The 93,576-nt window shown below is 41.7% G+C and carries 75 protein-coding genes, 3 tRNA genes and 1 pseudogene; 41 read left to right on the top strand and 38 right to left on the bottom strand.

Translation table 11 applies throughout. From position 1 onward, the window contains the following. Positions 1–175: 175 nt before the first annotated feature. Positions 176–940 (bottom strand): peptidylprolyl isomerase, encoded by a 765-nt coding sequence (locus RMY64_RS20320; RefSeq protein ID WP_322674331.1) that lies wholly within the window; start codon positions 938–940, stop codon positions 176–178. 1,125 nt (positions 941–2,065) lie between these two features. On the opposite strand from RMY64_RS20320, the gene RMY64_RS20315 reads away from it, so the two are divergent. The 12 genes from RMY64_RS20315 to RMY64_RS20260 all read left to right on the top strand — a co-directional run bounded on the left by RMY64_RS20315 (position 2,066) and on the right by RMY64_RS20260 (position 17,550). Next, complete coding sequence (locus RMY64_RS20315; protein WP_322674332.1) at positions 2,066–2,938, top strand: hypothetical protein; 873 nt, start codon at positions 2,066–2,068, stop codon at positions 2,936–2,938. 12 nt (positions 2,939–2,950) lie between these two features. Further along, a complete protein-coding gene (locus RMY64_RS20310; RefSeq protein WP_322674333.1) occupies positions 2,951–3,151 on the top strand; it encodes a hypothetical protein in 201 nt (66 codons plus the stop codon). Then, the gene (locus RMY64_RS20305) at positions 3,148–3,495 is read left to right on the top strand and encodes a carboxypeptidase-like regulatory domain-containing protein (RefSeq protein ID WP_322674334.1); all 348 of its coding nucleotides are present in this window, start codon (positions 3,148–3,150) and stop codon (positions 3,493–3,495) included. Before RMY64_RS20310 ends, RMY64_RS20305 begins: the two co-directional genes overlap by 4 nt. Before the next feature lie 174 nt (positions 3,496–3,669). Then, positions 3,670–3,876, top strand: coding sequence for a hypothetical protein (locus RMY64_RS20300; protein WP_322674335.1), 207 nt, complete (start codon positions 3,670–3,672; stop codon positions 3,874–3,876). Between the two features lie 393 nt (positions 3,877–4,269). Further along, entirely contained in the window at positions 4,270–4,524 is a 255-nt protein-coding gene (locus RMY64_RS20295) for a hypothetical protein (protein ID WP_322674336.1), read from the top strand. Between the two features lie 418 nt (positions 4,525–4,942). Then, on the top strand, positions 4,943–9,727 hold the full coding sequence (locus RMY64_RS20290) for a translation initiation factor IF-2 N-terminal domain-containing protein (RefSeq protein ID WP_322700954.1): 4,785 nt from the start codon (positions 4,943–4,945) through the stop codon (positions 9,725–9,727). Beyond that, positions 9,705–11,528 carry a hypothetical protein gene (locus RMY64_RS20285; protein ID WP_322674337.1) on the top strand — a complete coding sequence of 608 codons (1,824 nt, stop codon included), beginning with the start codon at positions 9,705–9,707 and terminating at the stop codon, positions 11,526–11,528. Before RMY64_RS20290 ends, RMY64_RS20285 begins: the two co-directional genes overlap by 23 nt. A 211-nt stretch (positions 11,529–11,739) precedes the next feature. Next, positions 11,740–12,879, top strand: a complete 1,140-nt coding sequence (gshA, locus tag RMY64_RS20280) for a glutamate--cysteine ligase (protein ID WP_322674338.1) — start codon at positions 11,740–11,742, stop codon at positions 12,877–12,879. 336 nt (positions 12,880–13,215) lie between these two features. Continuing rightward, complete coding sequence (locus RMY64_RS20275; RefSeq protein ID WP_322674339.1) at positions 13,216–13,677, top strand: tRNA (cytidine(34)-2'-O)-methyltransferase; 462 nt, start codon at positions 13,216–13,218, stop codon at positions 13,675–13,677. A gap of 793 nt (positions 13,678–14,470) precedes the next feature. After that, positions 14,471–16,798 carry a peptidoglycan DD-metalloendopeptidase family protein gene (locus RMY64_RS20270; RefSeq protein ID WP_322674340.1) on the top strand — a complete coding sequence of 776 codons (2,328 nt, stop codon included), beginning with the start codon at positions 14,471–14,473 and terminating at the stop codon, positions 16,796–16,798. A gap of 165 nt (positions 16,799–16,963) precedes the next feature. Further along, a tRNA-Met gene (locus RMY64_RS20265) sits at positions 16,964–17,037 on the top strand. Positions 17,038–17,477: 440 nt separating this feature from the next. Next, a tRNA-Ala gene (locus RMY64_RS20260) sits at positions 17,478–17,550 on the top strand. 123 nt (positions 17,551–17,673) lie between these two features. Here RMY64_RS20260 and RMY64_RS20255 read toward each other — a convergent pair. Next, the gene (locus tag RMY64_RS20255; protein ID WP_322674341.1) at positions 17,674–18,438 is read right to left on the bottom strand and encodes a methyltransferase domain-containing protein; all 765 of its coding nucleotides are present in this window, start codon (positions 18,436–18,438) and stop codon (positions 17,674–17,676) included. Positions 18,439–18,600: 162 nt separating this feature from the next. On the opposite strand from RMY64_RS20255, the gene hisC reads away from it, so the two are divergent. After that, entirely contained in the window at positions 18,601–19,650 is a 1,050-nt protein-coding gene (hisC, locus tag RMY64_RS20250) for a histidinol-phosphate transaminase (protein WP_322700953.1), read from the top strand. Positions 19,651–19,778: 128 nt separating this feature from the next. Here hisC and RMY64_RS20245 read toward each other — a convergent pair whose 3' ends face one another. The 3 genes from RMY64_RS20245 to RMY64_RS20235 all read right to left on the bottom strand — a co-directional run bounded on the left by RMY64_RS20245 (position 19,779) and on the right by RMY64_RS20235 (position 25,009). Next, positions 19,779–21,890 carry a caspase family protein gene (locus RMY64_RS20245; RefSeq protein ID WP_322700952.1) on the bottom strand — a complete coding sequence of 704 codons (2,112 nt, stop codon included), beginning with the start codon at positions 21,888–21,890 and terminating at the stop codon, positions 19,779–19,781. Positions 21,891–22,066: 176 nt separating this feature from the next. After that, positions 22,067–23,245: a sulfate adenylyltransferase gene (gene sat, locus RMY64_RS20240; RefSeq protein WP_322700951.1), complete on the bottom strand. Its 1,179-nt coding sequence runs from the start codon at positions 23,243–23,245 to the stop codon at positions 22,067–22,069. 492 nt (positions 23,246–23,737) lie between these two features. Continuing rightward, a complete protein-coding gene (locus RMY64_RS20235) occupies positions 23,738–25,009 on the bottom strand; it encodes an FGGY-family carbohydrate kinase (RefSeq protein ID WP_322700950.1) in 1,272 nt (423 codons plus the stop codon). 158 nt (positions 25,010–25,167) lie between these two features. On the opposite strand from RMY64_RS20235, the gene psaM reads away from it, so the two are divergent. Then, on the top strand, positions 25,168–25,299 hold the full coding sequence (gene psaM, locus RMY64_RS20230; RefSeq protein WP_190912801.1) for a photosystem I reaction center subunit XII: 132 nt from the start codon (positions 25,168–25,170) through the stop codon (positions 25,297–25,299). A 317-nt stretch (positions 25,300–25,616) separates the two neighbouring features. After that, positions 25,617–26,027: a hypothetical protein gene (locus RMY64_RS20225; RefSeq protein WP_322674346.1), complete on the top strand. Its 411-nt coding sequence runs from the start codon at positions 25,617–25,619 to the stop codon at positions 26,025–26,027. A gap of 225 nt (positions 26,028–26,252) precedes the next feature. Here RMY64_RS20225 and RMY64_RS20220 read toward each other — a convergent pair whose 3' ends face one another. After that, the gene (locus tag RMY64_RS20220) at positions 26,253–26,972 is read right to left on the bottom strand and encodes a tetratricopeptide repeat protein (RefSeq protein WP_322700949.1); all 720 of its coding nucleotides are present in this window, start codon (positions 26,970–26,972) and stop codon (positions 26,253–26,255) included. 267 nt (positions 26,973–27,239) lie between these two features. Between RMY64_RS20220 and RMY64_RS20215 the strand changes: the two genes are divergently transcribed. Genes RMY64_RS20215 through RMY64_RS20205 form a run of 3 tightly spaced genes read left to right on the top strand, consistent with a single transcriptional unit; the run spans position 27,240 to position 28,467 of the window. After that, entirely contained in the window at positions 27,240–27,407 is a 168-nt protein-coding gene (locus tag RMY64_RS20215) for a hypothetical protein (protein WP_322674348.1), read from the top strand. Between the two features lie 31 nt (positions 27,408–27,438). Continuing rightward, positions 27,439–27,903 (top strand): hypothetical protein, encoded by a 465-nt coding sequence (locus RMY64_RS20210; RefSeq protein WP_322674349.1) that lies wholly within the window; start codon positions 27,439–27,441, stop codon positions 27,901–27,903. A gap of 6 nt (positions 27,904–27,909) precedes the next feature. Then, complete coding sequence (locus RMY64_RS20205; RefSeq protein ID WP_322700948.1) at positions 27,910–28,467, top strand: glutathione S-transferase family protein; 558 nt, start codon at positions 27,910–27,912, stop codon at positions 28,465–28,467. A 70-nt stretch (positions 28,468–28,537) separates the two neighbouring features. On the opposite strand, the gene RMY64_RS20200 is transcribed toward RMY64_RS20205, so the two are convergent. The 4 genes from RMY64_RS20200 to RMY64_RS20185 all read right to left on the bottom strand — a co-directional run bounded on the left by RMY64_RS20200 (position 28,538) and on the right by RMY64_RS20185 (position 30,811). After that, complete coding sequence (locus tag RMY64_RS20200; RefSeq protein ID WP_012411046.1) at positions 28,538–29,029, bottom strand: YajQ family cyclic di-GMP-binding protein; 492 nt, start codon at positions 29,027–29,029, stop codon at positions 28,538–28,540. Positions 29,030–29,128: 99 nt separating this feature from the next. After that, positions 29,129–29,527: an MAPEG family protein gene (locus RMY64_RS20195; RefSeq protein WP_322674352.1), complete on the bottom strand. Its 399-nt coding sequence runs from the start codon at positions 29,525–29,527 to the stop codon at positions 29,129–29,131. A gap of 150 nt (positions 29,528–29,677) precedes the next feature. Next, positions 29,678–30,181: a hypothetical protein gene (locus RMY64_RS20190; protein ID WP_041565591.1), complete on the bottom strand. Its 504-nt coding sequence runs from the start codon at positions 30,179–30,181 to the stop codon at positions 29,678–29,680. An 84-nt stretch (positions 30,182–30,265) separates the two neighbouring features. Continuing rightward, a complete protein-coding gene (locus RMY64_RS20185; protein ID WP_322700947.1) occupies positions 30,266–30,811 on the bottom strand; it encodes a PadR family transcriptional regulator in 546 nt (181 codons plus the stop codon). 95 nt (positions 30,812–30,906) lie between these two features. On the opposite strand from RMY64_RS20185, the gene RMY64_RS20180 reads away from it, so the two are divergent. Next, entirely contained in the window at positions 30,907–31,425 is a 519-nt protein-coding gene (locus RMY64_RS20180; RefSeq protein ID WP_322700946.1) for a DUF4188 domain-containing protein, read from the top strand. A gap of 41 nt (positions 31,426–31,466) precedes the next feature. Here RMY64_RS20180 and RMY64_RS20175 read toward each other — a convergent pair whose 3' ends face one another. Further along, positions 31,467–32,561, bottom strand: a complete 1,095-nt coding sequence (locus RMY64_RS20175; protein ID WP_322674354.1) for a phosphotransacetylase family protein — start codon at positions 32,559–32,561, stop codon at positions 31,467–31,469. A gap of 482 nt (positions 32,562–33,043) precedes the next feature. Here RMY64_RS20175 and RMY64_RS20170 point away from each other — a divergent pair, with 482 nt between their 5' ends. Beyond that, a complete protein-coding gene (locus RMY64_RS20170; protein WP_322674355.1) occupies positions 33,044–33,256 on the top strand; it encodes a hypothetical protein in 213 nt (70 codons plus the stop codon). 356 nt (positions 33,257–33,612) lie between these two features. On the opposite strand, the gene RMY64_RS20165 is transcribed toward RMY64_RS20170, so the two are convergent. From RMY64_RS20165 to RMY64_RS20145, 5 genes are all read right to left on the bottom strand, one after another. Beyond that, positions 33,613–33,990: a response regulator transcription factor gene (locus RMY64_RS20165; protein ID WP_292814899.1), complete on the bottom strand. Its 378-nt coding sequence runs from the start codon at positions 33,988–33,990 to the stop codon at positions 33,613–33,615. 105 nt (positions 33,991–34,095) lie between these two features. Continuing rightward, positions 34,096–38,226, bottom strand: coding sequence for a PAS domain S-box protein (locus RMY64_RS20160; protein WP_322700945.1), 4,131 nt, complete (start codon positions 38,224–38,226; stop codon positions 34,096–34,098). Between the two features lie 13 nt (positions 38,227–38,239). Further along, complete coding sequence (locus RMY64_RS20155) at positions 38,240–40,219, bottom strand: ATP-binding protein (protein ID WP_322700944.1); 1,980 nt, start codon at positions 40,217–40,219, stop codon at positions 38,240–38,242. Next, on the bottom strand, positions 40,206–40,343 hold the full coding sequence (locus RMY64_RS20150) for a hypothetical protein (RefSeq protein ID WP_322674358.1): 138 nt from the start codon (positions 40,341–40,343) through the stop codon (positions 40,206–40,208). The genes RMY64_RS20155 and RMY64_RS20150 overlap by 14 nt, the downstream gene beginning before the upstream one ends. Before the next feature lie 442 nt (positions 40,344–40,785). Then, on the bottom strand, positions 40,786–41,286 hold the full coding sequence (locus RMY64_RS20145; protein ID WP_322674359.1) for a fatty acid hydroxylase: 501 nt from the start codon (positions 41,284–41,286) through the stop codon (positions 40,786–40,788). A 1,024-nt stretch (positions 41,287–42,310) separates the two neighbouring features. Between RMY64_RS20145 and RMY64_RS20140 the strand changes: the two genes are divergently transcribed. Further along, on the top strand, positions 42,311–42,457 hold the full coding sequence (locus RMY64_RS20140; protein WP_094348756.1) for a ribbon-helix-helix protein, CopG family: 147 nt from the start codon (positions 42,311–42,313) through the stop codon (positions 42,455–42,457). Positions 42,458–42,943: 486 nt separating this feature from the next. On the opposite strand, the gene RMY64_RS20135 is transcribed toward RMY64_RS20140, so the two are convergent. Next, positions 42,944–43,123 (bottom strand): CopG family transcriptional regulator, encoded by a 180-nt coding sequence (locus RMY64_RS20135; protein WP_322674360.1) that lies wholly within the window; start codon positions 43,121–43,123, stop codon positions 42,944–42,946. Positions 43,124–43,561: 438 nt separating this feature from the next. Between RMY64_RS20135 and RMY64_RS20130 the strand changes: the two genes are divergently transcribed. Then, positions 43,562–47,161 (top strand): NB-ARC domain-containing protein, encoded by a 3,600-nt coding sequence (locus tag RMY64_RS20130; protein ID WP_322674361.1) that lies wholly within the window; start codon positions 43,562–43,564, stop codon positions 47,159–47,161. A gap of 162 nt (positions 47,162–47,323) precedes the next feature. Here RMY64_RS20130 and RMY64_RS20125 read toward each other — a convergent pair whose 3' ends face one another. The 4 genes from RMY64_RS20125 to RMY64_RS20110 are packed head-to-tail and all read right to left on the bottom strand — an operon-like array spanning position 47,324 to position 52,047. After that, the gene (locus RMY64_RS20125) at positions 47,324–48,079 is read right to left on the bottom strand and encodes an SDR family oxidoreductase (RefSeq protein ID WP_322674362.1); all 756 of its coding nucleotides are present in this window, start codon (positions 48,077–48,079) and stop codon (positions 47,324–47,326) included. 46 nt (positions 48,080–48,125) lie between these two features. After that, complete coding sequence (locus RMY64_RS20120; protein WP_322674363.1) at positions 48,126–49,094, bottom strand: SGNH/GDSL hydrolase family protein; 969 nt, start codon at positions 49,092–49,094, stop codon at positions 48,126–48,128. A gap of 40 nt (positions 49,095–49,134) precedes the next feature. After that, complete coding sequence (locus RMY64_RS20115) at positions 49,135–50,277, bottom strand: 3-oxoacyl-ACP synthase III family protein (protein ID WP_322700943.1); 1,143 nt, start codon at positions 50,275–50,277, stop codon at positions 49,135–49,137. Positions 50,278–50,289: 12 nt separating this feature from the next. Further along, positions 50,290–52,047 (bottom strand): ScyA-related TPP-binding enzyme, encoded by a 1,758-nt coding sequence (locus tag RMY64_RS20110; RefSeq protein WP_322700942.1) that lies wholly within the window; start codon positions 52,045–52,047, stop codon positions 50,290–50,292. Between the two features lie 446 nt (positions 52,048–52,493). On the opposite strand from RMY64_RS20110, the gene RMY64_RS20105 reads away from it, so the two are divergent. Further along, the gene (locus RMY64_RS20105; protein ID WP_322700941.1) at positions 52,494–53,186 is read left to right on the top strand and encodes a haloacid dehalogenase type II; all 693 of its coding nucleotides are present in this window, start codon (positions 52,494–52,496) and stop codon (positions 53,184–53,186) included. A gap of 387 nt (positions 53,187–53,573) precedes the next feature. After that, positions 53,574–54,443: a DUF5895 domain-containing protein gene (locus tag RMY64_RS20100; protein WP_322674367.1), complete on the top strand. Its 870-nt coding sequence runs from the start codon at positions 53,574–53,576 to the stop codon at positions 54,441–54,443. Between the two features lie 106 nt (positions 54,444–54,549). Here RMY64_RS20100 and RMY64_RS20095 read toward each other — a convergent pair whose 3' ends face one another. Then, entirely contained in the window at positions 54,550–55,809 is a 1,260-nt protein-coding gene (locus tag RMY64_RS20095; RefSeq protein ID WP_322674385.1) for a murein transglycosylase A, read from the bottom strand. A gap of 3 nt (positions 55,810–55,812) precedes the next feature. After that, a complete protein-coding gene (locus tag RMY64_RS20090; protein ID WP_190728057.1) occupies positions 55,813–56,067 on the bottom strand; it encodes a hypothetical protein in 255 nt (84 codons plus the stop codon). Between the two features lie 373 nt (positions 56,068–56,440). Here RMY64_RS20090 and RMY64_RS20085 point away from each other — a divergent pair, with 373 nt between their 5' ends. Both RMY64_RS20085 and RMY64_RS20080 read left to right on the top strand, forming a co-directional pair. Then, positions 56,441–56,767: a DUF4278 domain-containing protein gene (locus RMY64_RS20085; protein ID WP_322674368.1), complete on the top strand. Its 327-nt coding sequence runs from the start codon at positions 56,441–56,443 to the stop codon at positions 56,765–56,767. A 165-nt stretch (positions 56,768–56,932) separates the two neighbouring features. After that, positions 56,933–58,393, top strand: a complete 1,461-nt coding sequence (locus RMY64_RS20080) for a serine/threonine-protein kinase (RefSeq protein WP_322700940.1) — start codon at positions 56,933–56,935, stop codon at positions 58,391–58,393. Between the two features lie 48 nt (positions 58,394–58,441). Here the strand turns inward: RMY64_RS20080 and RMY64_RS20075 are convergent, their stop codons facing one another. After that, positions 58,442–59,350 carry a Tll0287-like domain-containing protein gene (locus RMY64_RS20075; RefSeq protein WP_322674370.1) on the bottom strand — a complete coding sequence of 303 codons (909 nt, stop codon included), beginning with the start codon at positions 59,348–59,350 and terminating at the stop codon, positions 58,442–58,444. A 181-nt stretch (positions 59,351–59,531) separates the two neighbouring features. Between RMY64_RS20075 and RMY64_RS20070 the strand changes: the two genes are divergently transcribed. Continuing rightward, on the top strand, positions 59,532–60,392 hold the full coding sequence (locus tag RMY64_RS20070) for a phosphate/phosphite/phosphonate ABC transporter substrate-binding protein (protein ID WP_322700939.1): 861 nt from the start codon (positions 59,532–59,534) through the stop codon (positions 60,390–60,392). 49 nt (positions 60,393–60,441) lie between these two features. Here the strand turns inward: RMY64_RS20070 and RMY64_RS20065 are convergent, their stop codons facing one another. The 5 genes and pseudogenes from RMY64_RS20065 to RMY64_RS20050 form a co-directional block, all read right to left on the bottom strand. Next, on the bottom strand, positions 60,442–60,696 hold the full coding sequence (locus tag RMY64_RS20065; protein ID WP_322686122.1) for a hypothetical protein: 255 nt from the start codon (positions 60,694–60,696) through the stop codon (positions 60,442–60,444). Positions 60,697–60,988: 292 nt separating this feature from the next. Then, a pseudogene (locus tag RMY64_RS36850) lies at positions 60,989–61,085 on the bottom strand (IS630 family transposase); the annotation flags it as partial. 58 nt (positions 61,086–61,143) lie between these two features. Then, entirely contained in the window at positions 61,144–61,914 is a 771-nt protein-coding gene (locus RMY64_RS20060) for a hypothetical protein (protein WP_322674374.1), read from the bottom strand. A 627-nt stretch (positions 61,915–62,541) separates the two neighbouring features. After that, the gene (locus tag RMY64_RS20055; RefSeq protein ID WP_322686123.1) at positions 62,542–65,283 is read right to left on the bottom strand and encodes a GAF domain-containing protein; all 2,742 of its coding nucleotides are present in this window, start codon (positions 65,281–65,283) and stop codon (positions 62,542–62,544) included. Between the two features lie 554 nt (positions 65,284–65,837). Beyond that, positions 65,838–66,308, bottom strand: a complete 471-nt coding sequence (locus RMY64_RS20050; protein ID WP_322686124.1) for an N-glycosidase — start codon at positions 66,306–66,308, stop codon at positions 65,838–65,840. 242 nt (positions 66,309–66,550) lie between these two features. On the opposite strand from RMY64_RS20050, the gene RMY64_RS20045 reads away from it, so the two are divergent. Beyond that, a complete protein-coding gene (locus RMY64_RS20045) occupies positions 66,551–68,059 on the top strand; it encodes a UbiD family decarboxylase (protein WP_322700938.1) in 1,509 nt (502 codons plus the stop codon). Between the two features lie 204 nt (positions 68,060–68,263). Here RMY64_RS20045 and RMY64_RS20040 read toward each other — a convergent pair whose 3' ends face one another. Further along, complete coding sequence (locus RMY64_RS20040) at positions 68,264–69,145, bottom strand: TauD/TfdA family dioxygenase (RefSeq protein WP_322686126.1); 882 nt, start codon at positions 69,143–69,145, stop codon at positions 68,264–68,266. Positions 69,146–69,455: 310 nt separating this feature from the next. Between RMY64_RS20040 and RMY64_RS20035 the strand changes: the two genes are divergently transcribed. Then, a complete protein-coding gene (locus RMY64_RS20035; protein WP_322690006.1) occupies positions 69,456–69,995 on the top strand; it encodes an SH3 domain-containing protein in 540 nt (179 codons plus the stop codon). Between the two features lie 76 nt (positions 69,996–70,071). Next, complete coding sequence (locus RMY64_RS20030) at positions 70,072–70,200, top strand: hypothetical protein (RefSeq protein WP_322700937.1); 129 nt, start codon at positions 70,072–70,074, stop codon at positions 70,198–70,200. Between the two features lie 118 nt (positions 70,201–70,318). Here RMY64_RS20030 and RMY64_RS20025 read toward each other — a convergent pair whose 3' ends face one another. Then, positions 70,319–70,777 (bottom strand): endonuclease domain-containing protein, encoded by a 459-nt coding sequence (locus RMY64_RS20025; protein WP_322700936.1) that lies wholly within the window; start codon positions 70,775–70,777, stop codon positions 70,319–70,321. 177 nt (positions 70,778–70,954) lie between these two features. On the opposite strand from RMY64_RS20025, the gene RMY64_RS20020 reads away from it, so the two are divergent. From RMY64_RS20020 to RMY64_RS20010, 3 genes are all read left to right on the top strand, one after another. Beyond that, entirely contained in the window at positions 70,955–72,577 is a 1,623-nt protein-coding gene (locus RMY64_RS20020) for a tetratricopeptide repeat protein (RefSeq protein ID WP_322700935.1), read from the top strand. Between the two features lie 388 nt (positions 72,578–72,965). Beyond that, complete coding sequence (locus RMY64_RS20015) at positions 72,966–73,604, top strand: MOSC domain-containing protein (RefSeq protein ID WP_322689971.1); 639 nt, start codon at positions 72,966–72,968, stop codon at positions 73,602–73,604. Positions 73,605–73,982: 378 nt separating this feature from the next. Beyond that, the gene (locus tag RMY64_RS20010) at positions 73,983–79,451 is read left to right on the top strand and encodes an AAA family ATPase (RefSeq protein ID WP_322700934.1); all 5,469 of its coding nucleotides are present in this window, start codon (positions 73,983–73,985) and stop codon (positions 79,449–79,451) included. 271 nt (positions 79,452–79,722) lie between these two features. On the opposite strand, the gene RMY64_RS20005 is transcribed toward RMY64_RS20010, so the two are convergent. Both RMY64_RS20005 and RMY64_RS20000 read right to left on the bottom strand, forming a co-directional pair. Continuing rightward, positions 79,723–80,244: a type IV pilin-like G/H family protein gene (locus tag RMY64_RS20005; protein WP_322689969.1), complete on the bottom strand. Its 522-nt coding sequence runs from the start codon at positions 80,242–80,244 to the stop codon at positions 79,723–79,725. Between the two features lie 183 nt (positions 80,245–80,427). After that, positions 80,428–81,228: an RMD1 family protein gene (locus RMY64_RS20000; RefSeq protein WP_322671700.1), complete on the bottom strand. Its 801-nt coding sequence runs from the start codon at positions 81,226–81,228 to the stop codon at positions 80,428–80,430. A 238-nt stretch (positions 81,229–81,466) separates the two neighbouring features. Between RMY64_RS20000 and RMY64_RS19995 the strand changes: the two genes are divergently transcribed. Both RMY64_RS19995 and RMY64_RS19990 read left to right on the top strand, forming a co-directional pair. Continuing rightward, a complete protein-coding gene (locus RMY64_RS19995; RefSeq protein ID WP_322700933.1) occupies positions 81,467–82,951 on the top strand; it encodes a CIA30 family protein in 1,485 nt (494 codons plus the stop codon). A gap of 80 nt (positions 82,952–83,031) precedes the next feature. Continuing rightward, the gene (locus RMY64_RS19990) at positions 83,032–83,379 is read left to right on the top strand and encodes a hypothetical protein (RefSeq protein ID WP_322671698.1); all 348 of its coding nucleotides are present in this window, start codon (positions 83,032–83,034) and stop codon (positions 83,377–83,379) included. A 114-nt stretch (positions 83,380–83,493) separates the two neighbouring features. Here RMY64_RS19990 and RMY64_RS19985 read toward each other — a convergent pair whose 3' ends face one another. Genes RMY64_RS19985 through RMY64_RS19975 form a run of 3 tightly spaced genes read right to left on the bottom strand, consistent with a single transcriptional unit; the run spans position 83,494 to position 86,374 of the window. Next, the gene (locus RMY64_RS19985) at positions 83,494–85,017 is read right to left on the bottom strand and encodes a GH3 family domain-containing protein (protein WP_322700932.1); all 1,524 of its coding nucleotides are present in this window, start codon (positions 85,015–85,017) and stop codon (positions 83,494–83,496) included. After that, positions 85,017–85,625, bottom strand: a complete 609-nt coding sequence (locus RMY64_RS19980) for an acyl transferase (RefSeq protein WP_322700931.1) — start codon at positions 85,623–85,625, stop codon at positions 85,017–85,019. Before RMY64_RS19980 ends, RMY64_RS19985 begins: the two co-directional genes overlap by 1 nt. Continuing rightward, positions 85,622–86,374 carry a sterol desaturase family protein gene (locus RMY64_RS19975; protein ID WP_322700930.1) on the bottom strand — a complete coding sequence of 251 codons (753 nt, stop codon included), beginning with the start codon at positions 86,372–86,374 and terminating at the stop codon, positions 85,622–85,624. The genes RMY64_RS19980 and RMY64_RS19975 overlap by 4 nt, the downstream gene beginning before the upstream one ends. 278 nt (positions 86,375–86,652) lie before the next feature. Here RMY64_RS19975 and RMY64_RS19970 point away from each other — a divergent pair, with 278 nt between their 5' ends. Continuing rightward, on the top strand, positions 86,653–88,293 hold the full coding sequence (locus tag RMY64_RS19970) for a metallophosphoesterase family protein (protein ID WP_322700929.1): 1,641 nt from the start codon (positions 86,653–86,655) through the stop codon (positions 88,291–88,293). Positions 88,294–88,662: 369 nt separating this feature from the next. Here RMY64_RS19970 and RMY64_RS19965 read toward each other — a convergent pair whose 3' ends face one another. Next, a complete protein-coding gene (locus tag RMY64_RS19965) occupies positions 88,663–89,595 on the bottom strand; it encodes a serine hydrolase (protein WP_322700928.1) in 933 nt (310 codons plus the stop codon). A 9-nt stretch (positions 89,596–89,604) separates the two neighbouring features. Here RMY64_RS19965 and RMY64_RS19960 point away from each other — a divergent pair, with 9 nt between their 5' ends. The 4 genes from RMY64_RS19960 (at position 89,605) to RMY64_RS19945 (ending at position 92,862) form a co-directional block, all read left to right on the top strand. Continuing rightward, the gene (locus RMY64_RS19960) at positions 89,605–90,333 is read left to right on the top strand and encodes a C40 family peptidase (protein WP_322700927.1); all 729 of its coding nucleotides are present in this window, start codon (positions 89,605–89,607) and stop codon (positions 90,331–90,333) included. A gap of 14 nt (positions 90,334–90,347) precedes the next feature. After that, a complete protein-coding gene (locus tag RMY64_RS19955; RefSeq protein WP_322700926.1) occupies positions 90,348–91,361 on the top strand; it encodes a glycosyltransferase family 2 protein in 1,014 nt (337 codons plus the stop codon). After that, positions 91,351–91,515: a hypothetical protein gene (locus tag RMY64_RS19950; RefSeq protein WP_322700925.1), complete on the top strand. Its 165-nt coding sequence runs from the start codon at positions 91,351–91,353 to the stop codon at positions 91,513–91,515. Before RMY64_RS19955 ends, RMY64_RS19950 begins: the two co-directional genes overlap by 11 nt. A gap of 93 nt (positions 91,516–91,608) precedes the next feature. Continuing rightward, a complete protein-coding gene (locus RMY64_RS19945) occupies positions 91,609–92,862 on the top strand; it encodes an MFS transporter (protein WP_322700924.1) in 1,254 nt (417 codons plus the stop codon). Positions 92,863–92,894: 32 nt separating this feature from the next. On the opposite strand, the gene RMY64_RS19940 is transcribed toward RMY64_RS19945, so the two are convergent. Further along, positions 92,895–92,968, bottom strand: a tRNA-Arg gene (locus tag RMY64_RS19940). Positions 92,969–93,002: 34 nt separating this feature from the next. On the opposite strand from RMY64_RS19940, the gene moaC reads away from it, so the two are divergent. After that, positions 93,003–93,509 carry a cyclic pyranopterin monophosphate synthase MoaC gene (moaC, locus tag RMY64_RS19935; protein ID WP_322700923.1) on the top strand — a complete coding sequence of 169 codons (507 nt, stop codon included), beginning with the start codon at positions 93,003–93,005 and terminating at the stop codon, positions 93,507–93,509. Positions 93,510–93,576: the final 67 nt, after the last annotated feature.

Below are 93,576 nucleotides of genomic sequence, written 5' to 3'. Positions count from 1 at the left end.
GTTGCCCTACGCAAAAATAGCTCGATGCCAGGAACCATAATTTAATAAAAACCCCCAAGCTCAGATCAGAGCTTGGGGGTTTTTATTTCTCATGAATTGCGCTACTAATGCCACACAACACTTTTAGAGGCGATTCGATTGGGTTAATTCGATTGGGTTAAAGGTTTATCGCCTGTCACCTATCCTCCTTTGCTTGTCGTGCAGACATGATTTGCTTTTGCTGTTCTTGTAGCCAGTTTTCAAAGAGTTCATTCAACAGGCGCATTTTCATAAATTCATCCAGTTGTGCTGGAATAAATTTTTCTAAACGCAAAATCACAAACCATTCAGCGATACGGGTAGGGGGCAATATCTGACCTGGTTGACTACTAGAGAGCATTTGCACCATTATCGGATGTAGTGCATTCAGTTCAATCGGGCCTACCAAGCCACCAGTTTGGGCTTCCGGACCGAGTGAGTATTCCCGCGCCAAATCAGCAAAAGAGTTTTCTTTTGCCTGAATCCTAAAGTAGAGTTCTTGGGCAATTCCCACATCCTGGGTTCGCAGTAGGGAATAAATTACTTTGTCCAGTTTTGCCTTGGACTGAAAAAAGTAAGATTCCAGTTTATTACCCCAAGTGGCTTGCTTGAATTTTTCAATTTTCAGCTTACGAGTGGTAATAACTTCTAGTTGATCGGGAGTCAGCCCTTGATGTGCCATCCAAGCCTGGATATCTTCTTCATTTTTAAACTGTTTTTCAGCGTAAAACTGTTGTTTAGCTTGGGCTACTTCCTCAGGAGTACACTCTATAACTACCTTGGCGGAGCGTGAGTTTTGCTCTATCGCCTCATCAATGATTAATTCTCGCTGCAACTGTGGCAGCATTTGGTAACTTGCCAGTAAAGAAATCAATTCACTAGCTGTAATTGTACGATTACCGATTTGGATCGCTTCAGTCATTAGCTTTCGGTCATCTCAAGAATATTTAGTCTGTTAAAGAAGCTATACCTTAGCCCATTGTCTAGGAACTTTTACCTTAATTCTACAGGGTTAGGTATATTAACCTCACTTTCGCAATAATTAAATAGTTACTTGCTAACATACTTAAAAATATACAGTTTGTATGAGTTTTTATCAAAGATTATACGCAAATGCTAGCAGATATGAAGATAAAGATAAAAGACAGTTCTTGCTAGTACGACTTTAGAAGACAAAGTTTATAGACTGAGTTAGGGTGTTTTGAGGTTTCTATTATTTATTATACGTAGAGCCACAGTGGTATTAGTGTCGCGATTCTTCTCCCAACCTCGAAAGAGGGTTTAGTACATAAGGGTAGACGCCAAGTATTTTCATGAGTCCGCGTACCCCTACGCGAAAGCGTTCGCGCACCGTTTTGCATCTAAGCGTTTAGAATTTTCTCAAGTAGAGCAGGCATAATGTACTGAGGGCGACGCTCCTATGTTACTAAAGCTTCTTTACAAGACGCTGCGCGAACGCTATCAAGCATCTAGGGGGCCTGTTTACAAGTGTTTCGGGTATAAAGGGGGACGCCTTATATGCTGCCTTTTCAAATAAGGGTATTATGTATTTTATATTACATGAATTACGCAACTGGCACAGTACGATCGCTAGCCAGTAGTACAGAAGTATTTAATTACCCAGAATGTAGCTTGATTGGCTTTACTCGAATTAGTAATAATAATCAATGATGTATCTTGAAATAAATCATATTGCTTGCACTATATTAGTTTAGCTAAAACTGAAAAGTTTAGCTTATCAAACAGGTAAAACTATTTACAAGCTTAAGCACAATTTGCTTTTTAATTATTTAGTTGAGCAACAAAAACGTCCAGAAATTGCTATGTCTTCTGTGTAGTTTTTCGGTGCTCGGTGCGCTTCGCACACCATTGCTTGTGCCAGTTGCGTAAATCCTGAATAAATTCAAATTAAATCTTGTATCTGTGCCTAATTTGGAAGAATTAATCTTGCTGTAAAATACAGCATTAATATAGATAATTTTGTCTGGCAAGTGGGAATTATAGGTTAAAATTAAATATTACCACTTTACCTGATGATCAATTAGAAGTGCGATCGCCTGGTGTTGTGACTCGCATCGATCCAACAAAACTTCGCACCGATCCAGAATTAGGATTAGTCTTTACAATTCAAGATTTACAAACTCTCTTTGGCGTAACGGCAAAATTTGATATCAATGAATACGCCATAGTTTTAGATGTTCCAGGACTAGATCGATTTAGTGGCAAATTGGCAGAAACGGAAACTCCAATTCAACTAGAAGGATTACCACAGGTTGCACCTCAAAAATTTAGTATCGCTGCAATTGAACAGAAGGTAAATGCTAGCGGTAGTGCTAGCAGATCGACAAACTATAGAGGTGATTTTCTTGCTGTTGGTAGTGCTTTTGGTGGTTCGTGGTTCATCCGCACCGATCAACCAAATTTAGAAAATCCGCAAACTTGGAATATTGCCGAAGCGCAGTTTCTTCGACAAACTAATTCAACTGATTATTTTGTAGTTTCCCAGCCAACGTTTTGGCAGACTCAAGGAACAGGAGACTATTGGGGTTTTACATCCATTCAACGACAGGGGTTTGTACCACCTCAACCCTTCGGTGGTGGTTCTTCCGATCCTCGCCAACGGTTACAAGCAGATTCTATTGAACGGACAATTTCTGGTAAGGCTGAACCAGGTACATTAGCGCGATTGGTGCAAGGTTTTGGCGATCGCGTGATTGCCGAAATTTTAGTTGGTTCTTCTGGCATTTACCGTTTTGAAAATATTAAAAGCCAAAATCAATTTTTGGGCAACAATTATCGCATCTTGCTGTATCCCCAAGGACGACTCACCGCCCAACCAGAAATTCAAGAGGCTAGTTTTTCGACAGTACTAGGACAATTACCAGCAGGTGCTTCAGGATTAATCGTTTCTGGTGGCTGACGACGGGATTTTGTGGGAAATCAAAGTTTCTTGGGCAACTTTTCTGACTTTCAAGGCGGAATTGCTGGGCGTTGGGGTTTATCGGAAAATCTGACAGTAGGTTTAGGTGGAGTGTATGACGAATCGGCTAGAGCCTTAGCAGAATTATTTTGGCGTCCGGGAAAGTTACCTTTGCAGGTAGCAGTTTCAGCATTGACGGGTAATAGAATGTGAATACAGATATTCGCTATAATCCATCTTTCAGCTTGAGTACTGCATTTATTAGCGATCGCTTGTCTAGCCGTTTTAATCTAGATTGGCGAGTTTTGCCTCAATTTATTTTATTCACTAGTACTGACACACAAGCGATCGCAGGCGCACGGGTAGAAGCTATACAACCAGATCGGGGGACTCGGCGTTTTTCTGCCACCAACGGTGCTGGAGTCTATTATTTAGAAGGCTTACCACAGGGTAAATACACTCTACAAATCAACGGTAAATCTTTTGGTAGCTTGACATTGGAAGAGTCTTCTGAGGCATTTCAAGAGCTTAATTTACAACAGTCGGCAATCCCCTAAGAGACTTCCAAAAAATAAATTATCCCAAATTATATTTATATTATGGGCACACAGTTAGCTGTGCGACCCAAGCGAGAAGTATTAATACACGATGCATTTCTGGAAAAGACATTGTGGCATGTGTAGTAAGAAAGCAAATATCACTTGATGCTCAAGTTAGCTCAAGGGGGTCTAATGATTGATCGCTTTTTGAATCTAATTTTTATCGATTCCTTCGCTGTAGTAATTAACCTGACATTTGGTACATTACTTCGCACTAAAATCTGCAATTATTCATGGGATGGAGTTGTAAATGATGAACCTTCAACACCAGAAAGTAGCGCTAGTTCTTCTAAATCTCTACCATCCTTAGAAGAGGTACAAACTACTCCTCTTCGATGAAATCTGCCTGCTGTAGCGATTCTCATTTGAATAAAATATAGGCTTGCTTAGGGGCGTACATCTGTGCGCCTCTATGAAAATCTATATCGATCTGTGGTTAATTATATTGATTGTCACAAGCAATAAGGGACTTCCAAGTAAAAAAATATTCCATAGCAGAGGGACAAAGAAGAAAGAAGTCTAGTTGAGTAGACAAATTGGATAATTTATTTTTTGGAGTTCCCTAACTAAAATTTTAACGGGAATACGGTAAAATCCAGAGGTACTTTTATTGTTACCAAAGCGGGTTAAGAATGGAAGTAATATGATTAAGTTTTTGGCTGGGGGTGATGTTGCTCTTTCTGTGACGCTATTGTTTGTGATGTCATAGATGTGGGCTAGGCAACTCTAGTTTTGAATATAGTTGCAATAACTTTAGGTTTTGCGATCGCTACTTTAACCGGATTAGGAGAAAAACATGTTACAGCAATTACAGTAGAAATAGGAATTCAAAATCGGACATTAGCGATCGCGATCGCTTCTACACCTACGCTGCTGAATAGTCCTACAATGGCCATTCCTGGGGCAATTTATGGTCTGCTAATGTTTGTGACTGGTGCTGGATTTGCTTGGTGCGCTAGTCGTCGCCAAGACTTGTTGAAAGCATAAAAGTAGTTTGCCTCATGCTTTACAAGTATTTGTAGAAATTGAATTATCCAATCTTGTTACGTTGATGTTTCTAGCCTCTTCTGCTAAACCGATTGATGACAATCTCAAAAATTTTGTAGACGAAATTGAGGCGATATACTGGGCAAACTAGCCATCACCAAAGCTGGCATTTTTCATAGTAAAATTTTGGTTTTGAGTAATTGTGTAGGATTGAGAATACAGAATAGATAGCAATTCTATTTGATTTTTTAAAATTGAAAGTCTTAGATTATCGACCTCTCTAAGAGGGCGGTAATTTTATTGTTTGTGGGTAATACTACCCAACATAAGCAAAGCCGCAGAAGTTGATGATGATGTTCCTTCTCAGCATTTGGGAATACTAGACTTGGAAAACTTTGTTGGCAAAGGCAAGCAGTGGATGAACAACGCGCAAGTCAGAATCTATGAGCTATCAAAAGAATTGAATTTGGAGAACAAAGAGTTACTAGCAATTTGCGACCAACTCAACATCGTGGTCAAAAGCTATAGTAGCAAAATTTCAGAATTTGATGCAGGACGAATCCGTTTGGCTGCTAAAAAATATGCATCTACAAATGGGATACAACAGGAATTAGCTATAGCAAGTCATCAACCAACTTCACCAAAGACTATATCTCCAAATCGGCTTGCTCCCATTCACAAACAACAAACCTTGGAAATAAATCAACCCAAAATATTAACAAATCGTCCTTCTAAAACGCCAGAACTATCCGTTACTACATCTTTCCAAGCAAGTTGCTTAAATATTAAAACAGATTCGGAAAAATGGGGCTATGTCTTCTTAGGTTCTTCGGCAATTAATAGTTTAATCAGCAATTTTGAAAGTCAAGTAGTCCTTGAATCATATCGTGAACCTTGGCAGCGACAAGAGCGTGCTAACGAGTTAATATTTGATTTACTAGGTCAAGAGCCTCGCTTAGTATATGTACGCCGCAAGGGTGCGGGGCAAAATCCTGAAGAAGAAATTTGGGATTTAACCATAGCAACAGATCATGATGATTTTCAATTACCTGCAAGACTTGACAAGCTGGGAAAAACACTAGGATTCATAGTAGTTGTACAACAAAATGGAAGGGGCGGTTTAAAGGTACTATCTGCTAAGTTGCTAGAACTTTCACAGGGAAATGCTGATGGCTATACTGTACCTTATTATTTACGGTTGCTGCCTAATCATCAGTATCGTATTGATATTCCGTCAACGGCATTGGCACGGATGGCAGCTATGCCTATATGCGGCGACCATCTGCCTACAGAAGATCATCTGCGAATTTGGGAAGTATTTTTACAGATTGAGGAAAAAATCGCTAAAACACGCCAATTTTGTGTGCCTTTTTTCAGCCACAATGGCTTCGGAAAACGGATCACTTTTGAGATTGACGTAATCTCAGCTACTCTTGACGGTTCTGATGAAAATTCCTTGGCTGTGGAAAACTTCTGGGAACGGGTAAAACGAGCAAAAAATGAAGAGGTTAAGCTATTCGAGACTACTCCCAAAGGACAAAACTGGCGCAACAGCCGCCAATTAGGAATTATTGAAGAAGTTATTCCAAACAGTTGCATTATCCGCGTAAGGCTAGAACGCGATTTAGCAGACTACATGGCAGCAGGACGTTATCAGCTACCAGCTACCGGATTTTTGTTTTTTGAGGCAGTTGGTGACATCCAACAGATTAAACGCAAAAAAGAAGCCTTGGCACAATTAAGACAAGGACGCACCCAAAATCCCTATTTGGGAAACTTTTTATTCGACGCTTCCCAAGCAAGACCTATTGAAAAAACTGTCGAATTGCAACCAAAGGATTTGTTGTTATCCTCAGCTAATCATAGCCAGAAAGCAGCAGTAGAAACAGTGCTTGCAGCTGAAGATTTAGTTTTAATTCAAGGGCCACCAGGTACTGGGAAAACTACCGTAATTGCCGAGATTTGCTATCAAGTTGCTCTACGGGGTGGACGCACTCTAATTACTTCTCAAGCCAATTTAGCAGTAGATAACGCCCTGAGTCGATTAGTTCATAACCCACTAATTCGGGCTGTGCGAAAGGGAAACGCCGAAAGAGTTGGAGAACAAGGACAGCCGTTTTTAGAAAATCGAGTGATTGGCACATGGTTAGAAAATACTGCTACAGACTGCGAAAAAAATCTTGCTAAACACCTCGATAATGTAAGAGTTTTACGTGAATTGCTTGCAGCATCACAACGATTCACAGCATACCTGAAAGTAGAAGAGGTATTTAATAAAGAGCAGGATTTATTACAGACGCGTAAAGCAAATTTAGAGTCAACTTGTACGACCCAAAAAAATGAATATAATCAAGCCGCATCTCAACTGGCTGAGGTCGAATCTCTGAAAACTGCTTTAGAGGAGTTGCTGAATCAAGCACCTTCAGTAGACTGGCAAGATCCAGCACTTCTTAATTTGTGGGCTGGTCTGAATAAATACACATCTACAGACGCTTCCTTGCGAAACTTTGCTGCAAATCTTCGGTTAGCAATTAATTTGGCTTCTGAACTTGGTATAGTTCGTCCAAATCATAGCTTATTTGGTTTAGCTGGTTGGTTGCAGAAGACTGTAGTTTCTCGGATTACTGAAGTTGGCACAGCATTAGCCTACGCCAGTGATATAGCTATGGCAATGACCGAAGCGGAGTTAGCTGCACAAACTTACACACAAAATTCAGAATATCTTGCTCGCCTAAAGTCAAATCACCAACAATTGCTTGCTAACCAGCAAAGTTTGCACCAAAGAATTAGGAATCTACATAACCGTGAATCTGAGGTCAGTTTAGCAATAAATGACCTTGATATATGGCTGTCTACAGCTAATTTAAATATTGCCAATGTATTGACACAGTGCTTACAAAATCGTCAAGGGTTTACAGTTGACTTAATCTTATTACCTTCGGTATTACGAAGCATGACGATCGCAGATCAATATCTACCTTGGCAACAAAGTATTGATCGGTGTCAGTTGAAAGTCAATGAATTAATTCCAAATTATCGCCAATGGGATAGGGTACGCAGTCGGGTTACTGAAATCAGAAATTTACTTGTGCAGGGACGAAATATACTAGGTAATCGCTCAATCGATGAAGCTGCCATTTGCCAGGTGAGCGTTATTAACACGCTAGACCCTGTGGAATCTCTCATAAAGCTGAAGCAACTAGCACAAAATAGCATCGATGAGATTGAGAAACCACTAGGGGTCTGGGGTCGGATTATCGAATGGATACTTGCGTTTGCTGTCAACCAGCCAAGTTTGGATTCCATAGCTCAAAAATTACGTCCATATAGCCGCCGTTATGGTGCGGCGGTAACTCTTGAGGCTATTAGGAGACAAGCCCAGATTATACGTCAAACAGTTCAGCCTGTTGAAAGTGAATCCGCTATCTCCCAAATTACAGAGGAAGTGGTTAATGGTATAGTTACGAGTGCGCGTACATGGCTGAAGCAACTACAAACTGAAACAGAAATAAAGCAAAACCAGCTTGAGGTTCAATTAAATGAACAGATGAGGTTGGTGGCTAATGAGCAGCAAAAAATATCTGCTAATCAAGAGCAGCTAGAAAATTATCGCAGTGAAGCTGACTTCAAATTTCAAAGAGCGATCGCACTCTTACAAGAACTTTTCCCCTTCCCATACTTACCCAAAGAATTAAAACTTTTAGTGCAAGAATACCTCAATAATCCTTCAAATATTCTGACTAAAATACCACAATTTAGAGCAAAAATACGGGACTGGGAAAATCGTACCAAGCAACTTGATACTTTAATTTCCTTGATCGATCCTTTTGCTACACTTTCCACTAGCAAAGACCTGCTCATAGTTCGTATTACTAGCTTGCAGGAAATAACGGAAACCTACAAAAGCCAATTTATAGAAACTCAAAGTCAAATACAGACAATTGTTGAGCATTTACGGCAGCAATTAGAATACATATCAACTGAACGAATCTGGTGGCAGTCAATTTGGGAAACAATTCCTGGTAAATTCAAGCTTGAAGTTGATTCGACAGACTTGTTTAATTTGGACTTTTTACGCAGTATCAAGGTAAAGTTTGAATATTGGCAGCAGCAACTTCAAAATGAAGAATTTTATCTTAATCGATATCAGCACTTTGTTCAAGATTGGATAGGAAAATTAAGACAGCCAACGGAAAGCGGTCGCAACGATTTAAGGCGGATTTATCTAGATAATGCCAATGTCGTTGGTATCACTTGCGTTCAAGCTGCAAATTACAATTTTTCACAAGAATTCAAATACTTTGATGTCGTCATTATTGATGAAGTTAGTAAATGTACTCCTCCAGAGTTATTAATCCCCGCTTTGAAAGCCAAAAAGTTAGTCATGGTAGGCGACCATCGGCAATTACCACCCATGCTTGACACGAAGACTTTAGAGGAACTTTTTCAAGAGATTGGTAGCACAAATACAGAACTACAATTATTGCAAGAATCACTCTTTAAAATTCATTTTGAAAGTGCTAATAATAGCATCAAAGAAATGTTAAATATTCAATATCGAATGCACCCCATAATTATGGGAGCAATCAATCAGTTTTATGATGGTAAACTAGAATGTGGTATTTTAGAGCCGGATACAAAACGCGCACATAATTTAGCAGGCGAAATCATCAAAGAATCTCACCATCTTATTTGGATAAAAACGCCTGGAAGTAATAAGTTTCAAGAAGAAACGATAGGAACTTCATTTTTTAATATTCCAGAAATTAATGCAATTGAATATCTATGTAAGCAATTTGAGAGTACTTGGGCTTTTAGAGTTGCTAATGGTGAACCAAAAAAAGAAATCGCCGTGATTACTTTTTATGGCGCTCAACTCAGAAAAATTGATGAACGCCTGCAATCTAAAGATTTCCCATCGTTGCAAATCACCACTGGTACAGTAGACCGATTTCAAGGTATGGAACGACCTATTGTAATTGTGAGTATGGTTCGCAATAATAGTAGAGGAGATGTGGGATTTGCTAAGAAACCAGAACGAGTTAATGTTGCATTTTCCCGCGCTCAAGAACTATTAGTCATTGTGGGTTGTCATTCGCTATTTACTCAGCAGCGTGGACAAGTCGGAGGTATGTACTCCAATGTTTCAAATATCGTGCGTCTACATGGAGGTTTCATTGATGTTTCTCGCCTCTTCTGCTAAACCTATTGATGAAACTCTCAAAAAATTGGTAGACGAAATAGAAGCGCAAAGTCCTAGTTTATCAGTTTTAGCAGCGCGTCAATTCCGTTATAGTTTACGTCAAACTCCGGTAGAAGTAAATATCAAGGAACCCCGCCAGTTTAACGTACTTGAAGAATTTATTATCCGCGCCGCTATTGAATTTCAACCTCCGCCAACAGAGGATGAATTAGCATCTGTACTTGGGCTTGATTCTGTTTTTATTAAAACTACTACTACAACTCTTCGTTCCTTACAAACTCTATCACCTACATCGCCACTAACAGTTACTGCTGAAGGTCACTCATTTTATGAAAAAGGGTCTGTACCACAGCCACCATATCCTATACAAATTTATGCTATTACAGACCCTTTAAGCAATAAGATAACCTTTCAATCTGAATCCTTAAATGAGACAACGATAACTTTACCTGACTTGGCAGACTTTATCACTATTGATCATACAATTGCTGATATTGCTTCCTTCCCCCTTGAGGAAATCCAAAAAAGTGTTCAAGCTTCAGGTTTAGCACTTCATGTACCAGAAGAGGGAAAAATAGTAACTTCCTATAGGGTACTAGCTTCGACTCAAAAATTTTGGAGAAAGATATCGCTTTTCGTTATCTTTGATGCTCTTGAAGATAAATTGAACATTCAAATAAGAAATGGAAAGCAAATTTTAGAGTCAGCATCAAATTGCTTAGAACTACTACATACTGAAGGTAAAATATCTTTGCAAGCATTATGTAAATTGTCAACCGAAACCATCAATTTTGAACGTCAAGCCATTCTCAAGCAGAAAAATACTGAAATAGAAGCTCGGCTTGAAAATATTCGCAAAAAGGCGCTAGAAGCTGCCACAAAAACTACTAGTGATGGAGATAACTATAAAGCGTTAGGTGAAGCCGTGCAGTTACGCGATGGACAAATTAGCTTGGTTTTTTCAGAAGTTTTAAATTCGGCTAAAAGTCAGATTCTAATCTATTCTCCTTGGGTAAATCAGGCAGTTGTCAATGAAAAATTTCTAATCTTGTTACAGAAATTAGCTAATCGCGGAGTTCGGATTTTAATTGGACATGGAATTGCGCGGCGACAAGAAGATGAAGATAAACCAATTCCACCAGAAGTAGAGAAAAAACTTCGAGCAATCAAAACACCTGATGGTTTACCATCTGTACAAGTTTTTTGGTTAGGAGATTCCCATGTTAAAGAAGTAATAGTTGATAAAGAAATTCATCTTTGCGGATCTCATAACTGGTTATCCTATCGCGGCGATTACTTACCACGAGGTGAGTCAGTTTATAAAGTTACAATTCCACATCAAGTTCAGGAAGCTTATGAATTTCTCGCTAATCGCTTCCAAAATCACGCTCAACAATTATGGCAAAATGCTCTCGAAAACCGTGATTCTCAACTGGCTGTAGAGTCTTTATGTATGTGGGGTGCGCTAGGTATGGAAGATATTGCACTCAAAGAGATACAGAAAAACAATTGGCTTGAACTTCTGCCTGTATGGTTGAATGTAGCAATACAGGGATTAAAATCAAAAAACTTATCAGGTGATTCAGCAAGTTTTAAAACTGCACTTTCGTTGCTGAGTCAAGTTTCTATCGAAGAGGCTTTTATTGATTTATTGCAACAGGAATGGCGTAAAGTTATCGGCGCGATCGCAATTAACAATCCCGAAACTGCTTTAAATTTACTTAGTGATGAAGTATGGGCGCAGTTTATACGTCTCAAGATTGTTCAAGAGAGTGATTCACCCAATGATTTTATTTTGTAGCATTATGTAACCTACACTAGAAGATTTTTCCTACTCCAATAGTAATAATTTCTCAAAGACAATCCAGAAATATGCCGTCTGAAATATACCGTCTTGATTTCGCGGGGATTGTCAATTAAATGATTCTTAACCTTTGATTGACTTAAAGATAGATCCAGAGATTCGTCTTGTTCGATACAATTTATAGGTAGAGAGAGCCGAGGAGAACAAGGTGGTCTTATTAAAAGGCTTTGAGATTGAGATGTACACGGGCACGCCTCAAGGTGAAATCGTCGGTCTCTCCGACAAAATTGTTGCGGCTTTGGATGGATTTATGCGCGAACCAGATAGCCGCAACGTCGAGTACATAACTCAACCATCCCATAATTACGAAAATTTATTGTGTGCCTTGCTGCGTCCCCGGCGGGAGTTGCGAAACTACCTCAATCGTTTGGGCGATTACACCTTAATACCAGGGAGTACTTTGTCTTTGGGTGGGGGCGATCGCTTTCTCCGTTCCGATCCAGCAAACCCCTATCATGATTACATTGAGAACACCTACGGCACGAAAGTAGTCACCGCTAGCGTACACATCAATGTCGGCATCAGCGACCCAGAAGTATTGATGCGGGCGTGTCGGGTAATCCGTATGGAAGCGCCCTTATTTCTCGCCCTCAGCGCCTCATCTCCGTTCTTGGATGGCAAAGCTACTGGCTATCACTCCACCCGTTGGGGCGTTTTCCCACAAACGCCCAGCCATGTGCCCTTATTTGCCAGCCACGCCGATCATATCCAGTGGGTGGAAGATCAACTCGTTGCCGGAACCATGCAAAATGTAAGGCATTTGTGGGCATCGGTGCGACCAAATGGCGATCGCCGTCCTTATGACTTGAATCGCCTAGAACTGCGAATTTGCGATTTAGTCACAGATCCCATTGCCTTATTGGCTATTACTGCCTTATTAGAAGCGCGTTTGTTGCAAATAATCGAAAACCCCAGCATCGATCCGTTAACCCAAAGCACTTTCTCTGCTGAAGAACTCGTCACCCTGACTGCTGACAACGAAGCTGCTGCTGCTGCTGGTAGTCTTGATGCTCAGTTGAGGCATTGGCAAGATGGCAGAAGTATTGTAGCCAGAGATTGGATTGCCGAAATTTACCAAGATGTTTGGGCGATCGCCAAGCAACAAGGTTTTAGCTGTTTCCTTTCGCCTTTGCACAAAATCCTCCGCGAAGGCAATGAAGCTCAACAGTGGTTGCAATTACACGCAGTCGGTTTTGACAGCCAACGCGTCATCACTCAGGCTATTATTGCCACCCAAGAGCGCGAAATCGAACTCGAAGACAAATTATGTTCGTCTCTGCTGGGTTAACTCAAAAGACATTGGGGATTGAGCATTGAGAAAACACTTTGTTTTATCCCCTTATCTCTCCACTTTCGTCTTCATACAAATGGTAGATTTTTTTGCAGGCACTACCAGCCCTAAAAAATACAAGTACTTACTTTGTCTACACAACACTTAATATTTCCCGATTGTAGCCAAATATCCTCTCAGGCATTGATCTGGGATAGTTTGTACTTCCTTTTAAAAATCTAATCGATAGAGGATGCTTGATTATTATTAACAAAACCTATGAATAGCCTCTACCTTTTGGTAGATTTAACATTGACCATAATTTTTTTATACAATACTTAAATTATACGGATAATGCCTCAGGTAGTTTTAGTGAACCCGCAGATACCTCCTAATACAGGTAATATTGCCCGTACTTGTGCAGCTACAGGTACAGAGTTGCATTTGGTGGGGCCTTTGGGGTTTGAAATTAGCGATCGCTACCTCAAAAGAGCCGGCTTAGATTACTGGCCTTATGTCAAACTACACTATCACGAATCACTAGAAGCCTTTAAAACCGTACATCAGAGGCGTGGCGGCAGATGGTTGGGTTATACGGTTAATGGAAATTGTAATTATGTAAGCTTTCAGTTTCAACCTGATGATTGGCTACTGTTTGGTAGTGAAACCACAGGCTTACCACCAGCAATTCTGTCAGATTGCGATGCTACCGTCTATATTCCCATGAGCCAACCAGGGGTTCGCAGCTTGAACCTGTCAGTGAGTGTAGCAATAGGCTTATTTGAAACCCGTCGTCAGTTAGGCTATTTAGAATAGTTGTTTACATGACTGCTTATAAGTGTATTTACTTATAAGCTTTCCAGAAACCTATTAGACGATTTATTTGTGACTGCAAAAATTTTCTTGATGACAGCAAGAATATGTAAAACAAGATACCAAAAATTGGGTTTATTCGCGAAATGTAGTGGAAGATACTTACAAGTATAGTAAGGTTATTATAAGAAATTTGTATATGAAACTTGGGATATTGCCGAATTTGAATGATAGATTTTGATGAATTTAAAACATCCTAAACTAGGAACGAAATTGCTAAAATCCAGTCATGTATTACATTTGAGCTATTTTTGCTCGATCGAGGACAGAAATCAGCCCAAAAGTAGCCGATAGTTAATACGGTTGTTTTTTAGGGAATAATCAACGTAAAGTCTCGTGTTGATGAAGACGGATGGGGTAGAAATATCTTGAAGATATCTACAGCAGGGGGCATAACTTTTCCAGAAGTCGCCGCAATTTAATTTTCAGCAGCGACTTGGACTTGGCAAATAATTTGTCCAGTCCCCGCGATTGACGCAAGACAAGCGCGGATAATGGTAAAGAGTAAAATCGTCCTAAGTGGTGTTAGGAGTGGTTCGGACAAGTAAACACAGCAAAATTTAAGTTTTGCAAACAGATGTGAACTTGTCTAAATCAGAGAAGCAGGTTAATCTTGCGTAAGCATCTCTGGTGAATGTGATCTCGATCTATCATTTGTTGCGATCTAAATCATTGACTAGTATCCAACTGAAAAATCGAGGTTAGTTAAGCGCTAGTGATCGTAAGGAGGTCGTCTTTGAAACGAGCATTGAAAAAGAGAGTAAAAGCTGTGTTGAACAATACCCCTAGCAGCGATGATGCCCCGGTAGAACTGCTAAATGTGATGAATCCAAAAGTGAACAGCCGGGTGCGGACAAAAGCGGCGATGATTGGCTTGGCAATCTCTATGGGAGCAACCAGCCTTTTGGTGACTCGACAAAGCGATCAAGCCCAAGCAGCGGTGCCCGTAGGTAGCCAAAAGGCAACTTCAGCGATTCCTGCTGTTCCTGACACCGAGGTGAAATTCGCCTCCACTAAGCTGGAGTCCCAAGCAATCTCATCAGCGAGCGTGCCGGAAAATCCTGTAATCGTGGAACCAACGGCAGTATCACAAGTGCCTGGGCTTGAAGCTAAATGGCAAGTCGCGGCAAGTGGAATATCTTTGCAAGTTCCTGCACCAAACAAGTTTTCTCAAACAACAGCAGGTTATAAAAATTCCACTAACCTGAAGCCCAAAATGGCACAGGGATTGAACAATACCTTAGCCGAAACTAGTTTTCCAACAGTCAATAAGCTGTCTGACTATAGTGCTGATGGTGTTGATAGTACAAATACATCACTAACTGCCCAGCCACAAACAGTGGCAACGTCAACCGCAGTTAACAGTGAAATAAATGCACAACTTAAGGCGCAACAAGAGTTCGCACTAAATCGCTTACAAGAAAAATCGAACCGTTTAAGAAAGAGTCTGGCGCAGTTGCAGTCTGGAGAGACCAAAAATTTATCAAAAGCTGATATAGAATTGGCGCAGCCGACAACTGTGGTTGAGAAGACTGCATTAGCAGTCCAGTCAGACACTTCTAGCGATCCAAGCCAAGCGAACCTGGTATCGAAGTTAAAACAGAAGACAAGTGCATCTGTACCATCGGCGCCAATAGTGATTGCCTCCTCGACGCATACAGCTTATGAAGTTAAACCTGGAGATACACTAGCAGCGATCGCTAGCAGATACAACACTTCAGTATCAGAACTAGTTAAAGCAAATAACCTCAATAATCCCAATGAACTGCGAATTAGTCAAAAACTAGTTATTCCTGCGGTTCAAACTCCTGCGGTTCAAATTCCTGCGGTTCAAATTCCTGCGGTTAAAGTTGAGGCAACTGTAGCGAGTCAGCCCACTTTTGTAGAGTCTAGCAAAACTCCTAATGTTGCTACCTCCCCTTTGAATATTGGTAGTGCTAACTCATATCTACCTAGTTCACCATCACCAACTATTGCCGACAACAGTAGCGTTGCCGTCCCTGCACCGGTAACTGTACAGATTCAGGCAAATAGTGCAACCGACTTAGAAACTGCCCCCCCTACAGCTAAGTCTTATGGCGTCGGTGGTGACATTCCAGTGCCACAAGCTTTTGCCGAGATGCAACAGCCGAAGACACCAGCAAATAGGGTAGCAAGGGTAAACAATAACAATAATGACCGTTTGCGGGGCTTACAAGCGGAAATCCAGAGGTTACAGCAGAAATATCGCGCTCAACAGTCTGGTAATTTAGTTGTGCCAGCAGCAGCGATCGAAGCAAATAATGCTGCTATACTCACTCCTATTTCTACGCCCAATAATTTAAGTGTACCTAACCCTGCATCTAGACCGAATAGTGTAGCAATACCAATTCCAGTTCCGACACCGATTCGGGCTAACTATAGCGTTCAGCCTAAGTCCCAATTCCATACTACTGTACGCCCTACCGAAGTAGTAAACCCAGAATTCTTGCCTAATCTGGGTTCTGCTAGCCAGTGGACTCCCTCTCGCACTCAATCTGCCACAAGGGTGGCAACGCCTCCTGGAAAAGTAAATGCCTCTGACTCCTTAGGAAAGATGCGAGGAACCACAGTTTCTCCACAGGTATTACCACCTTTGGCAGCAGTGGATCAATATCTTCCCAGACCCATTGACGAACTTACACCTCCTCCATCTTCCTCAACCTTAGCTTACACCTGGCCAGCAAAGGGAACCCTAACTTCTGGCTATGGCTGGCGCTGGGGTAGAATGCACAAAGGAATTGACGTTGCTAACTCCACTGGCACGCCAGTTGTAGCTTCAGCTGAGGGGACGATAGAAAAAGCTGGCTGGAACAATGGTGGCTATGGCAACCTCGTCGAAATCCGCCATCCTGATGGCAGCACGACTCGCTATGCTCATAACAGCAAGATTCTGGTGCAACCTGGTCAAGCAGTACATCAAGGAGAAACAATTGCTTTAATGGGTAGCACTGGTCACAGTACTGGGCCACACACCCACTTTGAAATCCATCCATCAGGCAAGGGTGCTGTTAACCCAATAGCTATGTTACCGCAACGCCTATAATTCTTGGCTGTCTGTAACTAAATCATTGCTTTGTTAGTTGAGGGAGTCTACCTCCCTCTTCTACTTTTATTACCTCAATAAGGATGAAAGTTCTAACAAAATTGCCAAATGGACTAGTCTTGAGCAAATTTCTATGCTACATTAGTTAATGATTTTGAAAAACATGGCTCAGTAGCTCAGTTGGTTAGAGCACGGGACTCATAAGCCTGGGGTCGTTGGTTCAACTCCGACCTGAGCCATTTTGAAAAAGCAATAACAAAATAGGGGTTTCAACTCCTAGTGTACATTCACAAATTAATGTCGCTATTTCACTAATTGGTGTTGTAGTTCATTCGAGATAACCGCTCACAAACTAATGTCGCAATATTAGAGACTTATCGACTGTCTACAGTGACTTGTTAGGACAAGTTCTCTTAATCAATAATGCTTTTGATATTCTGCCATTTCTGCAAAGGATATAAAACATTGCTGGCATTGTCCGCTTATCCATAAAGCCAGAATAGGAAAGGGTTTTTCACAGACAGGGCATTTTGATAACAAGCCTAACTGATGGCGATCGCATCCACATAACTTAATATAGGTGTCTTGACTTAAATTGCATAAACTTGCATAATAATAAAGCTAATACAATTTATAAAACTAATTAGTAAGCTTTTTAAGCTTATCTACTAGTAGTTTTGGGGTTATAGCGCAGTTGGTAGCGCACCTCAATGGCATTGAGGGGGTCAGCGGTTCGAATCCGCTTAGCTCCACTATTAAAACACAGCTGTTCAAAACCTGTTTTTGTGATTTAAAGGAGAAGTTGGACAACTTCTGCAACTTTATCTTCCAAATCAAGCAAGATCATGCTTGAAATCACAACTAGTTTCAGTTTCTTAAATACGCCCCCACATTAAGATGCGCTTGTAGGGAAAAAAGAACGGACGCTCATCCTCTAATAACTCGAATAGCTTCTGCTGATAGCGTTCGACAAATCTCTCATAGGTTTGGGCATCCAGTAGGGACTCATAAGCCGTTAGCAATGTCCCGCGATACCACTCCACTACGGCTTCTCGTGAGGGCAACACATGCCCATAAATTTGAAGCTTGACTTCCTGCCGGACAAACCCCAATTTATAAAGCATTCGGGCGTATGTTTCTGGAGGAAGTACCTCTAAACGCCGCACATATCCTCTTAATTCTTGACTGAATTCCTGTGCAGTCTCAACTGCTATCTGATGCACTGGCTCACTATCCATCGTTGGTATTTGTACGGCAAGCTGTCCACCAGGTCGCAGTTTTGCCCGCAATTTCTCAAATAAAACCTCATGTCCCGTCAACCACTGCAATGCTGCATTAGAAAAAATCACATCAAACTCCCCATCTATTGGGTTTTTCTCAATCCGTCCTTGCTCAAACCGTAGTCCATTGCCTTCAAACTGACGCGCCTTTTCCAGCATTTTCTCAGAAGCATCTATCCCTAAAGTCTCCTGTGCTGCTAACGTTTCATGCAGATATTTAGTTAACTTTCCGGTTCCACACCCTAAATCAAGAACTCGTAAGTTTTCTTGCCGATGTACCATGTCTACCAAGTCGTAGAATGGACGACTTCTTTCAGCTTGAAATCGTTCGTATAGTTCTGGATTCCATTTATCTGACATATTTTTATAATTCGTAATTCGTAATTTATAAAGCCGTATTTTCTGATGTAAATGACAAAAAACGATATCGTCAGAAATTGCGGGTTGAAATTTGCTTAAGATACGTCATAAGGTGTCGCAGCTACGCCCGTCGTAGACATCCCACTCAATTTACCATGCCCTATGACCAACTATTTTCGCTCTAATGTTGATGCAATGGCTAGCTATGTTCCTGGCGAGCAGCCTCAACGTGGTACACAGATTATTAAACTTAACAGCAATGAGAATCCCTATCCTCCTTCTCCTGCGGCATTAGCTGTGTTACGAAATATTGATGGTGAGTGGTTGCGGCGGTATCCAGAACCTTTTGGGGGGGAATTTCGGCAAGCTGCAAGTAAAGTTTTAGGAGTTCCTAGTGATTGGATAATTGTCGGAAATGGCAGTGACGAATTGTTAAGTGTGGTGATTCGAGCCTGTGCTGAACCTGGGAAAAAGGTAGTTTATCCGATGCCTACTTACGTGCTATACCGGACATTGACAGAAATGCAAGCGGCGGAAATTATTGAGATTCCCTACAGCAAAGACTACAGCTTACCAAAGGACGAATTAGTTGCTGCCAATGGGGCTGTGACCTTTATTGCGTCGCCCAATAGTCCATCGGGACATGTGGTAGCAACAAATGATTTACGAAAACTAGCCAGCCAGTTATCTGGAGTTTTAGCAATCGATGAAGCATACATAGATTTTACCGAAGAGAATGCATTGGCTTTGGTTAAGGAGTACGAAAACGTCATTGTGCTTCGGACGCTATCTAAGGGGTACTCATTGGCAGGATTGCGATTGGGCTTTGGGGTGGCGAATCCTAAACTGTTGCAGGGATTGTTTAAGGTTAAAGATAGCTATAACATTGATGCGATCGCTAGTGCAATTGGCACGGCTGCCATCACTGACCAAGCTTATAAAAATGTTTGTGTAGCCAAGATTAAAGCATCACGGACTAAGTTAGCAACAGACTTGAAACAATTAGGTTTTCACATCTGGGATTCTCAAGCTAACTTTTTGCTGGCACAACCAAGAGAAGGAAATGCAGAATATCTCTATCAAAAATTGAAGGAACGGGGAATTTTAATCCGCTACTTCAAGCAGCCTGGACTAGATGATAAATTACGCATCACTGTTGGGACAGATGAGCAAAATCAAGCTTTAGTAGAGGCACTTAGTAGGTGGGCGTAAATATTTGTCGTTAGGATAAGGCAGAGTCAGAAGTCAGAATTCATTCTGATTGTAAAAAGCAAATAGCGCAGCGCCTCGTAGAGAATGTCTTGATTCTGAATTTTGCATTCTTCTTCAATCACATTAACTTATAGCACTTGAAAACTAAAGCCAAGACTTGCCCAATTATTCACATCCAAGCTATGTGAATCCGCTGCTGTAACGTTCATCTCTGTTTTGAAGGCACTAGCGTTATGTAAGTCTTGTAGCAAGGCTTGTACAACTTCTAAGGAATTTAACAATGGGCCAATTGGCCCTTGTTCGGTTGTGGAATACTTGGCAGTGTTCAAGGCGGCCAGAGTTCCGTTAAAGGGGGCAGTACTAAAAATCAGTTGGTGTTCGCACTCAGAAGCTGGCCCTGAAATCATCCATTCGGAAGCAGTATTTGTTTGGGGTAGGGTAAGGGTTTCACCTGGAGCGATGACAACTTCTTTAAGCAGAGGTTTGGTGTCTGCGGTGTTTGGTTCTTGGAGAGTTTCCCAAGAATAGAAGGCGATCGCTGTATGATTATTGTTTAATCCCAGCAAGATTAAATATACTGGGCGATCGCTCTGGTTTTCTACCCGATATTGCATTTGACTACCGATAGGGACAATCGGAGTAGGGAGTGATTTTTGAATCGAAGTTTCTGTTTTGAAAGTTCGTACTGTTTCGCGCTGCATGATAACGCGAGGCGATATGTTGTTAATTATTTCTAAGGTTGCCTTAAGAGCCAAGCGGGAAGAACCTTGATTTTCTGTCAGTCGCCATAACTTGGCTGCTAACAAGGTTGATAATTTTGGTGCTAACTTTTGCACTGTTGATTTTACTGCTTCTCCTGCTTCCCCCGTGGCATTAGAAATTAGTTCGCCACTCAGAGAAAATAAACCATAACGACTAGGTGTTTGCTGTAGTTTGGCAAATAGATAATCAGCCGGTTTTTCCCCTGCGACTACGGTGGAGACATGGGGAAATCCAGCAAAGGCACTTGTAGCGTCTACGCGCTCAATTCTTTCTAATCCAGTATCCAGAGCAATTATTAAATTAATATTTCGGGGTAAAACCCGGACTGCTTCTTGGATAAGTTGCCCGATTTGTAGGGGATTTGCACCTTCTATTTGGGAAATTTGCGCTTTTGATGTTAACCCAGTCCGCGATCGCAATACTAATTCTTCTCTTGTTGTTCCTAAAGTAAATCGAGAATTAACTCCGTAGTATAACAGCACTTGTGGCGGTAATCCTGCTAACCACAGCTGGACTGTTTTGCCGTCTTCTTCAATGGCTGTCACCGCGCCTTCTGCACCAATAATACTGTCTGGCGGTAGAGACGTTAAATGTTGATTTTTTTGACTACTTAATAACCCTGGTTGCTGTTTACTACCCAATTTGGATAGAGAATTTTCCATATACGAGAGGGCGACTTGAATTTTGGTATTTGGGGTGAATTCCCACAAATACTGCGTCAAGGCGTAGGTAAATAACCCAGCACTAAAACCAGAAAAGAGTTCTTCCCTCGCCGACTGCTTGGGATTTGAGGTAGCTGCTAAGACAATCGGCGTGCTGGGTAACTTCTGAGTTTTAAGTTGTTGAAGAAAGTCGAGTTCTTCTGCTGCTAGCTTTGCCTCTACTGATTCTGGAAGGGCACGACTTTTTAATCCTAATACTGGGGTTGGCGCATAATAGCTAGTATCTAATACTGCTGTGACTCGTTCTGTAGGGAGCGATCGCAATAATAGCAGTAAAGTTTCTTCTAATATATAGTTGACTATTTTCTCTTCTTGTGGACCAAAACTGGCATTAGCTGTCACCAGAGCATTTTGCATTGTCTCTGGCGATGTTTCCAATTTGACACGGCTGCCATAACCGCTAAAGTGGAAGAAGACCGTATCATCGGGTTTAGCTTGATTGCTCAAGCGATCTAAAAAAGCCGTCTCAATGAATTCCCTACTAGCTTCTTCCTCAGTTAAGGTTAGGATATCTGAGCCTTGGAAACCAAAGCGATGAATCAAAACTTCTCTTTGTAGTTCCACATCTGTCAGACAACCACTGAGGGCTGGAATTTTTGGGTATTGGTTAATACCAATTAACAATGCCAACTTGCGCGGACTGGGTTGTGCCAAAGCTTGATAATAGCGATTTCCTAAAGACAACCACTCAGCTTCAGTTATGCCCAATACCGCGAGTATTGAGCCAATTCTCTCTAAAAACGTGCGACGTTTCATAATTAGCTATCAGCCCTCAGCCATTCAGTTAGCAGCTTACAGGGCTGAACTCTGTATTGTAAAGTTACAAAAATCTGGGGAGCGGAGGGGCAGGGGAGAAATCAATTCAAAATTCAAAATTCAAAATTCAAAATTCAATCCCCATGCCCAATGCCCAATGCCCAATGCCCAATGCCCTAAGCCGTTACTTCTATACGCATTGCCCGTGCTAACTCTGCTGCTACCTCTGGACGAGAAAATTCTGGTGGAGGTAACTCACCGCGCCGCAGCATTTCCCTAACTTTTGTCCCTGATAGGTGAATGCGTTCTTCTGGCCTGCTGGGACTGGTTTTAGATGTTGCCATCTGCTTAGTGCGGGTGCAGTAAAAAGCGTGTTCAAATTTCATCGGCACAATGCCTAATTCGCTTGGCGCAAATTCATCAAAGATATACTGAGCATCATAAGTGCCATAATAGTCACCAACACCAGCATGATCCCGTCCGACGATAAAGTGAGTACAGCCGTAGTTTTTGCGGACTAAGGCATGGAAGATCGCCTCACGAGGTCCAGCATAGCGCATTGCGGCGGGATTAATTGCCAAAGTTACCCTGTCTAAGGGGTAGTAGTGTTCTAGCAAAATTTCATAGCAGCGCATCCGCACATCAGCGGCGATATCATCTTCTTTTGTCGCCCCGACTAATGGGTGCAAAAATAGACCATCAACAGTTTCTAAGGCGCACTTTTGAATGTATTCATGGGCGCGGTGGATGGGGTTGCGAGTTTGAAAGCCGACGATAGTTTTCCAACCCTTGTCTTGAAATAGTTGCCGTGAGGCCGCTGGATCGATTTGGTAACTGGGAAACTGGGGATGAGGTTCGCGTTGCAACAACCAAATATCACCCGCCAGATGTACGCTACCTTGGTTATAGAGTACCTGTACGCCGGGATGATTGACATCATTAGTACGGTAGACTTTTATTGCTTCGCGGATTTTGTCGTAATGATATTTTTGCGTAAGTTGCAAAACTCCGATAAATTCGCCTTTGGAGTTATCCAGACGGATTAAGCCGCCTTCTTGCAACGGGGAAGCTACTTCTTCGCTTACCGATAGTGTAATCGGGATTGACCACACAAGACCGTTAGCTAATCGCATTTCTGTCACAGTGCGATCGTAGTCTTCTTGGTTCATAAAACCCGTCAGCGGACTAAAAGCACCGATCGCAATCATTTCTAAATCGGAAACGGCGCGATCGTCAAGTTGCACTCGTGGCAAAAAGTCAGCTTTTGAGAGAAACTCTGCTCTTTGTTCTGATGTGGCGATACGGTTAACCAACTGTCCACCGTGGGGGGCTATGGCATCTGGATTGTGACTCAACTTAATCCCCTCTCTGCTTTTACTGTTATTGTTTCAGATTATGTACTAACTTATCAAATGCTGGTACGTAGAGAAAAATAGTTTAGGCATTGGGTACAAGAGGCAGAGGAGCAGCACTTCTCTACGAGACGCTGCGCGAACGACTACGCTCAGTGACCGAGGGGTATGGGGCAAACTAAATATTAAAAGCGATCGAATCCGAGTCCTTAGCCTTACCTTTTCTCTAGATGATAATCTCGATCGCGCCGATCAAACCTTCTTCAAGAACCTTTAGATTTTCTCCTAATTCCCTCAAAATTTATACCAGTAATGAGTAAAGGGGATCGATGACATTCGCTTGCTGCGAAGCACCCATCCCCGAATAGCTGCCCAGATAATGAACCTGGAATCTATAGTCCGGTATCTAATCATCCCAGTATCGGCCGAGATATGTCGATTGTCACTGGGATAGATACTGATTTAGAAGATATCTACAAAAATATAGGTACACAATTACTCTTTTTCAACGCTTCTTCCATTCCCCATCGCCAACAGTGCTGTCCCGTAAGCTGCTTCTGTGTACGCTGACGCTACTACAGGAACCTGCAAATGACGCGCCCTAATTGCAGTCCAAGTATCATTCGCCGCACCACCACCAGCGGTATAAACACGACTCAATTTGTCTGCTCCCATTTGTTGTAATAATTCATACCCTCGGCTTTCTATGCGGGCAATGCTTTCTAACAACCCATGCAAAAATTCTACTGGGTTATCTGGGCGTGGTGACAAACGTGGGGATAGATTGGGATCGTTAATCGGAAAGCGATCGCCTACCTTCAACAACGGATAATAATCTAACTCGCTGGCAATTGAAGCATCAATCTCCCGACTAAGGCTTTCTAACTCAAGGTTTGTGAAAAATTTCTTTAGTACTGCACCGCCAGTATTAGAAGCACCCCCAGTCAGCCACAAATCCCCCAACCGATGGCTGTAAATTCCATACTTGGCATCTTCTTGACGAGTACGACTTAACAACTTTAGTACCAACGTTGAACCAAGAGAAGTCACGGCTTCACCAGGTAATTTTGCCCCACTGGCAAGAAAAGCGGCAATACTATCGGTTGTACCTGCACACACCAGACAATCATGGCTTAAACCGAACTTGTCCGCAATTTCAGGACGTAATTCGGCAATGGGAGTCCCAGGAGTTAAAACTTTGGGTAGCTGAATCGGTATTTCTAGCTTTTGTAGCCATTCTGGGTATTTCAACTCTTCTACGTCATAACCCAGCTTTAAAGCATTATGGTAATCGCTAATACCCAACTGTCCATGCAGCAGAAACGCCAGCCAATCTGCTTGATGCAAGAAATATCTAGCTTCAATAAAAGAGGGTAATTGCCTCATCCACAAAAGTTTGGCTAGGCTAGAGGTGGCACTCAATACAGTATGATTGGGGGGTGCAATACTCCTCAAATGGTCTAGCACAGACGATCCCCGCGCATCGTTATACAGCAATGGTGCATCTACAGGGTTGCCAGCAGCATCGACCAGCAAGACGGTAGAGGAAGTACCATTAATTGCGATCGCTTTAATTTCTCGCCGCAATTGATCGGGTATTTGTTCCACCAACGCAAACAAAGCCTCCTGCCAAATTTTTGGCGTAACGGCATTTGGTGAGCTATCGAAGGGATATCGCACCTCTCTCTGAATACAAGAGGCTTCCTCGTCAATCACCACACCGCGTCCGCCAGATGTGCCGAAGTCGATACCCAGATATAAATTCATAATTTTTATAAATTTTTTTAATGGAGAATAAATAAGAACTATCGATCAATAACTGCTTTTGTTGCATCTTGTAACAAGATATTCCACAATTCTGGCAAAACAAGGAAAAGTAGTAAACGAACTGTTCAAAATCAATTCAGGTTAGGAGGTTTTCAGCCATGCCTATCTTAGATACTCTGTACATCGCTCAAGTGTCTTCCATCTCAGATACTCAAGTCTACATCGCTCTAGTTGTAGCCTTGATCCCAGGAGTTCTGGCTTGGCGATTAGCCACAGAACTTTACAAATAACGCTCCGATGTGACACAGTTAAAAAGCTAATAATCCTGGCAGTACGGGGTGCAATTTCCAGATTTTATGGCTTTATGTCATAAGTACCTAGAAACCTTGCACTTACGTAAGCCAGGTTATTTTTTAACTAGTGCGACACTTGTAGCTATTTCAAAAAAATGAAGTAATATGACAGCTAAATCAAGCATTCAGGAGTGCTGGCATCTGAGTGCTAAGTGCTGATTGCTGAGTTGGAAATCTCACTAAGCACTCATAACTCATAACTCAGCACTCTTGATAGTACTTCCCTTCACTAAGCGAGGTTATCTTTTAGCATCATGAACGCGATTCAACCCTCCAGACCCCCGTTACAACCTATACAAAAACGCCGGGTCATTTCTCGACCAAAGCGGCATCTTCGTCAACGTTCTTACAAGGTGATGGCACTGGAAAGCACAGCCAAAATAGCGGTCAATCTTGTGATTACAGCCGTTGCAGCATCTGCCTTAACACAACTCTTGCCTTATCATTGGTTGCAGCAAGAAAAATTGCGAGAAATGAGTACTGAAGTCAAGCTGATGGAAGGACATGTCAATGGTTTACAGGCGGAATTTAGCCGTAACTTTGATCCCCAAGAAGCTAAAATTATCAGACAAAGACAAGGATACCGATTCGATCCCAGCCAGCGTCAGATCGTGTTGATGAATCAAGATCGCCGAGAAGATGAGCAAACAGACTCGTCACCCTAAGACAAATGGCGAATTTGGGATTATTTAGGTTTATTGTGATTTAGGCTACGTCTAAACCGGGTGTTAATTTATATTATTGCTAATAAATAATGGTTAATAGCTAATTTTTGAATAGCTATGTAGTTATCATCTATTAGTTATTAGCGATACAGCGTCACTAAACTCTAGTTCAAAATTAATCAATTATTTTGAATTTTGAATCCCCCAGAAGAACTAATCTACCAATTAGGACGCTGATTGAGATAGTAACTCGTCTAACCAATTTTCGAGTTGTAAACGCAAGCGACAACCAGTAATATCCTTATCATTGTCGAGAGAGGGTAGTTGAGTGAGGGCGCGACGATAATCAGCGATCGCACAATTCCAGTCACCCCAAAGATGGTAAGTCCTGCCGCGTTCAGCCCAGATATGACCTTCTAGTTGACCGAAAAGCAGTGCTAGCTCAAAATTCTCAATTGCCACCTCGTATTGCCCCAAATCGCGCCAGGTAATGCCTCGATTAATCCACGCCCGAACATGGTGAGGTTTCAAATCAATCGCTCGATCGTAGTCGGCAATTGCTATTGCTAATTCTCCACAAGCTGCGTAGTAATTTGCGCGGTTATTATAAGCACTAGCCAAATAAGGATTGAGTTTAAGGGCGGTATTATAATCGGAAAGCGCTTTTTCCCTTTCGCCACTTTGGAAATAAATTAACCCTCGGTTATTGTAATCAACGGCATTGTCGGGATGGCGGAAAATTAGTTGGCTTAAAAGTGCGATCGCTTCGGTATAATCTCCTTGTTGAGCCAACCTCAAAGCACAAGAGCGCAAGTCGCTATCCCCAAAAATATATTCGCTGCGATCGCTTTTCCTTTGCTCTTGAAGTTTGCTTGTAGTATTTAGAACATACTTGTATTGGTTACTTCGCTGGTCATCGTCAGCTAAAAATGAGTAAATATTCATCTTTCCCTGCTTGAAATCCCTGCTTTTTTAAATAAAAATCTAATTTTTTAAGGCTGGTGGTTTTACCACTATCTTTATTTTCAAGGTACTTATGGTTACTTGAAGCCATCTTAAGACTGAGATTTAAACTACTCACACCAGTAGAAATCTACCCCTTAAATAAACAATTGCTCCTCAAAGCTATTCATAGATACTCGATCCCGAAGATGAATTCCAGAAATAGCAGACGTTAATCTCAAAGACTAGTCAAGTAGTGAGAGCAGCAAATTGGTAGAATGCCAACAAGCCGTTCATTTAGAGATGAGAACAGAGGAGACGGGGACTGGTGGCAAGGAAAATCAGGGAGATGAGAGAGACAAGGGAAATAATAATCCCCAATGCCCCATGCCCCATGCCCAATGCCCCATGCCCAATGCCCAATGCCCCATGCCCTAAATTCAATTTTTAAATTTTGAGAAATTTCCCGATGACAACTGCAATTTCCTATCCCAATGCCCCTGATTTAGCAACCGATGATTACATTGCGATCGGCTTGGCAACCTGCTTCGTTAAAGAAGATGGAGAAGTTTATCAAATCGAAGTTATAGAACCGATTCCCTCTGCGGCTTTGGAAGCGCTTTTAAAGGGCATTCCTACCTCTTATAAGCTGGCTCATGCCACAACTTTGGGATCTGTACTGGATGGCGATTCACCACTGTTACCAGATGGCTTTCCAGAGTCGGCTCAGTTTGGAGAAGAGTTTGTACCACGGGTATTTGCAGCAGCTCGTACCTATAAGCGTCGTGAATCTGCAAAATCTCTGATTCCCTTGGGTACAAACTACACTGAATTTAAATATTCAATTGAGCGGAAACGGGTTTTAAATGCTGCCAGAGTTGTCACCAAAGAAGACAATATTAAACAGCATTCTCACACTCATAAAGTGCTTTAAGTCATTATGCTAAAACTTTACGGTGGCGCTCGTAGTCGAGCGTCAATTGTCCACTGGTATTTAGAGGAATTAGGAATTCCCTACGAATTCGTTAAGCTTGATATGCAGGCGGGTGAACACCTCCAGCCTGCATATTTAGCAATCAACCCATTTGGTAAAGTCCCAGCAATTGTTGATGGAGATTTTCAGCTTTGGGAATCTGGGACAATTTTGCTATATCTTGCCGATAAGCACAGTAAAACTCCACTTTCTCCAGAGGAAAATGCTGTATTTTCCCAATGGGTGCTGTTTGCCAATGCTACCCTTGGCCCAGGGATTTTTGGAGAAGCAAATCGGGAGCGGGAAATGCCCCGCTTGTTGACTCCCTTAAATGAAATTTTCAGTAAGCAACCTTTTTTACTTGGCAATGATTTCACTGTCGCTGATGTAGCAGTGGGGTCTATTTTGAATTACATTCCCATGATACTAAAGCTAGACCTCAGCCCCTATCCAGCGGTGTTGAACTATATGAAGCAGTTATCTGAGCGTCCGGCATTTCAAAGAAGTATTGGCGGACGGACTTAAAATAATTCGTAATTCGTAATTCGTAATTCGTAATTGAATTTTTAACTACGAATTACGAATTACGAATCTTTTAACGATAATTTGTAAATTGTAAAGCAACTGGGTAGTCTTCTTGTTTTAGTCGCTGCATGACTACTTGTAAGTCATCTTTAGATTTAGCAGAAACCCGCACAGCATCCCCTTGGATTGAGGCTTGTACCTTTTTGAATTCGTCGCGAATCAATTTGGAAATTTGTTTGGCGATTTCCTGACTGATGCCTTTTTTGAGTTTAATTTCTTGACGCACGCGATTACCACTGGCTGATTCAACCTTGCCAAAATCAAAGATTTTTTGGGAGAGGTTACGCTTGGCAGCTTTTTCTCGGAGAATGGTGTGTACAGAATCTAAGGTAAACTCGCTGTCAGTACTAACGTTAATGCTTTCTTCGACTAACTCGACAGTAGTTTCAGTGTCTTTGAGGTCGTAACGACCTTTGATGTCTCGGATAACTTGATCGACAGCGTTAACCAACTCTTGTCGGTCAAAGTCGCTCACAATGTCAAAGGAAAAAGTAGAAGCCATAAAACATTTTGGATTTTAGATTTTGGACTTCGACTTCGCTCAGTCGAACGATTTTGGATTGGGAAAACTCTTCCCCAGTCCCCAGTTTCCATGCCCCAATTAACTAGTAGCTTGGACGATACTCAAGAAAAAGAGAGTGGCACAGCCAAGTATGCCAATAGCAAACATGAGCGATCGCAAAAGGGGTATATTCAAAATATAAAAAATCGAGTATAGGAAACGAGCCACTACAAAAGCGATCGCCGCTACTTGGGCTGTAAAAGAATTTACACCAGTTACATAAGCCATCAATGCGGCTGCAGAAAATATCATAAAGGCTTCAAAGGTGTTCTGATGTGCCCAAGTAGCCCGTTGGGCATAAGGTGGCAATTTATCAAACATGGCGCGAGGAGTAGAAAACATTTCATAACCAATACGCGCACGGGCATAAGCTACTAGCAAAAATGGCACATAAATGAGAAATGCAGCAGCAGCGATCGAGTACAAAAAAATTATCATTACTTATTAGTCGTTGGTTATTAGTCATCAGTGAGCCAGCGCGGTCTTGGGGGTTTCCCCCATGAGTGACTGGCGAACCCGTAAGGGTCATCAGTCATCGGTCATTAGTCAAATACAAAGGACAAATGACAACAGACGAATGACAAATGACTAATCAAAGTAGAAAAGCGTCACCACTTTTCTTTGTTCTTCTGCATCTTGACAGGTTTGCAACAGGGTGCGACTGTCATGAAACGCAAAGCAAATTAATTGCTGGCAACGAGAAACAATTTCCTTGTTGCACAAGTAACTAGCTTCAGCAAGAGACAAATTATCATTACTGGGATTTTCGACTAGATGCATTACCTGTTCTAGTTGCTGGCGTGATTCCAAAGGCTGGCGTTCCAAGCTTTGGGGTAGAATCACCGTCAACAAATTTGCATCAGCCCGTGTTGCTCCCTTGATGGCAGCTGAATTTGTACCTGTAGCACCAGAAGTAATGATTCGATTACCCGATAAAACTAGGGCATAAGTCATCATTTCAATAAGATTCTGATGCGTAATCGGGACATGACGAGAACCGAGCAAGGCAATTCTTTTAGAACCCGTTTGCTGGATTGTCGCCAGTTCTTGCGCTAATGTATCGAGGTTAATAAGGTCTGTTGATTGGCTCAAAGATGGGGATAATCAGATTAAACGACCCAGATATTTTACCAAACAGCGTGTAGATGCGAGGAAAACTTGAGTTAAACATTGCTACTAATTTTCGGTTGTTTGCTTCAGTAACTCCATTACTTGGTTACACCAGGCTAGCCAATGTGTTTCGTAACTAATGCCATTTAGGAGAGTAAAATACTGAAATTTGGCTGTTTCTGGCAGTTCTTGCGGATTCTGAAAGTAACGCTGTTCTAAATTCTTGTACGTAGACAATTTTTTTATATGGGCTTGTTGGTGATGTTTTAGCTCTGCCAAGATAATTTGCTTAGGAACAATATGACCAGCAAAAATTTTAACTAGTAAATCATCTTTAATCGGTGTGGGTTCACAAGATTGAGCAATCCACTCTTTGAGGTGCTGTTCTCCCAAGTCTGTAACCCTGTAGAGCCTTTTATCTGGCCGTCCTGCTTGAAGAATCGACTCGGAACTAATCCATTCTCGCTCTTCTAGCTTCGACAACTCCCGATAAATCTGCTGGTGACTTGCTGACCAGAAAAAGCCTACCGAGCCATCGAATCGTTTTGCTAAATCATACCCACTACAGGATGCCTCAACCAGAGCTGCTAAAATTGCGTGCGCTAATGCCATAATTTTTAATTCACTACTTGAATTATGCAATTCGTTGCATAAAATAGTTAATATGCAATTCGTTGCATATTAACTTAAACAACTAGGAGTGAGAGATGGCTCAAGTAATACCGGGACGATTTACAGCCGAGATTGATAAACCTTTTGTTGTATTTCTGATTGGGATGCGAATTAATAAATTATTCGCTTTTTCCAAATGGATTCCCACAGCCAGGGCAATGTCACTCATGCTACAAAGTCTTAATCAGAATCCTGAAAAAGGGTTTTTAGGGGGAGAAACTTTTGTTTACTGGCGAGGGGTAGGACTGATTCAGTATTGGCGATCGTTCGAGGATTTGGAGCGTTTTGCCAGAAATCCAGCCGATGCACATTTAAAAGCTTGGCAAAGGTTTAATCAAGCCATTGGTGCTGATGGCAGTGTTGGCATTTGGCACGAAACTTATTTAATAGAACCGGGAAGATATGAGGCGGTTTACGGGAATATGCCTGTCTTTGGATTAGCAGCTGCAACTAAGCACGTCCCAGCAATGGGGCGGAAGGAAACAGCACGCCGCCGCCTGGGAGGTGACGGCGAACCTGCTGTACCCTCACCAGCAATACAGCCTCTAAACTAATAACTGAGCATTGATGCTCTTAATAGTTTGAGTTGATGAATCTAAGACAATGCCGCTGCGGGAGTTAAACCTAGTTTGGATAACAAGCGGTCAATGTCAAAATGCTGGGACATCAACTGGCGAATATACTGAACCTTAATCGGCTCGTGGACGCGGACTTGACCAAAAGTGCGATCGACAATTCCTACAGTAGTGAGGGTATCTAAGTCAACAGACAAAATGGGGATTTCTAGTTCTTCAGCACGACTGAGAATGAACGGTGGGGGTGGTAGTTGCCCGGTGAGAATTAAACATTGGGTAGAAGTTTCTAAAGCCGCTTGCTGAATTTCCACCCGATCGCCTCCTGTCACCACTGCCATATTCCGGCGTTTGCGGAAATATTTTACAGCTGAATTGACATTCATTGCTCCAATTGCCAGACTTTCTACCAACAAATCCATGCGATCGTTGCGACAGAGAACGTCAGCCTTTAACTGTTTGACTAGTTCGCCAACACTCACACTGCGAAGCAAATCGCTGTTTGGCAGCATTGCTAGCACTGGAATACCCTGCTGTTCCAAAAATGGTACTATGAGAGTTTCAACCGCTTCTAGTTGGGTGACAGGGATATCATTGATCGCAACTCCAATCAAGCGATCGCCCACACGCCTTTTAGCAGCCAATAGCGCCTCAACCGAAAGCAACGATTTATAGCGGGCTACTAACAGCACACCAGCATCCAATATTTCAGCCATTTGCAGCAAAGACAAGTCAAACAAATTGCCTTCGGACAAATTACCAGGCCCCTCCAGTAACACTAAATCTCCTTGAGACTTATGTAAATATTGCTGTATTAGGGACTGCTGATAATCGGTTTTGTCTTCCCCCCGCAAGCGCTTTTGCACATTTGGTTCATCCAAAGCCAGCATTGTAGGTGCAACGCGGTTTTCCGGCAAATTGAGGCTAAGAGCGATGAACTGGACATCTTCCTCAATTACGGTTCCACCAGACGAATTGAAAGACGTACCGAGTGGTTTACCGTAGCTAATATCCAGACCTTTTTGCTGTAGCTGATGAGACAAACCCAGAACAGTTGCAGATTTACCGCTGTAATTCTCGGTCGATCCAATCAGCAAATATTTAGGGGATTTTGGCACACATGCACTCCTAATTTCAAAAGTCAGAAGAACCCAGCTAGGTGTTTCCTAATTCTAGTTCCTTCTGGCAAAAGCCTCCCGCTCTCACAAATTAAGCTTTCCCAGAATTACCTTCTGATTGCACATGCAGGGGAGCCACTTATGGGTAGGCTTTTCAGATCAGACCAATTTTTTGGGTTTTGGAACCAATAAAGATTGTCTGAAACCTTAAAACTAGGTTCAATGCCTTCTAGGTTTCTAGCTGTTCCAGTTCCCGACTACGGGAGTTGGCGATGTTCTATGCTACTAAAGTGGTGACTTATCCCAAACACTCTGCTTCTATAGTTACGTTAAATCGATCGACTATTAGTAGTATTTTATTTGCTAAAATTTAGCTCGTAGATACGTATAAGATACAAGAGTGGTAATGAAAACTACCCATAATTAAGCTAAAAACCTTTCTTCGCTAAGTAAGATTTAGGTTTAAAAAAAGAGGTATTGATATGAACACAAACTTAGAAGAATTTTCATATCTCTGGGAGGACTCTGATTGGGCACTCTTAAAATTCAATGCTTCACCTTCAGAAAAAGAACCAAGATATGCAATTGTAAACACGAAAACTAAACATGGTTTGCTAGTTAGTGATGATACTCTCTATCAGGATCTCAAAGAAACTATGCGTAAAAAAGGAGTTCGTGTTGTCTCATGTTTATGATGTCTAGATAAAAATCAATTATTCGTGGATTAAAAGAAAAATGCACGCACATAGACAAAATGAAAGATACATAGTGTCTTTTAGATCGGTTGGTATGAGTAGTTATGGGTAGGTGCAATGGAGTTTTGGGCTGATTTAGCTCATGATTTGATGCGTATCAAGCCCAGTAAACTACCCTATTCTCAGAAGGGTATACGTGCTATGACTATTATCCAGTCTGCTTTGTAGCCACTTGATCGCCCCTTCGAGTGAGTACTGTTAACCGTTGATCCATTAAGGAAACGTAACCATATTTGTGCATTTGTGCCGATTTTTCCAAGTACTGCGATCGCAGGCAAAATTATTCAATAATTTCCTTACAAGCCCAACACCTGCATTGATTTTTCAAGAACTTCTTTGGGACGGAATGGTTTAGTTAGATATAAGTCTGCACCAACCTCAATTCCTTTTTGTTTATCAAATTCCTGTCCCTTCGCTGTCAAAATTATAATGTAGATATCAGTCATTTGTAGGTCGTGTTTTACAATATGGCAGACTTGTAGACCATTCATTTTTGGCATCATCACGTCAAGAAAAACCAGGTTTGGTTTTTCAGTTTTGATTGTTTCGAGAGCTTCTTCTCCATTTCTAGCAGTTAGAAGCTCAACACCCTCATCTTCTAATGCTTCTAAGGCTTGTTCCATCAAAATTAAGATATTGGGTTCATCGTCAACAATTAGAATTTTCTGGGTCATGGGGATTGGTGATTGAGGATTGGGAAGTGGGGATTGGGCATTGGGAATTCAAGATTGGGGATTAGAATAATTCTTTACCATTCCCTAGTCTCCAATCCCTAGCAATTACTGTTCAGACAACATAATAAAAAATACATTTTCCAACTCCTTCTCAAACCGTAGAGTTTTCACCAAATCGGCTTCTTGAGAGAAGATAGAATCGATGATGATCATGTCAGGTTTGGCTGACAAGGCTTTATAAATGCATTCTTGCGGATCGGAGGCTTCAATCACGCTGTATCCTTGAGTTTGCAGTACATCTGATAGGGTTTTTAAGGCTGATGCATTTTTATCTACAACCAATACCTTTTTATTAGAAGTGCCTTGGTAAAGCAGTGAGCCAATTTCGCTGAGGAGTTTTTCTGTGTCAATGGGCTTGGTGAGATAGCGATCAATGCCAATATGATAGCCTCGTTCCTTGTTTTCAATAATTGACAGAATGATAATTGGAATGTCTGCGGTCTGAGGATCGTTTTTGAGAACAGCTGCCACATCGAAGCCGTTGATTTGGGGCATCATCACATCCAAAAGAATTAAATCGGGACGGGATATTTTGATTTGATGAATTGCATCCATGCCGTCTTTTCCTTCTCGAACGTTGTAGCCTTCGTTTTCCAATTGTTGACGCAGGAGTTCTCGAATGTTAGCGTCATCATCTACAACCAAAATGGTTTTACGGTTTTGGTTCAACACAGCGCTTTTAGTGATGACGTGTTCTTTGAGTTGTTTGACAAGCATATCCAAATTCAGATTAGCAGTGGTTTGTCGATCGCAGGCGTAGGTGGGAATGATGAATGAGAATATGCTGCCTTTACCTGGTTCACTCTCAACCCAGATTCTACCGCCGTGATGATCGACGATTTGTTTACAGATGGGCAGTCCTAACCCAGTCCCTTTGGGTTTGTCGGTGAGGGTGTCACCAACTTGGCGGAATTTCTCGAACACTTTCGGCTGGTCTTCAGGTGCAATCCCAATGCCTGTGTCGATGACGCTAATGCAAACACCGTCGTCTCCTTGCTTAACGCAGCAGGTGACACAACCAGATTCGGTAAATTTAACGGCATTAGAAATCAGATTGATTAAAACTTGCAGTAGACGATTGCGATCGCCTACTATCTGAGGCAGCCCAGGTTCAATTTCGCTGACCAATTGTAAGCCGTTGGTTTCAAACAACCCGGCAGTAGAATTGGTTGCCCAATCCAGTAATTCGCTGGGATCGATCGGCTGCATTTGCCATTCCACCTTACCTGCTTCCATCTTGGCAATGTCTAGGACATCGTTAATCAAAGACGTAAGCCGTTCTGCTTCCGACACAATAATGTTGAGATTGTCAGCCACCCGCTTAATCGTTTTCTGAAGCTTGCGGTCTTCGGTAGAAATCATTGGGAACACATCGGTTTCCAGCTTTTCTTGAATGATGGACGCAAAACCGAGGACAGAAGTCAGTGGCGTTCGCAGTTCATGGGAAACTGTTGAGATGAAATCAGTCTTCATCTGGTCGATTTCCTTTTCTGCCGTCACATCCCGAATTAGCAGCGCCGAACCGAAGCAGGCAGCAGGTTCTGAATTTGCCGTCTTTTTGAAAATGGCGGTTGCCACTGCCTGACCAATGCGTTCTTTGGTCAGTGCAACTTCGGCAGAGAACACCTCACCGGGATGCGATTGAGTTCGTGCAACCAGTTCTGCTAAACCAGATATGGGTAATTCTCGGTAGTGACCGTTGACGGCGTTAGCTGTCAATTCATACATAGCTAGAAAGGCAGGATTGAAGTGGCTGATTTGTCCTGTGATATCTGCCACCAACAAACCATCTGCTAAATTATCTAAAATGGCATTTAACCCCTGTGCTTCTGCTAAGGTATTTTGCAAGGCAGCTGTCCGCTCGACAACTCTGGCTTCCAGTTCTTGATTAAGTTGCCGCAGAGCGATTTCTGCTTGTTTGCGGGCAGTAATGTCGGTATTGATTTCTAGCATCGCGCAGGGTTGGCCGGAGAAATCCCGTTGCAAAGTCCAACGGCTCTGAACGGTGATGCATCTGCCATCGCGCGTGATGTGTTCCAGTTCTCCTTCCCAAGTGCCCTGCCGGAGAAACTCTGATAGAATTTCTTCTAAAAGTTTTGGAAAGGTTGATTTTAGAAATTCATGAATGTATTGGTCTTTCACTTCCTCACGCGTCCAACCGTAGAGCCTTTCGGCACCCTGATTCCAGTGAGAGATTTTGTCGCTCATATCGCGGACAATGATGGCATCGCTGGAATGATTCAACATATCCAATAAACGTTGATTTTCAGCTTCTGCTAGCTTGCGATCGTGAATATCGCTGCAAGCGCCAATCCATTCCCGAATGCTGCCGTCTTCTTCTAGTACGGGGGCACCACAGACAGAGAAGTAGCGGTATGTGCCATCCTTGCCACGCAGCCGATATTCGGTTTGGTAGATACCTCGGTTTGCCACAGCAGCATTCCAAACTTTTGTAGAACTGGCACGGTCATCTGGGTGAATCGGATCGAGCCAGCCCCAACCTTCAACTTCAGCTTCGCTCTGCCCCGTATACTCAATCCAGGTGAGCATTTCCTTGCTGATTCCCAGTCCTTCTGGGGTAGCTCCCCAGACAATCTGTGAAGTAGCAGTTACTAAAGAGCGATATCGTTCTTGAAGACGCTGATTTTCGGCTTCTGCCTGTTTGCGATCGTGGATATCGGTGCAGGTGCCAATCCATTCTCGGACGCTGCCATCAGCTTCTAGGATGGGGGTGCCACAGACAAAGAAGTAGCGGTGTGTGCCATCCTTACCACGCAGCCGATATTCGGTTTGAAAGAGACTCTGATTTGCCACAGCAGCACTCCAGGCTAGGGCGGTGCAGCTACGGTCATCGGGGTAAATCGGATCGAGCCAGCCCAAACCCTGGATTTCATCTGCACTCTGACCTGTGTACGCTAACCAAGTAGACATTTCACTGCTCACCGCCTTTCCTTCAGGGGTAGTCACCCAGACAATTTGCGAACTGGCAGTCACCAAAGAGCGAAACCGTTCTTCGCTCTGTTGCAGAGTTTGTTCTGCTAGCCTGCGATCGTGAATATCAGTACAAGTACCTACCCACTCCCGGATACTACCGTCTTCCTCTAAGAGAGGAACACCACAGACCCAAAAGTAGCGATAAGTGCCATCTTTGGCACGAACCCGATATTCAACTTCATATAGGCTGCGATTGTTCACAGCGGCACTCCAAACTTCGGCAGTGTGGAGGCGGTCATCTGGATGAACGGCATCAATCCAGCCCCAACCATCGGCTTCGGCTACACTCTGACCTGTATAGGCTCTCCAGTTCGACATATCTGCCTTTTGCATTCCTTCAGGAGTGGTAATCCAAACCATTTGGGAAGTAGCTGTCACCAGAGAGCGATAACGTTTTTCCAGATACTGATTTTCGGTTTCTGCTAGTTTGCGATCGTGAATATCGGTGCAGGTGCCAATCCACTCCCGGACGCTGCCATCTTCTTCTATAACGGGCGCACCCCAGACCCAAAAGTAGCGATAGTTGCCATCCTTGCCACGAATTCGGTATTCAATTTGATACATACTCAGGTTTGCCACGGCAGCACTCCAAACTTCTCCGGTATAGGCGCGATCGTCGGGATGAACGGCATCAATCCAGCCCCCATTTTCCGCTTCAGCTAGACTTTGGCCTGTATAGGCTATCCAGCTTGCCAGTTCAAAGCAAATTCCCTCTGGTGTGCTTATCCAGACAATTTGTGTATTAGCTGTTACCAAAGAACGGTATCGGGCTTCACTCTGTTTCAGTGTTTGTTCGGTATCTTGGCGTTCCTGCTGAATGCGTCGAAGGTCGCTAATATTCTCTACACTACACCAGATCAGTTGCTCTCCATCTTTCTCAATCATCTGCCCAGAAATCCTCACCGGAACCAGATGCCCGCCTTTGTGGATGTACTCCTTCTCATAAGGCCCATAGCGACCAGTTCGTTCCAAATCTTCTAGGCAAGATTGCTCTGTAGCAGCATATTTTTCTGGGGTAATCTGCCAGTAGGTGAGATTCAGAGTTTCTGGGACAGTACGCCCCAAAATGGCAGCATAGGCAAAATTGATGCTAATTAACGCCCCATCTTTTCGGCATAGTGCTAGCGCAACAGGACATTGTTCAAATAGCTGACTACTGTATTCATCAAGTTGGTTAAACATGATTGAGGTTTCTTTAATGGCGTATTTGGGTAGGGTTAGAACAACAGAACCAAGACAACAAAGTGGCGTAAAGCTTTAACGAAATTGGGTGGTGTTGAAACATCTGATAAAGTTGATCGGGTGATGCACTTTCCACATCTGGACTGTGCTGTGAAAGTCGCTGGATCAGTTGAGTATGGCGGATCAGCAGATCCGTCGGTTTGAGGATTGGAGCTGTTGATGGAATGAAGCCGTCGGTATCGGGAGTAGGGGATGATTCCGTTGTGGGAGTTGGTAAGGCAGAGGTGCTATTTTGTTCTTCAGCAGTGTCTGCCAATGCACAATTTATTGGAATCTGAATCCAGAATTCTGTGCCTTCACCTGGTTGAGAACGACATTTGAGTATTCCCCCATGTTTGTCTACAACAATTTGGTAGCTGATTGCCATGCCTAACCCAGTTCCCTTACCAATATCTTTCGTGGTGAAGAAGGGATCGTAAATGCGGCGAATTACCTCCTCCTTCATGCCTGGGCCGTTGTCGGCAATGCGAATCACAACCCATTGTTGGTCAATGACTTTGGTACGAATAGTGATTTGGGAATTGGGGATTGAGGATTGGGAACTACTCCTGACTCCCGAATTTTCTATACCTTCTTCCAAAGCATCAATGGCATTTGCCAGGATGTTCATAAACACCTGATTCAATTGTCCGGGATAGCATTCAATTAGAGGAAGTGTTGCATAGTCTTTAACAATTTCAATTGCCGGACGATGAACATCTGCTTTCAGACGATGATGAAGAATCATTAGCGTTCCATCGATGCCATCGTGGATGTTCACGGCTTTCATTTCAGCTTCATCATGGCGGGAGAAGTTTTTCAGGGATTGGACAATTTCGACGATGCGACCTGTGCCCAGTTTCATCGAATCTAGCAGTTTGGGAAAATCCTGTATGATAAATTCCAGGTCTATATTGTCTAACTCTGATTCCAGTTCTGGAGGAGCAACAGGTAGAAATTTCTGATACTTTTCCAACAGGTGTAACAAGTCTTTAGTGTATTCGGCAACATACTTTAAATTGCCGCAAATAAAATTAACTGGGTTGTTGATTTCGTGGGCAACTCCAGCAATAAGTTGTCCGAGACTGGACATTTTTTCGCTTTGGATTAACTGAGTTTGGGCTAATTGCAACTCATGGAGAGCTTGCTGAAGCTTCTGTGTTTGGGCTTTTGCCTGGAGAGCTACTTGAGTGCTTTGCTCGTAAAGCACAGCTTTGTCAATAGCGATCGCTGTTTGAGAGGCAAAGATACTCACCAGTTTCAGGTGTTCAGCCTTGTATGAGTCAGTTTTGACCGTTCCGATGGCGATCGCTCCCAGTACCCGCTCTTTGGCTCGTAACGGTACACAAATCATTGCACTAACGTTTTTTTGCCCCTCTAATCGCGGATCGGCTTGCACATCATTAACGAGTTCGGCCCGGTTGGATTGCACAATGCTGCCGATAATTCCCTTACCAGGTTCTGGCTGACTGTGGTCAAAAAACACTCCAAATTCGGCAATGATTTCAAACGCAGTTGCATCTCGATTCAAAAGCAAAATCATCCCCGCAGATGATTCAATTAATTGACTCAATTCTTGAAGCACAAGTTGGGCAATCTGTCGCGTATCTAAACTTGTTGTCAGTTGAGTCGAGATATCGTCAAACAAATCAATTTCCTGATATCGCTCTAACAATTCTTTGGCGAGTACTTTCTTCTCAGCTTCCTCCTTTGCCAGAAATGAGAGCAAATTTGCAAGTATAGTTGCCTGTTCTTCTCCAACAACCCAACCGATGATTTCTCCTGAAACCTCGATTGGATAACGGTTTTCTACTGTTTGCTCTCCAATACTAATTAGTTTCGTGCCGTCTACTAGTTCAACATCAATTGCGATGTTGAACTGATAGACTAAGTTATGAATAAGAGATGGCAACTCTTTTTTGTTGAACATCTTTCTAAGGCTAAGTGCGGGCATGAAACACCTCATCTAGAGCAGGTTGCAAATTTCTCACAATCAGTGTTGGTTCGTTGGCGTAGTTTCTCATCGAGAAAAATACAGTGTATTGCAACCTCCTGCCACCTTCAACGTCGCTATCCATACTCCTTTGCATAAGCAAGCAAGAGCTACCATCTCCCAAGAAGAGAGGAATTTTCATACAAATCTAGGGATATAACAGTTTAGTAATTAAGGCTAGTTTTCCCAAAAACCTTAGCGATATAACAGCGAAGTCGAACGGTAGCAAATACCTTTAAACTCTTTACCAGAGGCATTTTTCTGTTCTTATAACTAGCTTAATATTTGATAGGTTCTAAAATAACTATAAGTAAAAACTTATTAATTAGATAAAACCATAGATTTTCATCTATGGTAAATTTGTGTCTCTTGTTACTACTCCTGATAAATTGGGAATTAGCTTTTTTGAGTATAAAAGTTAGCGTATTTATGAGAGTAGAATAATCGCCTTTAGTGTACCAAAAGAAGCTGCGATCGCAGCTTCTTTTGGTGATTTTAAAAAGTATTTAGGTAGGTGCTAGTTTTAGTTAGATCCGAGAGTAGCGAAAACGAAGTCTGAGTAGCCGTAGCCAGCGTAACCACATTTGTGCAGGTTGTTCAAAGAAAGTAAAAATATCACCGAAACCCAAATTAGTTTTGTGATGATGTAACCAGTGTCTTTCAGGAGTAGTAATAAATAGAATTTGGCATAAAATATTTACAGGCTTTGAAGTTTGCCAACCCAGTACACTTATATGTCTCCACCATACATGTAATTGACCAAGCAGTAATCCAGAAATCACGCCAATAGGAGAAAAAGACCACAGGACTACTGCTATAAGTACATAAGGCAAAGCTCCCAAGATACCATCTAAAAGAACCTGGGGATTAAAAGTCAAAATAGCGTAGTGGCGGAAGTCTTTTTTCCAGGAGTGGTGCGTTTTTAAATGAAGGCTACCAAAAACGTGCTCGGGTACGTGGTAAAAAAATGTAGATAGAAAATCGCCAACAAACAGTAACAACCAAGCAACAGCGATAGCCTCAAGCATTTGTACTCCTCAAGAATAATTAAGAAAACTCCACAGAAAATATGCAAATGTCATGCTGTAGGCGTAGACACCTGTTTTGCGCTATGCAAGTAGCACCTGTGTCTCTCATGAGTCTACCCTCCAGTTAATTTGGCTCAGAGTATATGTAATTGGATCAGTTGCAGTTTCATGAATCTTCGATCCTTAATGCAGTCAACAGCAACTTGTAAGAACCTCCAATTTGACTTCTAGCTCTGGGTTAATGGTATTAATACCTCTAAAACCCGATGTAAATACAGTACTTTACTATAGTTACTACACAATCTTCTTACTAAGGCATACAGCATAAGCAAAGGTTGAGTTAAGCTTGGTAAAAATTTAGGTTAAGGATTTCTGCAATATTGTTAATTCTAAATTTATTGCAATTAAGCTTGAACGATGACTCAATTTATAACGATCTAAATAGATATTATGCCAATATCAATTGAGTTTTTGAAGTGAATCAAGTAGGTTTATAAATTAACTGAATATCTGTAAAATTTGCAGCATCTATAATTAATTAGATGCCATAGATATTTTCTATAAATCGAGTAATAATATCGCTTTAAATTTACACTTTCAACGATTAATAAACATTAAAAAGATAGGGAAAATTTGATAATTTATCTTTATTTGCCAAGTGCGTTTGAATTTCCTTACTCTAGACCATTCGTTCGCTCAAGTTGTAGACACTGGCAACTTTATGTGTCACCCTTGTTTTGTGGTTACTGCTGCGTATAGCTTGCTACGCACAGCGAACGGGGTATGCATTAGACTACAGCCTAAGCTAAGAGATATAAAAAATTAAATGATAGAGTACCAAAGATTGATTCTTCCTTTATCATTTATAGACAAGTTAGTAAATCAAGAAAGCACACCTGCAATATTTATTTACAATGTGTCCGATTAAAAGGGTGCCTCAATATATCCAAAATTTAGGTTACTTTCCAGTTGGAAGGTAAAATCAGGATTTGAAGTTATGATTACACGATTTATCTATTTCAGTATGAACAAAAAATGGGCGGTCAAACGAATCACTATAAACCTGGCCTCAAATGAAGCCAAAAACCTTGAAAAATATTGTGAACAGACAGGCAGACCAGCAACGGATGTCATCAGAGAACTTATTCGAGCCTTGCCACTGACAAAATAAAAGTAGATTTGCGAACTATTTCACCCGTTGATTTTCAAGATATAACTATTAAAATTTGGTTGAATTGGAGGTCTTAAAGTAAGAGGTAGTAATTTTTTGTGATGATTGAGAAGAACGTAAAAATTTAATTTCTGGCACGCTGCGCTCATTACTGCGAGCGCAGCGTGCCAAAAAGAAGATAACATGAGCGCTATTATTGAGTTGCACAATGAGGAGTGAGAGAATATTTTTTTTGGTTCGGTGACTATATTGTGTCGTCATCTTCGTCAGAAAATAATCTCTAACCCATATTGTTTAAAATTTTCGCCACAAACAATAGCATTGAGGTAGCAAATATACAGTCGTGAGGATCTAATCTATGATTACTGCTCTTGCGATTACTCACATCAGGTAAAATTGGAAACCTTTGTCCAAATCTGTACTTCTACTTTAGCTATAACTCTTCTGGAATACCGCTTTTCAGACTTAGCGTCAACGTTGGACAGCTCAAGGCAAAGCTTGAATGAGTTCTCGAATCACGTCTATTGCTAGTTTGCCTGTCTGTTCACAATACTTTTCAAAGTTTTGAGCTTCATCTGATGTCAAATTGATAGTGATTCGCTTAAGCGCTCTTTTTTGACTGGAGGTGGTCAAACGGGGAAATTTAAGTGCAGCAGTTTTATTCATTGATTGATAAGCTAGATATATAGAAACTTTCCTTATCAAGATTGCCAATTTTTAGCTGTATTTACCAGTGAAAATCGGGATTTTGAGATTGAACTTAAGCTTTACTCCCAAAAATATTACTGAGAATATTAGGTATTAAATTACTAATACCATACGTAATAAATCTACTATCACCAAATGTAAGAAGCTTTCGGCTAAAAAGATGATGTTAGCAATGTCCTACAGTCCAGATAGTCTGTTGAGCAAGCAGCGTTGAATTACCGAGATGAGTGGATGATAAAGGTAGCTTTTATTACTATTTATTTTGGTAATATGCCTATTTTAAATCTTCTGCAACATAAGATTATTCGTTTGTTATGGCTATTACCCTATATCTATAACAACCTAGTAGATAATTCCTTTTAATAAAAAGTGATTAAACGAACAGTGAGTTAATACATGACTTTACAGAATTGGAGACGTAAGCGTGGCGTTGCACTTACTACCAAGGGTTTACAAAAAATTAAAGAAGCAAAGCATCAGTTAGAAGCAAAAGAAAATTTTGGAAATCGGTATACTCTTGAAGAAATGAGTGTACGTTCTGGTTTATATTCCGCTACCATCTCGAAAGTATTGAATCGGGAGGGAGGAGTTGACAAACAGACTATTGAGAAGCTTTTTTCCGTTTTTAACTTAAAAATAGATAAAAGTGACTATTCAAGCTCAAATACTCGTTTAGATTGGGGAGAGGCTATCTTTAACTCCGCTTTTTATGGGCGTGTAGAAGAACTTATTACATTAGAGCAATGGATTCTTAATGAGAACTGCCAATTGGTTGCACTCTTGGGAATAGGAGGTATTGGAAAAACAGCACTGTCTGTAAAGTTTGCTCAAAAAATTCAGGACAACTTTGAGTATGTGATTTGGCGATCGCTACGAGAAGCACCACCTGTTAAAATTATTCTAGGTAACTTAATTCAATTTTTATCTGACGAACAGGAAACAGAAAGTAACTTACCAGAAAGTTTTAGCGATCGGGTATCGCGACTACTCTATTATTTACAAAATTATCGCTGTTTAGTATTCCTTGATAATGCAGAATCAATTCTCCGCAGTGGTAGCCGCGCCGGACTTTATCGAGAAGGATATGAGGAATATGGTGAGCTTTTAAGACGGGTGGGAGAAGCAAATCACCAAAGCTGCTTAGTGCTGACTAGTCGTGAAAAACCCAGAGAAATAGCATTTTTGGAAGGACAAGCACTACCTGTTCGCTCATTGCCACTGAGTGGATTGAAGGTAGCCGAAGGGCAAGAAATTTTAAAGCTCAAGGGGCTATCGGCAGCAGAGGATGAATGGAAATTAATGATTGAACGTTACGCAGGCAATCCATTAGCTTTAAAGATAGTTGCCACAACCATTCAAGATATCTTTGATGGTAATATGAGTGACTTTTTGCAACAAGACACGGCTGTTTTTGGAGACATTCGCGATATCTTAGAGCAGCAGTTTGAGCGCTTGTCAGATTTAGAAAAGGAAATAATGTATTGGCTAGCGATTAATCGTGAGCCAATGGCACTTCCAGAATTGCGAAATGATATTATATCACCAGTAGCACCAGCAAAATTACTAGAGGCTGTAGAATCTTTAGGAAGGCGATCGCTAATTGAGAAGGCTTCTCTACGAGACCCTGCGCGTAGCTTGCTTTCCCGTAGGGGTACGCTAATGCCAACGCCTACGTTGATTGAAAAAAGTAAAGCACTATTTACACTTCAGCCTGTAGTCATGGAGTATATGACTAGTAGATTGATAGAAGAAGTCTGTGAAGAAATTGTTACTCAGAATATTGATTTGTTTAGGCGTCATGCTTTGATAAAGGCGACTGGTAAAGACTATGTTAAAGATATTCAGGTTCGCCTTATCCTTAAACCAGTCATAGATGGCTTGCTTTACGACTTAAGAAGCAAAAAAAATATTGAAAGTCAGTTAACTCAAATTCTTGCAACACTGCGAGAAGAATCTCCGCTAGAACCAGGGTATACGGCTGGCAATATTCTCAATCTGCTTTGTTATTTAGAGACGGATCTAAGTGGCTATGATTTTTCTTATCTGACTGTTTGGCAAGCAGACCTACGCAACGTAAATTTACACAATGTAAATTTTGCTCATGCCAATCTAAGTAAATGTGTTTTTGCTGAAACCATAGGGGGGATTCACTCAGTGGCATTCAGCCCTGATGGAAAATTTTTAGCGACAGGAGATACTAATAATGAGATTCGCCTGTATCAGGTTGTGGATGGAAAACAACTGCTTACCTGCAAGGGGCACAAGGGTTGGATTTGGCCAGTTACCTTTAGTCCCGATGGTTGTGTTCTCGCTAGTGGCAGTGACGATCAAACAGTGAAGCTGTGGGATACTAGCAGTGGGCAATGCCTCGCAACCTTAGAAGGTCATAGCGGTGGAATATGGTCTGTTTCCTTCAGTTCGGATGGTAAAATGCTGGCAAGTGGCAGTGAAGACACAACGGTGAGGTTGTGGGATGTCGGCAGCGGTCAATGCATTAAGATTCTACAGGTATCCAGTCGGGTGTGGGCAGTCGCATTTAGTCCTGATAGTACAATACTTGCAAGTGGAAATGACGATCACACGGTGAAACTATGGGATATCAGCGTTGGTCAATGTATCAAAACCTTGCTGGGACACACCCATAGGGTGCAGTCTGTTGCCTTTAGCTTGGATGGTTCGCTAGCTAGTGGTTGTCATGACCAAACATTAAGGGTGTGGAATATCAGCAGTGGTCAATGTCTTCAAATTCTGCAAGGTCATACTGACTTAATAAATTCAGTTGCCTTTAGTTTAGATGGTCGTAAGTTGGCAAGTGGGAGTGATGACCAAACAGTTAAGCTATGGGATGTGAGTACAGGTGGATGCATCAAGACTTTGAAAGGACATGGTAGCAAGGTGTGGTCAGTTGCCTTTAATCCTAATGGTACAACGCTAGCGAGTGGTAGTGATGACCAAACGGTTAAGCTGTGGGATTTGAGTACAGGTGGATGCCTCAAGACCTTCCAAGGTTACTGTAATGGGATATGGTCAGTTACCTTCAATCCCCAAGGCACCATGCTGGCTAGTGGTAGTAGTGACCAAACGGTGAGGTTATGGGATGCCAGCACTGGTCAATGCCTTAAAACATTGCGGGGGCATAGTAATCGGGTTACATCAGTTTCTCTTAACCCAGACGGTAGCATCCTTGCTAGTGGTAGTGAGGATCTAACGGTGAAACTATGGGATATTAACACCAGTAAATGTCTTAAAACTTTGCACGGACATAGTAATAGAATATTATCAGTCGCTTTTAGTCCTAATGGCACGATGCTGGCCAGTGGTAGTGAAGACCAAACAATAAGACTGTGGGATGTTAGCACTGGGCAATGTTTGCGGATTCTGGAGGGACAAACTCATCGGGTATGGTCAGTTGCTTTCAGCCCAGACAGTCATACATTAGTCTGCGGTTGTCACGATCAAACAGTAAGGCTGTGGGATGTTATTACTGGGCAATGTTTGCGGATTCTGCAAGGTCATACTGACTGGATCTGGTCAGTTGCTTTTAGTCCTGATGGTACAACATTGGTAAGTAGCAGCGGTGACCAAACAGTAAAACTATGGAATGTTAGCACCGGATTGTGTCTTAAAACTTTGTATGGGCATACTAATTGCGTATATTCCGCTGCTTTTAGTATGGATGGTTGTACATTAGCAAGTGGTAGCGGTGACCAAACTGTGAAGCTGTGGGATGTCAGCACAAGCAACTGCGAGAAAACTTTATCAGCACACACTAAGTTAACCTGGTCAGTTGCTTTTAATCCTAAAGGTAATACTTTAGCTAGTAGTAGTGAAGATGGAACAATTAAGCTTTGGGATATATTGACAGGTGAATGCCTGAAAATTCTTTTTAGCTCTAGACCTTATGAAGCCATGAACGTTACTGCTATTACAGGTGTAACTTTGGCGACTATTACCACTCTAAAAGCTTTAGGAGCGGTTGAGCATCAAGATAGATAGTATTTTAATACTACTACAGTGATTGTTCATTTGTTCTTCATTCAATATCTTGATTCAATCTCTTGAGATGCTCTAAAATTCTACACTTTTTGTTGATAAGATAGATGTTTCTGAAGCAAGTAAAATTGCGAACTTGCTACCTTCACCTTCATCTACCCTGCCTTACTGTGCAGTATATCCTCCATCAATCATCATATTATGACCCGTGATGAAGGAAGTCGCATCTGAGCACAACCAAACCACCGTTTTTGCAATCTCTTCAGGCTTGCCAATACGCCCTATTGGATGCGCTGTTGGAAGTTGAGCAATTAAATCTACGGGAAGACTAGCTAGCATATCAGTTTCCGTAGCACCTGGACTCACGACATTGACTCGGATACCAGATTTAGCATATTCTATTGCTGCGGTTCTAGTTAGAGTAATGACTGCGCCCTTTGTGGCTGAGTAGATGGCATAACCAGGTACACCAACGACAGCACCGACAGAAGCCACATTTACGATCGCCCCGCTGTTCTGTTTGAGCATCGCCCTGATTTCGTACTTGAGGCAGAGCCACGTTCCTTTAAGATTTACATTAACCAGACGATCCCAGTCTTCTTCTGAGATATCATCAGTGATTAAGCCGGGATTGCCCCCAATCCCAGCATTATTGCAAGCGCAGTCTAGACGACCATAAGTTTTTACAGTTTTATCGACCAGTGCCTCTACTTCAGCAGCATTTGAAACGTCGGTCTTAACAAAAATAGCTTCACCTCCGATCTCTTTTATCAGGCGCACAGTCTCCTCACTTTCGACGAGCCGACGACTAGCAACCACAACTTTTGCTCCAGCACTGGCAAATGCGATCGCACTCGCCCGACCAATACCTGATGAGGCCCCTGTAACCAGCGCGACTTTCCCATTTAATTGACCTGTCATAGGTGTGTTCCTTCCCTTTTGATTGCTTTGTTTTGCACCAACTGAACTATTTGCGTTTCTGTAGCGATACTGCACCTACACTAAAAACTAAAACTCCTAACACAGCAGAAGGTTCAGGGACAGGCACTGGCTCAAGGGCGGAAAACGCTAATTTTCCGATTAGCTGATGAGTGGCAGTCGTAGGATGGACTTCATCCCAGAACAAAAACTTGTCTGGGATACACATAACTGGCTGTGTGGTAATTTCAATAGGCACCACTGGTGAATCTCCGATGCACGAGTCAGTTCCATTTGTAAGATTGAATTCCTCCGGCTTTGCAATAATCCGATTAAAAAGAGAATTAACATCAAGAGAAATAATGTTGACATTAGGGTTTAGTTCCTGACTCAAAAGTTTGAGGTTTGTAGTCAAGCTGGAATTATGTTTACTGGTAAAAGTGCTAAGTAAGCTAGAAATTTGACTATTGCCACTTGTAACTGGAAACTTTCCTAAATCTGGCAGATTCAACACCATAATATCTCTAGCTCCAACAGCAGCAAGCGATTTTACCGCCGTTGATAAATTTGTCACACTCTGGGTAGGGTTGGGAGTGCCTTGGAAAAAGTAATCTAAATAATCATTAACACCCGCCCACAAAATGTAAAGGGAGTTTGGATCGGCAGACAGATTTGCTGTTGTAAAGCTGTTGATTTGTTGTTGTAATCCTGGTAGAGTGCTGATTCCGATATTCTTCAATCCTGTAGTTGCGCCACCAAAGGCAAAGTTGGTCTTCGGATTGAAAGTTATCCCTAGATCGGAGGCGAGATATTCCACCCAAACCGAACCATTGGAAAAACGTTCATTAAAGTAAAGTGGATTTGGGGGAACGATTCCGTTAGTTGCATTAAATACATTACCCGTATCGGAAAAGCTATCTCCAAAAACATAAATCTCGTCATAATCTTTTGCCGAGACTTTGAGCGGAAATATCAAAAATAACAGGTAAAAGCCCGCCGCCAAAATTTGTTTTTGCACGATCGACTACTGGATATGCTTTAAATCTTGATAGATAACTTTAACAAAAAGTGAAGCTACGATCTAAAGAACTTTTCAGTGCTGATTCAGATTCGCCCTGATTTGGAACAAGACCTAGCGCCACGTTACCCCAACGCATTACACTTGCAGAGGCGACTCCTGCTGCACCAAAGCCATAAATGAGAACCAAATCATTTTCACGAATTTTACCCATCTGTGCAGCGTGATAAAGATTGGCTACAGTAAGTACCGGCCCAATATTAGCGTACAGAGGGTAGAGATTAAGGGTACGCTCTGAGTCAATACCAAGTACACGTACACAGAAGCTTGAAAACCAAGCTGTGGCTGTATTGAAAAGGAAAAAGTCAATTCGATCGAGAGTTAAATCGGCTGCCGAGATAGCACCTTCGCAACAGGTACGTAAAAGCTGAGTCGATTCTTCACTGAGCGCATTTTTTGCGTCCTTGTTCAACTGCATCCGAATTCGTGGATTGCCTTGCTTGTTTTCTCTAATATTTAAGGTTAATAAGTCACAGAAACAACTTGTATTCACAGTTTTTGTACTGAGTATTCCTTGGTTAGGTTTGACTGAACCGACAACGAAGGCTCCAGCACCATCACCGAGAAACCAGGAAACAGTATCTTCCTCATCGACAAAGCGAGAGTAAGTGCAGGAAATTACTACCAGTACATTGCGGTACTCACCTGCTTGTACCAAAGCACAAGCAGTTTGCAATGCTACTGGGGTAACACCACACGCTCCATCAAGATTCCATGCAGCGCCTTGCAGTCCCAGTTTTTGGGCAAGGAAGGCGGCATTACCAAATCCGATTTGTTCGGGCCAAATCGAGGCTACGAGCATGAGATCGACTTCTTCAGGATTAAGCTTCGCTGCTTTGAGAGCATCACGAGCTGCACGCTCTTCTAGCATCAGCGATGATTCACCTGGAGCAAGTACCCGCTGTTCGACAGTACCACGAAAAGGATCTGACAGATATGGCAACATCTCCAAATCAAACTCGTTGCTGGGGGTAGAGCCAGCAAGCGAAAACAGCCTTCCCAAGCTTTTTTCCTCGACTTGAGCAACTATATCTGGGTATTTCTCTCTGTAATAATCTTTTGTACGTCTGATGCTGGGAAAACTAACTGCGATCGCGCGAATACCTACTGAATGATGCACCATGAAAATCTCCTCTTAGTAATTCGTAGCACCTTGTGCAATCAGATTGTCAACATGACTCCTAATTGGTGCAAGCCGGGTTGGGTCAATTACTACGTCAACAACATACGGACAGGTCGAGGCGATCGCTTTCTCCAAAGCTGCCTGGATTTCAGGTTCTGTTTCAACGCGGATGCCGTCAGCTCCCATTCCACAAGCTATCTTGACAAAATCCGCCTGCGGAATCTCTACATCTACACCTTGGAAGCCTAGCAAAGTCATCCCCTGGTCGCACATACTATAGCGCCCATCGTTTAGTACAATCCAAACGGCAGCGATCTGGTATCTTACAGCCGTGCTTATCTCATTGTTCATTAGCATGGCACCGTCTCCAACTATGGCGACGGTCTTACCATTGCGTACCAGTGAAGCACCCACGACGCCTGTGACGAAATGACCCATAGATGCAAACCTGGTACTGACTCGGAAACGACCTGGTTTGGCAAATCGCAGTAAGTTAATTGCCCAAGCTAGCGAGTTTCCTCCTTCAGCCATGACAACCGCATCGCTTCCTTCAACTATTTGCCGTTGAATTGCATCCATGAGTACTTCCGGTCGCACTGGGCCCTCTGCGCGTGGATTAAGTATTACAGGCTTAGAACAAGGCAGCAACATTTCTGTTAACTGATTTGGGTGTTGTGGAAAGTTCTTTAGCAGTGCCTTTACAAACATTCCCACATCGGACTGAATGGCAAAGGTTTCGGCAGATGGATATGCAGTTCCTGGAACCTCTGGGTCGATATCGATATGCACGAAGCCTCGTTTTGGAATCATTGCAAAATTCCAGAACGAAGTCCATTCACTGAGGCGCGTTCCTAGCACCAACACTCGTAAAGGTCGTTGTTCTTGCATATACGTTAAAACTGACGTATCTCCGGCAAAACCTGTAACACCAACAAATTGAGGATGGTTTTCGGGAAAAATGCCTTTGCCCCGAGGCGAACACATTACCGCCGCTCCCGTTGCTTCTGCAAGTTGACGAATTTCTGCTGCTGCACCCCGCGCACCAAAGCCGACCCAAATGGCAAATGGTCCTTCTGAAAGCAACCGCGTACATTCTGCAATAGTTTCCTCATTTACGGCTGCGGGAGCAAAAGAGAAAGCCACTTGTGGCAATGATGTCTTAACTGAACTAGTTTGGATATTAGTCGAGATATTTAAGTGTGCGACAAAACCATCTGGTCGGGCTATACCAAGTGCCAACCGTCGATGAACTTTTGACAGTTCATCGCTGCATTCGAGAGTCGTCGCATAATGAAACAGTGGTTCTGATGTGAACAGTCCCTCACTAGGCATGGTGTAAGTGCTGGTTTCTTGGAATGCCCACCTTCCACGCTGCGATGCCGATGTGGAAGGCGACAGAAGAATAACTTTAGCACCTTCCCAACGTGCAGCAAACAAGCCAGTTAATGCATTGGTAATCCCTGGACCAGTTGTAGTGAATACCACAACTGGGCGATCGCTAGCAAAATACGCCTCAATGGCTGCAAAAGCGGCTCCAGCTTCATGGCGAAAGTGCAACACCTGGATAGAACTTTGATGTAATGCAGCCCACACTGGCGCGATCGCACCTCCCGAAACACCAAAGGCATACTGCACCCCCATATCTTCCAGGATTTTTACCACTGCCTCCGCTACCGAAAAAGTTTCGGATGGCTTGCTATTAGATGGCTGTTTACTTGAGTTTAATTGTTTAGTGGTATTTGCTTGTGTATCCTGAAATTTCACATCCATACAAATTATACTTAGGAATAATTTCCTTTTTGGAATAACTATTATCCCACACCTAAACTTAGTAATCTTGTATTATCAATGTAATATAAATTTGTTTGGATAACGCCCATACAACTTCGGTGAGTACTGCTTTTAACGCAGGTATAACAGTAAAACTACCTTGGCGGTTCACTTCGCCAATCTTTGAGCAACCTATAAGTTCCGCATTGCTCTGATATAGAAAAAATGTTTAGAGACTTCGAGAACAGTGGATGTGGCGATGCCTGCGGTGGCCACTGAGCTTCTTGCCTTGAGCGTCTCGCTAAAGCGAAAGCTCCGCTAACGCGTAGCGTCTGTAGAGAAGCCGAAAGGTGTCGAAGTGCGGACTGCGCCAACGCGGACGACTTCATCCGTCTTTTGGTTTGTGAAAACTGAACGCTATCAATCAAGCTTTGGAGTATAAAAAAGTGATTGAATTAAATCAGTATAAGGCTTTAACTTTCGATTGTTACGGAACCCTAATTGATTGGGAAAATGGCATCTTAGGGGTGCTAAAACCATTTCTGCTGGCACATAACACTAATTTGGATGACGAGCAAATTCTTGATATTTTTGCTGAATTTGAAGCAGAACTCGAAATTGGAGAATATATCAAATATCGAGAAGTTTTGCAAAGAGTAGTCCAGAAATTTGGTGAACGATTTGGCTTTGAGCCAACTGCTGACGAACTAAATTCACTTGCCGATTCGATTCAGCATTGGCTGCCTTTCCCCGATACAGTTGAGGCACTTAGAACTTTAAAGCAAAAGTTTAAGCTGGTAATTATCTCAAATGTAGATGACGATCTCTTTGCTTTCTCGGCAAAGCACTTGGAGGTGGAATTTGACAAGGTAATCACAGCAGAACAGGCAAAAAGCTACAAACCTGCCTTCAACAACTTCAGACTGGCGATTGAGAGAATTGATTTGCCGCTAGAGCAGATATTACACGTTGCTGCTAGTGTATATCATGATATCGTCACAGCCAAATCTCTAGGATTATCAACAGTCTGGGTAAATCGTCGAGCAGAACAAGGGGTTAGTGCGAGTTTACCAGCAGTCACTCAACCTGATTTAGAAGTGCCTGATTTGAAGACTCTCGCGGCTTTAAGTTTACAGTAATTTGCTGATTTGAATTTAACCACGAGAGGAACAAAAAGTAGAACGCATTTAGATAGACAGATGCCAAAGAACGAATTTGTTGTTACAGCACAAGCTTTGGTGGTTAGGACATCAACAGACGATAAAACTTAGACACAAAAAGGCTTTTCACCCAGTCTCCAGTCCCCATTACCCCTTATCCCCAGAGGGGGCCCCACCATCCCCAGTCCCTTGCTATAAAAAACTAAACAGGGATTGCAACATAGATTGATTCTGTCTTACTCTAGAAAAAATACTACGTCAGTTTAATGTTCTTAAACTTTGGGAACCACAGCATATAACTGGCTTTTTTTCCTGTGCGCCCTGCCGATCGCCTTGTTCAATAAAACACTTTGATAGCCTAAAACGATGAAAGCATCTGCTAATTTTGACTTTGAAGACGAAAAATTCAATGCACCGCCTTCGCAAGTCCTTCCCTGGTGTCAGATGATTAATCCTCGGTATGGCACAGATGGTATACAATCTCACGGTTTGGCGATTAAGCTGGATAATGCCAATGCTGTTGGCTTTGTACCAGATGATAATTGGCAGCAAGTTGAGCATGAATTTAGCTCTGGAGTAGAAACAGTCTTTATTAGCGCTACTCCACGCTTGGTCATAGTGCGCCGGGGGCCATTGTCTGTTAAAGACCGGGAAAGTGGACTAAAACTGGGTACGCTCAAAGATAATTATGATGCTTTTTTAGCCGACAAACTTAAATTTAAAACCTTTACTCGCTATCTAATTTTTCTAGTGGGTGAAAATAAAAAGTTTTTACATGAATCACCACTACAACTAACTCTCAATGGTGCAGCCGGAGCGAGTTTCAGCAAAACCTACTGCGAATATCAACAAGGCAGAGTAGTAGGTGGATTCGTGGCTGAACTAGAAAAAGCTTATGCTATCTACCGCAAGCAACCTTTGACACCAAAAGGGCCTTTGTTCCACGCTCACGGGATTTTTTGTCCGATCGTTGAGTGTGAAGAAAGAGGAATTGAACCAAATACAGTTTTGGTAGCTTCAACTGTGGACTATAAACATCCCACCGTAGGGACTTTAACGCAATATTTAATTGCTTCCGATGCTCTGGAGTCTGCAATGATTTGTAAGACTTTTGAAGAATACAAAGATTTTGGCAAGGAACCTGTAAAATCAGAAACCCCTAAATTGGCAATGGCAGGAGTTTCCAACTCTTACGTTTATGCTGATGAAGATGATTTTGCTTATCCGCCGTATTAAGGAAAGTGAAAAGTTAGGAGTGATGAGTGATGAGTTTTGAATTAATAACTTCTAACTTCTAACTCCTAACTCCTAACTTCTAACTCCTAACTTCTAACTTCTAACTTTATTCTTTGAGCAGCAAATAATATAATGAACCATTACCGCCTGTGACACCAGCGCGATCGCCCGCTAGTTTACCAGACCCCATGAAATAATCCACCCGGCCCGGCCCTTTGATGGCGCTTCCTGTATCCTGGTCAAGCACAAAGCGACTGACAGTACGCCTCTGGAGTTTGCCACCACTGGCAGGATAGGGAAATGAGTTGTAAATCAGGGCTAACGCTCCCGGTGGCATGAGAGACTTATCTGTAGCAATGGAACGTTCTGCTGTCACTGGCACATGAATACTACCAGTAGCACCTCTACCGCTTGTTTCTTGGAAGAAAATAAATCGTTCCCAGCGCGGTAGATAATTGTTCAATTCCTGGGGCTTTTGTCGGAAATAAGCAATCAAACGTGGCATTGTTAATCCTTCCAGGGGAAGTTTGCCATCTTTGGCTAATTCTTTGCCGATACTAGTCCAAGGGTAATCAGTGCCGCCGGCATAGCCAATTGATGTTGTCTTGCCATTAGTTAATTTAATTTGGGCAGAACCTTGGATATGTACCATGTATGCATCTAGGCGATCGCGAAACCAAAGCAATTCTAAACCGCGTAATTTGCTCTTATTCCCTTTTAAACCATCTTTCCCTTCCAAATCAATTCGTTTTGGGTGGGGTTTCGGCCATTGGCTGAAATCAGGTGGTAGCCGATAAAGAGGATACTTATAGATTGCAGTTCTGACACGGCTAGCGGTGTAAACAGGTTCGTAGTAAGCAGTGAACTTAACAGTACCCTTGCCATCGTTGCCCACGGACTGGTAGAAGACAAATTCACGACTGACAGCAGCTTGTAATTGTGCTGCTGACTTAGAACTGACAACCAGTTGGCGGAAACGCAGCAAACTCCGGCGGACGCGATCGAGAGTGATTTCCTTGATCGGATAGTTTTGATATGCTGCGATCGCATCACCCTTTGTTAGATAAAGCAAACTGTTATCAATGGAAGCTAACAACGCTTTGCGATCGCCTATTTTACCTCTTTGACCCCAAATTTGCTCATCCCAACCCAAGCAAGTCGGCCGGAGTGTACAATCGCTTCCGATAGTGATTGGTTTTAGCGGCGGCGCGATCTCAGGAGCGATTGGTATTGGTATAGGTGGAAGATCGGGAGTCGTCGGTAGTGGCAAAGGCAGTAAGTTAGGAACCTGAGCAACAGCCGACCAGAGAGGGTTTACGAGGGCAATTCCTAGACTCAAGGAAAGCAAAGCAAGGGTTTTTCTCATCATTTAGTTGAATCTTTCAACACTAGAACTAAAAATAGGTTCTACCCGGATTGCCACAATCCGAGAAGGGCGTACTACCATATATTCCCCTTGAATATTTTTGATCGGTACGCTAATAAAGTCATTAGAAGCAGATTTTGGCACAAGTTCGCCGCTATACCATTTCTGAAACTCTTGAATAGTAGGAAAACGTACTTCTTCTCGGTGGCCGCTTTCCAGTAAGAGGTATACGGCATATTCATTTGCGGTTCTAGCCATAAAGTTGAATCATTTAAAAAACATTCAACCCATTGTTAACCACGTAACCCCCGAATGAAAAGGGTAAGCATACGGGAGGTTGGGAGCAAGGGAGCAGGGGGCGAGGGAGCAGGGGAGCAGGGGAGATGAGGGAAATGAGCAGACAAGGCGACAAGGAGATAAACAAAACTCTTAACTCTTAACTCTTAACTCTTAACTCCTAACTCAGCACTCAGCACTCCTAATGCCCAATGACTCTTCACTCTAGACGCCTAATCCTTTAAGCAGTTCCTTAAAAAAGTGTAAGTCTACCTTAGCTCTTGCATAACTCTCTAATCAACATCTGATAAGTCATTGACATTGTTGAAAAACAGTTATTCAGGAGGCGAAAATTATGAAACTTTACTATCGTGGTCTAAGCTACGAATATAACCAAAACAAAGTTGGCAGCAAAAAAACAGAACAGCCGTTTCAACCAGTTCCTCAAATTGGGCCAGTTTATAATTTGATGTACCGTGGTGTTAACTATTGTGTCGATCCAAATTCTAAATTGGCAGAAGTTTCTCTAGCACCAGTAGCCTATAAATTGAGCTTTCGGGGAATAACCTATTTTGTCAATAAAACTCAATTAGGAAAAGTTAGCGTAGTCTCTCAACCAACAACTACTTCAAAAGCTGAGGCACTGGCGATTTCTGAGGAATTATTAAAGCTTCAACAATAATATGCCTGCAAGCCGATCTGGAGTTTAATTAGTCATAAACTTGTAATGTAATCCTCAAAAAACCTTGCTTGAAATTTTGCCACTACCTACTTTCTGTCTGAACAAACCTTACCAAAGCTGGTAGTTGTGTCAAGATTAATTTGAGGAATTAAGGCTTGTAACACAATGTTAGGACAATTATTAGACGGACGTTACCAAGTCCTCCAGATATTAGGTGGAGGTGGATTCGGTCAAACCTACATAGCCCAAGATACCCATCGGCCAGGTTTCCCAAAATGCGTTGTCAAACACCTTAAGCCCGTCACTCGTAGTCCTGAATTTCTCAAAACTGCCAGACGGCTATTTACTAGTGAGGCAGAAACACTAGAACAACTGGGCTACCATGACCAAATTCCTCGGCTTTTAGCCTATTTTGAAGAAAACCAAGAGTTCTTCTTGGTGCAAGAGTTCATTGAAGGACATACCCTGAAAGCGGAACTATTCCCCAATCAACGTTGGCCAGAAGATCGAGTCATTCAACTACTCCAACAGGTTTTGGGTATTCTACAATTTATTCACAGCCACAACGTTATTCATCGAGATATCAAACCGGACAATATAATTAGGCGGCAACAAGACGGTAAGTTAGTGCTGATTGACTTTGGCGCTGTTAAACAAGTCCAAACTCAACTGCTCACAATTACAGGGCACACGGGAGCTACTATTATTATTGGTACTCCCGGATATATGTCTACAGAACAGGGACAAGGTAAGCCCCGCCTCAACAGTGATATTTATTCCTTGGGCATTATTGGTATACAATCGCTGACAGGGTTACATCCGATAAACTTTGAGGAAGACCCAGATACAGGAGAAATTTCTTGGCAGCATCAAGCTAACGTCAGTTCTGAGTTGGCATCTGTGCTATCTAAGATGGTGCTACATCACTTTAAACAGCGCTATCAGTCTGCGGCTGAAGTTTTACAGGTGCTTAAGGATCTCGATATTACAAAAGAAGCGCGATCGCTTCAACTACCATCTTCGACACCCAAACAGCAAGAATACGATCGTCAAGATTACCAGGTAGAAGCGCGATCGCTTCAAGTACCAGATTTTACACAACCACCTCAAACTTCGCTTTCTCAACAAAACTCAATTGGGTATCCGACTGCTTCTATTCTGTCTGGGGAAAGTTACAACCGCTTAGAAACAATTCTTTTAGAATTTGTCGGCCCCATCGCCTCAAGATTACTACGACAAGTTGCAGCATCAGCGTCCAATTTGGAAGAATTAATTAGTCAATTAGCCCTTCATCTTCGAGAAAATCAACAAATTGATTTTAAGAAGAAAACAACATTTCTACTAGAAAAATCTACTCTATTACAAGAACTTACTGTAAAATCCGACCAATCTGGTATTAACTCAAATAATTTAGCAAACCAAGAATCTCAAGTTATCAGTGAAAAATTTCTGGAAGAGTGCGAACGTGAGTTGGCTAATTTAATTGGGCCGATAGCTAAGTTTCTAGTGCAAAAAGCTATGAAATCTGCTGGACAAATCTCTCGTGCAGAATTTGTGAAAATTTTAGCATCACAAATACCTGAATCTCAAAAAGCTTTGCAATTTGAGCAACGCTTACTTTCTTGATTTTCTCAAAATTGCGTTTTTCTCTCTGTAAATTATGGATTATTAGCCTTAATTATTCAGCATTTCCAGAGCTATTTTCAAGCTAGCTTTCATCCGATTAAATGCTTCTGCTAACCCGCCAATTTCATCATGAGAACTTTCTTCAAAATCAGCGCTCATATCACCAATACTAACTTTTTGAGCTATTTTCTCTATTCTTCTGATACGCTGAATCACATATTTTTTAATTAAGAAGTTAATTAAGAAAACTACGAGCGCAAAGATCGCAATTAAAAGTCCCATTATCAATATCCAAGTTCGTGTAGCATTGGCAAAAATATCTTGAGAAGGAACAGAGATAATTTGAGCAGAAACAATCTGATTCAGTTGCCAGCCAAAACCATTTTCCGAGCCATAATTTAGCAACTGACTTTTAGGAGCTTGATCTGGTGTAGAATGGCATCGCAAACATTTTGCTTGTGTAATTTTTAGTGGTTGTGCAATGTAAAATACTTCACCTTCTGACAATTTACGAAAGCCTGTAATTTCTAGAGTATTAGGTTCGTTGCGAAAACGCTCCACAAGTTGAGTTTCAAAATTATCAGCTTTATCCGCTAAATTGGTTGGATTAAGTGTTGCATCCTTATGAAAAAAGTTTTGAAATTTAGGCTTTTTACGAAAATTTTCAAAAACCTCTTTAGAGGAAAAAGTTGGTACTACTTCAGGCGTGAATGTTGGGTTAGTATCTAATCTAGGTTCTAATAGGGGAGCAATACGATTTTGTGTATAATCTCTAACTGCATTCACCGTTTGGATGAGAATCTCCGCTTGAGAACTGACTTCATTTTGCGCTCTCTCTTGAAGTACACTGGATAAGGCAATGCCACTTCCTAAAATACTGATGATGAAAACTAATATTAAAAGCAAGTTAAATTTAGCACCTATTTTTAAGTTTTTTAACGTAATGTTGTTTAACATAACCTAAGCAACGAAGGTGGCCTGTGAGTTTGTCTAATATTTATTTATACCTGTTAGAAAGCATCTCAACAATATCTAAATAAATATTAATTGTTTACTGCAATATAACCTTTTTAGGCAGCAGTAAAATTTATCTAAATTAGTCTTGAAAGCCAAATCATTTCCTTAACCATAATTAGTAATGTTTGTGCGATTTCCCCGTCGTTTATTTCTGTTTCATCTACTAGGTTTTACATTTGCTGCCTGCAAACCACAAAATGGAGATGGAGTTGAGGGTACGTTAACTATTGGTGTAATCAACTATGGTGGAGGCGAACAGATAATTAATCAATATGCTAAATTTAATAGTTACTTAGGTGAAAAAACAAACTCATATATTCAGTTAGAGCCTGTTTTTAATGAAAATAGAGCGGTTGAGCGCCTTGATGCTCGTGCTTGGTCATTGGTATTTGCTCCACCAGGTTTAGCGGCTATTGCGATCGCACGTCACCAATATGTTCCTCTATTTCCTTTAATAGGTATTAGTAATTTACGTTCAATCTTCGTTGTTCGCAAAGATAATCCGATAACTGACTTGAAACAATTGCAAGGCAAAACAATAGCTTTAGGACAGTTGGGTTCAGCAACAGGATATTATTTTCCTCTTTACAATCTTTATGGTACAACACTAGCTGAGATATTGTTTGCGCCCACACCTCAAGCAGCACTGGAATTGGTCGCTCAAGGAAAAGCGATCGCCTGTGCCGTCTCTGAGGCGGAATTAAGTCTCTATAGTTCGCAGTTGGCGCCGACCGAATTCCGCATACTATTTAAAGACCCTCACTATGTACCATTAGGTGTGGTCTTGATTGGGCCGAATGTAGAACGTAACCGTCAAGAATTTATCCGCAAAGTCATGAGTGAATCGTCTTCAGATTTAGCTCAAGAAGTGGGGTATGTACCCAATGGACAAGTACCAGATTACAAATACATGATTTCTGTGGTCGATCGGGTAAGTTCAATTAGTTCTAAGCTGCAAAGTAAACCTGTTCGTTTATTTTAATTAAAGCAATAACAATACTTTCAGCCTTTGTTTTCTCAAAAATCTTCTTCTAATGCTCAAATACCTTAGTTTCACTCAGTCGGCGAGCGGGTGTTCCGGGTTTGCACCCAAGTTGATGAGCTCCGGCGGCTCGACGGACAGTACGCTGACGCACTGGTCGCAAACCACCAGGAACTCCCGCAGACCGGTGAAGCACAACGGGGAGTTGAAGTCCTGGCGGTGCGACTCCAACTCCTGCCAGCCGCCCTCGTGAACCTCGTACAACCACCCGTTGCCCGCGTGGTAGCTGTCCCAGAATTCGCACAGGTCACGCTCGTCCAGCACTCGGAACCCGGCCGGCCGCCGGAACACCACACGGGCGAGCACGAACCCCGGCCCCTGCACCTCGACGGTTAGTCCATCGGCGTCGTACCACAGCGACCGTACGACGACCCGCTTGTATCGGGCGGCAGGCGGATACGGGGTACACCTCGGAGGCTTCATCGGTCGAATACTCTCTTTCACCAAACTAACTAAGACTTGGTTAATATAAGTTTTAAATGCGTTTTTATGATTTCCACCTTTAAAACTCATTGCACCAACAATCTCACGGGTTGCGATCGCCCCAATAATAGTTATATTTTTACCACGTTTGTCTGGACGAGCACCGTGTGCTCTTTTTCCCTTTAACGCCCTAGCATAGAGCCTAGTCATGTTTTAGGAGTGCTATAGTTTTATTTTTGGTAAGTAAGTATTATCTTGTATATCTTGCTCAAAAAAACAATTTGAATCGTGCTAGCTGGTTTTTAATCGTCTCTGTCAGGATTTTGTCCAGTTCTGTAGTGTCTTGGAATTGCAAAATTTGCTGTGTCGGTAAGTCGAAGGGAAATTCACCTTCAAAATCTGGGCGTTGCATTTGCGCTAGTAGAATCTGTTCAGACCGCTTACTTTGGATGGCATAGCCAATCTCAATACAGACATTCGGACTGGGAATTAATTGGGGCGTTTCCTTACCATCAATACTAGCAATGGCGGTGGTGTCAGCTATAAATAACAAACTCTTACGGATTTTCCGCATGATTGTGCGGTTAATTCGGAAAGTAGCACCGCTAGGACGAGAGGATTCTATTAATGTTAGGGGAAGACGCGATCGCAAGTTTAAATTGTCTAAACTTTTTCGCAGTTCTTCTTTGAGAATATTCGTCGCTACGCCATACTCAGTTTGATAGGATAAAAAAATTGTTGGTTCTAACTGAGCTAACACCGCCTGTTTAGTGAAATAAATTTCATGACTAATTAAGTCAATGTTAGAGACGCAATAGCCGCCACTACCTTCAATATAAAATTCAATATTTTCCCCTTCCAAATAGCGCCCAAACCAAGTTGACTTTTTCACTTCGTCACTGTCTTCCAAAAAGTCTGCTCGCAATGCTGATTTCAGCAAGCTTTTTTTGCTTAAGCGAATGTCTGGCTGACGTTTTTCCAGTTCTGGAATCGGCTCATAATCCTGTAGATACCACGCTCTGAGCGCAATTATTGACATAAGGCGCTATTTTAACTGTTTCTCACTATTCAACTTCGTATAATCTTACACCCAGAGGAGTCCCTATTTCAGACTTCTCTTTAAACACAACAACACCCAAGCCTCTACTCCCTGAACTATCTCCTCTCTTTGTCGATCGTAGTTAGGGATGTACTAACTTCCATTGCTTTTGTAAACAAGTAATGAAAATCAGTTACAGTGCCCCCTAATCTTCTAGATTTGAGGAAACAGCAGTTTTCGCGTTGGGTGTTGCTGTATTTTGACGAGACAGATGTAAGTTAAACAGCGTCTTATACCTCTTACTAACATTTCAAACGCAGCTGTTATATCTGCCACGGGAAGCTTGTTTCTTAGCTTCAACTATTAGATTATCACTTGTAGCTGGGAGGGATTTATTTTGCAACTAAACTTTACTTTTAAATGATTTTTAATCAAATTCAATATATTGCACACCCTGGATCGCTGACAGCTATTTTTTAGCTGATATGTTAAGAAAATTATCATCTATCTTGTGGATGAATTTAAAAATTGCTCGGTCAATTTTTAAGTTTTGAAACTAACAATTGAGCATTGGTCAATCACCAAAAGTAATTCTTCGCCTGCGTCCTCATTCCCCACTTCCTATTGCTAGTTAACGATTTTGGCTGGAGGCTTGATGGGAATCTCAATCCAGAACTCTGTACCTTTGCCAGGTTCTGAAATGCACTCCATTATTCCCCCATGTTTTTCGACAATAATCTGATAGCTGATTGCTAATCCCAATCCTGTACCTTTGCCCACAGGCTTAGTAGTGTAAAATGGGTCAAAAATTCGCTTTTTCACCTCTTCATTCATTCCGGGCCCGTTGTCAGTAATCCGAATTAACAGACGAGAGTTGTCTGCTGAGACTTTAGTGGAAATCTGGATAGTTGGAATTGGGCATGAGTTATTCTCCTTGTCACCCTGCTTTTGCCACTCCCGACGCCCTACTTCCAGAGCATCTATGGCATTGCTGAAAATATTCATAAATACTTGATTCATTTGACCGGCATAGCATTCCACCCGTGGGATATTGCCATAATCTTTAATTATCTGAATGCGTGGAAATTCAGCATTTCCTTTCAGCCGATGTTGCAAAATTAATAAGGTGTTGTCAATGCCTTCATGCAGGTCAACGCGCTTGTTTTCAGACTCATCTAAGCGAGAAAAATTGCGTAACGACAACACTATTGAGCGAATGCGCTCGGTTCCTACTTGCATTGAGATCATGATTTTTGGCAGGTCTTCTACCAAAAATTCAAAATCGATCGCTTCGATCGCGGCTTGAATTTCACTATGGGGATGGGGATAGTATAACTGGTAGAGACGTAAAATTTCTAGCAGTTGTTCGGTGTAATCACTGGCGTGGCACAGATTACCGTAAATAAAGTTAACGGGGTTGTTGATTTCGTGGGCGACACCCGCCACCAACTGTCCTAGACTGGACATTTTTTCGGTCTGAATCAATCTTGTCTGTGTTTCTTGGAGTTCATATAGGGTCTGCTCTAACTGAGCGGCTTGATTTCTGGCTTCAGTTTCGGCTAGTGAAGTTTGTTGGTAGAGTTGTGCTTGTTGAATTGCGATCGCAGCCTGATCTGCCACCTGCTGCAATAAATCAATTTCTGTATCCTGCCAATTTCTGGGAGCCTCACACTCATGGGCAATTAATAAGCCCCATAGTTCCATACCCATATTAATTGGAACTATTAAGTTTGCTTGCACTTGCAGACTCTCTAAAAACTCTCGATGACAATCACTTAAAGAAGCCGTTGAAAGGTTGTTAATTGCCCGTATCCTACCTTGACAGTATAAACGGGTATAATCATCAGGAAAGCATTCTGGTGGTGCATTCACTCCTAAAACTGACTGCCAATTACCATTAATTTCTTCCACAATCACTGATTGAGTCTTCAGGTGGAAAATCAGCATTCGGTCTGAATTTAGCAGAGGACGGACTTCTTGAACTATGGATTGCAGAGTTGCTTGCAAGTCCAATGTGCGGCGAATATGCTCTGTAACTTGCTTGATTACTTTGGTAAACATTAATGATTTTTCGAGTTCAGAGGTTTGCTCTTGCACCCGCAGTTCTAAGTTGGCATTCAGGGATTGTACCTGTTTATACATCTGCTGCTGCTGAATTGCCATTGAGAAATGATCGTATAAAGCTTGTGCCAAAAAGATGTCTTCCAACTTCCACTCAGGTGATTGCCCTTTTTTTTGCTCTCGCCAAACCTCAAAGGAAAGCTGGGGTAAAAGTTGTCGCCGATTATGTTCGCATCGTCCCGCCCACAAGATTTCCGTTTCCAATTCAGAGCGAAAAATACTTAAGACACCAATAAATTTTTCGCGGTAATGTAGCGGAATCACCATGAGTCCGCGAATTTCACTAGAACGGAATGCTAAAGCCAAAACTCGCAAACGTGATTCTTTATAGAGGTCAGTAGTTGCCCAAATATTACCTTGTTGAAACTCAGCCATCCAGTTTTGCCAGATGGGATGCTGTTCGATAATAGTGTTATCTAACTCGTAGGGGAGTGTCGGTTGGTCGCCCCAAGTGTATAGTTCTCGGTTCTCTGCAATGTAAAGCCTGCCACCGACTCCACAGAGGGCAGTAATAACTTCTTCTAGTGCTCCTTGTAATTGGATTGTCGGCAGTTTATGCAATAATGTGGTGACTCGATTAATAGTAGCTTCTCGCTTTTGCTTGGCGTGGGCTTCAGTGAGTAGATTACTTTGAGCGATCGCGATCGCTACCTGGTCAGCAACTTGCTGCAATACTTTTAGTTCCCCCTTCAAAATCTTTTGCGGTTCACTGTGGTGAGCTACCAACAATCCCCACAATTTAGGCTTTGCCGATAGTTCTTGTGGGTCGCAATCTAAAATTGGTACTACCAACGAAGACTGCACGCCCATTGCTTTGAGGTATTGAATATGGCACTGATCTACTTGCCGATAGTAGATATTAGTTTCTAGACGTTTGCCAGTTTCTTTTGAGTGTAGAGGCGATAGCCCGATCTTCTCATTTGCCACATCGACAATCGAACGTTGCCCCACTAACAAAAACATCTCTCTAGCAGCTTCTGGAATATCATCAACTGGGAAGCGTTGACCCAATAAGGATGGCAGACGTTGTTTATGAATAGATTCTGCAATCACTTCACCACTACCATCAGCATCAAAGCGATAAATTTTCACCCGATCTGCACCCAAAAATAAGCGCACTTCGCTAACAGTTGTTGTTAATATCTCTTGAAGGTCGAGCGATCGCCTAATCTGTTTTGTCATCCGGTGCAGTAAACTTTCTCGATCGAAGTTTTGCTGTAACTCGTTTGGTTTATCCCTACGTGTCATTGTTTGTATACACCAAGACTGAAGTATAATTTTTTTTATATTTGTCCCCGATCGAAATTTTCAACTTACAATGCTTTGATTTTCATCCTATTTCAAGAAATTCTTGCTACTAATGCATTGCTAAGGGCATACATGTATTACAAATCTTTTTGAAAATAGATTAGAGGATGTTTGAAAAGTAACAGATATTTTGCTTGTTCCCTATAGCCCTTGTGAAGTGGATTTAGGGGAGATATAAAACCGTTGTATCATTAAATACTTTTCAGCTATCATCTCAAGTTTAAAGTTAAGAAAATTTTAATCATTGACATTTACTAATTTTATATTCTCAATCATTAAACTATTCCAGTAATTTTACTTAATTTAGAACTGGAATAATTTCTTGAAATTAAAAATATTTTTTTAATATTTTTGCCCATTAATCAATTAATTAAAATTTCTTCAAAGCCATAACTAAATTATTAGTATTTTTTTTAAATGTTTTTGGCTGGGGAATTTGACTATTCCCCGTTTAATTGCTTGACTTGATGTTGAATGTAACTATTTTGATTAAATTATTCGTAAATTACCGTTAAAGATAGTAAATTACGAATTTCTTCACGCACACTCATAAGAGTTTTACCGAGATGGTTTTGACCGCTTTTATTAGCACCACAGCCCCAAAAAGAATCAGTTGGAGAATTTTCAACCAACATCTCATTACCTGTCTTCAGGAGAACTTCTCTGATATCAGCATGAGTGAGAAACTTTTTGAGTACAGCTTCTCGCATAATTTGAGTTTTAACCAAATCCCAGTCTCGACGGAGTTGGCGAGTGCTACATCTTCCCAAAGTCGCAGCTTCTTCTGGGGTGGCGGCAGCATGGATGAGAGGTATAATTGCGGCATCTGTGCTGCCTACAAACTTTTGCGCTTGATAATAATGCTCAACCGTCGGCCAGTAAGCACCCTCAATGTGGATTCCGTGGAGAGAAAAGTTAGAAAAACAGCCATAAGGCTGCCAAACCTTATAAAAGTAAATGGTCATTTGAAAATTGCTCTTTTATATATATATCAATTTCAGGGTAACTGAAAGTTTAGGTTTCAAAACCCTTGATTTATATGAAGGGTTAGTAACATCACTCTGGGGGAGTAATTTTACACAACTTTTGGAACAGTAGGTTTACTACTTTACTCATCAGCTTTCCTTGTCCCCAAGTCCTCTCTCCCAATGCCCCATAATATAAGAAAGCGCTTCACACTTCTTAAATAATCAGCTTTATTAGAACAATGGCGAGAGACTTGCGGGGATTCATGAAAATTTTGGAAGAAAGAGGACAATTACGGCGAATTTCAGCTTTAGTTGACCCAGACTTGGAAATTGCTGAGATTTCCAACCGAATGCTACAAAAAGGTGGCCCAGGGTTGTTGTTTGAAAACGTCAAAGGCGCTTCCTTTCCGGTGGCGGTGAATTTGATGGGAACTGTGGAAAGGATTTGCTGGGCGATGAATATGCAGCATCCAGAGGAGTTGGAAACTCTGGGGAAAAAATTGAGTATGCTGCAACAGCCAAAACCACCAAAGAAGATTTCCCAGGCGATAGATTTTGGAAAAGTGCTGTTTGATGTGGTGAAGGCAAAACCAGGACGAGACTTTTTCCCCGCTTGTCAGCAAGTTGTGCTTCAAGGTAATGATTTAGATTTAAATAAGTTGCCTTTGATACGTCCTTATAATGGTGATGCTGGCAAGATTATCACGTTGGGACTAGTAATTACCAAGGATTGTGAAACTGGTACTCCAAATGTAGGTGTGTATCGCTTACAACTACAATCTAAAAATACGATGACGGTTCACTGGTTATCAGTGCGGGGTGGGGCGAGGCATTTGCGAAAAGCGGCCGAACGTGGGAAAAAATTAGAAGTTGCGATCGCACTTGGTGTAGATCCTCTAATTATCATGGCAGCAGCTACACCTATACCTGTAGATTTATCAGAATGGCTGTTTGCAGGACTTTATGGCGGTTCCGGCGTGCAGTTGGCGAAGTGTAAAACTGTAGATTTGGAAGTTCCCGCAGATTCAGAATTTGTTTTGGAAGGAACGATTACACCAGGGGAAGTTTTACCAGATGGGCCTTTTGGCGACCACATGGGTTATTACGGGGGAGTGGAAGATTCGCCGTTGGTACGCTTCGAGTGTATGACGCACCGGAAAAATCCGATTTACTTAACAACATTTAGCGGTCGTCCACCTAAAGAAGAAGCGATGATGGCGATCGCACTAAATCGCATTTATACGCCCATACTGCGGCAACAAGTATCAGAAATTGTCGATTTCTTCTTACCAATGGAAGCTTTGAGTTACAAAGCGGCGATTATTTCCATAGATAAAGCATATCCGGGACAAGCGCGACGGGCGGCTTTAGCGTTTTGGAGTGCTTTACCACAATTTACATACACCAAATTTGTAATTGTTGTGGATAAAGACATAAATATTCGCGATCCCCGTCAAGTTGTGTGGGCAATTAGTTCTAAAGTTGACCCAGTGCGGGATGTCTTTATTTTGCCGAATACACCTTTTGATACCTTAGATTTTGCTAGTGAAAAGATTGGCTTAGGTGGACGGATGGGAATTGATGCAACTACAAAGATTCCGCCGGAAACAAACCATGAATGGGGTTTGCCTTTGGAATCCGACCCAGATGTGGCGGCGATGGTAGAGAGACGATGGGCGGAGTATGGTTTAGCAGAGTTGCAGTTAGGAGAAGTAGACCCAAATTTGTTTGGCTATGATATGAAGTAACCTGTTATAGATCAATACAGTTCAAATAGAGCAACAAAACCCTAATGTAGAGACGCGATTTATCGCGTCTTTAAAGACCAATTATCTACACCAATAAGCATTAACTAAAACGTATTGTGTGATAGATAATGCAGTAATAGCACAGCAAAGCTATATCTTATGACAGATATTATTTAAATAAATGAAACCTGGTGTAATCAAATATCAAAATGAAAAAGCTGGAGAACACAGCCTGATATAAATATCTCTTTGATCGTCAGCAAAAGACCTTCTTCCATGAAGTATTCTTGTATTATCAATCATTAAAATATCGCCTTTTTGCCACGAAATTTCCGTAGTTATTTTTTCAGCAATTTCATTAAGTTCAGAGACAACCTCTTCAGGAATTTCTGAATCATCTTCAAAATTAATAATCTTTGGGTTTAACTGCTTTGTAGGCAATAAACTATTAATAAATACCTGATATTTTCCACATCTGCTAGGGATAATAGCTGGAGAAATGTATTCAAGCAGAATCGATTTATCCTCATTTACTGTCAAATGTGTATTATTTTTGCGACACATTTCTTCTAGCTGATTCAAATCATCTGTTTGATATTTTTTCTGCCAGTCATCTTGAGATATCCGAACGTTAAATTTTAACTTCTTTTTGTTGAATAACTCTTTAGTTGAACTACTAATTTCATTAAAAAATTGTCTACCATCACATACCGTAGTTTCACCATCTTCTAATGGTGGATTAGCACAGAAAAACCACAGCAGAAGTGGGATATTTTGCTGATAATACATTTCGCCGTGCAACTTAATCTCAGATTTAAAATCATTAACGCTTAAAAGAGTCTCATCCCCATTAATTACTCTTCTACTGAATGCACCACCGGCATAATTTATAAAATCGATACTCAAGAGATTGGTAAATTCTTTAAAAATATCAACATCAACATCAAATCCTCTAAAAAGTAAGATTCCATGAAACTTAAATAAGCTAATAATTTCTTCTTTGTCTAATTCTAAAATACTCACATTGTCGAGATTATTAATTTCTTGAACTATGCTACTTGATATAGAATGTATTTTTTTACTCATATAACTTAATGAATATTTGTCGAAATTTGAACTTCTTGTTGGCGTTAACTACACTATCTATTGACATCTTAATACTTAATGATATCGTTGTGTTGCATTTATCCGTGTAGGCGTAGCCCGCACTTCGACAAGCTCAGTGACCATCGTAGACATCGCAAGACTAAATTTTGTAAAATAAAAGTGTTATTACAGTACTAAAATCTCTTTGATAGAACTACGTTACAAAGTTAACCATAATTTGTTTATGTAGATTAGGAGATATCAATAAGACTCTAGCCTTGGGTACTGATGCCAAAAACTTGAAGAAATGATGACAAAAAAAGTGAAAAATCCAGCATCAAAGTTAGCGATCGGATTGGCATTCAGTTGTATTAGTGTGATACTCAATACTAGTATAACTAGTGAAATAAGTTTAGCGAAATCAAGTAATTCTCAAAAGTGCGATATTTTTGCCTACGTCACCGATACAGATTCGCAAGGGTTAAATGTACGGAGTGGTGCAAGTACAAATAACGTAATTATAGGACAAATACCCATTAGCGAAACAGTTCATGTTATTGGTGCTGCTGGAAATTGGGTGCAGATTACTAATGCTAGCAATGGTTTTCAAGGAACTGGATGGGTATTCGTGCCAAAGTTAGGCTTAACAACGCGAGGCTACGGTACTAACGGCGTAGATTTCTATGCTAGTAGCAGTCAAAAAAGCCAAAAACTAAGAAGAATTCCTGCTAATACGGCTGTCAAATTGTTAGGCTGTCAGAGAGATTGGGCGCAGGTGGAATATCAAGGTGTTAAGGGTTGGTTGACAAGGGAAGAACAATGTGGTGCAGCCCTTACTAGTTGTTCTTAGAACCCCACCCTCAAGACGCAAGCGAGGATGAGGCTATGAGAATTACTTTTAAAATTTTGGTTTTGAGATATTTGTTATGGCTTATCCATTTCCAGGAAAGATGACTCTGATTCATCAGTCTCATCAAAAGATTTGCAGAAATAGAAATGGACTGGATTATACTACTGCGATCGCAACACAGTTAATGAAGTCAGTAGTGGGGTAGCAAGGCTAAAATTTAGAAATTTGTCAAACTTATGTAAAATTATACGATCGCACACACCCCTAAAACCCACATAATTAGCCCCTTCCTCGCTTGCGGGGAGGGGGTTGGGGGTGGGGTTCTATCTCTGCAACCAAACACCAATATCCTGCAACACCCCCTCCATCCTCACCAGAACATCCTCATTTCTAAATCGCACAACCTGCAACCCCAAACTCTCCAAAAATTCTTGACGTATCGCATCTTCCTGTTGGGTGTAGTCGTGAATTTCACCATCCACTTCCACCACTAACCGCGCTTCATTACAGTAAAAATCGACGATAAAACGGTCAATTGTTTGCTGACGGCGAAACTTGAAACCCAAAAGTTGCTTGTGTCTCAACTTCTCCCAAAGTAGCTTTTCTGCTGGAGTTGGTTCACACCGCATCTGTCGCGCCAATGGCTTAAGTTTTTTCCAAAGTTCGTGTGGGGTTTGCCAAGGGTATCCCGGAACCCCACCCCCTAACCCCCTCCCCGCAAGCGAGGAGGGGGGACTGGAATCGGTGAGAGAGTTTGGGTTGGGGTTTTGATTTTGGGTCATTTGGGCGATTGGTGGTTAGCTAATATTTCATGTATTATTCCCAGCGATCGCACTCTCCCAACTCTTCAAAATTCTGGCATAATCAGACATGGCTGCGCTTAAAGAGCTAATTAAAAGCTTTACGCCGAATGGATATTTTAATAGAATAATCTCATCAAAAGATTCGCAGAAATATAAATGGACTGGATTACACTACTGCGATCGCTACAGTCTGATTTTATTAAAAGGTTAGCATCTGGTTGTCTGCTTCATTGTGAAACAGAAGGTCAATATAGTGAATTAACTATAATTTCTGGAGAGAGGTTAAAAGCACTACGGGAATTTTGCTGGCAGATGGCTGAGAAATATAAGCGTGTTTTACCAGTGCGTGATGTTTTTCTTAGCTATCTCAAAGGTAAGTTGGGTGAGGAAGTTGTCAAAGAACGTTTAGCTGATTTTATTACCGAAGTCGATTATGAAAAGCGATTTGGCGGCGATGGTAATATAGATTTTACCTTGACTTCTGACCCATCTATTGGTATCGAGGTTAAATCTCGTCATGGTCGCATTGACAGAGTTAGATGGTCAATTAGTTCTGAAGAAGTTGAAAAAAATGCAGTTGTAGTTTGCATTTTAATTCAAGAAGATGTCAGTGAAGCACAATCTGAGTATCACCTTTTTTTGGCTGGTTTTCTCCCAACCCAAATGATTAAGTTGAAGACTGGTAAAATTTCTTTTGGAATAGAACAATTACTATATGGTGGTGGTTTATGGTGTTATCTAGAACAGTTACAATCTTCTATAAATAATTCTTCTCGGCAACAAGCACCTATTTATAAATATCTTCCAAAACAGGAAATTCTATCTAAGTCAATTAATCATCAGGTACTCAAATCTTCTTTTCAGCCTGAATATCATAATGAAGATTTAAAGAGATTTTATGTAAACCTGGGCGATGAATGCTTTCAAAAAGGAGAATATACAAATGCAATTATTAACTATAATCAAGCCTTACAAGTTAATCAAGGCGATGTTGATATTTTATATTATAAACGAGGTTTAGCTCACTATCAAATAGGAGATTATGAAGCTGCGATCGCAGATTATTCTCAGGCAATCCAGATGAATATTCATGATGCTAAATCTTACAATAAACGAGGTTTAGCTCTCTATCAACTGGGGCGATTAGAAGAAGCGATTAATGATTATACTCAAGCTATTAGAATTAATCCTAATGTTGCCGTAACCTATAAAAATCGGGCTGAAGCTCGTTCTCATGTTGGAGATAATCAAGGAGCAATTGAAGATTATACCCAAGCTATTAAAATTAATCCTCATTATGCTGATGCTTATAAAAACCGTGGAATTACTCGTTATTTATTAGGCTCTCAGCCAGCATTTCCTCAAGCAATCAAGATTAATCCTCAAGATGCCATAGCTTATAAAAAACGTGGTAATTCTCGTTCAGATTTAGGAGATTTTGAGGGTGCAATTGAAGATTATACTCAAGCAATCCAAATTAATCCTAGTTATGCTGATGCTTATTACAACCGTGGTAATGCTCGTTCAGATTTAGGAGATTTTGAGGGCGCAATTGAAGATTATACTCAGGCAATCCAGATTAATCCTAGTTATGCTGATGCTTATTATAACCGTGGCAATATTCGTTTAGAAATTGCAGATAAACAGGGAGCAATTGAAGATTTTCAAAAAGCGGCAGATATTTATCGTAAAGAAGGTAAGCTAGAAGCACTCCAAGATACACGAGAAATGATATTAGATTTAGAAATAGAAGAATCATTAGATATTTTAAACTTCTAGATAAATACTATTATAGGAAACGGGAAACAGAGAATAGGAAAGAAGCCTCTTGAAGTTGTGCTGAGTTTTTTCACGCAATCAAATACTAGCCTTATATTCAATTAACTTGTAAAAAGCTGAAGTTGTGTAATTACTTAGCTGAAAAATCAAGGGACTAATTAGCAGTCAGTAGTTTTACTATTGCCGATGAATTCACAGTATCCGACATATTCATGCCACACATCCACCTTTTCTGCTTGTTTGGGTGCAGTATTCATACCTGGAGAATACACAAATGCGATCGCCTCATTTCAGAAAACTGTATGATTAACGAATATCTGCTTAAAGACCATATCACCCAGTTTTTATTCTGCAAGGAGTCCACTGCTATGAATGCAAACATCTGAAAATGAAACTTATCTCTGTCAACGTCGGACTTCCACGTGAAGTTACCTGGAAAGGGAAAACAGTTAGCACTGGAATTTTCAAAGAGCCAGTTAGCGATCGCGTTACTGTGCGATCGCTTAATTTGGATGGGGATGGACAGGCTGATTTAACCGTTCATGGAGGAGCAGATAAAGCAGTTTATCTATACCCATTCGAGCATTACGAGTATTGGCGGGGTGAATTGCCTGATACAGAACTGCCGTTAGGTATCTTTGGTGAAAATTTTACGACTACTGGATTGAGAGAAGAAGAAGTGAACATTGGCGATCGCTTTGGGATTGGCAATGTCAGGTTAATGGTGACACAACCTCGCTTACCCTGCTACAAACTGGGGATTCGCTTTAGACGACCTGATATAGTTAAGCAATTTCTCGCAAGTCGTCGAACCGGATTTTACTTCCGTGTTTTGCAAGAGGGCGAAGTTGGAGCCGGAGACAATTTAGAGTTAGTGAGCCGGGATAATAATAACATCACGGTTGCCGACATCACTCAACTTTATGTGCGCGAGCAGGATAATCCAGAGTTACTTCACCGTGCTACTCAACTTGAAGCCTTACCCGAAAGTTGGCGCGACTATTTCCAGAGAAAATTAGGTAATTGACACTCTCACCGCCACAGCGTAGCTTTGGCGGGGTGGAGTTATTCAGGTTTAATAAGTAATCTAGCGGACATGATATTAGATATCTTTTATCGAGAAGCTAGCTCCCGCGAAAATCCAACGATTCTTTTGTTGCAGAGAAAATAGGCGTTGGCTTTGATTCGTTGTGTCATGTCTTTACTTGCGGCTGCGATAAGATAAGCGTTACTTCATTACAGTTCAAAAACACGCAAAATACCGTGAAAATAAAGTAATAATATACACTTTTATTTAAAATAATTCATGTAACATCTCGTAAAAATATGCTTATTTTTGTCTCACATGTTACAAAGCTAAACTTGCATGGGCATATTAAGAATGCTTATATTGCAAGAGAAAACAATGACAGCTACTTTATCTGGTTATCAACTTCTCGAAACCCTTCACTCCGGTAGTAAAACCGTCATTTATCGTGGACGGCGAGAAACCGATAATGTCTCTGTGGCGATCAAAACTCTTCTGTGCGAACATCCACCACTGGAAGATATTGCTCGACTGCGCCACGAATATCAAATCATTGAGTCACTGCGAATTCCTGGCATTGTTAAAGCCTACGAGTTAAAGAATTATCAGCATGGTCTAGCTTTGGTTTTGGAAGATATTCCAGGTTGCTTGCTCAAAGAAATGATTGCGACTCAAAAAACTACCTTGATTACTTTTCTTAAGGTGGCGATTAATTTGGCACAGACTTTAGGAGAGCTACACGCCCAAAAAATTATACATAAAGATATTAAGCCGCACAATATTTTAATTAATCCCGAATCTGGGGAAGTCAAACTGATTGACTTCAGTATCTCCTCGCGCCTCGATCGAGAAAATCCTACTTTGAGCAATCCTAATTTGCTTGAAGGTACACTTGCCTATATGTCGCCTGAGCAAACAGGCAGAATGAACCGGGTGTGTGACTATCGCACCGACTTTTATTCGTTGGGTGTCACCTTGTATGAAATGCTAACTGGGACGCTGCCGTTTTATGCTAGTGACCCGATGGAGTTGATCCACTGTCACATCGCCAAAATGCCAGTCGCACCCTGTAGCGAAACCGTGTGTCGTGTTCTGGAAGATGTGCCAGAGGCAATTAGTGCAATTATTTTGAAGCTGTTAGCGAAAACAGCAGAGGAGCGGTATCAAAGCGCTTGGGGACTGAAAGCGGATTTAGAGGAATGCTTGTTTCAACTTCAAGTGATTGGCAAAATTGAAAACTTTGTACCAGGGAGACAGGATAAATCTGGGCATTTTTTGATTGGACAACACCTCTACGGACGCGAAGCAGAAGTAGCAACATTAATGACTGCATTTGAGCGTGTAGCAAATGGTAACAGCGAACTTATGCTCGTCTCTGGTTATTCGGGCATTGGTAAGACGAGTGTCGTCAATGAAGTTCATAAACCAATTGTCGGGGCAAGGGGTTATTTCATTGCAGGCAAGTTCGATCAATTCAAACGCAATATTCCATACACGTCATTGATTCAGGCGTTCCAATCTTTGAGTCAGCAATTACTCACCGAAAGCGTTGCCCAAATCCAAGGGTGGAAAGATAAACTGTTAACTGCGTTGGGAGAAAACGGGCAAGTCATTATTGATGTGATTCCCGAAGTCGAACTCATTATTGGTACTCAGCCACCTGTAACACAATTGGGAGCAACAGAATCTCAAAACCGTTTCAATCGCGTTTTTGGGCAATTCATTGGGGTATTCACGAACCAAGACCATCCCTTAATTGTCTTTCTGGATGATTTGCAGTGGGCAGATTCGGCATCATTAAACTTAATTGAGCTATTGATGACGGATAGGGAGCGCAAATATTTATTGCTAATCGGGGCATACCGTGATAATGAAGTGTCGCCCACCCATCCATTGATGATGAGTTTGTCCAAAATTCAATCTTCTGGTGCGCTGGTGAATAACATCGTCTTGTCATCATTGCAGTTAACGGATGTAGAAGCGTTAATTGGCGATACATTGAATCACATAGAACACAGTCAGCCACTAGCAGAATTACTATTCCACAAAACCGGGGGAAACCCTTTCTTCTTAACACAACTGCTGAAAACCCTACACCAAGAAGACTTACTAACATACGACTTCCATTCAGGAGTATGGCAATGGAATATCCAACATATTCAAGCAATCGGCATTACTGACCTGAATGTTGTTGAACTGACAGCGAGAAATATTCGCAAATTGTCATTAGAAACCCAACAAGTTCTGAAACTGGCTGCTTGTATTGGTAATACTTTTAACTTAGATGTATTGGCGATCGTTAACGAAGTATCTTCTCTTACAACTGCGGCGCAATTGTGGTCAGCCCTGCAAGCTGGGTTAATTTTACCGTTAAATCAGGATTACAAAATTCCCTTAGTGTTTAGTCAGGAAGAATCTGACGAAATTACTTTAACTGATGTCAAGGTTGATTACAAGTTTTTACATGACCGCGTACAACAAGCGGCGTATTCTTTAATTCCCGACGATCGCAAGAAAGCAACGCATCTGAAAATTGGTCAATTACTGCTACAAAATACAACACTAGAAGAACGCAAAGAAAATATATTTGCTTTAGTTAATCAACTCAATTATGGTACTGATTTACTGATATCTGAAACAGAAAAATATCAACTTGCAGAACTAAACCTCATCGCAGGTCAAAGAGCAAAAGCAGCCACAGCCCATGATTCCGCCATCAAATATTTGCAAGTTGGTTTGGGACTGTTAACAGAAGAAAGCTGGAAGTGTGAATATGCACTGACATTAGCACTGCACTCAGAAGCGGCAGAGGCAGCTTTTTTGAGCGGTGATTTTGAAGAAATGCAGAGATTGTTTGAGATCGTCCAAAACTGTGCTGTGACGCTACTGGACAAAATTAAAGTGTATGAAGTCCAGATGCAAGCTTATATGGCGCAGAACAGACTACTAGAAGCGGTTAACACAGCACTGCAAGTTTTAAAGCTGTTAGGGGTGGAGTTTCCTCAAGAACCGAACGCGTCAGATATTGGGCAAGGATTGGCGGACACTGCGGCAATTTTGAGTGGAACGCGAATTGAGGATTTAATTGAACTACCTCAAATGAGCGATCGCTATAAATTAGCAGCCATTAGACTTTTGTCAAGTATCTTTGCTCCCGCATATATTGTTGCTCCTGCACTGTTGCCCTTGACGGTGTGCAAACAAGTACAATTATCCGTCGAATATGGTAATGCTGCCGTTTCTCCTTTTGCTTATGCCAATTATGGTTTTCTTCTTTGTGCCATTGTGGGAGATATTGATTCAGGTTATAAATTTGGTCAGTTGGCTTTAAATCTAGTGTCAAAGTTAAATGCTCAAGAAATCAAAGCCAAGACAGTTTTTATCGTAAATCTATTTATCCGACACTGGAAAGAGCATCTGAAAGAAAGCTTAGAGCCTTTGCTGTCAGGTTACTCTAGCGGAATGGAGACAGGAGATTTAGAATATGCAGGCTATAGTCTATTCCAGTACTCCTGTTTAGCTTACTTTAGCGGTAAAGAACTAACTGTTCTTGAAAGAGAAATAGCAAGAAACAGAGATGCTATTCATAAAATTAAGCAAAAAACAGCGCTTAATTATATAGAAATTTATTGGCAGGCTACCTTAAATCTACTGGGAAAAAGTGAAAATCCCTGCCTGCTCAAGGGTGAAGCCTGCGATGAACAGATCGGGTTGCCACTGCACCAGCAAGCAAACGACAACGGGGGAGTTGGCTACATATATTTGAACAAATTTTTGCTTTGTTATTGGTTTGAAAATTACTCAGAAGCGATTGAGAATCTCGCTATAGCCCAGAAGTATTTAGATGTAGTGGTAGGAATGCCCTTTGTTCCGGTATTAAATTTTTACGATTCTTTAGTACGGCTAGCAGTATATGCCGATCGCTCAGAGTCAGAGCAAAAGGCCATCCTCGATCGCGTCCAAGCTAATCAAGAAAAAATGCAAAAATGGGCGGATTATGCCCCAATGAATCATTTACACAAATTCTATTTGGTAGAGGCAGAACGGCATCGGGTTTTAGGCGAAAAAATCGAAGCGATTGAGATGTATGACAAGGCGATCGCACTTGCTAAAGAAAACGAGTATATCAACGAAGAAGCGATCGCCCACGAACTCGCAGCCAAATTCTATTTGTCATGGCGTAAAGAAGCGATCGCCCAAACATACATGACAAATGCTTACTACGCCTACAGCCATTGGGGTGCTGTTGCTAAAGTCAAAGATTTAGAAGCACGCTATCCGCAATTAATTTTGCGGTCAAACACAGAAAAAACAGAAACGAATTACCTACACACTCTTCAAACAAGCTCTACGACTACAGAAAACGCTCACATTCTTGACTTTATGACAGTGATGAAAGCTGCACAGGTGCTGTCAGAAGAAATGGTGCTAAATCACCTGCTCGAAAAATTGATGAGGATTGTCGTCGAAAATGCTGGCGCTCAACAAGGTTACTTTATTACCAAGCACGAGAATCAATGGATATTAGAAGCAACGGGAATAGTTATAGATAAGGAGGTTAGCGTTGTTGTTAACGCAGACAATAAAACTAATTCACCCTTACTCCCGGTTGCCTTATGCAACTATGTGGAAAGAACTAGAAACAATCTGGTTTTAGACAATGCTGTTAAAGACTCTCGTTTTGTGGCTGATGCTTATATCACCACTTACCAATCCAAGTCAATTTTGTGTTTGCCGCTGATTCACTCTGGCAAGTTTACTGGGATTATTTACCTGGAAAATAATCTCATTTCTGGTGCTTTTACCCCAGAACGGGTGAATGTGCTGAGTCTGTTGATAGCACAAATTTCGATTGCGATCGACAACGCCCGTCTTTACACCAACTTGCAAGCTTACTCAGAACAACTCGAAGCTAAATCACAAGAACTCGAAACTAAAAATGAAGCTTTGCAAGCATCCGAAACGCGAGAGCGAGAAAAAGCCGAACAAATCGAAAAATCTCTGTATAAACTACAACAAACTCAGGCTCAACTTGTGCAGACCGAGAAAATGTCGAGCTTGGGGCAACTGGTAGCTGGGGTTGCTCACGAAATCAACAATCCAGTCAATTTTATCTTTGGCAATCTGACCCATGCCAACAGTTACACCCAAGAGGTGCTAAGACTGCTGGAACTTTATCAGAAGCATTACCCATCTCCCCATTCAGAGATTCAGTCAGAAGCAGAGGCGATCGATCTAGAATTCGTGCTAGAAGACCTACCGAAGCTACTATCTTCTATGTGGGTTGGGGCAGACCGAATTCGGCAAATTGTCGCTTCTCTGCGAACTTTCTCACGTATGGACGAAGCCGAAATTAAAGCTGTTAATATTCATGAGGGCATTGACAGTACCATAATGATTCTCCAACATCGCCTCAAAGCCAAGTCAGATCGTCCCGGTATTGAGCTTGTTAAACATTACGGCAATTTGCCCCAAGTGGAATGCTATGCAGGGCAGCTAAATCAAGTATTTATGAATGTGTTGAGTAATGCGATCGATGCTTTGGAAGAGTCATTAACGGACAATCAAAGACAAATTACAACTCCAACCATTACTATTCACACTGAACAAATTGATGCTCATCAAATTGAAATTCGGATTGCAGACAATGGGATGAGTATACCAGAGCCTGTTCGCCGTCGCCTGTTCGATCCTTTCTTTACCACAAAACCTGTGGGCAAAGGAACAGGTATGGGCTTGTCGATTAGCTACCAAATCGTTACCGAAAAACATGGTGGTTCACTCTCTTGCACTTCAGAACCCGGCGAGGGAGCGGAGTTTCAAATCCGTATTCCAGTTTGTCAGTAAGTTAGTAATAACATTGCTGGGTAGTGGTAAATATCGGTTTTACCCCACCCTAACCCTCCCCTTGCAAAGGGGAGGGAACTGGATTTTCCGGTTTCCCCCCAATGCATCGGGGGGATTAAGGGGGGTAATTCAACTTGTGTATACACGGTAGCTCCGCTTGCGGGGAGGGGTACAATGATTGTGGGAATCATAACTAATTATGCGGACATGATATCACTCATTAGTTTATAACAAATAAAAAAATAGAATTAGCGATTTTCATCAACCCATCTTAGTTGATAGTTTGAAACCCGATAGGGCAGCTAAACTTATCTTGCTTGAAAACAGGTTTGGGAGGTTCATCTAAAGTCTGTTTCTCGGAACGGCAGATTATTGAAACAGTAGTTTTATTTTTTTTATCGTAAGCAACTGCACCTACAAGGCTGTTAAAACCCTTTTTTGTCAGACCTAATTTCAATAAATCAGTTGGTAGCTCTTTTGTCGGCGTTGCATATATAAATGACTTATTCTTACCCATTTCTACAGAATATCGATAGTGGGTTGTAGCTGCTGGTGCATCTCCATTTCGAAGCTCTAACAAGCTATACGATTGAGCAAAAACTGATTTTTCAGAAAAATATGCTTGTTGTGCCCTAATAAAACTTCCAATTGTAATCTTACTGCTATTATTACAGCCACAGCTTGGTGGAACTTGAATAAAAATAGTTAAAATCCCAAGCGGTAATCCTCCAAGTCCAACAAGTAACAAGATTCTTTTAAAGTTAATTTTGGTAGGGTCATTTTGTTTAGTCATATCTGACATATACGACTTGAGAAGGAATTGATACTTCAACTTAGCATTATCAAGCAAGGCGATCGCTGCTTTTTTCTGCCTAGTTTCAGTTCGTAGCCGAGCTTGCAACTTATTAATAGTGTCACTCTGAATTTTGAGTAGTTGCGATCGCTCCCTCGCCATCTCACAACCCCAAATTTAAAATTAGTTTTTGAAAAGGATGTCATAAAGTGACAGCAGAATCTCTACCACAATCAGAATCACCACATACCACTCTACTCGCTGACTACTGCTATGCTGCATGAACTCTAGCACCGTTTGAGCGGTTTGGGCAATTAGCTCTAGTTTACGTTCCAGAGCATGGTGACGCTCACGAATTTCGTATTCATCCTCCAAGCGCAGATATAAGTTTTCTAGCTGTGGAGATTCCCAGAGCAACTCTGGTTTATCGATAATCTCTACTTGACCTACAATCTTATGTTGAACTAATAGAGTAGTCCCAAGTTGACGCAGTAATTCCCGGCTTTGTTGTCTACTTCTGTTTTCACGCTGGAGACTAGCTGCAAACGGTTCAATTTGATCGAATACAGTCGCTAGGCTGGTTTCATAGTGAGACAACACAACACTCTTGGCGAGAATATCAGCCACTATCTGCAAGCGTTCTATACTCAATTCATGCAGTAAAATTTTTCCTTCTTTGGCTCGTTCACTCTCACTAATACTGAGATGAACTTCTACCTCTTCTGTTTCTGGGTCGGCAAAAGGGCCGCTGATTTGAGAGGATAGTTTGGTCAAAAAGGCTACCTTTTCTCCAGGCTCAAGGTTAAACAGGACAACTGCACCATAAGCCAACAATACTGCGTAGCCTTCTTCACCGGCTCTAATCATTAGTGGCATACTCGCCAAGGAAACGTAATTATCCAGCGTCTGTAAGTTAATACCTTTACCAAGGAATAGGGCCTGCGCTCTAAATCTATCTTTGTCATTAAAAAGGAGTTTTTGCATTATTGCCCGGAAGCTATATTTTGCCTGCTTTACTGCTCTGGTAACGATACTAATTGATGCCTTTGTCGGAGATAACTACAATTTCAGCTTACCATTTCGTCTTTCCCCTACAGCCTACACCGTGTTTTTGATATTTTTGCGCTCTAAATAAATTACAGCGCTTTTCAAGTAATGGAATTACATTACTCGTCACTCCCCCCAAAATTGTTAGAGTGAATAAAGTTATGAGGACGCAAATATGACTGACAAAAATCGTTCTCAATGGGACTTAGGCAGGTTTATCGAAACCCTGACTTACTTTGAGGTGATTCCTTTCCTTAACTGGGTACAGCAATTAATCCAAGGTCGTCCTAAGGATAATCAATATAGACCCAATGGAGGAAGAAATGTGGGTGTAATATTAGTAGCAGGTGCAACGGGCGGTGTCGGTAAACGAGTAGTGCAGCGATCGCGTAAACTAGGTTATAAAGTTCGTGCTCTAGTTCGAGATATTGACAAAGCGCGGTCAATTCTTGGTAATGATATCGATTTAGTAGTTGCGGATATCACGCAACCAGAAACTTTAACTCCTTTAGTTCTTTCTGATATCCAAGCTGTAATTTGTTGCACAGCAGTACGCGTACAACCAGTTGAGGGAGACACAGCAGACAGAGCTAAATATTATCAAGGTGTTAAATTTTACCAGCCAGAAATTGTTGGTGATACTCCCGAAAATGTAGAATATCAAGGAGTCAAAAACTTAGTCCAAGCGGCGGCAAAATATTTACCTCAAGCAAACGAAAAACTAATATTTGATTTCACCAAGCCATCAGCAGAATTAAAAGATAACTGGGGAGCGTTGGATGATGTTGTCATGGGTGGCGTGAGTGCCAGTAATATCCAATTAGTAGAAAATACAGCTTTATTTGCGCGTAATGTCTCCACTGCTAACTCTGGCGGATTTGCTTCTGTCAGAACTAAGAATTTTGATCCACCCTTCAACTTATCTAGTTATGAAGGTGTAAAATTGCGTGTCAAAGGTGACGGTCAACGCTATAAAATCTTTCTGCGGACAGATACAACATGGGATGGTGTTGGCTATAGCTATTCTTTCGATACTGTAGCTAATACTTGGATAGATATTCAGGTTCCCTTTGCAGATTTGATTCCTGTATTTCGGGCAAAAGTTGTCAAAGATGCGCCGCCAATTGAGCAAAGTAGAATTTGTTCATTCCAACTGATGTTGAGCAAATTTGAACATGATGGCGCTTTAAATCCCAAATTTTCCCCAGGTGGTTTTACTTTCCAGTTGGAATCAATTAAAGCTTATGGGGGGGCAAGTTTACCACAATTTATCCTCGTCAGTTCAGCAGGTGTCACTCGTCCCGGTCGTCCTGGCATTAATTTAGATGAAGAACCGCCAGCAGTGAAATTAAATGACCAATTGGGAGGAATTTTAACTTGGAAGTTGAAGGGAGAAGATAGTTTAAGAGAAAGCGGAATTCCTTATACAATTATTAGACCTTGTGCCTTAACTGAAGACATAGGTGGTAAGGAATTAATATTTGAGCAAGGTGATAATATTCGAGGCAAAATCAGCCGTGAGGATGTGGCAGAACTTTGCGTGCAAGCGCTAGAACTAGGAACAGCATCTAACGTCACATTTGAGGTTAAACAGGGAGAAAATACTGTCAATATCGATTGGCAGAGTTTATTTTCTAACTTACAACCAGATAAGAGATGAAATATCCACAGACTAAAAAGTCTGTGATTATCCCAACAAAGTTTGGTTAGATAGGCTGTTATCACAAGTCAGCTATTGGTATGAAAAAAATCAAGGTGCTAGTAATCGCCGGGATTTTCGCAACAATTATCTGGGGCAGTTTTTTTTCTAAAACTGCCTCATCGCAGCAAGTAGAGTCCCGCATCTACAATCTGGAAGCGGATTTGAATCGTGTTGAGTCGCGGTTAAATCAGCTAGAGTCTCAGCTAGGTAGAACTCGGCAGTCTCCATCTTCAAGAACAACACTTACCCCACGACAATCAACTGGTTCTAGAAGGAACTTATCACAGCAAGATCCAATGTTCGATCGGCTTGCAACTTTGGTGATTGAATTGAAGCAACAAGTTAATAAATTAGAGGAACGAGTTGCTAAATTAGAATCACGCTAAATATTTAATCAAATTTTAAAAGGCTAGTACTGCAAGGCGGAATTAAAAATTAAAAACGAACACTGTTGTACTATTTAAGGCAAGAGACGCGATGAATCGCCGTCTCTACAATAATCAGTCTTTCGTCTTGACGGCGATTTTCAACTTCAATTCTTGTAAAAGTTCAATGCTAATAGGTGATTTTGCCAGAATTGGATGTTTAATACCTCCCCAGACACTTCCAGTACGCATACGATGCGAAACTAATATTTCAGGAATTTGACTAGAAATTAAAACTAGTGGTGGTGCAAGTTGACCGAGCGATCGCGCTCTCTTGTAATGATACGATTCTGATAAAGCCAGATCCATCTGTTCGGCAATAATTTCTGGGGTTTGTGTTGCCGAATCTAGTAATAGAATATAGTGTGGAGGATCGGCAATAGGTATCAAGCTTTTAAAATTAGTTTCTTGCAAGTTCAGCAGAGTCAGAGCATTATTTACAAAGGTTTCTTGCAACTTTTCTCCCACCAAATCGCTAACGGCTTGATGTCGTCCGAGAAACTCTAAACAGGGAGTGTGGCGATAGTAATGAGTTACCCGAATGCGATCGCCAATTCGATAACGATACAATCCTCCTTTTTGGGATAAAATAACCGTGTATTCGTTACCAGTGCTGAGTTCGTGTAAACCATGTAGGCAACCAGTCTCATCCTCAAACTCGAAAAAAACTTCATCGAGAACCGGCACACATCCCCCAGCTACAATCAACGGAATCGTCATTGGTGCTTCCGTTGCGAGTAGTCCTTTACCTTGAACTAATACACCTGGAAATTGCAAACGTAATCCTTGCGCTTGATCTGCTGCATTGGCACTATCCCAGCAAGAAATCAGCTTCAAATTTGGCCAGAGTTGCATCCAGGGAATATTACTTTCAGTGAGGAGTTGCAAGCGATGATGCGAAATCCGGTTGTGTAATTCTCCTCGCAATAAATTCTGATTTTCTTGAATATATCTTAAATGTACTTGTAGAAAACTAGGACTCCAAATAGAGATAATTTCTAGTTTTTCAGCCTCTAATAATGCCAAAGCTAGTTGATGTTTAAACAAGTTCACATCATGTAGCCGATTAAGTTTATTTGGCATCACCAACCAAGGACGCAAAAACCAACGCAACCAGCCATCTAAGTAATCTAAATCATCTTGTAAAGTTTGGCTATCAGCTACATTTAATTGCGGCGAGATACAAGCATAAAGTTTGCCTGTGGAAAATTTCGGCCCATGTACAATCAGATCGTGTGCCCATACACAGAACATTTGATTAAACGATCGCCGCAAAGATTGAGTATAAGGAATCCATTTTACTGCTCCACTACTACCAGAGGTTTTTTCATAGAACAAAATGGGTTCTGGTGTCAGGGAAATTTGCTGCTGTTTTTGATTTAAGTAAGGTTCAAGTGTATCATAATCTACAATTGGTACACGCTGCCAATCGTTTACAGAATGAATCCCCAAAGTTTTACCATACTCACTTTTGATTAGGCGATCGCAAATTTCCTTTTGTACAAATGTCTGCGTTAACTCTGGGTTATCCAAAGCTTGATGAAATCGCCTCGCCGTTGGTACGAGAGTTTGCCCAAAAAGCTGAATAATCGGACGCATTATTGCACCTTTTGATTAGGATAAAGGTTACTGACTGCTGGTACATAAGAACCCTCAGCAATGACTACACCAGGAGCAAGATTAGATCCGGCTCCCACAAAAACATTGCTGCCAATCTTGACTTTTTTGACATACAACATTAAATTTTGCTTGCGGGGTTTAATAATGTGAGAATAGATACCGACACGATGCCCGATAACGACGCGATCGCCAATTTCTAATAAACTGCGATCGGCAATTTCTAAACTTGGTGTCCAATATACATCTCGCCCCACTTTAGCACCCCACAATCGCAACCAACAGGAAAACACCCCTGGAATCAACCGCAACACTGCTTCCAACACTGGAATTGCAATAAAAATTACTTGGATTTGATGACTACCCCACCAGGAATTATATTCTTTATTTTGTAGATAACTAATACCTTCCCGCACAGGATAAACCCATTCATGCAAGCGGTAAACTAGCACTGGTAGCCCATAAATAGAAAGGAACACCCCCAGAATGCTGAAGATGTTGGGTGAATATGCGAGATAAACTATTGCTGCTCCAGTTAGCAATAATATAAAGCCGGGAAAAAACAAAAGTATTTTACTTAGAACAGTCATGAAAATGGGAATAAAAGTTTTTGGAACAAGTTTAATGAACTAGGAATTCCGATTATAGATGGCATTTTTTGGCTTTCATAATATGTCCCATGTAACTTATCCCAAATTTTCAGATTAGCTCCATAGTTATAATTGTGGATTTCACGGCAATGATGCCAAGCATGATCCTGTGGCAAGATTAACCAAGAAGATAAAAATTGATAAAACCAGCTATTTTCAGGAATTATTAAGCGGCTGTGTCGCCATAAATCTAAGGCAGAAGTTAAACTTACTCCAACTATATAACCTGTAGGATCGGCTAAAAGATACAAAAATAAAGTGTGTATCCATAAATAGATAATTAATAAACTTGTCCAAAGTGTGTTGCGAGAAGTTCCTAATACATCCATTTGAGTAACAGTATGATGAACTTGATGAACCTGCCAGAAAAATTTTGTATGTAATAAACGATGATTCCAATAATATAAATAATCAACCACAACAAAACTGATAAGAAAACTCGGAATTAATGATAATTTTAAATCTCCTTGCTGAATTGGTAATAAATTTTGATAAAGCCAATAAACTAAAGTAGCTTGTAGTAAAGGAATCAAAATTCCTTGAATCATTAGCCCTGTACCATCTAGCAACCAATCTTCATGACATTTAACTTGAAGTTGAGTTCTGCCAATTTGATTGGTAATAGTCCAACCAACTAATCCGATAAAAGAGCCAAAAATTAGTAGTTGGGAAAAAGTTTGTATTTCCACTTTTGATTACTCACACTGATATTGAATTTAGCAACTAATTGCCCTGTCTGGTTTACTTGCTGCTGACGGTTTAATAAATCCGGTAGCTGCTAGAGTAATTGTTCGGGATTTTCCACATATTTCTTATAATAAAATGCGTTCATTCGGCGATCGCCCTAAAATTTGGTGTGTTACTCATGCTCAGACGCTTACGCAGCCTAACAATTTCCTCAGTAGCGATACTTATGCTTGTTATATGCTTTACTCTGGTAAGTGTGCGTTCATTTGGGCAAACAATTATGACATCAGCACCCCAACTGCTCACCGACCCATTTTTGCAATTGCCAACTGCAACTTCAGTGCAAGTAGTTTGGTTTACTGAATTTGCTGGTGTTAATCACACAGTAACCTATGGGGAAAATCTCAAACAAACTGCTAGGGCAAGTACTACCAAACTCAGTCGCACACGTGAAGACCAACAATCAAGAGTTGCAAACCAAACCCAAGACGGACAAGTTTATCAAAAACCCGTCCAGCGAGACATTTGGCGACATGAAGCTGAGGTAACTGGGTTAACTCCTGGTGTGCGGGTTAACTATCGTGTCACGAGTGTGCAAGAAGATGGCAAAAGTGTAGACAGTGGTGTTTTCAGCCTTGCAGCTACTCCCAAATCAGATACACCACTAAAAATTCTACTGACCTCAGATCATCAATTAAAGCCGATGACAGCGGCAAATCTGCAAAAGGTGGTAGAAACAGTGGGGCGAGTTGATGGCGTGTGGTTTGCCGGCGATTTGGTCAATGTTAGCGATCGCGCCTCAGAATGGTTTGATGATAATGGTGGTGGTGCCTTGTTTCCCGGTTTACAAGGTCATGCTAAATATGAAATGACGCACGATGGTGTTAAAACAACCTACACTGGTGGAGAAATAATTCAACACGCACCCATGTTTACTTGCATTGGCAATCATGAGGTGATGGGGCGGTTTGCTAGGACGGGAAGTTTAAATGATGAATTTGATGATACAATTCCCCGTGCCGTTGCTCAAAGAATCTACCCAGATAAATCTTTAATCGATAATTCTTTTAATACTAATACCTACGAAGAGATTTTCTCTTTACCAAAAAGTAAAGAGGGTGGAAAAAGGTATTATGCAGTTAGTTTTGGTGATACGCGTTTGGTAGTACTGTACGCTACGAATATGTGGCGAACTCCCAAATTAGAGGGAAAGTTTAAGGGTAGATATCGAGAAGCTGAAAAGGATTTAAATAATCCTGAAAATTGGGGTTATGGACAGGTGATTTATGAGCCAATTGCTAAAGGCAGTAAGCAATATAATTGGCTAGAGTCGGAACTTAACAGCCCTGAGTTTCAACAAGCAAAATACAAAGTTGTGATGTTCCATCATCCGCCTCATACTTTGGGTGATAATATAGTTCCTGCTTATACAGAACCAGTACAGATAATTGAACGGGATAGTGGCAATATCAAAGCAGTGCGTTACGAGTACCCCAAAGACGCAGATTATATCATTCGTGATGTTATTCCTTTATTAGATGCGGCTAATGTGCAATTAGTATTTTATGGACATTCCCATTTATGGAACCGCTTTGTTAGTCCCAGTGGAATGCACTTTCTAGAAACATCTAATGTGGGTAATAGTTACGGTGCAGCTTGGGGTGACAGAAAGCGAGAAGTGCCAATTGGATATCAAGAGGATTATGTTAAGCTTGGCGATCCCAATGGGTTAGAACCGATAGTGCCAACAATTGCCCCCTTGCTGGGTGAAGATGGGAAGCCGATGCCTTATATTGCGAGTAATGATATTACGGTTTTTAGTATCTTTGATACGGGGGCAGGTACGATAAGTAGTTATCGCTTTGATACTCGCAAGCCTGATTCGGAAGTATTAAAGTTTGACGAATTTAAGTTGAAATAGTCATCCTTACCCTTACCGCCTGGGAATAAATTCCCAGGCTAATAGCTAAAGTCCTCTCAAGAGGACTAAATGATTTCATGTATGAAAATGATTTTGCATGATATTAAAATTCTTGTAGAGACTAGCAATTGCAACGTCTCTACATCTGGATTCATACCGCAATTAGGCAAAGCCAAATTTTTAGCCAGCCATATAGATGGCTATCATATCTAAAATAGAGAATTTCAGTCCACTTGAGTGGACTTTAGCTATCAGCCCAGAACTTCAGTTCTGGGCGGGATATGGGGTGAGCGCAATACTTTGACTGTTACAAAAATATGGCTAACGACAAGTAAAAAATGGGGTATCTCTTCTGCGTAAATCCTAAAATCATAGACTAGCGATCGCATCGGCAACTCGCCCTGAAACAAAAGGCAAAATATCCCGATTCTTAGCTTGGGCTTTCCCTTCAGTAAATACCACTAAAAGATAAGGGCGCTGTTCTGGTAATTCAATATACGCTGCATCATGGCGAACTTGACTTGTCCAACCTGCCTTTGACCAAATTTGAGCATTTTCAGGCAGTCCACCGCCTAAGAAACCTGTCACCTGATTTTCCTCGCCGTCAGAGGACAAATCTTTGAGAGGACGTTTCAGTAAAGCCATCATTGATTGCGATCGCGTACTTGAAACCGCCACTCCACCTACAATACTATGCAGTAACCTAGCGATCGCATTTGTGGTTAACATATTACGATTTTCTAGTAACTCCCCCACAAACGCCCGTTCCCGTCCATAAGGGCCATCACCCCAAGTTTTTTGACAGACGTTAATCGTCTCCATTTCTTCCCAACCCAAAGATTGGTAATAGCGGTTAACAATATTACGCTGATATTTCCAGGTTTCAAAGGGGCCGATTGGTAATTCTGGCCCTGATGTGGTACCACTCAAAATATCCACAACCAAGCTGGTAGCATCGTTACTAGAATCGACAATCATATCCTGCAAAGCTCGCTCCAACTCCTTGGAGATTTGACTCATGCCTTTTTCTAGCCATTCGTTTACCGCTACCAGATAAAATAGCTTGACTACACTAGCAGGATAAATCCGCTCAACACCGCGATAAGTGAAACCACGAACTGGGTGATCCCAAAAAGCGTTAGGAGTCAGCGCCCCACCAGTATTGACTCGCACTGGTGGATCGTAAACAACCCAAGTCAAGGCAATTTGGTTACGCGCTAAGGTTGGAAATGCTGCCCAAGTTGCATCTAAAATGCCATTACCAAGATTCTCTAGTTGTTCGTCTTTATTAAAAAAAATCATTCTCTGATAATGTCCTTTAATCTAAAATCCAAAATGATTCGACTGAGCGAAGCCGAAGTCCAAAATCCCAAATCAGGCGAGTATCAGTGTTTAGCTGACCTGAATTTATATGATTCTCCTGAATGTACGCGTTTAGCAACTCAAGCTGCATCTGGGAGGCATTTGTGGCTAACATCAAATCATCAAAATTTGGCGGTTGAGGTGTATTTATGTGAAGATGACTATCCGGGATGGGTATCTGTTTCAGATTTTGATTCATTACAATCTGCTACTGTACCTTATCAGGCTGCAACATTTTCTGAATCGGAGATTAAAAAACTCCTAGCAGAGATTATCGCCTTTACCCAAAAAGCGATGCAACAATCAAATTATTACCTTTGGGGTGGTACGGTTGGGCCAAATTATGACTGTTCTGGGTTGATGCAAGCGGCGTTTGCTTCGGTGGGTATTTGGCTACCTAGAGATGCCTATCAACAGGAAGGATTCACTCAACCAGTTACGATTGCAGAATTAGCAGCCGGGGATCTAGTATTTTTTGGAACTAGCCAAAAAGCCACCCATGTCGGGCTTTATTTGGCCGATGGTTATTATATCCATAGTTCTGGGAAAGAGCAGGGACGGAATGGGATCGGAATTGATATTCTCTCGGAACAGGGAGATGCGGTTAGTCAGTCGTACTATCAGCAGCTGCGAGGTGCTGGTAGAGTTTTTAAGAGTTACGAACCACAGAGACGCTGAGGATGCTGAGGCTTATGAGGAGTGGGTTGATCGAACAAGGGGTAATCGGGGAAAATGGGGCGATTTCAGCAATTGTCCCAGATGTTTCGGTGGTAGTACCAATACATGACGAAGTGGAGAGTTTGCCGCTTTTACTAGAAGCGATCGCCTCTACTTTATCTTCTAGTCAGGTAAATTATGAAATCATTTGTGTAGATGATGGTTCTACAGATGGTTCTGGGGATTTTCTCAAAGAACAGGCGCAAATCCGCACTGATTTAAAAGCGGTGATTTTGCGTCGCAACTACGGACAAACTGCGGCGATGGCTGCTGGATTTTATTATGCAGTCGGTAAAGCGATCGTTACTTTAGATGCCGATCTCCAGAACGATCCGGCTGATATCCCGATGTTATTAGCAAAGCTGGACGAAGGTTACGATTTGGTGAGTGGTTGGCGGCAAAAACGCCAAGATGGGGCTGTAAATCGCTTACTTCCTTCCAAAATTGCCAATTGGCTAATTCGCCGCACCACTAGCGTGAATATTCATGACTATGGCTGTTCGCTGAAAGCCTATCGTGCAGAACTTTTGGCAGATATGAACCTCTACGGAGAATTACACCGATTTTTACCCGCTTTGGCGTACATCGAAGGAGCTAGAATTACCGAAATACCTGTACGTCATCACGCCCGCCGCTTTGGTCGTAGTAAATATGGAATTTGGCGGACATTCCGGGTATTGATGGATTTGTTAACCATTCTGTTTATGAAAAAATTCCTCACCCGTCCGATGCACGTTTTTGGGCTGTTGGGCTTGATTTCAATGTTTTCAGGCACTGCGATCGGAATTTACTTGACTTTCGTAAAATTAGCTTTAGGCCAGATGATTGGCAATCGCCCTTTGTTGATTTTAGCAGTTCTTTTGTTACTAACGGGAGTACAGTTGTTTTGCTTCGGACTTTTAGCAGAATTGCTCATGCGTACATACCACGAATCCCAAGGACGGCCTATCTATCGCGTGCGAGAGGTGGTAGCAAAAAATGTTAAGTAAGGTAACAATAGTAATCATTAGTCATTGGTCATTGGTCATTGGTCATTGGGCATTGGGCATTGGGCATTGGGCATTGGGCATTGGGCATTGGGCATTGGGCACTTGTACTGAGCGAAGTCGAAGTATTGGTCATTGGTCATTAGCAAATAATTAACAGTAAATATTGGTTGACTCTAGACAAATGACAAATGACAAATGACAAATGACAAATGACAAATGACAAAAAACTAGTTAAATTGCATCTACCTTGAAAGCATTTAATACATTTAATGCCGAACTGCGGCGTAACCTGCTGATTTTATTTACGGCAGGTTTATTATTCTGGTCAAGTATGTCTTCGCTTTTACCAACTCTACCGCTTTACATCGATGATGTGGGCGCAAGCAAGCAAGAAATTGGGATTGTCATGGGCAGTTTCGCCATTGGTTTATTGCTCTCTCGCCCAATGCTGGGACGGTTAGCCGATGAACGCGATCGCAAAATTGTCTTGTTGATTGGTACGATCGTAGCTGCGATCGCACCCTTTGGTTACTTGGCAACCCGATCTATTGGGTTATTAATCTTGGTGCGGATTTTTCACGGCATTAGTGTTGCCGCTTTTACCACTGGCTACAGTGCCTTAGTCGCAGATTTAGCTCCCACTGAAACTCGTGGTGAAATCATTGGTTACATGACCCTAGCAACTCCCATTGGTTTAGCAATTGGCCCTGCCTTAGGAGGGTATTTAGAAGCTACAAGTGGTTACGGGATATTATTTCTGTTATCTGCTGAATTGGGTTTTGTCGCCTTCTTAGGGATTTTACAAGTTACGAATCCGCCAGTGCAAACGCAGGAGCAGACAGAGGGAGAAGCTCGCAACTTTTGGCAAATTTTGGTCAGTCCACGGGTGAGAGTTCCAACTTTAGTTATGTTGCTGGTTGGTTTGTCCCTTGGTGCTGTACATACTTTTGTGTCGTTGTTCCTCAAATCCACTGAAGTGGACTTCAATGGCGGACTGTTTTTTACAGCTGCGGCGATTTCTAGTTTTAGTATTAGGATATTTGCTGGTAAGGCAAGCGATCGCTTAGGGCGGGGTTTGTTTATTACCTTTGGGATTTTTTGCTACGTTTTAGCGTTAATACTGCTGTGGCAGGCTTACAGCCCGATCGTTTTCTTACTGGCTGCGATCGCTGAAGGTGCTGGTGGTGGTACACTGTTCTCGATGATGGTTACTATGATGGCAGATCGCTCCCTGCCGCAAGAACGGGGGAAAATTTTTGCTATCTGCATAGCTGGACTTGATTTGGGAATTGCGATCGCTGCTCCTGTTTTGGGTATCATCGCAGAACTTGTAGGCTACCGCGATATGTTTGGCTACGGTGCGGCGATGACTTCTCTAGCACTTGTCCTCTTCCTCACCCGTTCGAGCAAAAACTTATCCAACTCACTGCGCTTTGCACTAGGTCGCGCTCCAGATGCCTACGCCTTGAAAAACTTAAAAGTTAGGAGCGATGAAATTTAACTCATCACTCCTAACTTTCAACTCTTTAAAAGCGGGCGAGGAGGGATTCGAACCCCCGACACCGTGGTCCGTAGCCACGTGCTCTAGTCCACTGAGCTACACGCCCTCACCGACAATATATATTAACACGTTCTAACCAAATGGCGCAAGATAATTTTCCAGCTAATTTTGCTTCCTTATCCCATCTAGATCCCCAAGGACAGGCACAGATGGTTGATGTGTCTGATAAAGCACCCACCATTCGCCAAGCAGTAGCAGCTGCTAAGGTGCGGATGCTGCCAGCCACCTTCGCTGCCATTCAAGCCGGAAATGTGCCAAAAGGGGATGTGTTGGCAACTGCAAGATTGGCTGGGATTATGGCAGCCAAGCAAACAGCCACTTTAATTCCTCTGTGTCATCCGTTGCCTTTGCAAAAAATCGCAGTCGAAATCACACCCGAACCCGAACTACCGGGTTATCAAATTCAAGCCACAGTCAAAACCAAAGCTGAAACCGGTGTAGAGATGGAAGCCTTAACTGCCGTTTCTGTCGCTGCTTTGACTTTATACGATATGGCAAAAGCTTTAGAAAAGTCGATTCAAATTGAATCAATTCGTTTAATAAGTAAGAGTGGCGGTAAATCAGGAGATTATTCGCCGGCAGAGTAATCAGCTAGCTACTGGGCATTGGGCATTGGGCATTGGGCATTGGGCATTGGGCATTGGGCATTGGGCA

The sequence above is a fragment of the Nostoc sp. DedQUE08 genome (assembly GCF_034530895.1).
Classification (GTDB): Bacteria; Cyanobacteriota; Cyanobacteriia; order Cyanobacteriales; family Nostocaceae; genus Nostoc.
The sequence above is the reverse complement of the archived record's forward strand: the minus strand, read 5'-3'. Positions and strand labels throughout refer to the sequence as shown.

Coding starts and splice junctions, on each gene's coding strand:
- RMY64_RS20320 (WP_322674331.1), bottom strand. CDS start 940: ATGACTGAAGCGATCCAAATCGGTAATCGTACAATTACAGCTAGTGAA.
- RMY64_RS20300 (WP_322674335.1), top strand. CDS start 3,670: ATGATTGATCGCTTTTTGAATCTAATTTTTATCGATTCCTTCGCTGTA.
- RMY64_RS20290 (WP_322700954.1), top strand. CDS start 4,943: ATGAACAACGCGCAAGTCAGAATCTATGAGCTATCAAAAGAATTGAAT.
- RMY64_RS20285 (WP_322674337.1), top strand. CDS start 9,705: ATGTTTCTCGCCTCTTCTGCTAAACCTATTGATGAAACTCTCAAAAAA.
- RMY64_RS20275 (WP_322674339.1), top strand. CDS start 13,216: ATGCCTCAGGTAGTTTTAGTGAACCCGCAGATACCTCCTAATACAGGT.
- RMY64_RS20255 (WP_322674341.1), bottom strand. CDS start 18,438: ATGTCAGATAAATGGAATCCAGAACTATACGAACGATTTCAAGCTGAA.
- hisC (WP_322700953.1), top strand. CDS start 18,601: ATGACCAACTATTTTCGCTCTAATGTTGATGCAATGGCTAGCTATGTT.
- RMY64_RS20245 (WP_322700952.1), bottom strand. CDS start 21,890: ATGAAACGTCGCACGTTTTTAGAGAGAATTGGCTCAATACTCGCGGTA.
- RMY64_RS20235 (WP_322700950.1), bottom strand. CDS start 25,009: ATGAATTTATATCTGGGTATCGACTTCGGCACATCTGGCGGACGCGGT.
- psaM (WP_190912801.1), top strand. CDS start 25,168: ATGCCTATCTTAGATACTCTGTACATCGCTCAAGTGTCTTCCATCTCA.
- RMY64_RS20225 (WP_322674346.1), top strand. CDS start 25,617: ATGAACGCGATTCAACCCTCCAGACCCCCGTTACAACCTATACAAAAA.
- RMY64_RS20220 (WP_322700949.1), bottom strand. CDS start 26,972: ATGAATATTTACTCATTTTTAGCTGACGATGACCAGCGAAGTAACCAA.
- RMY64_RS20210 (WP_322674349.1), top strand. CDS start 27,439: ATGACAACTGCAATTTCCTATCCCAATGCCCCTGATTTAGCAACCGAT.
- RMY64_RS20205 (WP_322700948.1), top strand. CDS start 27,910: ATGCTAAAACTTTACGGTGGCGCTCGTAGTCGAGCGTCAATTGTCCAC.
- RMY64_RS20200 (WP_012411046.1), bottom strand. CDS start 29,029: ATGGCTTCTACTTTTTCCTTTGACATTGTGAGCGACTTTGACCGACAA.
- RMY64_RS20195 (WP_322674352.1), bottom strand. CDS start 29,527: ATGATAATTTTTTTGTACTCGATCGCTGCTGCTGCATTTCTCATTTAT.
- RMY64_RS20185 (WP_322700947.1), bottom strand. CDS start 30,811: ATGGCATTAGCGCACGCAATTTTAGCAGCTCTGGTTGAGGCATCCTGT.
- RMY64_RS20180 (WP_322700946.1), top strand. CDS start 30,907: ATGGCTCAAGTAATACCGGGACGATTTACAGCCGAGATTGATAAACCT.
- RMY64_RS20170 (WP_322674355.1), top strand. CDS start 33,044: ATGAACACAAACTTAGAAGAATTTTCATATCTCTGGGAGGACTCTGAT.
- RMY64_RS20165 (WP_292814899.1), bottom strand. CDS start 33,990: ATGACCCAGAAAATTCTAATTGTTGACGATGAACCCAATATCTTAATT.
- RMY64_RS20160 (WP_322700945.1), bottom strand. CDS start 38,226: ATGTTTAACCAACTTGATGAATACAGTAGTCAGCTATTTGAACAATGT.
- RMY64_RS20155 (WP_322700944.1), bottom strand. CDS start 40,219: ATGCCCGCACTTAGCCTTAGAAAGATGTTCAACAAAAAAGAGTTGCCA.
- RMY64_RS20150 (WP_322674358.1), bottom strand. CDS start 40,343: ATGGATAGCGACGTTGAAGGTGGCAGGAGGTTGCAATACACTGTATTT.
- RMY64_RS20145 (WP_322674359.1), bottom strand. CDS start 41,286: ATGCTTGAGGCTATCGCTGTTGCTTGGTTGTTACTGTTTGTTGGCGAT.
- RMY64_RS20140 (WP_094348756.1), top strand. CDS start 42,311: ATGAACAAAAAATGGGCGGTCAAACGAATCACTATAAACCTGGCCTCA.
- RMY64_RS20135 (WP_322674360.1), bottom strand. CDS start 43,123: ATGAATAAAACTGCTGCACTTAAATTTCCCCGTTTGACCACCTCCAGT.
- RMY64_RS20130 (WP_322674361.1), top strand. CDS start 43,562: ATGACTTTACAGAATTGGAGACGTAAGCGTGGCGTTGCACTTACTACC.
- RMY64_RS20125 (WP_322674362.1), bottom strand. CDS start 48,079: ATGACAGGTCAATTAAATGGGAAAGTCGCGCTGGTTACAGGGGCCTCA.
- RMY64_RS20115 (WP_322700943.1), bottom strand. CDS start 50,277: ATGGTGCATCATTCAGTAGGTATTCGCGCGATCGCAGTTAGTTTTCCC.
- RMY64_RS20110 (WP_322700942.1), bottom strand. CDS start 52,047: ATGGATGTGAAATTTCAGGATACACAAGCAAATACCACTAAACAATTA.
- RMY64_RS20100 (WP_322674367.1), top strand. CDS start 53,574: ATGAAAGCATCTGCTAATTTTGACTTTGAAGACGAAAAATTCAATGCA.
- RMY64_RS20095 (WP_322674385.1), bottom strand. CDS start 55,809: ATGAGAAAAACCCTTGCTTTGCTTTCCTTGAGTCTAGGAATTGCCCTC.
- RMY64_RS20090 (WP_190728057.1), bottom strand. CDS start 56,067: ATGGCTAGAACCGCAAATGAATATGCCGTATACCTCTTACTGGAAAGC.
- RMY64_RS20085 (WP_322674368.1), top strand. CDS start 56,441: ATGAAACTTTACTATCGTGGTCTAAGCTACGAATATAACCAAAACAAA.
- RMY64_RS20080 (WP_322700940.1), top strand. CDS start 56,933: ATGTTAGGACAATTATTAGACGGACGTTACCAAGTCCTCCAGATATTA.
- RMY64_RS20075 (WP_322674370.1), bottom strand. CDS start 59,350: ATGTTAAACAACATTACGTTAAAAAACTTAAAAATAGGTGCTAAATTT.
- RMY64_RS20070 (WP_322700939.1), top strand. CDS start 59,532: ATGTTTGTGCGATTTCCCCGTCGTTTATTTCTGTTTCATCTACTAGGT.
- RMY64_RS20060 (WP_322674374.1), bottom strand. CDS start 61,914: ATGTCAATAATTGCGCTCAGAGCGTGGTATCTACAGGATTATGAGCCG.
- RMY64_RS20055 (WP_322686123.1), bottom strand. CDS start 65,283: ATGACACGTAGGGATAAACCAAACGAGTTACAGCAAAACTTCGATCGA.
- RMY64_RS20050 (WP_322686124.1), bottom strand. CDS start 66,308: ATGACCATTTACTTTTATAAGGTTTGGCAGCCTTATGGCTGTTTTTCT.
- RMY64_RS20045 (WP_322700938.1), top strand. CDS start 66,551: ATGGCGAGAGACTTGCGGGGATTCATGAAAATTTTGGAAGAAAGAGGA.
- RMY64_RS20040 (WP_322686126.1), bottom strand. CDS start 69,145: ATGAGTAAAAAAATACATTCTATATCAAGTAGCATAGTTCAAGAAATT.
- RMY64_RS20035 (WP_322690006.1), top strand. CDS start 69,456: ATGACAAAAAAAGTGAAAAATCCAGCATCAAAGTTAGCGATCGGATTG.
- RMY64_RS20030 (WP_322700937.1), top strand. CDS start 70,072: ATGGCTTATCCATTTCCAGGAAAGATGACTCTGATTCATCAGTCTCAT.
- RMY64_RS20025 (WP_322700936.1), bottom strand. CDS start 70,777: ATGACCCAAAATCAAAACCCCAACCCAAACTCTCTCACCGATTCCAGT.
- RMY64_RS20020 (WP_322700935.1), top strand. CDS start 70,955: ATGGACTGGATTACACTACTGCGATCGCTACAGTCTGATTTTATTAAA.
- RMY64_RS20015 (WP_322689971.1), top strand. CDS start 72,966: ATGAAACTTATCTCTGTCAACGTCGGACTTCCACGTGAAGTTACCTGG.
- RMY64_RS20010 (WP_322700934.1), top strand. CDS start 73,983: ATGACAGCTACTTTATCTGGTTATCAACTTCTCGAAACCCTTCACTCC.
- RMY64_RS20005 (WP_322689969.1), bottom strand. CDS start 80,244: ATGACTAAACAAAATGACCCTACCAAAATTAACTTTAAAAGAATCTTG.
- RMY64_RS20000 (WP_322671700.1), bottom strand. CDS start 81,228: ATGCAAAAACTCCTTTTTAATGACAAAGATAGATTTAGAGCGCAGGCC.
- RMY64_RS19995 (WP_322700933.1), top strand. CDS start 81,467: ATGACTGACAAAAATCGTTCTCAATGGGACTTAGGCAGGTTTATCGAA.
- RMY64_RS19990 (WP_322671698.1), top strand. CDS start 83,032: ATGAAAAAAATCAAGGTGCTAGTAATCGCCGGGATTTTCGCAACAATT.
- RMY64_RS19985 (WP_322700932.1), bottom strand. CDS start 85,017: ATGCGTCCGATTATTCAGCTTTTTGGGCAAACTCTCGTACCAACGGCG.
- RMY64_RS19980 (WP_322700931.1), bottom strand. CDS start 85,625: ATGACTGTTCTAAGTAAAATACTTTTGTTTTTTCCCGGCTTTATATTA.
- RMY64_RS19970 (WP_322700929.1), top strand. CDS start 86,653: ATGACATCAGCACCCCAACTGCTCACCGACCCATTTTTGCAATTGCCA.
- RMY64_RS19965 (WP_322700928.1), bottom strand. CDS start 89,595: ATGATTTTTTTTAATAAAGACGAACAACTAGAGAATCTTGGTAATGGC.
- RMY64_RS19960 (WP_322700927.1), top strand. CDS start 89,605: ATGTCCTTTAATCTAAAATCCAAAATGATTCGACTGAGCGAAGCCGAA.
- RMY64_RS19955 (WP_322700926.1), top strand. CDS start 90,348: ATGAGGAGTGGGTTGATCGAACAAGGGGTAATCGGGGAAAATGGGGCG.
- RMY64_RS19950 (WP_322700925.1), top strand. CDS start 91,351: ATGTTAAGTAAGGTAACAATAGTAATCATTAGTCATTGGTCATTGGTC.
- moaC (WP_322700923.1), top strand. CDS start 93,003: ATGGCGCAAGATAATTTTCCAGCTAATTTTGCTTCCTTATCCCATCTA.